The sequence below is a fragment of the Cupriavidus pampae genome (assembly GCF_914271485.1).
GTDB classification, from domain to species: Bacteria; Pseudomonadota; Gammaproteobacteria; order Burkholderiales; family Burkholderiaceae; genus Cupriavidus; species Cupriavidus pampae.
This window is the reverse complement of the sequence record NZ_CAJZAG010000015.1, coordinates 1-115,343: the sequence shown is the minus strand read 5'-3', so window position 1 is coordinate 115,343 and position 115,343 is coordinate 1. Positions and strand designations below refer to the sequence as shown.

95 protein-coding genes and 2 pseudogenes (1 of these 97 running past the window's edge) are annotated in these 115,343 nt (G+C 59.6%); 62 read left to right on the top strand and 35 right to left on the bottom strand.

Annotated features, from left to right (window positions below; translation table 11 throughout):
• Positions 1-2,006: the 5' portion of a hypothetical protein gene (locus LDO41_RS30605; protein ID WP_223995110.1), read on the bottom strand. The gene continues 76 nt to the left of window position 1, outside the view; 2,006 of the gene's 2,082 nt are visible here — the first part of the coding sequence; its start codon is at positions 2,004-2,006; its stop codon lies beyond the left edge, outside the window.
• A gap of 435 nt (positions 2,007-2,441) precedes the next feature.
• On the opposite strand from LDO41_RS30605, the gene LDO41_RS30600 reads away from it, so the two are divergent.
• From LDO41_RS30600 to LDO41_RS30525, 16 genes are all read left to right on the top strand, one after another.
• A complete protein-coding gene (locus tag LDO41_RS30600; RefSeq protein ID WP_253074816.1) occupies positions 2,442-2,702 on the top strand; it encodes a M30 family zinc metallopeptidase in 261 nt (86 codons plus the stop codon).
• A 99-nt stretch (positions 2,703-2,801) separates the two neighbouring features.
• Positions 2,802-4,487, top strand: a complete 1,686-nt coding sequence (locus LDO41_RS30595; protein ID WP_223995106.1) for a PRTRC system ParB family protein — start codon at positions 2,802-2,804, stop codon at positions 4,485-4,487.
• Positions 4,488-4,561: 74 nt separating this feature from the next.
• Complete coding sequence (locus LDO41_RS30590; RefSeq protein WP_223995104.1) at positions 4,562-5,014, top strand: PRTRC system protein E; 453 nt, start codon at positions 4,562-4,564, stop codon at positions 5,012-5,014.
• Between the two features lie 10 nt (positions 5,015-5,024).
• On the top strand, positions 5,025-5,252 hold the full coding sequence (locus LDO41_RS30585; RefSeq protein ID WP_223995103.1) for a PRTRC system protein C: 228 nt from the start codon (positions 5,025-5,027) through the stop codon (positions 5,250-5,252).
• Positions 5,239-5,454: a hypothetical protein gene (locus tag LDO41_RS30580; RefSeq protein WP_223995102.1), complete on the top strand. Its 216-nt coding sequence runs from the start codon at positions 5,239-5,241 to the stop codon at positions 5,452-5,454. Before LDO41_RS30585 ends, LDO41_RS30580 begins: the two co-directional genes overlap by 14 nt.
• A gap of 41 nt (positions 5,455-5,495) precedes the next feature.
• On the top strand, positions 5,496-6,470 hold the full coding sequence (locus tag LDO41_RS30575; RefSeq protein ID WP_253074815.1) for a PRTRC system protein F: 975 nt from the start codon (positions 5,496-5,498) through the stop codon (positions 6,468-6,470).
• A gap of 8 nt (positions 6,471-6,478) precedes the next feature.
• Positions 6,479-7,201, top strand: coding sequence for a PRTRC system protein B (locus tag LDO41_RS30570; RefSeq protein ID WP_223995101.1), 723 nt, complete (start codon positions 6,479-6,481; stop codon positions 7,199-7,201).
• 2 nt (positions 7,202-7,203) lie between these two features.
• Entirely contained in the window at positions 7,204-7,845 is a 642-nt protein-coding gene (locus LDO41_RS30565; RefSeq protein ID WP_223995187.1) for a PRTRC system protein A, read from the top strand.
• Positions 7,842-8,642, top strand: coding sequence for a PRTRC system ThiF family protein (locus LDO41_RS30560; protein WP_223995100.1), 801 nt, complete (start codon positions 7,842-7,844; stop codon positions 8,640-8,642). Before LDO41_RS30565 ends, LDO41_RS30560 begins: the two co-directional genes overlap by 4 nt.
• A gap of 194 nt (positions 8,643-8,836) precedes the next feature.
• Positions 8,837-9,559: a hypothetical protein gene (locus tag LDO41_RS30555; protein ID WP_223995099.1), complete on the top strand. Its 723-nt coding sequence runs from the start codon at positions 8,837-8,839 to the stop codon at positions 9,557-9,559.
• Positions 9,560-9,637: 78 nt separating this feature from the next.
• Positions 9,638-9,976, top strand: coding sequence for a DUF3085 domain-containing protein (locus LDO41_RS30550; RefSeq protein ID WP_223995098.1), 339 nt, complete (start codon positions 9,638-9,640; stop codon positions 9,974-9,976).
• Positions 9,977-10,231: 255 nt separating this feature from the next.
• Positions 10,232-10,705, top strand: a complete 474-nt coding sequence (locus tag LDO41_RS30545) for an outer membrane lipoprotein (protein WP_223995096.1) — start codon at positions 10,232-10,234, stop codon at positions 10,703-10,705.
• Positions 10,706-10,792: 87 nt separating this feature from the next.
• Positions 10,793-11,188, top strand: coding sequence for a hypothetical protein (locus LDO41_RS30540; protein WP_223995094.1), 396 nt, complete (start codon positions 10,793-10,795; stop codon positions 11,186-11,188).
• Between the two features lie 177 nt (positions 11,189-11,365).
• A complete protein-coding gene (locus LDO41_RS30535; protein WP_223995092.1) occupies positions 11,366-11,749 on the top strand; it encodes a hypothetical protein in 384 nt (127 codons plus the stop codon).
• A 12-nt stretch (positions 11,750-11,761) separates the two neighbouring features.
• Entirely contained in the window at positions 11,762-12,232 is a 471-nt protein-coding gene (locus tag LDO41_RS30530) for a hypothetical protein (RefSeq protein WP_223995090.1), read from the top strand.
• Positions 12,233-13,711: 1,479 nt separating this feature from the next.
• On the top strand, positions 13,712-14,116 hold the full coding sequence (locus LDO41_RS30525; RefSeq protein ID WP_223995088.1) for a DUF4313 domain-containing protein: 405 nt from the start codon (positions 13,712-13,714) through the stop codon (positions 14,114-14,116).
• 106 nt (positions 14,117-14,222) lie between these two features.
• Here the strand turns inward: LDO41_RS30525 and LDO41_RS30520 are convergent, their stop codons facing one another.
• Entirely contained in the window at positions 14,223-14,360 is a 138-nt protein-coding gene (locus LDO41_RS30520; RefSeq protein ID WP_223995086.1) for a hypothetical protein, read from the bottom strand.
• Between LDO41_RS30520 and LDO41_RS30515 the strand changes: the two are divergent.
• Both LDO41_RS30515 and LDO41_RS30510 read left to right on the top strand, forming a co-directional pair.
• Positions 14,359-15,328 (top strand): annotated as a pseudogene (locus LDO41_RS30515) (DUF932 domain-containing protein). The gene LDO41_RS30520 and the pseudogene LDO41_RS30515 overlap by 2 nt on opposite strands.
• Positions 15,329-15,454: 126 nt before the next feature.
• Positions 15,455-15,991 carry a hypothetical protein gene (locus LDO41_RS30510; RefSeq protein WP_223995084.1) on the top strand — a complete coding sequence of 179 codons (537 nt, stop codon included), beginning with the start codon at positions 15,455-15,457 and terminating at the stop codon, positions 15,989-15,991.
• A gap of 99 nt (positions 15,992-16,090) precedes the next feature.
• Here the strand turns inward: LDO41_RS30510 and LDO41_RS30505 are convergent, their stop codons facing one another.
• Both LDO41_RS30505 and LDO41_RS30500 read right to left on the bottom strand, forming a co-directional pair.
• A complete protein-coding gene (locus LDO41_RS30505) occupies positions 16,091-16,483 on the bottom strand; it encodes a bactofilin family protein (RefSeq protein ID WP_223995082.1) in 393 nt (130 codons plus the stop codon).
• Between the two features lie 671 nt (positions 16,484-17,154).
• Positions 17,155-17,625 (bottom strand): hypothetical protein, encoded by a 471-nt coding sequence (locus LDO41_RS30500; RefSeq protein ID WP_223995080.1) that lies wholly within the window; start codon positions 17,623-17,625, stop codon positions 17,155-17,157.
• A gap of 825 nt (positions 17,626-18,450) precedes the next feature.
• Between LDO41_RS30500 and LDO41_RS30495 the strand changes: the two genes are divergently transcribed.
• The 7 genes from LDO41_RS30495 to LDO41_RS30465 all read left to right on the top strand — a co-directional run bounded on the left by LDO41_RS30495 (position 18,451) and on the right by LDO41_RS30465 (position 28,180).
• A complete protein-coding gene (locus LDO41_RS30495; RefSeq protein ID WP_223995078.1) occupies positions 18,451-18,759 on the top strand; it encodes a DUF7696 family protein in 309 nt (102 codons plus the stop codon).
• The gene (locus tag LDO41_RS30490) at positions 18,708-19,982 is read left to right on the top strand and encodes a recombination directionality factor (protein WP_455423748.1); all 1,275 of its coding nucleotides are present in this window, start codon (positions 18,708-18,710) and stop codon (positions 19,980-19,982) included. The genes LDO41_RS30495 and LDO41_RS30490 overlap by 52 nt, the downstream gene beginning before the upstream one ends.
• 95 nt (positions 19,983-20,077) lie before the next feature.
• A complete protein-coding gene (locus LDO41_RS30485; protein ID WP_223995185.1) occupies positions 20,078-21,511 on the top strand; it encodes a metallophosphoesterase family protein in 1,434 nt (477 codons plus the stop codon).
• 182 nt (positions 21,512-21,693) lie between these two features.
• Positions 21,694-22,209, top strand: a complete 516-nt coding sequence (locus tag LDO41_RS30480) for a hypothetical protein (RefSeq protein WP_223995074.1) — start codon at positions 21,694-21,696, stop codon at positions 22,207-22,209.
• Entirely contained in the window at positions 22,197-24,521 is a 2,325-nt protein-coding gene (locus LDO41_RS30475; RefSeq protein WP_223995072.1) for a sbcc family protein, read from the top strand. The genes LDO41_RS30480 and LDO41_RS30475 overlap by 13 nt, the downstream gene beginning before the upstream one ends.
• A 209-nt stretch (positions 24,522-24,730) precedes the next feature.
• On the top strand, positions 24,731-25,258 hold the full coding sequence (locus LDO41_RS30470; RefSeq protein WP_223995070.1) for a hypothetical protein: 528 nt from the start codon (positions 24,731-24,733) through the stop codon (positions 25,256-25,258).
• Positions 25,259-26,635: 1,377 nt separating this feature from the next.
• Positions 26,636-28,180, top strand: a complete 1,545-nt coding sequence (locus LDO41_RS30465) for a methyl-accepting chemotaxis protein (protein WP_223995068.1) — start codon at positions 26,636-26,638, stop codon at positions 28,178-28,180.
• A 1,537-nt stretch (positions 28,181-29,717) separates the two neighbouring features.
• On the opposite strand, the gene LDO41_RS30455 is transcribed toward LDO41_RS30465, so the two are convergent.
• The gene (locus LDO41_RS30455; RefSeq protein ID WP_223995064.1) at positions 29,718-30,974 is read right to left on the bottom strand and encodes a glutamate carboxypeptidase; all 1,257 of its coding nucleotides are present in this window, start codon (positions 30,972-30,974) and stop codon (positions 29,718-29,720) included.
• A 256-nt stretch (positions 30,975-31,230) separates the two neighbouring features.
• Here LDO41_RS30455 and LDO41_RS30450 point away from each other — a divergent pair, with 256 nt between their 5' ends.
• Entirely contained in the window at positions 31,231-32,145 is a 915-nt protein-coding gene (locus tag LDO41_RS30450) for a LysR family transcriptional regulator (protein WP_223995062.1), read from the top strand.
• A 241-nt stretch (positions 32,146-32,386) separates the two neighbouring features.
• Here the strand turns inward: LDO41_RS30450 and LDO41_RS30445 are convergent, their stop codons facing one another.
• Positions 32,387-33,229, bottom strand: a complete 843-nt coding sequence (locus LDO41_RS30445; protein WP_223995060.1) for a substrate-binding domain-containing protein — start codon at positions 33,227-33,229, stop codon at positions 32,387-32,389.
• 47 nt (positions 33,230-33,276) lie between these two features.
• Positions 33,277-34,230 (bottom strand): tripartite tricarboxylate transporter substrate binding protein, encoded by a 954-nt coding sequence (locus LDO41_RS30440; RefSeq protein WP_377745175.1) that lies wholly within the window; start codon positions 34,228-34,230, stop codon positions 33,277-33,279.
• A 129-nt stretch (positions 34,231-34,359) separates the two neighbouring features.
• Here LDO41_RS30440 and LDO41_RS30435 point away from each other — a divergent pair, with 129 nt between their 5' ends.
• The gene (locus tag LDO41_RS30435; protein WP_223995057.1) at positions 34,360-35,259 is read left to right on the top strand and encodes a LysR family transcriptional regulator; all 900 of its coding nucleotides are present in this window, start codon (positions 34,360-34,362) and stop codon (positions 35,257-35,259) included.
• 303 nt (positions 35,260-35,562) lie between these two features.
• On the opposite strand, the pseudogene LDO41_RS30430 reads toward LDO41_RS30435, so the two are convergent.
• Positions 35,563-35,747: pseudogene (locus LDO41_RS30430) on the bottom strand (ArsI/CadI family heavy metal resistance metalloenzyme); the annotation flags it as partial.
• Positions 35,748-36,773: 1,026 nt separating this feature from the next.
• Between LDO41_RS30430 and LDO41_RS30425 the strand changes: the two are divergent.
• The 4 genes from LDO41_RS30425 to LDO41_RS30410 all read left to right on the top strand — a co-directional run bounded on the left by LDO41_RS30425 (position 36,774) and on the right by LDO41_RS30410 (position 42,183).
• Positions 36,774-37,265, top strand: coding sequence for a phosphate-starvation-inducible PsiE family protein (locus LDO41_RS30425; protein WP_223995055.1), 492 nt, complete (start codon positions 36,774-36,776; stop codon positions 37,263-37,265).
• A gap of 451 nt (positions 37,266-37,716) precedes the next feature.
• The gene (locus LDO41_RS30420) at positions 37,717-38,433 is read left to right on the top strand and encodes a helix-turn-helix transcriptional regulator (RefSeq protein WP_223995053.1); all 717 of its coding nucleotides are present in this window, start codon (positions 37,717-37,719) and stop codon (positions 38,431-38,433) included.
• Between the two features lie 224 nt (positions 38,434-38,657).
• Positions 38,658-39,080, top strand: a complete 423-nt coding sequence (locus LDO41_RS30415) for a PRC-barrel domain-containing protein (RefSeq protein ID WP_223995051.1) — start codon at positions 38,658-38,660, stop codon at positions 39,078-39,080.
• Between the two features lie 265 nt (positions 39,081-39,345).
• Positions 39,346-42,183, top strand: coding sequence for an ATP-dependent Clp protease ATP-binding subunit (locus LDO41_RS30410; protein ID WP_223995049.1), 2,838 nt, complete (start codon positions 39,346-39,348; stop codon positions 42,181-42,183).
• Positions 42,184-42,337: 154 nt separating this feature from the next.
• Here the strand turns inward: LDO41_RS30410 and LDO41_RS30405 are convergent, their stop codons facing one another.
• Both LDO41_RS30405 and LDO41_RS30400 read right to left on the bottom strand, forming a co-directional pair.
• Entirely contained in the window at positions 42,338-43,573 is a 1,236-nt protein-coding gene (locus LDO41_RS30405; protein ID WP_223995047.1) for an NAD(P)/FAD-dependent oxidoreductase, read from the bottom strand.
• Positions 43,574-44,492: 919 nt separating this feature from the next.
• Positions 44,493-46,193 carry a sensor domain-containing protein gene (locus LDO41_RS30400; protein WP_223995045.1) on the bottom strand — a complete coding sequence of 567 codons (1,701 nt, stop codon included), beginning with the start codon at positions 46,191-46,193 and terminating at the stop codon, positions 44,493-44,495.
• Positions 46,194-46,905: 712 nt separating this feature from the next.
• Between LDO41_RS30400 and LDO41_RS30395 the strand changes: the two genes are divergently transcribed.
• From LDO41_RS30395 to LDO41_RS30385, 3 genes are all read left to right on the top strand, one after another.
• Positions 46,906-47,073, top strand: a complete 168-nt coding sequence (locus LDO41_RS30395) for a hypothetical protein (RefSeq protein WP_223995043.1) — start codon at positions 46,906-46,908, stop codon at positions 47,071-47,073.
• A gap of 5 nt (positions 47,074-47,078) precedes the next feature.
• Positions 47,079-47,435 (top strand): response regulator, encoded by a 357-nt coding sequence (locus LDO41_RS30390; RefSeq protein ID WP_223995041.1) that lies wholly within the window; start codon positions 47,079-47,081, stop codon positions 47,433-47,435.
• 825 nt (positions 47,436-48,260) lie between these two features.
• A complete protein-coding gene (locus tag LDO41_RS30385) occupies positions 48,261-50,261 on the top strand; it encodes a TonB-dependent receptor (RefSeq protein ID WP_223995183.1) in 2,001 nt (666 codons plus the stop codon).
• A 137-nt stretch (positions 50,262-50,398) separates the two neighbouring features.
• Here the strand turns inward: LDO41_RS30385 and LDO41_RS30380 are convergent, their stop codons facing one another.
• Positions 50,399-50,779: a nuclear transport factor 2-like protein gene (locus LDO41_RS30380; protein ID WP_223995039.1), complete on the bottom strand. Its 381-nt coding sequence runs from the start codon at positions 50,777-50,779 to the stop codon at positions 50,399-50,401.
• A gap of 376 nt (positions 50,780-51,155) precedes the next feature.
• Between LDO41_RS30380 and LDO41_RS30375 the strand changes: the two genes are divergently transcribed.
• The 5 genes from LDO41_RS30375 to LDO41_RS30350 all read left to right on the top strand — a co-directional run bounded on the left by LDO41_RS30375 (position 51,156) and on the right by LDO41_RS30350 (position 59,017).
• Positions 51,156-51,440, top strand: a complete 285-nt coding sequence (locus tag LDO41_RS30375; protein WP_223995037.1) for a hypothetical protein — start codon at positions 51,156-51,158, stop codon at positions 51,438-51,440.
• A 521-nt stretch (positions 51,441-51,961) separates the two neighbouring features.
• Complete coding sequence (locus LDO41_RS30370; RefSeq protein ID WP_223995035.1) at positions 51,962-52,684, top strand: HD-GYP domain-containing protein; 723 nt, start codon at positions 51,962-51,964, stop codon at positions 52,682-52,684.
• A 128-nt stretch (positions 52,685-52,812) separates the two neighbouring features.
• Positions 52,813-53,433 carry a hypothetical protein gene (locus LDO41_RS30365; RefSeq protein ID WP_223995033.1) on the top strand — a complete coding sequence of 207 codons (621 nt, stop codon included), beginning with the start codon at positions 52,813-52,815 and terminating at the stop codon, positions 53,431-53,433.
• Positions 53,434-53,486: 53 nt separating this feature from the next.
• Positions 53,487-56,762, top strand: a complete 3,276-nt coding sequence (locus LDO41_RS30360; protein WP_223995031.1) for an autotransporter family protein — start codon at positions 53,487-53,489, stop codon at positions 56,760-56,762.
• A 1,154-nt stretch (positions 56,763-57,916) separates the two neighbouring features.
• Positions 57,917-59,017: an NAD(P)-dependent alcohol dehydrogenase gene (locus tag LDO41_RS30350; protein WP_223995030.1), complete on the top strand. Its 1,101-nt coding sequence runs from the start codon at positions 57,917-57,919 to the stop codon at positions 59,015-59,017.
• Positions 59,018-59,279: 262 nt separating this feature from the next.
• Here LDO41_RS30350 and LDO41_RS30345 read toward each other — a convergent pair whose 3' ends face one another.
• On the bottom strand, positions 59,280-59,708 hold the full coding sequence (locus LDO41_RS30345; protein WP_223995028.1) for an ester cyclase: 429 nt from the start codon (positions 59,706-59,708) through the stop codon (positions 59,280-59,282).
• Between the two features lie 158 nt (positions 59,709-59,866).
• Between LDO41_RS30345 and LDO41_RS30340 the strand changes: the two genes are divergently transcribed.
• The 7 genes from LDO41_RS30340 (at position 59,867) to LDO41_RS30310 (ending at position 67,758) form a co-directional block, all read left to right on the top strand.
• Complete coding sequence (locus LDO41_RS30340; RefSeq protein WP_223995026.1) at positions 59,867-60,778, top strand: LysR substrate-binding domain-containing protein; 912 nt, start codon at positions 59,867-59,869, stop codon at positions 60,776-60,778.
• A gap of 85 nt (positions 60,779-60,863) precedes the next feature.
• The gene (locus tag LDO41_RS30335) at positions 60,864-61,712 is read left to right on the top strand and encodes a LysR family transcriptional regulator (RefSeq protein ID WP_223995024.1); all 849 of its coding nucleotides are present in this window, start codon (positions 60,864-60,866) and stop codon (positions 61,710-61,712) included.
• A gap of 261 nt (positions 61,713-61,973) precedes the next feature.
• On the top strand, positions 61,974-62,429 hold the full coding sequence (locus tag LDO41_RS30330; protein WP_223995022.1) for a (2Fe-2S)-binding protein: 456 nt from the start codon (positions 61,974-61,976) through the stop codon (positions 62,427-62,429).
• Positions 62,430-62,433: 4 nt separating this feature from the next.
• Positions 62,434-64,596 (top strand): xanthine dehydrogenase family protein molybdopterin-binding subunit, encoded by a 2,163-nt coding sequence (locus LDO41_RS30325; RefSeq protein ID WP_223995020.1) that lies wholly within the window; start codon positions 62,434-62,436, stop codon positions 64,594-64,596.
• A gap of 20 nt (positions 64,597-64,616) precedes the next feature.
• Positions 64,617-64,913 carry a muconolactone Delta-isomerase gene (locus LDO41_RS30320; RefSeq protein ID WP_223995018.1) on the top strand — a complete coding sequence of 99 codons (297 nt, stop codon included), beginning with the start codon at positions 64,617-64,619 and terminating at the stop codon, positions 64,911-64,913.
• A 153-nt stretch (positions 64,914-65,066) separates the two neighbouring features.
• The gene (locus LDO41_RS30315; RefSeq protein WP_223995016.1) at positions 65,067-66,269 is read left to right on the top strand and encodes an MFS transporter; all 1,203 of its coding nucleotides are present in this window, start codon (positions 65,067-65,069) and stop codon (positions 66,267-66,269) included.
• A gap of 541 nt (positions 66,270-66,810) precedes the next feature.
• Positions 66,811-67,758 (top strand): LysR family transcriptional regulator, encoded by a 948-nt coding sequence (locus tag LDO41_RS30310; protein WP_223995014.1) that lies wholly within the window; start codon positions 66,811-66,813, stop codon positions 67,756-67,758.
• A 209-nt stretch (positions 67,759-67,967) separates the two neighbouring features.
• On the opposite strand, the gene LDO41_RS30305 is transcribed toward LDO41_RS30310, so the two are convergent.
• From LDO41_RS30305 to LDO41_RS30290, 4 genes are all read right to left on the bottom strand, one after another.
• Positions 67,968-68,804: an alpha/beta fold hydrolase gene (locus tag LDO41_RS30305; RefSeq protein ID WP_223995012.1), complete on the bottom strand. Its 837-nt coding sequence runs from the start codon at positions 68,802-68,804 to the stop codon at positions 67,968-67,970.
• Positions 68,805-69,325: 521 nt separating this feature from the next.
• Positions 69,326-73,036: an autotransporter outer membrane beta-barrel domain-containing protein gene (locus LDO41_RS30300; protein WP_223995010.1), complete on the bottom strand. Its 3,711-nt coding sequence runs from the start codon at positions 73,034-73,036 to the stop codon at positions 69,326-69,328.
• An 869-nt stretch (positions 73,037-73,905) separates the two neighbouring features.
• Complete coding sequence (locus LDO41_RS30295; protein WP_223995008.1) at positions 73,906-74,436, bottom strand: lecithin retinol acyltransferase family protein; 531 nt, start codon at positions 74,434-74,436, stop codon at positions 73,906-73,908.
• A 939-nt stretch (positions 74,437-75,375) separates the two neighbouring features.
• Positions 75,376-75,759: a hypothetical protein gene (locus LDO41_RS30290; RefSeq protein WP_223995006.1), complete on the bottom strand. Its 384-nt coding sequence runs from the start codon at positions 75,757-75,759 to the stop codon at positions 75,376-75,378.
• A 903-nt stretch (positions 75,760-76,662) separates the two neighbouring features.
• On the opposite strand from LDO41_RS30290, the gene LDO41_RS30285 reads away from it, so the two are divergent.
• Positions 76,663-76,953 (top strand): hypothetical protein, encoded by a 291-nt coding sequence (locus LDO41_RS30285; protein ID WP_223995004.1) that lies wholly within the window; start codon positions 76,663-76,665, stop codon positions 76,951-76,953.
• A 723-nt stretch (positions 76,954-77,676) separates the two neighbouring features.
• On the opposite strand, the gene LDO41_RS30280 is transcribed toward LDO41_RS30285, so the two are convergent.
• Together LDO41_RS30280 and LDO41_RS30275 are read right to left on the bottom strand one after the other, a co-directional pair.
• Positions 77,677-78,021, bottom strand: coding sequence for a DUF2798 domain-containing protein (locus LDO41_RS30280; RefSeq protein ID WP_223995003.1), 345 nt, complete (start codon positions 78,019-78,021; stop codon positions 77,677-77,679).
• A gap of 1 nt (position 78,022) precedes the next feature.
• A complete protein-coding gene (locus tag LDO41_RS30275; RefSeq protein WP_223995001.1) occupies positions 78,023-78,442 on the bottom strand; it encodes an ester cyclase in 420 nt (139 codons plus the stop codon).
• 361 nt (positions 78,443-78,803) lie between these two features.
• Between LDO41_RS30275 and LDO41_RS30270 the strand changes: the two genes are divergently transcribed.
• The 3 genes from LDO41_RS30270 (at position 78,804) to LDO41_RS30260 (ending at position 80,248) form a co-directional block, all read left to right on the top strand.
• Positions 78,804-79,223 (top strand): hypothetical protein, encoded by a 420-nt coding sequence (locus LDO41_RS30270; RefSeq protein ID WP_223994999.1) that lies wholly within the window; start codon positions 78,804-78,806, stop codon positions 79,221-79,223.
• A gap of 195 nt (positions 79,224-79,418) precedes the next feature.
• Positions 79,419-79,766: a hypothetical protein gene (locus LDO41_RS30265; RefSeq protein ID WP_223994997.1), complete on the top strand. Its 348-nt coding sequence runs from the start codon at positions 79,419-79,421 to the stop codon at positions 79,764-79,766.
• A gap of 29 nt (positions 79,767-79,795) precedes the next feature.
• Entirely contained in the window at positions 79,796-80,248 is a 453-nt protein-coding gene (locus LDO41_RS30260; RefSeq protein ID WP_318036308.1) for an NUDIX domain-containing protein, read from the top strand.
• Positions 80,249-80,277: 29 nt separating this feature from the next.
• On the opposite strand, the gene LDO41_RS30255 is transcribed toward LDO41_RS30260, so the two are convergent.
• Positions 80,278-80,841, bottom strand: coding sequence for an MOSC domain-containing protein (locus tag LDO41_RS30255; RefSeq protein ID WP_223994995.1), 564 nt, complete (start codon positions 80,839-80,841; stop codon positions 80,278-80,280).
• Positions 80,842-81,198: 357 nt separating this feature from the next.
• Between LDO41_RS30255 and LDO41_RS30250 the strand changes: the two genes are divergently transcribed.
• Both LDO41_RS30250 and LDO41_RS30245 read left to right on the top strand, forming a co-directional pair.
• Positions 81,199-81,438, top strand: coding sequence for a hypothetical protein (locus tag LDO41_RS30250; protein ID WP_223994993.1), 240 nt, complete (start codon positions 81,199-81,201; stop codon positions 81,436-81,438).
• A 214-nt stretch (positions 81,439-81,652) separates the two neighbouring features.
• A complete protein-coding gene (locus tag LDO41_RS30245; protein ID WP_223994991.1) occupies positions 81,653-82,732 on the top strand; it encodes a catalase family protein in 1,080 nt (359 codons plus the stop codon).
• 222 nt (positions 82,733-82,954) lie between these two features.
• Here the strand turns inward: LDO41_RS30245 and LDO41_RS30240 are convergent, their stop codons facing one another.
• Together LDO41_RS30240 and LDO41_RS30235 are read right to left on the bottom strand one after the other, a co-directional pair.
• Positions 82,955-83,749: an acetoacetate decarboxylase family protein gene (locus LDO41_RS30240; protein WP_223994989.1), complete on the bottom strand. Its 795-nt coding sequence runs from the start codon at positions 83,747-83,749 to the stop codon at positions 82,955-82,957.
• Positions 83,750-83,885: 136 nt separating this feature from the next.
• Positions 83,886-84,044, bottom strand: a complete 159-nt coding sequence (locus LDO41_RS30235) for a tautomerase family protein (RefSeq protein ID WP_223994987.1) — start codon at positions 84,042-84,044, stop codon at positions 83,886-83,888.
• A 99-nt stretch (positions 84,045-84,143) separates the two neighbouring features.
• Here LDO41_RS30235 and LDO41_RS30230 point away from each other — a divergent pair, with 99 nt between their 5' ends.
• From LDO41_RS30230 to LDO41_RS30215, 4 genes are all read left to right on the top strand, one after another.
• Positions 84,144-85,124, top strand: coding sequence for a LysR family transcriptional regulator (locus LDO41_RS30230; protein WP_223994985.1), 981 nt, complete (start codon positions 84,144-84,146; stop codon positions 85,122-85,124).
• A gap of 113 nt (positions 85,125-85,237) precedes the next feature.
• Positions 85,238-85,444: a hypothetical protein gene (locus LDO41_RS30225; RefSeq protein WP_223994983.1), complete on the top strand. Its 207-nt coding sequence runs from the start codon at positions 85,238-85,240 to the stop codon at positions 85,442-85,444.
• Positions 85,445-86,403: 959 nt separating this feature from the next.
• On the top strand, positions 86,404-87,534 hold the full coding sequence (locus LDO41_RS30220; RefSeq protein ID WP_377745040.1) for a glycosyltransferase family 9 protein: 1,131 nt from the start codon (positions 86,404-86,406) through the stop codon (positions 87,532-87,534).
• Between the two features lie 568 nt (positions 87,535-88,102).
• Positions 88,103-88,684 (top strand): recombinase family protein, encoded by a 582-nt coding sequence (locus tag LDO41_RS30215; protein WP_223994981.1) that lies wholly within the window; start codon positions 88,103-88,105, stop codon positions 88,682-88,684.
• 386 nt (positions 88,685-89,070) lie between these two features.
• On the opposite strand, the gene LDO41_RS30210 is transcribed toward LDO41_RS30215, so the two are convergent.
• On the bottom strand, positions 89,071-92,070 hold the full coding sequence (locus tag LDO41_RS30210; RefSeq protein WP_223994979.1) for a chemotaxis protein CheB: 3,000 nt from the start codon (positions 92,068-92,070) through the stop codon (positions 89,071-89,073).
• Between the two features lie 477 nt (positions 92,071-92,547).
• Here LDO41_RS30210 and LDO41_RS30205 point away from each other — a divergent pair, with 477 nt between their 5' ends.
• Complete coding sequence (locus tag LDO41_RS30205; RefSeq protein WP_223994977.1) at positions 92,548-92,817, top strand: helix-turn-helix domain-containing protein; 270 nt, start codon at positions 92,548-92,550, stop codon at positions 92,815-92,817.
• Between the two features lie 94 nt (positions 92,818-92,911).
• Here LDO41_RS30205 and LDO41_RS30200 read toward each other — a convergent pair whose 3' ends face one another.
• The 5 genes from LDO41_RS30200 to LDO41_RS30185 all read right to left on the bottom strand — a co-directional run bounded on the left by LDO41_RS30200 (position 92,912) and on the right by LDO41_RS30185 (position 96,814).
• On the bottom strand, positions 92,912-93,826 hold the full coding sequence (locus tag LDO41_RS30200; protein WP_223994974.1) for a tyrosine-type recombinase/integrase: 915 nt from the start codon (positions 93,824-93,826) through the stop codon (positions 92,912-92,914).
• A 202-nt stretch (positions 93,827-94,028) separates the two neighbouring features.
• Positions 94,029-94,448, bottom strand: a complete 420-nt coding sequence (locus LDO41_RS30195; RefSeq protein WP_223994972.1) for an HU family DNA-binding protein — start codon at positions 94,446-94,448, stop codon at positions 94,029-94,031.
• Positions 94,449-94,984: 536 nt separating this feature from the next.
• A complete protein-coding gene (locus LDO41_RS30190; RefSeq protein WP_223994970.1) occupies positions 94,985-95,350 on the bottom strand; it encodes a response regulator in 366 nt (121 codons plus the stop codon).
• Positions 95,338-95,631: a P-loop NTPase family protein gene (locus LDO41_RS34180; RefSeq protein ID WP_253074814.1), complete on the bottom strand. Its 294-nt coding sequence runs from the start codon at positions 95,629-95,631 to the stop codon at positions 95,338-95,340. The genes LDO41_RS30190 and LDO41_RS34180 overlap by 13 nt, the downstream gene beginning before the upstream one ends.
• Before the next feature lies 1 nt (position 95,632).
• Positions 95,633-96,814 carry an ATPase domain-containing protein gene (locus tag LDO41_RS30185; protein ID WP_253074813.1) on the bottom strand — a complete coding sequence of 394 codons (1,182 nt, stop codon included), beginning with the start codon at positions 96,812-96,814 and terminating at the stop codon, positions 95,633-95,635.
• Positions 96,815-98,008: 1,194 nt separating this feature from the next.
• Between LDO41_RS30185 and LDO41_RS30180 the strand changes: the two genes are divergently transcribed.
• The 3 genes from LDO41_RS30180 to LDO41_RS30165 all read left to right on the top strand — a co-directional run bounded on the left by LDO41_RS30180 (position 98,009) and on the right by LDO41_RS30165 (position 101,271).
• A complete protein-coding gene (locus tag LDO41_RS30180; RefSeq protein ID WP_223994968.1) occupies positions 98,009-98,338 on the top strand; it encodes a hypothetical protein in 330 nt (109 codons plus the stop codon).
• 672 nt (positions 98,339-99,010) lie between these two features.
• Positions 99,011-100,339 carry a Na+/H+ antiporter NhaA gene (gene nhaA, locus LDO41_RS30170; protein WP_223994964.1) on the top strand — a complete coding sequence of 443 codons (1,329 nt, stop codon included), beginning with the start codon at positions 99,011-99,013 and terminating at the stop codon, positions 100,337-100,339.
• A 71-nt stretch (positions 100,340-100,410) separates the two neighbouring features.
• Positions 100,411-101,271 (top strand): transglutaminase-like domain-containing protein, encoded by an 861-nt coding sequence (locus tag LDO41_RS30165; RefSeq protein WP_223994963.1) that lies wholly within the window; start codon positions 100,411-100,413, stop codon positions 101,269-101,271.
• A 113-nt stretch (positions 101,272-101,384) separates the two neighbouring features.
• Here the strand turns inward: LDO41_RS30165 and LDO41_RS30160 are convergent, their stop codons facing one another.
• Positions 101,385-101,645, bottom strand: a complete 261-nt coding sequence (locus tag LDO41_RS30160) for a hypothetical protein (RefSeq protein WP_223994960.1) — start codon at positions 101,643-101,645, stop codon at positions 101,385-101,387.
• A 192-nt stretch (positions 101,646-101,837) separates the two neighbouring features.
• A complete protein-coding gene (locus LDO41_RS30155; protein ID WP_223994958.1) occupies positions 101,838-103,049 on the bottom strand; it encodes an AI-2E family transporter in 1,212 nt (403 codons plus the stop codon).
• Positions 103,050-103,461: 412 nt separating this feature from the next.
• On the opposite strand from LDO41_RS30155, the gene LDO41_RS30150 reads away from it, so the two are divergent.
• Positions 103,462-103,695 carry a hypothetical protein gene (locus LDO41_RS30150; RefSeq protein WP_223994956.1) on the top strand — a complete coding sequence of 78 codons (234 nt, stop codon included), beginning with the start codon at positions 103,462-103,464 and terminating at the stop codon, positions 103,693-103,695.
• A 221-nt stretch (positions 103,696-103,916) separates the two neighbouring features.
• On the opposite strand, the gene LDO41_RS30145 is transcribed toward LDO41_RS30150, so the two are convergent.
• The 5 genes from LDO41_RS30145 to LDO41_RS30125 form a co-directional block, all read right to left on the bottom strand.
• Complete coding sequence (locus LDO41_RS30145; RefSeq protein WP_223994954.1) at positions 103,917-106,127, bottom strand: amylo-alpha-1,6-glucosidase; 2,211 nt, start codon at positions 106,125-106,127, stop codon at positions 103,917-103,919.
• 16 nt (positions 106,128-106,143) lie between these two features.
• Positions 106,144-107,223 carry a glycosyltransferase family 4 protein gene (locus LDO41_RS30140; protein ID WP_223994952.1) on the bottom strand — a complete coding sequence of 360 codons (1,080 nt, stop codon included), beginning with the start codon at positions 107,221-107,223 and terminating at the stop codon, positions 106,144-106,146.
• A gap of 165 nt (positions 107,224-107,388) precedes the next feature.
• The gene (locus LDO41_RS30135; RefSeq protein ID WP_223994950.1) at positions 107,389-108,558 is read right to left on the bottom strand and encodes a zinc-dependent alcohol dehydrogenase; all 1,170 of its coding nucleotides are present in this window, start codon (positions 108,556-108,558) and stop codon (positions 107,389-107,391) included.
• Between the two features lie 264 nt (positions 108,559-108,822).
• Positions 108,823-109,287 (bottom strand): hemerythrin domain-containing protein, encoded by a 465-nt coding sequence (locus tag LDO41_RS30130; protein ID WP_223994947.1) that lies wholly within the window; start codon positions 109,285-109,287, stop codon positions 108,823-108,825.
• Positions 109,288-109,656: 369 nt separating this feature from the next.
• Positions 109,657-110,535, bottom strand: coding sequence for a manganese catalase family protein (locus LDO41_RS30125; RefSeq protein WP_223994945.1), 879 nt, complete (start codon positions 110,533-110,535; stop codon positions 109,657-109,659).
• 320 nt (positions 110,536-110,855) lie between these two features.
• Between LDO41_RS30125 and LDO41_RS30120 the strand changes: the two genes are divergently transcribed.
• The gene (locus tag LDO41_RS30120; protein ID WP_223994943.1) at positions 110,856-114,620 is read left to right on the top strand and encodes a chemotaxis protein CheB; all 3,765 of its coding nucleotides are present in this window, start codon (positions 110,856-110,858) and stop codon (positions 114,618-114,620) included.
• A gap of 15 nt (positions 114,621-114,635) precedes the next feature.
• On the opposite strand, the gene LDO41_RS30115 is transcribed toward LDO41_RS30120, so the two are convergent.
• Positions 114,636-115,241, bottom strand: coding sequence for an extracellular catalytic domain type 1 short-chain-length polyhydroxyalkanoate depolymerase (locus LDO41_RS30115; RefSeq protein WP_377745172.1), 606 nt, complete (start codon positions 115,239-115,241; stop codon positions 114,636-114,638).
• Between the last annotated feature and the right edge of the window lie 102 nt (positions 115,242-115,343).

Below are 115,343 nucleotides of genomic sequence, written 5' to 3'. Positions count from 1 at the left end.
TGCTCATTGCCGTGGTGCAATAATCGCGTGGTCTCGATGTCCGCGGCGAAACTTGCAAAGAATGCCCCGTAGTGCGAGGCCGGTGCTGGACTGGGCGTCAATGGCTGGCGCACGGGATCCGGCAGCCTGTCTGCAGTCTGCTCCAGCACGCGCAAGACCTCGCGCAGCGAATGGCCCCCATCGCGCATCACCATCGTTGCCAGGCCCAGGATCATATGCTTGATGTCCAGGCACCTCACGGCATTCGCGGTGGCCGGGTGTTGCAAGGCATCGGCCAGAAAATGCAGCAGGAGGTTGGTCGTTCCGGACGACCCCCAGATACTCGGACGCCCGGTCCTCAGCGCCGCATCGATAGCGGGCGTGCGCGCGTCAAAGTCGATCACGCTCGAGAGCACGCCACGTACGTCGTCTTCCTCGTCGTAGTTCATGAAATTCGGGGAGATCTGATGCCGCATCAGCATCCCCACGTCTGGCCCCTGCTGATAAGCGTCTTTCGGAAATTTATCTTCGCCGCGCTCGTCGAGCAGCAGATCGTAGTTCGTGTCCGCGGCCGCCTTCCAGGTTGCGATATCCGGTGCCACCTCTTGTATTGCCGCCAGCAGGCGGCATACGACCAGATAGGTGGCCATGCAGGATGCGCCGTCGTGGGCAGACGTATTCAGAAAAGCCTTCAACACCGAGGCGCGATCGGGGTACTCCAGCAGTTGTGCGCTGGCGGGATCGGCGGCGAGCCAGCTACCGGGATAGGCCGACTGGATGCGGTTGACAGTGTCCTGCGTGATGGACCGTTGCTGTGCGGGCGTGCACCTTGCGTGTACCGTCGACAGAAGCCGGCGCACGGTGGTCGCGGCACTCAGCATCCCCTGCGAGGGCTTCTCGGCCAATACCTCCGCGAAAGCAGTTTCCCATTTCCGGCCGTAGACATTGTCGTTGAGACGAGTCGGTGCGGGCCCTGTGGCACCGTGCGACTGAAGTCCCGCAACCTTGTCGCCAATCGCCGCTGCGGCCCTTTGGAGCAATGGGTGCGGTATCGCCAGCAGACGCTGTTGCAGCACCGTCAGAAATGCCACGGTGGATGTCGTATCAAGACGGTCAGTCAACCAGTGACTCATCGCTTGCTGACCCAACCAGATGAAGTGCGCCCTGAGCGCAGACATATCGGGGCACAGCCTCGCGCTTTGATCCGCCATGTCGACCAGCCATGCGATCGCCTCGGTCGGCGTAGGCTTTGCCGACGGTGCGTCGACGGCATCGCGTTGCGTGGAGAGGCGACGATCCTGCGCCAACATCGGAATGTTGTTCAGCAAACCGACCGCACTGCTGGCCGTCAGCGGTTCTTCGGCAAAATCCGACTTCAGGTCGTCCCTTTGCTGCGGTGGCAGCCCGGTTCCCACTCCCTCCAACTGGTGCCAGGCATGATCGAACAACTGCATCAACGCCTGCTGCGCAAGCGCTTCATCTGCGCCGGGTGTCCTGATCAGCCGGCTGGTCAGGACAATTTCGCCATGGCCGACGGATTGCGCGGACAGATAGCTGCCGGGCGCCGCCTTGTCCAGAAACGGTAACAGCATGCCTCTGTTCTCGGCAGTGAGCGGCATCCGCAGCGTTACGGTGGGTGGGGTGTCATACAGGGCGAGCCGGTCTCTTATTCTCCCTGCAAGCGCCTTCACATCCATGGCATCGAGCGGGTCGTTGGCACGCCGGAAGATGTCGGCATCCTGCTCCGGAAACAGGATGCCGGGCGCATTGATATCCGCGTCGGGCAACGCAAGGATCGCGTCGATGATCACGGATTTGAGAAGTTCCCTAGCGTCCTTTGCGCCAGTATCGGGCGCCGCGTCGGGCCCGTCATCATCCCCCGTGGGCGGAGCCCAGGCGAGCCGTTGCCCGGCTGGAGTAGTGGTCAGGACCAGGCAGTGCGACAGCGATGGCGGCTCTTCTAATTCGCCCAATTGTTCGAGCACACGGCCCCAGCCACCGTCATTGGACGGTTCGCTGATTTCCATTGTGTTTTGCGCGGGCGGCTGAGGCACCGGATTGCCGGGTAGTTGCCGGCGCGCAGGCCGTGAATGAGGTATGCCTGCGGAGGGCGTCGGGCGCGGCACGGACGAGCTCGGCATGCCCGGCGGGCGGGAGCCTCCCGCCCCTTGTCCCCAACGCCGCCGCGCGGAGGTGCTCGGCGTCGCGGGCGTCGACGAGTCCGGCGTGGCATAGGCATCGCTGGCAGATTTGGAGGTGACTTTGGGCATCATGGATCCGGCGACAAGTAGTCCAAACGTCGGCCATGGTCTGCCTTACCCCCCAACCCGTGCGGCGATAATGCGAAGATCGGTTCGTATGGGCGAAGTCCGGTGCGACACGGCTCGACCCTGTGCGGCTTACGGTGAGGTTCGTCCGGCATGACATCGATGCTCCTGACCATGGCTTAGGAAGGCATGCGCATGCAGAGCTTTTACCGCCGTGCCGTGGTGAAGGGACTCACGTATGCCTCCGACACCTGGTTGGAAGAGGGCGCCGCTATGATGATGGAGGATTTCGCGAGCCAGTCGACCGATTCGACCTACAACGCCATTCGTGACATTCGCGGCCGCGCGTGCGCGTATCTTGCTCGCAACGTTGTAATTGGGTATTCTCTCTGTAGCTACTGCGTCTCAGACGCATCGACCCTGCACCGCAAGGTGCCAGCTTCTGCACTACATTGACCCACCGGCATTGCCTGGTAGTTCAATCCTCCACCCCATCGGGAACCACGTTCCCGGTGCGGCAACGGGTTCCCCTTTTCCGTCTCGGAGAACCCACAAATGCAACAAACCAATACCACCGCTCCGCTGCGCAAGATTCGTCGTCGCGCCAATCCGCGTACTTATCGCAACCCAGCGGAGTTCGCGGAACTCCGTGCTTCCGTCAAACGCCACGGCGTCATCCAACCGATTCTCGTGCGCCCCATCGAGCCTGATGGCGAGTACGAGTTCGAGGAAGTCGCAGGCGAGGGCCGTTATCTCGCCGCGTATGAGGAACATGGCCGGGACTATGAGATGCCTATCTTCATCAAGGACATCGATGACGATACGGCGGACACGCTTGCGGGCGTCGAGAACGTCCAACGTGCTGATATGCCGCCGGCGGATGAAGCCGTCTGGGCTTCCAACCTCGTCGGCCGAGCAAAAGGCGATCGTGACGAAGCGGCGCGCGTCGCTGGCTGGTCACGAAGCACTCTCGATAAGCGGCTTGCGCTGATGAACTGCAGCCCGCTCGTGCGAGAAGCACTCACACACCAGAAAATCCAACTCGGTCATGCAGAACTGCTTGCCACGCTCGAGAAGGAAAAGCAGGACAAGTTCCTGCCCGTGATCATCGATGAGAAAAAATCGATTGTCGAGTTGAAGAAGACTATTGAAGCCGCCGCGTGCAGTCTCGAGAAGGCCATCTTCGACAAGGCGCAGTGCGCAACCTGCCAGCACAATTCCTCGCTGCAGACGGAGATGTTTGGTGAGGCGATCGCGACGGGGAACTGCACCAATCGCGCCTGCTACATCGAGAAGTCCGACCGCAAGCTCGAAGGCATCGCCTACGGGCTCAAGGACGAGTATCAGGTCGTCCGCATCATTCGCCCCGGCGACAACGAGACCCGCATTCAATTGCAGGTTGACGGTCCCACCGGTGTGGGCGAGGAACAGGCGAAAGCCTGTCACGGTTGCCAGAACTTCGGCGCTGCCGTTAGTGGTCTTCCGGGGTACCTAGGCAAGGTCTACAGTGGCCAGTGCTTCGATACCGCCTGCAATGCGGAAAAGGTTGCCATACGCCTCAAGGCTGACCGTGACGCGAAAGCGGCCGAGGAGAAGCCTCCTGCAAGCGCAGCTGGCGCTGGCAAGTCTGCGCCCGCCAAGGGCGGCGACAGGGCCTCGGCACCTGCTGAGAAGGCCGTTACGTCAATCAGCGAGTCGGAGAAGGTCAAGAACTACCGGACCGATCTCTGGCGCAAGGCGCTGCGCAAGGAAGTCGCGCAGAACGCCGAGCAGGCCAATGCGTATCTGATCTCGATTGCCCTGAATGGTCTCGCGCGCAACATCGATGGGGACAAGATGGGCAAGATCTTCGAGAAGGTAACGGAGCAAAAGGCGTCCACGACGTTGCAAGGCTGCCTGACGGCAGTGCAGGGGATCGATGCGGGCAAGCGCCAGCTGCTGACCATCGCGCTCACCGTAGCGGCGATCGACGGCATGGAGGTGTCGAACCTCCGTGAGCTGTGCCGCCATCACAAGCTCGATCTCAAGCTGCACTGGAACCTGCAGAAGTCGCAGGACTTCCTGGAGATGCTCACCAAGTCCGAGATGAAGGTACTGGCGGACGAACTGGGCATTCGCAAGACGCTTGGCGATGGTTTTGCCAAGCTGTTCAACAAGTCGAAGCCTGAAGTGGTCGCCGGTCTTTTGGCGGTCGATGGCTTCGATTACACCGGCAAGGTGCCCAAGGTTCTGGGCTTCTGAACGCAATCATTCATTGTCTATCAGAGGGCGCCGATGGCGCCCTCTGTCATTCCATTTCCCCAAAAGGATTCACCATGTTCACTGAATTGGTACCGCTCGTGCGCGCGAGTGACAAAGTCGTCATCACGCTCACGATGCAGGGCGACACCATGTCCGCTGTCGTGCTTCCTGTCATCAAGAATGCCGCAGATGCTGCGCTGACCACGCCCCTGGCGTTGTCGGCCACGCCGGCGGAACTGGATGCGGAGTTCGCGGCCACCGTTGCGGGTGTCACTGCATCGCATTGCTCGCTCGCAGAGCAGGCCGAGGCAACGAAGTCGATCCTCGACGCGGCCAAGACCACGCAGTCGTCCAAGGCGACGAAGGCGCTGGCCAAGGCGGCGTTGCCGTCGGCGTCGAACGATGACGCCGACGCGGGCAACGATATGGGAGGCGACGCCCCTTCGAACGCCGAAGCGCAGACCGAGTCTGGCGCCGCGCCGAACGCGCCGGCGTCCTCGGGTACCGACCTCGCATCGCTCTTGTAAGGAGACCGCCATGGCGCTCGAAGTCATCAAGCTGCTCCGTCAGTTTTCTTACAACGGCATGACGTTCATGGACCCCGGTCCTGCTTTCACGCCAGTCCAGGTCCGCGATATCTATTCGGCCCAGTACCCCGAACTCACTACTGCTGCTGTGGAAGGTCCGGACGTTTCCGACAACCTCGCTCGCTTCACCTTCGTTCGCGCCGCCGGCGCCAAGGGCGTGTGGCATGCGCAAAACTGACCTTATGAAAGCGCTGGCTACCGGCCAGTTCGAATCCACCGCGGAGCCGCCCGAAAGGGCGGCTTTTTTACACTCAGACGAGACTCAAGAATGCTGTTCGATCCTCAGTCGGTTGTTCAATCGTTCACTGCAGAACGACCCGCATGGTCGTCTGCGCAACAGCATCCCGTTGCCCGACGTCGATCTGCCCATGATTTTCTGACGATTCCGTCAATCCCACACTCGGTCCCCATGAGGGGCCAAGTGCGCGCGGCTCAAGCCGAGGATCTGAGTGAACTGGTGCGTCAGCATTTCCGCATCAACGCGCTCTCTGCCGCCGACGTATCGAACCCCAAAAGCGCGATCGAGGCGTTCGCACAGGCTTTCACGGCCTGGGTGACTCGTCGGTTCCCAAGCACGAAGATCCTTTCTTTCAATCTTCGTTTGGTGGATCGCGCGTTCGCCGAGCACGAGGTTTGCGAGTTTGGCTGGCACACCGATGTCATCTCGCCCTTGTATCTGGCGATCGAGCTGGAGAATGACAATCTGCACGTGATTGGCGAGCAGCGTGCAAACGCGCTACGTCGGCTGCACCCGTCGCTGCTGTATACGGCAATGACAGGTATCACAGAAGCTTCCGCTCGCTCGTTGCACATGCGTACCCCCGACGAGTTCCTGAACATGTTATCCCGGTGGTACTGGGACGGCGAGATTCTCGACGACAAGGGCGCGAGGGAAGCGCTGAAGGAACGATACTCCGAGGATGACGAGGATATTCAGCGCTATCTGCCATCGGTCGTGCGACCACAACTCGCGCCCGATGATCTGCTTCCGCAATGGATGCGTGCAGACAAGTCGCTGAGGCTGAGCGTACTCGGGCCGCGAGCGGTCCGATCGCTCGGCGAAACCGCAAAGGGTTGGCGGCGGGATTTTTGCTACGCCCTCGCGGATCTCCAGCTCGCTCTACGGCGCATGGGAGACGCTTCGCTCTTGCACGGTTCGCAATGGGCGGAGCCCGCCTATGTGGGTGCATCGATCGCCTATCAGGCGGGTGACTACGTCGGTGATCTCATTGACGCCCACTTCCAGTGCTGCAACGAAGGCGGCTACACCGATTTCCAATGCTTCATTCCCCTTGCTGACACACCGGCAGCCATCCGCAAGCAGTATGCGCTGATGGACCAGACACTTTCGCTCATCACGCTACTGGATCGCGCACTCGCTGAGCTATTTCGATAGGAGGCCCTATGGGCAAGATTCTTTCTGGCGGCAAACAACCGCAAGACGTGGCCCTGCAAGGGGCCATATTGCTTTATGGCGTCGGCGCCGGCGAGTTCAGCTACGCCACGGCGCACCGTATCGAAGTCGGCGCGGATGACCGCCCTGTCATCGGCGCCGGAACACCCCTGAATCGGCGAGCGTTGATTGAGGTGGTGCGACAGGTTGCCGAGGCCTCGCTCCCCAAGGGCGAGTTTCTGACGCCAAACGTCCTTTCCATCACCGCGACCGCGGTGACGTGGTGGTGCCCGCCGTGCCACCGCCGCGTGTTCTTCGCATGCAAGGAGCTGGGCGAGCGCAACGCTGTGGTACCGCATCCCGGCCTCGTCTTTCAGGCATCGAGCGACGGCTTTAGCGTCTTCGCTTTGCATGGCGATGAGAGGCCAGAGCCTGGGGACGTCCTGCATGAGCCGCCGTACTTCAACACATGGGACTTCGGAGCAGTGTGCATTGGGAGCGCCCGCGTTCCCAAACAGATCGATGTTTCGTCCATTGCTGGCTGGGAGGCCGGGTTCTTCAACTCGGCATTTACCCATCCGAATCACGGCAGCAAGCGGCTGAACTACGAGCGCGGTGCTTTTGCTTTCTGGAAGGACATGCTCGATGGTCGCTTTACCGACTATCCGAAGGAGGTCCTTCTTCCCATGAATTGCACGCTGGCCGACTTGATCGCCGGCAAACTGGAGAAGTAATGATGCATCCTGCTGACCTGGCACTACAGCAGTCCTTTCCCACGGTCATGGTGCCGCGCTTCAGTGCGCTGGCCCCACTGGAAATGGCAGGCGAGCGTTTGCTCATCGCGGCAAATGGCGTGTTCCTCGAGATCGTGCGACCCTGGTTGCGCGTGGTCCGGCGCATGGGCGCGTTCCAGCATTCGACGGCGCTTCCCTACGGGGACGCGACGGAGGCCACGGAGCTGCGATGCGGGCGCGTTCCGGCGCAGCTGATCGGAGAGTTCGCCGCAATGGCGCGTAGCGCGCATCCGGTGGAAACGGGGGCTTGGATCGTCTGGAACGCCGCTTCCGCGTCTTTCAGGCTGATCCCGGTGCGTATCCTCGAGCAGAGCAGCAGTCATCTCAACTACGATCGTCCGCGGCTTGCCGACGGCGAAGTGCTAGTCGTCGACTGCCACTCGCATGGACGCTACGGCGCAGGCTTCTCGAGCAAGGACGATGCTGATGACCGGTACGATGTGAAGTTCGCATTCGTGGTCGGTCACTGTGGCAGCGCGACGTTGTCGATGGCGCTGCGGCTTTGCGCGAAGGGGATTTTCGAGAAAGTGGAGACGATTCCGGCGCAGTGGTATGACGCAACTTGTCTGGAGGAGCAGGCATGACCTTCGAGCATCGCATCCCTGCGGAAATGACCGCCCGCGCCTGGGAAGTCCTTGTGGTCGGCGCCGGCGGCACCGGCAGTGCATTGCTGCCAAGCCTCGCGCGTCTGCATCACGCCATGATTGAGCTCGGCCATCCGGGTGGTATCCACTGTACGGTCTTCGACGACGATATAGTCAGCAAAACGAATGTGGGTCGTCAGGGCTTTTATCCGGTGGACGTCGGGCAGTACAAGGCCCCGTTGATCGTCAATCGTTTGAACAATCTCATGGGGACGCGCTGGGAAGCGCGAACGCGTCGGATCGGGGAGGGCGATCGCTTTGCCTGCGACATGGTGATTGGTTGCGTCGATACGCGGGCTGCCCGCAAGGCAATCGTTGGCGCGATGAGACGCGGCACGGGTGGCTATTACCTCGACTGCGGTAACGAGGCTCACGCCGGTCAAGTCATTCTTGGGCAGGTATCGCGCAGGCGAGTCCCACGGTTACCGCACGTTGGTGACCTGTATCCGCAACTGCTAGACCCGAAGAAGGACAAGGTCGATACCGCGCCGTCGTGTTCGATGGCAGATGCGCTGCAAAAGCAGTCGCTGGTCATCAATATGGCGATCGCGGTGCAGGCGTACAACCTCCTATGGACCCTGTTTCGCACCGGTACGCTGCAGTACTGCGGTGCATTCGTTAACCTTTCAACAGGAAGAACAAGCCCGCTGCTCGTCGATCCTGCGACGTGGGCGCGTTTCGGCTACAAGCCGATCGTTCCCAAAGCCCGCGTCAGGCGCCCGTGCCAGTCCATTTGATCAGCCATTCCCGATTCGTCGGGAATGGCTTTCTTCTTTTATGGGGCCGTTGCGGTGGCGTATGCCTGGCTGCTAAGATGCCGGCACACCTCGCGCTCTAGGCGCATCGACTCGTGGCTGTCGCCACACCTCTTTTCATCCCGTTGGGGCACCTGCCCTGACGGAGTGCTCCATCCATCTTCCTGGAGCACTTCGTGAGCATTTCCTCGGTTCCATCGCACACCTCTTCGGCGTTTCGTCGCATCTTCGTGACAGGCCCCCGGTTGCGTAAAGGACTGGTCGCCATCGCGTACTCGAACGGTAAGCCGTGGCACCCGCTGAGCTATCCCATGTTCACGCGCAGCGACGCCCTACAGTTGTGCGAGGCCATCCCGGGGCTGTCGTTCGACTCAAGCCGCGATGCCTTCATCCACGTGGAGCAAGACCAGGTGGCCTGCTTCGAAGCCGAGCCCCACATTTGGAACGGCAAGCTGGTGGATCTTTATGCTATCGGCCCGGGGTGGGGCTGGCAGCTTGCGCAAGACGACCGCGTACCGGCGGCGCATAGCGAATCCCTGCATGTGAATGTCCGTCCTGCCGCGCTGGCGTGGATCCAGACGCTGGCGGACGATGCCAGCGTTGCACTTGGCGCATTCTGTTCCTTCCTGCTCTCCGGCTACATCGAACAGCGTATGGAGCTTCAGCATGCGCTGGATCTGACGCCCTTCGACGCGGTACTTTGCATCGCAAGCAAGGCGCCTGTCGTTCCCAACGTCGTACGTACCGCGGTGCAGGTCGAGGAATGGATCGGCATCGTGGATGCGCTCGTACACCTCGCTGCCGACGGTGCATTTAACACCTTGTCTCGTCAGACCCGGCGTGAGCGCATTGTCGAAGCGATGCTCGACCAGTTGGCCCGCGAAGTGGGCCAGGTCTGACCTTAACTACTTTTCTCAACCCCTGCGGGGCATGTCCCGCAGGGGAGTGCTCCGTCAACTCAAAGGAGTGCTTCTCTCATGCCGCAAATCACCCTTTCCTGCACGCAGGTTGCATCGCTGGTCGCCTTCTGTGACGCTGCCAACTCGGCGACGTTCTATATCGCCAAGGATCACGGCGCTTATGTTGGCTACAGCACGGGTGATACACCCGACAAGCGATGTGTTTTCTACTTCAAGGGTTGTGATCCCGCGAAGGACGCGGACTTCTCGGAGAACGCCGATCGCATCTTCGGTGGCGATGATGTCGGTGAGTATCTGGAGGTGTCTGACTTGCGAAAGGCGCTGGAGGAACCCGTGGCCGCAAAGGTTCGCATCACACTGACGTCTCGATCGATTCGTATGGACTTCCTGGCATGAGGCCTTGTCCTGAAGCCAAGTGTATGGGCCGGCTGGCCTTGCGTATCTAGGGCGTGCATTTCCCAGTCTCGCAACGCGCTATTCTCCGAGCCTCAGCGGTTGCCGTAGGGCGAGGGCGCTGATAATATTTCAGCACCTTCCGCGTCTCCGACGCATCGATCCTTCCGGTTGTATAGCCGGACAGCTTTATCTTCTCCCACCTACGGGCCTTCCTGCCCGTAGGCATGTTGGCCCCCAATTTTCCCAGAGGCCATCATGTTCAAGCGGTTCGCTTCGCTTCTTCTTGCTTCCATCATTTTTACCGGCTGCGCTGCTCAGCAGACGTCTCCGAACAGCTACCGCAGTTCGGAAGCGCTTCGCACGGGCTCCGCAGAAGTCGTGACCGTGGTTCGTCTGCGTCAGGTAACGATCGTGGACAGTGACGGCTACTCGTCGGCCAACAGCGGCGTTCCTGCCATTGTTGGTGCGCTGGTGGGTGGGGTGCTCGGTGCGCGTGTGATTGGCGGCGGGAACGGCCGCTACGTCGCGGGGGCGATGTCCGGCACTGTATCCGCGGTGCTGGCACAAGGCGTCGCATCGCAACTCAACAGGCGTGCAGGCGTGGAAGTCATTGTCCGCAAGGAGAATGGCACCCAGATCACTGTCACGCAGGATGCAGATCAGCAGTTCGTCACCGGGCAGCAGCTCTACCTCGTGTCGTCCGGCAGCGGCTATCGCCTGACTCGCTAAAGGCCGTCTCCACAGGCGACCCCAACTTCTTTCAATCTCCCGCACGGGGTTCCCGTGCGGGACCTCTTGCGCCTACCGGAGCATTCCATGCCATCCGTTGCAGACGCTCAGATCAGTTTTTCCCCCGTCCTGACCGAGGACAAGTCGATTGCGGAAGTCCTCCATCAGATCGAGGATGCCCTCCGGGGTACCGAGCTGGAACCTGAATGGATCAGCACTGCCAACTCGCTGGGCGACGACAACGAAGCCATGTACGGTCCGAGGCCGGATCGCGGTTGGCCAGGTGCAAGCGATCGCCTGGCTATTTCCCTCTACCGAGGGTGGTCAGAAGGCTGGATCATTTATGTCGATCACATCTTCTACATCGGTGAGTCAGTCAGCCGCAAGGCAACTGTGCAAAAGCTCTTGGTCTGCAAAACCCTGACCCGGCAGTACGGTTGGGACGTCCTCCGTGCGATCTCCAAGATGCTGGATGTCACTTGACTTAGCAAATGCAAGCCCGAGAGGGTTTGCCCAAGCCCAGAGGCTTCGGCAAGCTGCTTTCATCCGCTTTCACTCGCGTCAACGACGCATCGACCCTGTCCGGCATTGTCCGGACCAACCCAGCTGGGACACTCGTCCCGCAGGGAGGGGGTGTCCCGTTCTAACTCAGGACATCCCATGAAACTCCCCAAATCCTTTACCCATCGGCATACGCCGATCAACCCTGCCGTATGCGAGGTCATCCGTCAGGATGCCTGCCGCCTGCTGCGCCGTTTTGCAGGCGACATGGCATTGCGCCCGCGTGATTTCACCATCCGCGAGCACCGCCAGCGTCGCCGCGATGTGACCGTGTTCGCTTTGCACACGGAGTCGTTGCTGATTGAGATTCGCCATCCCACCGACACAGGGGGCGGCGTGTGCATGTCGTACCGAACCTGCCGTGGCCGCGATGATTTGACGGGCGGCCGCGACAATGCTGTGTGCTTGGCGTCGCTGGCGAGTGGTCCTGACTATGCCGATCTTGTTTCTACGCTGCGCGTAGTGGCAGGACGGCGCGGTTGACCGGAGCGTTGCATGAGCCAACTCATTAAGGTCACCTTCACCTCGACTTCAGGAGAGGAGACGACTGGCTTCGCGACCTTGCTCAAGAACGACATCGTGGAGTTGCCCAAGCGCATGGCATTGCGCGTTTCGACTGCTGCCGACGCAGGCGAAGGTTATGTCCTCGTCGCGCAGTACAAGGGCAAGGCGGCGCCTATGATCCATATCGCGGGCCCGAGCTATCAGTTGGACAAGAAGCACGCGATCAGCGACCCGTGGACCAAACGTGTTGCAGAATCGTTCCGCGATCCGAACACAGACCAGTCGCAGGCTTATGGCCGGTACTGTCATACATTGTCTGCGGCGGCAGTGGTAGGCCTTGTCGGATATGCTGCTGGTCGGTCGACCTGGTCGATTACCGTCGTCCTTAACTGTGCATGCCTAGCCGTCTTGGCTGCGGTATTATTGGTCACAGGCGCAACGTTTTTGAAAGGAGATAAGTGATGTTTGGTCCATTTGTTCTGGTATTTGGATTGGGCATTGCCGCCTTCTTTCTTTGGGTTCAGCGCAATGCAGAGCGCGAAGAGCAACTCAGGGACCTAGACCGGGAGGGTTGACCAGCCCCTTCTCAGCCAAATTCTTCTCAGGAGCCGATCCGTCGGCTCACCGCTTGGACGCATCCCTCGGGATGCGTTTTTTCTTTTCTGACTCAAGCAGGCGTCAACCTGTTGGACGCGGCGCCCGCGCTCAGCATGACCGCCTGAGTTACAGATCCATTCCGACCGCCGGGGCGCCTCCCGGTGGGGTGCTCCGTTACACATTCTCATGGAGCATCTGAATGCATCGAATTTTTCTCAGTCGCGCACAGGCGGAGGAGCTCGTCGCCTTCTGCAAGAAGCACGGCCAAACTACCGTGCGCGTCGCAAACGATCACGGCGTCTACGTAGGCCAAACCTTTGGCCAGGACCAATGCTTGTTTTACTTCCCTGGCTGCGATCCCGTCGAAGACCCGTTATGGCGAGAGCTAGTGCGGGATCGGCTTTGGGACATGGAGATCTGTGACGAGGTGGATGTTGAGCATTTCGAAGAGGCTCTGGAGGAAGATCCCCCATATCCATTCGTCCGTGTCGCGATTGAGCAGTTAGGCACGGTGGTCGACGGCATGTGTCAGCTCCCTCGGCGTGGCATGGGCATTCCCCCGCGCCGGCCTCGGCCTTCTAAGAATCGGAAGAAGGTTCACAGGAAACGCTCCTAGCTGGAGCCTCCGGTTCTGGCTAGCTCATCAACACGCGCATCGTGCGCAACCTGGTCTTCTCACTTACCCATCGGGGCATGCCCGACGGGCGTGCTCCGTGACTTTCAATGTGGAGCACATGCATGCATCGAATTTTCCTCTCCCGCGAGCAAGCCGAAACTTTGGTTCTCTTTTGCAAGCAGCGAGGTCTACGCGACTTCCGGGTCGCCAATGACGATGGTGTCTACGTCGGGCAAACGTACCGCGAGGAGAAATGCATCTACTTTTTCCCGCGCTGCAACCCGGCTGAGAACCCTCATTGGCGAGACATTGTGCGGGACTGGCTCTGGAATATCGCAATCTGCGACCTTCTCGAGATCAGGATGTTGGAGGAGGTCTTGTCTGAAGACGCTACGTACGCCTCCATCTCCATCAGGATCGAGCTACTGGGCACCGTAGTGGAAGGCTTCAGCACGCTGCCCCAACCGCGTAGGCGGTATCCCTCGCTATCGTCCCCGTCATACGAACGTCAACCGCCGCCGGCTTTCGTGATGCCCTCGAGGCGAGCCTATCGGTACATCTGATCGGCGCATCTGATCAGCGACGCACTGCTGTGTCCGTCGATTCGTTCCTTCGCCTTATCCAGTTCCTCACTGTCGCGCCCCCCCGTGGGCGCGATCAACTTTTTCCATATACCCACACGGGGCGTCGTCCCGTCAGGGCGATTCCCCTATCAAAGGAGTCCCCTGATGAGTCCCCTGATGGACGTTCATGTCTATGCCATTGGCTTGGCCAGCTATCCCGCCGGCGTGAAGCTGTGTGCCACCGTGTATGAAAGCAATCTGCGCGCGGCAATCTCGCTCGTCTGCGCGGATGACGGCATGCCTTATGGCGCGCTGTCAGTGAACCTGTCGGACATCGAGCTCGCTGATGACGAAATCTTCGTCGCTGCGGACTGGAATCTGCCGGGCGAGCTGAAGGCTGCATTGCTCGAGACTGGCAAGTTCGCGCAGGCAGGACGCTGGAACCAGGTCGGCCACGGTCGTGGCGAGATCTGGCGCATTGCTGATCCCGTGCTGCTCAGTCAGATCGCGGCCGTGCGAATCGTGGGCAGCCGCAGCAAGTCGAAGCGGCGCGCTGCAGTCGCTGCCTGAGTCGCTGCATGAGTCGTTGCCTGAGTGGCTGCCTGAGTCGCCATTTTCTTCCAACCCTTTCGGAGCACGCCCCGAAAGGGCGTGCTCTGTCTCTGCAATCCCATCGCTACGTCTCACACCAGCACGAGCATTGCAATTCATTGCGTTTCCACTCCCTCCCCATCTGTCCCGCGACCGGCGTCATCCAGCGATAAGCAATGACCCCGTCGTACGCGAGCCATTCCATTTCAAGGAGCAGTTCCATGTCCCATCTCGTTCAAACCATGGCCTACGCTGGTGCAACACCCTGGCACGGCCTAGGCAACCGCCTGCAAGCTTTCCAGCCGCTCGACGTTTGGGCCGAAGCCGCCGGCATGAACTGGCGTATCGAGGAGACCGACGTCATGTTTCGCACCGGCGCGCACGAGTTGGACGCCGTGAAAGCCTTCTCCGAGCAGAAGGTGCTGTATCGCTCGGATTACGCTGGCGCCCCTCTCGACGGTGTCGCAGCGCTATCAGGTCGTCCAGCCCTCGCAGGTGCTCGAGTTCTATCGTGACCTCACCGAGGTCGGTGGCTTTCAACTGGAAACGGCTGGTGTGCTGAAGGGCGGCCGCAAACTCTGGGCGCTCGCGCGCACGGGCCAGTCGACCACGCTCGCCGGCGGCGACGAAGTGCGCGGCTACCTGTTGCTGGCAACCGCCTGCGACGGGACGCTCGCCACCACGGCCCAGTTCACGTCGGTGCGGGTGGTCTGCAACAACACCCTGCAGATCGCGCTCGGCCGCAACCGCGGTGCGGTGAAGGTACCGCACCGCAGTGAGTTTGATCCTCAGGCGGTCAAGGACGAACTGGGCGTCACCATTTCTTCGTGGGATGGCTTTATGGTTCGCATGCACGAGCTGGCCGAGCGCAAGGTCAGCCACACCGAGTCTGAACGCTTCTTCCAGCGTCTGTTCACCTACTCGTGGACGAGGCCGGGAGCGGAGGGCTCCGTGAAGGTGAACGACCGCGGCGTGAAGGCCGTCCTGAGTCTGTTTGAGGGAAACGGGCGCGGCGCGACCCTGCAATCGGCTGCCGGCACCGCATGGGGCCTTGTGAACAGCGTCACGGAGTACGTCGACCACCAGCAGCGCGCCCGCAACCCGGGAAACCGGTTGAACTCAGCATGGTTCGGCGCGGGCGCCGCACTCAAGCAGAAGGCTTGGGATGCCGCGCTCGAGCTAATCGGATGAGCGAAAACCGGGATGCGTGCTTCACCAAGTCTTAAGTGACCACTGAAAGTGCCGTTGAATGGTGTTGAAGTGGTCGTTTCGGGCGAAGGCCCCGGCTAGGTCCGGGGCCTCTTTTTTGGTCGCGCTATGCAAATCCCTATCGAAGACGTACTTGGTCAGACTGCCATCGTTTGCGAAATCGCACTGGTGCTCTGTGTATATGCACTGTCTCCAACGGTGCGCCGGGAGGTGCAGCAGTTGCTCTGGCGAGGACGCGGCGCAGCTAAGGCTCGCACGGACGCCGATCCGCTGGATGTCGTCATCGCGGATCTGCCGCGGCAGGGGCTGCGTCACAGAGTCGATGAATGGCGCGCGGAGACGCGACGGGGTGGCACCGGGCTCGGGTTTGAAGACTGGCTTCTTCGGATAGCGATGCCCGCGGCCGTATCCCAGTCCGGGCTGCGCATCTGGCAGGACGGCCACAGCTTCGTCATCCACCACGGCGCGCGCTATGTGATTTTTGATACGGTGCGTGGGACGCGGACTTTCGAATGTCGTATTGACGGACGTTTGCCCGTCGTTGCGTTTATCGACGATGAGGGTCGTAGAGGCCCGTGGATCATGATTCCAAAGCTATTCACCGTGGAGGAGATTGTTAGCATGAAGCCCCAAACTCTGCCCTGAACAAAAAACCCGACGAATCGCTCGTCGGGTTTTTTGTTGTCCGTCGCCGGAAACAGTACTGTTTTAGGGGAGCTTACTGCGGAAATAGGATGAGCATGCTTATGCGTTTGTGGGTTCGGGCTGTGCCTCGACGGCGCGGCCTGGCGTAACCGGTGCTTCGTATCCGATGCCGGCGACGCGGGAGATCGTCCCTTCGAGCGCTGCATTGGGTCCAAGGCGAATGGTGCCGGCATAGGCGATGCGGCCTTTGACCTTGCCATTGATGTGAAGGGAGACGCGTGCGATGACATCGCCCTCGACAGTACCGTCGAGGAGAAGGTGATCGCCCTCGACGGTACCGCGAATCAGACCCTCAGTCCCGACATGAACGAGGCCCTGTGACGATCGCAGGTCGCCGCCTACCAGCCCGAGGCAACTGATGCCGTGATCCGCGACAACGTCCCCATGGATGCTGAGGCCTGCTGAGATAAGGCTGAAGTTTGCTGTGGACATGGTTCAGAAAAGCTTTATCTCGTTACGACGCTGCTCGCTTGCGTGTGGCGCCTGCGGTGTCTGCTGCGTTGGCGTGGCGTGGGTCTGGAAATTGGATGTTGGCGTTGTTCTTGTGGGCGCTTGGGGGGACACAGTGGGAGTCTTTGTCGGAGCCTTTACCCTGGGGGCGGCCGCGTCGGCGCTGGAAGCTGGCGTCTGCGCGACAGGTGGTGCAGGCGCTGTGCTTGCGACACCGGCAATCTGTTGCGCGGGGACCGCGGCGCGCTGAGGTTCGATGGCATCGCGCTCGGGGATAGTCACAGATGCTTTCGGGGGCCATTCCTCGGCTTGGGGGCTCCCGCCCTCGGTAGGAGTACCCGATGTACCTTCCCCGGCTGGGCCCTTGGTCACCGCCGTTTGTGCGTCACGCTTGCCACCAGACGCGGCCCACCTGCCAATGGGGAATGCGACCGCTGTAACCAGAAGCATGACGACGACCAAGCGCTGCCATTCGGGAAGCCGACCCCACATCGTTGTTGTGTTCGTGCTAGCCGCAGCTTCCTGCGGTTGCTCGAGCATCGGCGTGCCATGGCCGCGGCTGGGCATGTCGATCGTAAGCGGTGGCTCGGCGTATCGCGCGTGCAGGCGAGCGATTTCTTGGATATCCATCAAAGTCCTCTGAATGAGAAGGATCAGCGGTTCACTTCGAGCAGCTTGCCGTCGCGGGAGAATCGGTCGTTGTCGGGGATGCAGAGGCGGTGAATCGCGCGGATGTGGCGACCCGCCCCGAGAAGCGCATCGTCCTTCTGCGCGGCATCGATGTTGCCGGCCATGTAGGCGCCAAGGACGTTCGCGAACAATTGATCGTGCTGGTTCAGCAGGCGGATCAGCCGGCCGGCCAGGGAGTTGGTGACGACAACCTCGCGCTTGTCGTAGCGCAGACTCATGCTGCGGCGCCGGAAGCTACGGGACCACGCAAGCTTCTCGTCCATCCACGTATTGGCGTCGCGAAAGCGATTGTCCAGCGCGAGGGTCTTGCCCTTTGTCGCGACGCTCATCTTGGACGCGATGAAGTTGTAGTCGCTGCGCAGGAAATTGCGCACGAAGTCGGAACAGTAGGTGAGCACCGTGCCGCTGTCCGTGTGCGGAACGATTCTGGACACACGGTCCTGGCTGAGCAGTCGCCGGATCGGCTTGGGCCCGCTGTCTGGAGAAGGGGTTTGCAGGGAGATGCTGCTTTCCTGGAGGCTGCTGTAAGGTTCAGGCGACTGCGACTGAACGTCAGGCTCCGTCCCCCGAAAGTGGGGATCACATGATTCGGCCATTTTTCCGTACGTATGTAGAACTCTCTCGCAGGAAATTGTCCGACACAAAAGCTCACCATCGGGCGGTGAAAGCTATACGAAATTGCTGAGCTTTCTGACTTTTTCTCCGGCGAGAATCTGCCACAATCCTTTCCATACCCCGCGTCACTGACGCATCGACCTGACTCCTTGCGAGTCCATTCTCTGCATCAAGTCGTGCATCTGCGCACGCACCGACTGGTTGGCTACCAGTGTGGATATTCCTTGTGCTAAGTGTTTTCGCCGAACACTTCCCCTCATCAGCTCGTAATACGCGTCTTCGCTGTGCCTCTTCGTGAGTGCATGCGGGACACTGTTCGAGCCTGGGACCATGTGGATCTCTCTCAAAGGCCCCTCCTAGGCAGAACGGCAGACGTCGAGCCGATCCGTGAACCTGCGGCCGAACCTGTGGGTTCGCGAAAAGGGTTGTTGTGCAGCGTGACCGTGCTGCACGAGGGCGACTTTACGTCCTCAACATAGAGCAGCGCGCATCAGTGCGCCGCTCCCACAATGCCACGCCCCCGGAAGGGGCGTGGCGTTGCTGGTATCTGAATCGACAAGCTCGCTGCCGGCGCAATCCGGAGCGGGCTTTTTTTGTTTCTGTCTGGTGAGAGACCTCGATCTTCCCTTCCTGAGGAGATGCTCATGCACCAGAACGAGATTACCGCCGCGATCGCGGCAACGCTGGACCTGCGCCGTCCGCAATACAAGGACATGCCGCAAGCCTGGCGAACACTTTGTGAGGCGTCTCATGTCGCCTGTCTCTCGGAAGCCGCGCAAGCGGACTTCCTCAATCGCGTAACGACCCAGCGCGGGGCCGACACAGCCCTGCGCCTTCGGGAGCATGCTGCGTCCATCCGCGCGAGCGTCGTTCAATTCCTAGTGGAAAGGAAAAGGAACGTATGCATGCACCCATCACCTACAGCGAGCCCGGCGAACGCCGAAGCCTCCTAGAAGAGCGGCCCATGCGGCCGCCCATCATTGGCAAGATCCGTCCTGGCATCAAGGTGCTGACCAAGGCCGCGCGCGAGAGTCCTAAAGCCGTAGCCCTCCACGACGCGCTGCTCGCGCAGGGCAAGTCGTTCGAGCAAATCGGGACCGAGATTCAGCGCGCCACTGGCATCAGGACTGCGCTGGTTCCCAAGAACGTTCCGTGGTTCACGTGCCGCGGTTCGGACTTTGCGAATGCGGCAGTCGCCGAAGACATTGTTCAGCGCTATGGCGAAGACCGTGGCGACGGCCACGGATTCCGCTTGTGGCGTTTTCCGGTGATCTTCGCGTTTGACGACTGGCTGAGCAATATGCCTAACCAGCTCGTCGCATGGACCCAGAGCGGGAGGCAGTACTTCTCCGAGTACGGCAGCGATGGCCGGCGCTACTGCAAGATGTATGCGCCACCCGAGCGCGATGCACGTGCCACACGTGCTAAACGACTGTGGGGCGGCCGCACAGTGATCCTGCGCCAGGACGACGACATACCCGACGGCCTTTGCGACCCGCAGCACTGCCCCCAGTATCAGGGCGGTGGTTGCAACCTCTCCGCCAGCTTCTACTTTGCCGTGCCGCACGCCCCGGGCCTTGGCCTCATCGAGATGCCCACGACCTCGATTTACGTTTTGCAGAAGGCGCACGCCGCCATGCAGACCGTGTGGATGGCACGCGGCAAGCTGGTGGGCGTCAAGTTCTGGATGTCGAAGCAGGAGGTCGAGATCAGTCGGATAGATGAGAGCGGCAAGCCGCTGCGCCAGATGCAGTGGCTCATCATGCTGGATGCGGAGATCGATATCGGTGCGCTGCTCGATGGGTCCGATCGGGCCGCCCCAGCGCTCGAGCTCGCTACGCAGGCTGTTGCGGTACTTGAGGGACCTGTGGCCCCCGATGCCGATACGGTCCAGCCTGAACGCGTCATTGAAGGGTCGCCAGAGCGACCGCTCGCGGACACCTCCGACGGTGACGATATCGAGAGCCAGTTCGAGGATCTCGTGGCCCGTCTCGGCCTCGCCGCCGAGGAAGGTCGGAATCAGCTGCGTGTCTACGCTGCGGTCGCGTTTGGCAGCGGCTGGTCCAAGCGCGACCACGACGTTCGCAAGCTGCTCGAGGAGATGCGCACCGCACTGGCCGACCCGCTCGCGTTTCACCAACAGATCGCCGTGATCGCGGCAGACGTCTCAATGTAAGTCCGCCCGCTTCGTGCCGGCATTTCGGGGGAAGCCACGTGGCTTCCCTTTTCATTTCCTGCCGCAATGCTGGCACATTTCCTTGGAGGTACATCATGCTCAAAGAAGGCGAGAGCCTGCTCGTGGGCCATTTCTCGGATCTGCACTATTCACCCGGCAATCTGGTCGAGGCCGACCGTTGTTTTGGATTTGCCCTTGAGAACGCTATCGCGTCCGGTTGTCACGTCGGTGTGGTGTCTGGCGACTCGACCGATCATCGGCTCGATGCCCACACGCCTGCACTGTCGGCGCTGGCCCGCCGTATCCACCAACTGACGGCTTACATGCCAGTGCTCATGCTGCAGGGCACCTTCAGCCATGAGCCGCCCGGCACGCTGGATCTGTTCCGGCTGATCGGTTCGCGCCACCCGGTGTACGTCGCCGATCGCATCCATCAGGTTGCGCTCTGCGCGGGGCAATTTGTGCCGTCTGACGGTCCGGTCTTTGCGCCTGCGGAGATCGATGCCCTTCATGCGCAGCATGGCATGCCGGAGGTCGTATTCACCTGTGTGCCAACCGTCAACAAGGCAGTCCTCGCGGCGGCGGCAGGTATCGCCAGTGCCGCCACGGCGGTGGGCGACCACCTGGCTAACTATCTTGCTGCCGCCGGCGCCGTGAATCGTCAATGGCGCGCACAGGGCGTGCGAACGATCGGCGTCTCGCATGGCACTGTCAACGGCTGCCAGACCGAGCACGGCGTTCCCATGGCAGGCTTCGATCACGAGTTCACAATCGGTGCACTGTTCGATGCTGAGTGCGATGCGTTCATGCTCGGCCACATTCATCGTGCCCAGCAATGGGAGCGTGAGTGCAGGGTGGTGGCGTATCCGGGCTCGATTGGTCGCTTCCACTACGGCGAGATCGGCGCGAAAGGCTATCTGCAATGGCAGATCAGTGTCGGGCAGACCACGGCGACACAGGTGCGGACGCCGGCGCGCGAGACGGTATGCGTGGACTTCGACGGCCCCCCCGACATGGCGAAGCTCGCGGGGGTCGCTGCCGACGCTGCCGACAGGTTCGTTCGCGTGCGCTGGACGGTCAACGAAGAGCATCGCCAGTTGGTCGATCGGGACGCCATTCAGGCGCTGTTCAGTGCCAGTGCCGAGGTCAAGCTCGAGGCGCGCGTGCTACCAGCCGTTCGGAGCCGGGCAGAAGGCATCAGCCGGGCCGCCACATTGCCCGAGAAGCTCGGCCGCTGGTGTGAGTTGACGGGTGTGGAGGCAGATCCGCTGATGGACAGCCTGTCGATGCTCATGACGCTCGATGCGCAGTCGATCGTCGATCAGGTGCTTGCCGGCTTGTCAGCGCAATCAGTGCGGAAGGAGATCGAAGCCTCCGACGTTGCTGTATCGATCCAGACCACGACGCCCGTCATGGCGACGCTGACCGACATGAAGCTGGACGATGACGGTCCAGAGGATCTTGCGATCCCGGCAACGGACAGCGCAGTGCTAGCGGCCGATTGGCTGACCGATGACCTTTTTGCGTAGCGATACGCCAACCACTCGAACATGAAAGCCATGTTCCGACAGCCTGCGAGGCTGTCGAAATCTGGTTTATCTGGCTTTACCCGCGCCGCAGGCGCATCGACCCCACAGCATCCCTTTCCTTCTCTTACCCAGACGGGTGCCACCCGTCCGGGGCGCACTCTGTCATTTCTCAGGAGTGCAACTTGATCCTCTATCACGCCGGTCCGGACTGGCTCTTCGTTGAGGAGACGTTTATCAATCGCTCGGCCATGGCCAAACGCCTGTCTGTGGAGCATGGCTTCACGCAGTGCATGATGTATGAGCCGTTCGGCGCCGGTCGCGGTGCCGTGATCGCCAAGCGCGATCACATGCTGGTGATGGCGCTCGGCGAGGCGGGTGGAAGCACCTATTTCGCCGTGGCGCCGTCCAAGGAGCTGCAGGACCTGATCTGGTCGTTCATTAACGGCCTGGCTTCCCAGTGGAGCCAGCTGGAACTCCGTGCCCTCACGGGCCTGGAGGAATGGAGTGCCGTGATGAAGATGGCCGCCGCGCAGTTTGCCGCAGCGCGTCGCTCTCTGGAGCGCGCTATTGTGGGCAAGCCCGAGCGCGATGCCCCAGTCGCCTCAGAGATGCCCACGTTCGACGAGAACGTGATGGAGGTGCCTTCGGAGTACATGCACTCGTTCACTGGTACGGAGGTGTCCGAATGCGCCCACTGAAGTTGACGTTGGCCGGGTTTCACGGCATCCGGGATGGTATGCATCGGGAGAGCGTTACGGTCGATTTGACGACGCTGCCGCGTGGCCTGATCGCTCTTGTCGGCCCCAACGGGGCGGGCAAGACCACGATCATGGACAACCTGCATCCGTATCCGATCATGCCGAGTCACGCGAGCAAGATGTCCGCCGACGCGTTCTCCTACTGGGACCATCTCTGCGCTCCGCGCGCTGAGAAGGATCTGGAATGGGAGCACGGCGGCAAGACCTATCGCTCTGCTTTTGCTTTCCGCAACCCTGGCAAGAGCCGCAAGGCCGAGTACTACCTGTTCGAGAAGAGCACCGCTGGCGGGTGGTCGCCCGTTCAACTGGCCGATGGCACGCTGTCGGACGGCAAGGCGGATACCTACAACTATTGTCTCGAGGCGGTCCTTGGATCGCCCGAAGCGTTCTTCACCAGCGTGTTTTCTGCGCAGAACCGGCGCCCGCTTGCGAGCTATCAGGCTGGCGAGATCAAGAAGCTGCTCGCCGAATTGCTGGGGATCGAGCATCTGCGTGACCTGTCCGCGAAAGCAGGTGAGGTTGCAAAGGTGCTCGGTCGCTCGCTGGATACGGTGCAGCGCGATGTGCTGGCGCTTACGGGCAAACGCGATCGCAAGGTCGTTGTTGCCCGCGAGATCTGGCAGTTGGGTGATTGCCTAGATATTGAGCATGCGGCGAGTGTCGAGGAAGTTGCCGCCGGCGCCAAGCTGCTGCAGGAGCGCGCCACACTTGCCGCGAAGCGGGAAGCTAATGCCGGTGTCGAGGCGCGATTGCGTGAACTGGGCCAGCGCAAAGTTGAATTGGACCAGCGCGCGGCATTGCTTGCCAGCGATGAGACGACGGCAGTCGGACGGACTACGGCGCGTCGCCGTGATATCGACCGTCAGGTAGCAAGCCACCGCGCGGTATTGGCGGAGGCGGCCGCAGTTGAGGCTGCTGCCGGCGAGCGGGATGCCATGCAAATGGTCATCGGCCAGAAACAGGCAGAAGCCGTGAGCCAGCAGGCTATCGTTGCGAAGCTCGATGCGGTGAACGTGCAGCACGCCGCGCTGAGTTCGGAGCTCAAGGGACTGGAGCAGCGCGGTGCGTCCGCATCGCAGTTGCATAAGTCTCTGAAGCTGCAGGCTGACGTGATCGAGACCGTGCCATGTCGCGCTGACCCGATGCACGCCACCTGCCCGTTGCTTGCTCAGGCTCGCACGGCCCAAACAGGCCTTGGTCAGCAGATGATTGCCGTTGAAGCGCTCCGCTCGAGCTACCGCGAGAAGCAGGCACAAATCGCGTCGATGCAGTCAGAACTTGCCGAGCTCACCGGCGCGCGCAATGACCTTGCCGCGTTGCAGTCCGGACTCTCGCGCGACCAGCAGTCGTTGCAGCGACTGACGGCTTTGGCCGCCAGGAAGCCACTGCTGGATACCGCGCGTGAAGCGTTGACGCAGGCTGAACGGGATCTCGCTGCACTGGCTGAAGAGGACTCGGCCCGTATTGACCGCCACAAGCGGGATATTGCGGATGTGCACGCGCAACTCGAAGCGGTACGTCGGGAACTGGCCACGCTGGCCACCGAAGACGTGACAGGCAAGCTGGCCCAGATGGACCGCCAGATTGCAGCGAGCCGGGAGGCTGTCGCGGCGATCGCGGGCCGGATCGAAGCACTGATCCGGCAGGAGAGCACCCTTGTAGTCGAGCGCGAGCGCCTGGACACCGAGCTCGCCGGCTTGCCGGCGGCAGAGGCCAAGGCCGAAGCACTGTCCGACGAGATCGCGCGATGGAAGCTTCTTGCGAAGGGGCTGGGCAACGATGGCGTGATCGCGTTGTCCATCGATGATGCGGGCCCGGCCATCACGCAGATCGTCAATGACCTGCTGCTGGCTTGCTACGGACCGCGGTTCACCACTGCGATCCACACGCAGACGGAGCTTGCCAATGGTGATAAGCGTGAAGGCTTCGCTATCAACGTGATCGATGCCGACAACGACAGCATGAAGGACTTCGCTGTGATGTCAGGAGGCCAGAAGGTTTGGATCAACGAGTGTCTGACGCGCGGAATTGCCCTCTACCGGGGCCAGGACGCGCAGCAGCCTTTCCGGACGCTGTTCACTGACGAGGCTGACGGTCCGCTGGATCCGGAGCGCAAGCGTGCCTTCATGAAGATGAAGCGCGAAGTGTTGCGGCTGGGCGGATACGAACGGGAGTTCTTCATCTCTCAGACGCCCGATCTGGTCGACGAGGCCGATGCCGTGATCGATGTTATAGCGCTGGCGCAGTCGTAGACCGCCAGCGGCGTTATCAACCGTGCCCGCTTGCCGAAAGGGAAGCGGGCATTTTTTTCCAGCTCACTTCTACCATCGGCCGCCGATCCAGGCGCGGCGCCTGGCTCTCCGTCCTTCCAGCGTACTTGCCACGACAGTTCTGTGGCCGCGCAAATTCCTGTCAACGCCTTTCACCCTCGTTAGAGGGTGGTGGACATTCCTTTTCTCCTATGAAACGTATCAACTATCCGTCTCCCTTTGATCTCAGCCCTGAACAAAGCGCTTTCGTTGGCCGCGCGATTGACCGTGGTCAGACGTTCATCAAGCGAGCTATCGCGGAGCGGCGCATCCCGCCTACAGCAGCCAGCCTCATTTCCGTTCGTGAACACATCACGCTTGCGGAAATAACGGCGATCCTCGGTGAAGTTGCCGAGATCTCTTTGATCTTCCCGAAAGCGGAAGGCAACGCGACGGAGGCATTCACCGAGGCCGTGCGGCGTGCGATGGATGCCCTGGACGAGTGGTTATCGAACTTCGAGGATCGTAATGCGCAACTGATCGAGGATCTCGTCGACGAAACGCTGAATTCGGCCTGTCGGTATATCCAGACTCAGCTTGGCGTTCTTGACGGCGATGCTGCAGGGGCTTTCTTCGGAGGCGAAGAGCGTAACGTGCTGCGTCGCTATGTCGTCATCGAACTCCGCGCTCTCAAAGCGCAAGACAAGAAGATGGGTGCGCCAATCGGCGGACTCGACTGACTGTGCCTTGCATAGGACCTCTCCTTCTACACAGCCCCGGCGTCGCAAGACGGCCGGGGCTTTTACTTTGCACATAAGAAGCTACGCCGGATGACCTTTGCCGCTAACCAACCTGAAGGGGGTAAACCGCCCCTGAGCTGTCGTTCGACCAGACGCCCCGCGGCGACCGCTTTCGCAAGGTACATCCGCCGCTCGCCCCAGCAAGTTGATCGGCGAACAAGCACGAGTGTCCAAAGCGCATCGTCGGCCTCAGCTCGAAAGGTACGCCTTTACCAGATCGAAGAAAGCAACGCGACGCTCGTGCGCGAATCAGGCTGCATTGGCTCATCGGCACTCGTTCAATCTGTGGAATGTGATGCCGCAGATGGAAGAAGTGGGGGGAAGAGACAGGAGCGATAGTGGTCAATGAAGCCTTCTGTTCGTGCCAACGAAGTAATCCTCCGCAGCTTGGCTTATGCGCGTATGCTCGAAGTGAGGAGGACGTCCATCATGTCTGAGAACAATGCAGTTTATAAGGGGTTTCGTGTGTCAGCGAAGGTGCGTCAGGCAACCGTCGCGGATAACGGTCGAGGTGTCGCTCGCGAGCGCTTCCTTGCTACGGTCACAATTACACAAGTCAGCACAGGCATGGGATCGCGCCGACTTCTGCCACCAACGATTGAAGAATGTGCGAGCGCTCCGCATGCGGCTATAACGCTAGCGCTATCATCGGCTCATGAAGCAATAGACGGCATGTCGACCTTCGTCAAAACGAGGTAGGCGAGGGTGACGTCGGGCACGGATTTTATCGAGCCTGTTTAGGCTGCAAAGGGATAGACCATGGGCGGGATTCGCTCATTATCGTCCCGGGGCCATCGATATCCTTGATGGTCTCCATGAAATTTTCCACGATCGCGCATCGCAGGACGTCTCCCCGTGCCGGAAGCACCGGCAATGCTCGACGCGATGAGCCCGGCCGTACAGGACTCCGCGGTGGCCAACGCCAAACGAGAACTCGCCGGCGGGAATGCCCTGCCGCACCAATCTGCGGCCAAACTCATTCCGAAGAATTCTCGGCCCCATGCCCTCGCCCGCGTGCCCGATCGCTTCAAACGTCGGCAGAACGATTTCTCCTCCCGATCTGAGTGCGCTCGGCTCCCTGCCTTTCCGGCGTCCTTGCGGTTGGATGTTTCGTCTCGTGATCGCGCGCCCCGTGCTTGTGTAACCGGTTACGCGTCGCCCGCGACGCTGCGGGATCGTGCTCGGATTCGACTGGTGGGTTCGATGACGTCTGCATGCCGAATCGTGTTGGGGGGCCATTGCATTCGGCTTTGATACTAAAGGCGGGCGCACCTCCGCCGTTACATCGTATTGGAATGCCACATTTAGAGATACCCAATGCGAATCAACGTCCCTGTCACGCAGCACGAGTACGAGCTTTCCGAAAATGCAACGCTGATGTCCACCACCGATACAGCAAGCCTGATCCGATACGCCAACTCCGCGTTCATCGAGGCCAGTGGATTCGATCGGGACGAGGTCGAGAACGAGCCGCACAACGTCATACGCCATCCCGATATGCCAAAGGAGGCGTTCTCGGACATGTGGGCGACGCTTAAGAAGGGCGAACCATGGACCGCGTTGGTCAAGAATCGGCGCAAGGATGGAGATCACTACTGGGTAAGAGCGAACGCTATGCCTGTAGTGCGAAATGGGGTCACCACCGGCTATATGTCAGTGCGAACCAATGCGACTCGCGATGAAATTGCCCAAGCGGAGAAACTTTATCGGGATTTCAGAGAGGGTAATGCACGCGGCCAGGAATTCTTCAAAGGATTGGTAGTACGTACCGGCTGGATGGCGTGGCGCTCGGCGTTGAAACGAATGTCGGTAAGAGGCCGTCTCAGGATGGGATTGGCTGGCATGGTGGCAGCAACGGTCGGCGCCGTGTCATCAGTGGGCCTGCCATTGCAGGTTGCAGCGGGGCTCGCGGCATGGGTGACGTTGGCCGCGGGGATGGCCGCGTGGTGGCTGGAATGGCAGATTGCCAAGCCAATTGAATCGATGAAAGCTCAGGCATTGCGTGTCGCGTCCGGTGACAGTCGGGAGATAGCGCATCTTGATCGCGTGGACGAAATCGGTATCACATTGCGAACCATTGGTCAGCTGGGTCTCATGTTTCGATGGCTTGTTGATGATGTGAGCGAACAGGTTGTAGGCTTGGAAGGATCGGTCGAAGCTATTGCGCGCGGTACTGGTGATATTCACGAACGCACAGCCTCGACAGCCGCCAGCGTGGAGCAGACGGCTAGCGCAATGGTGGAGATCACGGCAACTGTTGCAAGCAACGCTCAGACGGCGCAGGAAGCGAATCGCCTCGCCGACGCAGCGACGGCGGCAGCCATCACAGGTGGCCAAGCGATGTCCGAGGTTGTTGCGACCATGGACGCAATTTCCGACAGTTCCTCCAAGATTGGAGGGTTCGTCGGCATGATCGATACGATCGCGTTCCAGACCAATATTCTCGCTCTGAATGCGGCTGTTGAATCCGCTCGCGCCGGCGAAGCTGGTCGCGGCTTCGCCGTAGTGGCGAGCGAAGTGCGCGCGCTGGCGCAGCGCAGCGCGAGCGCGGCAAAGGAAATTAAATCATTGATCGCCGAGAGCGCCGGTAAGGTGGAATCAGGGGCGAAGTTGGTTACCGATACTGGAGACACCATGCGCAGCATGGTAGATCAGGTCAAGCGTGTATCGGAGATGATCTCAAGCATTAGTCTCGCCAACGCGGAGCAGGCCGATGGAGTAGCCCACATAGGGAACGAAGTCGCGCAGCTGGACAGATTCACGCAGGAAAATGCGGAACTTGTCCGGACAGGCGCTGCATCGTCCGAAGCATTGCGGGCGCAAGCAGCCCGGCTCGTAGAGGCTGTGCAGGTATTCAGATGAAGGCGGTGCCCAACTTCGGCGGCATTGGACCGGCGACAAAACCTAGTCGCGGCATCCTTACATGAGCGGTGAAGCGCGGAGCCGCGTTGGCAGGAAGGGAGCTACTCGCAACGGCGTTGCCGCAGCAGCTCCGAATTCAGCATGATGGGCGCGACCCTCTCTCATCCCACGTGGCCCCGCGCGGGGCATCCTGAGTCGTCGTTATTTCTACGGGCATCCGGCCCACATTATTGGCCGACGATCGACCCAAGGCCGAGTCCGTTCGAGTTGTCCGGTCGATTGCGGCAACGTGACTTCGCGCCAGAAACCCTCTGCAAACTGCATGCCGATCGGCAAACCGGTCGCCGAATGCGTTTCAAGCGGAACGGACATTGCAGGGACCCCCGCGACGTTGAAAGAGGGGTGAACGGCGATGTCGAAACACGCGCCGCATCCATTCGAGACCGTTCGTAGATTCTGCTCCAGCGCCGTAGGCACCGATAGCGGGTGGCATCTGCGGCAGAGTGGGCGTGGGCAACAAGTCGATATCCTGAAACCATCCCCGATCGCGTGACTAGGTTGCGTATCGTTAGCGCCGCGGCAAACGCGAATGCTGTCTCTTCCTTGCTGTGGTCGAGAACTACCGCCACGCCCTCAACTACAGAGAAGCGTTAAAGGATATGAAGGCCGGCGCCCTTCACTTTTTTCGCGGCCGTTCCGGGATCAGGACATGCTCGATGTTGTACCTAGCGCTTTGACAAGCGACAACGTGCGGCTGGCTTCTGAGAAAGAAACTGCGGGGGGAAAGTCATGACGAGAATGGGCGTACACAATTTCGCAGATCTCGTAAGAGGGATGCAGTTGCTGGAGTTGGCGACCCAGTCACCCGACTTCATCCATCGCATGCAAACATTCGGTGACTCTGCGGCATCGAGAGGCAATGCACAGTCGGCTTGAGAATGCACCCAATCCGGCGGCAAGGCGCCGCCGGGCGATCGTGCGCTTGAGGTCGATCGATGTCGGGGCGACTGGGTCCAGTCCGGCGGAATCTGGCGCAATGCGACTTGTGTTGAAGTTGTCCAAGCGGAACAACTCGATCGGGATTTCCGGGGATTACACCACGCCGACCGTCGCTGCCACGATGCCAGCCAATCCTATCCTGAGACGGCCTCTTACCGACATTCCGAATGAGAACTAAATCAGCGCGTCAATCGCCTGCAATCGGCCCTGGAAGCACAGACGCGGTTCGCTTGGCGACCGCCGTTCGTGAGCGACATCGTCACGCAGACGCCAGGCACGTATGGCATGTGCCTGGCTCATGTCGTTCGGCGAAAGGCTGGGTCACGATTTCGCCAAGGAGAGCGCTCCCTGTGCGGCGGGCGCCGTGCGTGTGATAAGGCTGCCAGCGATGAAGAGCAGGAGCGCCAGTGGCAGAGTGACGAGCGCCGGCGGATCCAGCGAGACGGGGGGAGCCGGGCCTGGTCTCTTGGAAACCCTCGAGAGATCGCCCCCCACTTGCCCGTATCTTGTCGCATCCGATAGAGGGGGAGCTCCAAATTCAGTGGCCGCGGCTGAGGTCCATCAGCATGCGCGTGCTCAGGTAAAGGCGACGCGGGATCGCATCGATCAGCACGTATTCCGCCGATGAGGTGTGATAACCGAAGCCGGGCAGGCCCATGCTCTCCACGACCGGCTTTCCTGACAGCGCCGCGTAAGCGGCATCCGTGCCGCCACCGGTGCGGGTATCGGATACCGTCAGCGTATAGCCCAGTTCCTGATAGATCGCTGCCGCCTTGTTGGCGAGGAACTTGCCGCCATCGTTGGCGTTAAATACCGGGCGTCCAGGCGTGACGCTGACCTCGACCGTGGCAGCCGCAAGGCGCTTGCGTTGCGCCCGCTCGGACAGCATCGACTGGATTGCGTCGAGGTCTTCGTTGCGCCCATAGCGGACGTCGGCGTTCAGCGTCGCGGAATCGGGAATCGCATTCGATGCGCTGCCCGCTTTGGCCAGCGTCCAGTTGAAGCGCATCTCCTTGGCCTTGTTGTCGATGTCCTGCGTGCGCAGGATCAGATCCGCCGCTTCCGTCAGGGCGTTGACGCCGAGTTCGGGGGCGACGCCGGCGTGCGCCGCCTTGCCGGTGATCTTGGCTTCGACGTAAGCAATGCCCGAGGTGGCCAGGCCGATGCCCTCCGTTTCGCCGCTGGGCTCATGAGAAATGACATAGTCGGCCCCAGCGGCCAGCTGTTGAATGAGATCGCGCGAACCGAAGGAGCCCTTCTCTTCGTCGGTGTTGAACATGACGATGATCTCGCCATAATCGCTGAAGCCTCGCGCCTTGAGAATGGCGAGCGAATTGAGGATGACCGCGATGCCGCCCTTGTCGTCCGCGATACCCGGTCCGTAGGCGCGATTGCCGTCAACGCGGAACGGTGCCTTCGCGAGATAGCCGCGCGGGTACACCGTGTCCATATGCGCGATCATCAGGATCTTGACCGTGCCCGTGCCCTTGAACCGTCCGACGATGTTCTCGCCGACGACACCGGCAGCAGCCTGCTGGCGACTGACCGTGGCACCGAGTCCCGCCAGCTGCTGGGCGAGATAGTCGGCCATTTGCGGCATGCCGACCGGGTCGCCCGTACCGGTTTCGATGTTGACCAACTGCTCCAGCATCTGCATGACGGCCGGTTGCTGCGCTCTGGAGGCGCTGTCGAGTGAGCTGTCGTAGGTGGGGCTGGCAGCATTGCTATCGGAACAACCGGACGAGACTGCCGTGGCGGCTGCCAGGGCCAGCGCGCACAGAACCAAACGTTTCATGACTTCTCCTCTTGATGAATACGGGGTGTCTGCAAGCGATCGACCAGCAAGCGCGGATGCCTCGCATGCGTTGCTGTCGGCGACAAGTGCGCGGTAGTATCTCGCTCGCGTTTCATGCGTTGTAACGCCGTTGATACAAAGACGTCATGCTATGAAATTAACTAGCGGGCGAGTACGCACAAATCCGGATGTGGATAACGATGCGTTATAGCGTCGCCGGCGCGTGATCGTCGCCCCTACCTAGAGCCATATAGACATGAAGTTGCACCATTTGCGGGCTCTCACCGCCATTGCCGAACAAGGCAGCATCAATGCGGCCGCGCGCATGCTGTGCGTGAGTCAGCCGGCCGTCACGCGTACCATGCGCGAGCTGGAATCCGAAGTCGGCGTGTCATTGATCACGCGCAACTCGTGGGGGGTATCGATTACCGACGAGGGCCGCAGACTGCTGACGCGCGCGCGTTTGATCGTGCATGAGTTCGAGCGCGCCGAGGCCGATATGGCGGAGTTGCGCGGCGTGGTGGGCGGACAATTGCGCATCGGTGTGTCGCCGCTAGCTGGGGCGACGCTGATTGCGGAGGCGTTCGTGCCGTTTCGCTCGGCTATGCCCGAGGTGGCCGTCGAGTTCCGCGAGTGGAATCTGCCGAAGCTGCTCGACAACCTTCGCAATAGCCGCCTGGACTTCGCACTGGCGGCCATACCGGGCGCACCGCCGGCCGACGCCTTCGTGACCTGCGAGCCGCTGTTGTCGTTTCCGACCGCCTTCGCGACGCGCCGTGGCAGCCGTCATGCCGGTGCGACCACCTTCGCCGAGCTGCAGGACGCCGAATGGCTGCACGCCGATGCGACGGAACAGTTTCCGCGCTATCTTGAAGCGGTGTTCGCACGCTATGACCTGCCGCCACCCCGCCGCATCACGCGTTGCACCTCAAACCTGCTGACGAGCAAGCTGCTGCTCAACGTCGACACCGTGATGGCGCTGACGCGGCACGTGCTGATTCTCGACCCCGACTCTCAGCTGGTCCAATTGAATCTGCCGGAAAACCCGCCCACGCTGCAGATGGCTTTGCTGCAACGTGAAGGCGCGATCCTGAGCGCACCGTCCGACTATTTCATCCACTGCGTTCGGCAAGCCGCGTCCCTGCACCGCGACGCGTCGCTGCCGGCGTGATGGCTGTCACCTGCCTTATCAAGCGCCAGGCGGCTGCGACGGGAGTGGTGTATGCCCCAAGCTCGGGAGATTGGTAGAGAGGCGCCACGAATAACGCGGGTACCGATAGAACGAGCCGTGATTAGCATACGGATACAGGATCCGTTGTGCGTAGGGCTTGGCCTGCTGCATCGTGTATGAGTTCACCCTTGGTGCGACGATGTCGTTGTGGCCCTGCACGATGACATAAACACAAAGAAATCTAATAGCTATCAGTTACTAGCGCTGCGTCATTTATCGCTGAGGGCGTCAACCCGGTTGCCTTGATAATTTTGCCATTCGGCGGCGCCGCCAGATACTGGATGAACGCCCTGGCTGCGGGGCGATGCGTGCTCCCTTTCACGATAGCGGCCGCGTATGGTGTGATCCGCTGAAGTTCGTCCGGCAGTTCGGCGACGATGTCGATACCATGTACCGGCTGCAGTTCACTGTGCTGTTGGCATCCGAATGCAGCTTCGCCTTTTGCCAGTATCTCTCCGACGGGCGTTGCCGGGATCTGCTTGCCTTTCTTTTTCACTTCAGTCTCGATGCCTAGACGAGCCAGTAGCTCGCCTTGAATATACTCGCCGCTTGCACTATCGGACCATGCAATGGAGGGCGCGTCGAGAAAAGCCTGACGCACGGATGCAGCGGTGTGCAAGTCGGGATGGGGCTTGCCGGCGGGCACAGCACAGGCAATCTTCGAATTGGCGAGAATAACTTTGCTGCCGGGCTCTAGCTTGCCGCTATCCATGAGCTGATCTAGCGCGCTATCAACCATGATGACAACGTCGATGGGTTCCTGACGCGCCAAACGGGCTGGGATTGCGTTGTCAGTCTTGCCCATAGACGGCCCGAAGGTGAGGGTAACGGGAGCAGAAGGGTTTTCTTTGTTGTAGTGACTTGTAAGCTGCTTGGACGCCTCAGCGAACCCTCCAGACGTGACGGCAAGAAGCTCGCTTGCGTGTCCGAGGGTGGGCAGGAGCAGTGCGAGTGCGGTGATCGTGGTGCCGGCGATGCCGGCGATACGGGGATGGTTCGGAAGGGATGTGAGGATTCGTTTCATCTCAACTCTAAGGTGGTTTTAGGCGAATCTATACTCGCCGGCTCCCATCAGTCTTCTTTCATATTGGCCGCGCGCGCGATCGGGCCGAGGCGAGCTTTTTCGCCTGATAGGAACTTGGTAAAGTCGGCCCGCGTCCCACCTACCGGCTGGATCCCTTGCGGAATCAATCTGGCGCGCAGCTCCGGTGATTTGATAGCGGTGTCGATGGCCTGGTTCATCTTCTCTAGAATCGCGTCAGGGGTACCGCGCGGGGCGAAGACGCCGGACCAGTGACCGATAAATATGCCGGGATAGCCAAGTTCAGTGGCGGTGGGCACATCCGGCATCGCGGCAATGCGCGTATTCCAGGTGGAGGCGATCGCTCGCAGCTTGCCGCCCTTAATCTGTGGCAACACCACGACGCTGGCCTCTGACGTCGCGTCTACCTGTTTCCCGACAACGGCGACCATGCCCTCCGAACCGCTCTTGTAGGGAATGATCTCAAGCTTCGCGCCGGTCGCCAGCTTCAACATCTCCGCGACGAAGTGTGGCGTGCTGCCAGTACCCGCCGTGGCGAAATTTAAGCTCTTTCCGCCTTTGCCGCTGGCAACTAGGCTCTTGAGATCCTTGATTGGGGAGTCGGCGGGCACCACGATGACCGATGGGCTGACGGCCAGCATGGCGACGGGGACCAAGTCCTCCTCTTTGTAAGGCAGGTTGGCCTTGATCATTGCATTGGTGAGCACGCCGGCCGCCGGAGCGAGGAACGTATAGCCGTCCGGAGCGGACTTGGCCACATAGTCGGCACCCAATACCGAGCCGGCGCCGGGCCTATTCTCGACGATGATGGGTTGACCAAGTTGCTTCGATGCGGCCTCGGCCACAGCGCGGGCAACTAGATCGTTGGCGCCGCCCGGACCAAAGGGTACAACGAACTTCACCGGCTTTGCGGGCCAGCCTTCAGCCAAGGCGTTCAGGGTGCAGGCACTCAGGGCAAGGGCGAGCGCGAGTTGGCGAACGATGAGTTTCAAGATTGTCTCCAGCTAGTCTATTTGTGCGCCTTGATACATATCGCATCATCCCAATCAGGCATTGCAAGCATATTCCGGTGCGACTAATCTGTGAATTGCAATATTCTGATGATCCGATGCATGTCACACATTAATTTCGCATTGGAAGACCTGCAGGCATTCGTCGCGACTGCCGAAAAGGGAAGCTTCCGTATAGCCGCCGAGGCACTTCACATCTCGCAACCAGCACTTAGCCGACGGATCGAAAAGCTGGAAAAAACGCTCGGCTCCCGCTTGCTGGACCGGACGACGCGCCGCGTGGAAACGACGAATGTCGGCCGGCAGTTCCTGGAGGAGGCGCGAGCCGCATTGGATATCCTCGATAACGCAGTATTTCGGCTTGGCGACGAGACTACGCTTCGCCGTGGCCTGGTGACAGTGGCTGCCATACCATCTGCCGCGCTGCATTTACTGCCGCATGCGATCAATGCTTTTGCCAAAAGACATCCGGGCGTGCGCGTCCGTGTCATTGACGAAAGCGCAACCGCTGTACTGACAAGCGTCATGTCGGGAGAGTCGGATTTCGGGCTCAACTTCATGGGCGCCCTGGAACCTAGCATCGAGTTCCATGCGATCCGCGCCGAGCCCTATCGATTGGTGTTGCGGCGAGACCATGAGTGGGCCGGGCGGGCCTGCGTAGCCTGGGAGGAGTTGGCGGGGCAACGGATGGTCAGCGTGTCGAAGCAAAGTGGTAATCGCGCCTTGATCGAAACTGCCATCGCCCGCCTCGAGCGACGACCTACCATTCATTACGAAGCCAACCACGTCGTGGGGGTGTTAGCGCTGGTTGACGCCGGTCTGGGCATGGCGGTGCTCCCAGGCATGGCGGTGCCGCGCGATCATTCCCGGCTTCGCGCAATACCCTTGATCGAACCTAACGTGGACCGCGTCCTTGCACTGATACGCCGCCGAGACAGGCCATTGCGGCCCGCCGCGGAGGCGTTATATGAAACGATCATCTTGGAAATGACGGGTATCTGATTGTCCAATTGGTATGACTATTCCACCCGGAAATCATTGGCTCCTTGATTTGGGGCCCTGATGGAGCATACGGGTCCGATGGGCTCTCTTTCGGTGCCAACGGTCTGCGGGTGAAGTTCTCTGGCCGACCCATTGCTGCCGATACGTGATACGAGCAGAACGACCGCTTCCTGATGTCTCACGGTCGGTGATTCATTGTCATTTCTGAGAGAGCAGCGCGGGCTCGCGACCTTACGTAGAAGAGAGATCAGGATGGCCCGGCGACGTCCGAGCACACAGACCGAGCGCGAAGATCAAACTGGTCGCGACGAGCACGGTATCGTCTGTCCGGATGCCAAGATGGTCGACCCCGACCTTTGCGCCGCGTGCCGAGATGGCAAAGTTCACACGGGATCTTCAAGCATCCACTTTGCGTAGTCGTATTTCACGACCGTCTGCTCGGATGCAAAGAGGGCGGAATAGTAGCGAACCGCTGCGGTCCTCTTCATAGCCTACGGGTTACGCACACTCCGTGCACTAAGTCGTTTAGGACGCGATCGAAATGTCGGTGCTTCTCAATCGCCAGAGACCGATGCTCTTGCATCTACCATCTGTGCGTTTGCGAAGTTCCACACCTGCCGAGTGTCGGGCGCCACGTCACGTCACGGGTCTCCACCGTATAGCCATCTTCTTACAGCACTGTTTGCGGTCAAGGTAGTACAAGCACGTCGAGTGCGACTAGGCATGTTTGATTGCCCGCAGTGTTGCTGGGTGGGCAATAGTCTGAGGGCGCTTGTGAAGCGACATCGCATCGGTGAACGATCGATGCAAAGCTATTGTCTCCGTTAGGAGCGCGGAGAGACCGTGTCCTCTACACCGCACTAAGAAACTCGTTCGGAGTGGGGCCCATGATGTCCGTCCATCGCGCTATCCGAACGCCCCCGTGGGGGCCTTTGCGTGGATGCTTGGCGGGCACGCCGTTCTCACTGGGGGCATCACGGTCGTTACGCCGTCGTCGTCGCTTGCGGGCTTGCGCCGAACTCGCTTTGCGTGTCGGTCAGCGCGTCATGGAAGACCGAACCATCGATAAACCCCAAGTTCGAGGCAGGAATCGTCCCGGCGAGCGGGAGCGGCTCGCGCCGCTGCTGCGGAGTGCGGAGGTTGCGGAGGAAACAATGCGCCAGCGGAACCCAGCGGTGTAATCCGGATGAACACCGCGGCCGATCGCCCGGTTCGCGTTGCGACATGCCAGCGGTGGAGCAATAGTCGCCTACTAAGCGGTAGTCCTGCCGCGACAGAGCATGGCGGTTGGCTTACGCTCTATTTGTCCTCCGACAGAAGTCTTGTGCACAGCAGTTCAGAGCAAAGAGTCAGCGCAAGGGCGAAAGAAACGGCCTCACGCCTGGCTCAACATCACTGGACTGATCGGCCTTCGGATGCCATCCTCTCAGTGCCCGCACGTCGGTATCGACGTCTCGTCATGCCAGATCTTCCCGCAAGCCGATCGATAAGCAAATGACGTCTGACCAATTCCCGTGAACCTTAATGAGCTTAGGCTGCAATGGCGCGTGCTGACCTTCTATGAGCGGTTTGAGCAGATCATCGCCCATATCCTGAGCGTCGTAATCTCCGTGATCATTGTCGTATCGCTGTGGCAGCTGATTCGGGCGGTCGTCTCGCTGTTATTGTCAGGGGCGTTCGATTCCTTGGATCATGCGATCTTCCAAGCGGTCTTCGGGATGGTGATGACGCTCCTGATCGCGATGGAGTTCAAACATTCGATCACGCGCGTTATGTTAAGACGCGATCACATCGTGCAAGTCAAGACCGTGATCCTGGTAGCGATGCTCGCGATAGCGCGCAAGTTCATCATCCTTGATCCGGCCACGGACCCGGCTCACATTGCGGCACTCGCGGCCGGCTTGGTTTCACTTGGCAGCGTCTATTGGCTGATGCGGCAGCGCGACGATCCTGTCGATGCCGCGATTGCCGAGTTTGCCGCGAAGGATCGTGAAGAGCGCGTCTGATTCACCTCTAAGTCTCGGAGTTCACCAGTACTTTCCGGTTTTACTCCATCCTCGGCGCAAAGCCGCGGATGGTGGGCAGGCGCGTTGTCGCTTGGCGACCTGCAGCCAATAACCCGTCCATAAAGGTAACTCTTTTACTGAACATACCTTTTTCGACTCGCCTGCTGTGCCCCGCCGTGCCTCAGTCCCGAAGTCGCATTTTGTCCCTGCGCTAAAGCAGCGTGTCCGTATGCAGAAAAAACTAACCTAACATCGACGGCAATAGAACACTAGACTCCGAGGAGTCACGAGTTCGATCTCCTCCGTGGCAAATGCAACGCCATGGAGCAAAATGTCACGTCCTTCAGAATTTCTTTACCTTCACTGCCACTCGATTGACGCATCCCGCACGGACTGTGCCGTAGAGTCAACGCAATGGATCTTGTGTGTCATCCCTGCGGATCGAACCACCGTGCATGCGAGCGCCGACGGGGGCAGCGCGTGCTCATTTCATAGTATTCGAGTCAGTGCGCCGTTTATCGCGCTCGTGCCGGCATGGGCGCGCATCGAGTTCGGCAATGACGCCGATCCGCGAGGTCTTGTCGTTGCGCTCAATTCGGCAAAGCTGAGAGAAACCGCTCGAAAGACGCTCGGTACCAAGTCTTGTGAAATCCCGTGCTGGGTCACAGCGTGGGACCCGTTCCTACGCGAAGCGGCTGACATGCTGATGACGTTGCACTCGGGCATAAGCCCCAACCCCATGTGTCTGGCTGCGTTCGCTGACGTTATCTCGCTTCATCTTGCGTGCCGCTACGGACGCAACGCCGATAAGCGTGAGGTGGGGACGAGTCTCTCCGAGACAAAACTGGGCGTCGTGGAACACTTCATACACGAACACATCGCGGAGAACATCCAGATCGTGCACCTTGCGGGGCTTCTGCACATGAGTCCGTCCCATTTTGCGCATGCCTTCAAGAATGCGACGGGGCTTGCGCCACATTTCTATCTGACGACCAAGAGGTTGAAATTTGCGCAGCTGATGCTGTTCGAAGGAAGTCTGCCGCTAGTCGATGTCGCGGCACGCGCGGGCTTTCAGACGCAGCAGCATTTCACCGAAGTGTTTCATCGATATGCAGGCTGCACGCCTCGCGCTTTCCGCCTCGCGCATCACCGCCCAACGATCGGGTGAACCGCTCGCGGCTCGCGATCCATGAGCGACCAACACGCGCAGGAATCCGACACCTCTGGGCAGGAACGCGAAAGAGTCGCACGCCTCCCGTACGTATGCTTGGCCATATCCGCGGCATAACAATTGTGCAGGCTGTGGGCGCGGGCCCGATTACCGTCGCCGCACTCGTGAGCGTATCTCGCGCCCTACGTCGACGTACCCCGCTGCGCGTTATGGAGAACACCATGAAGACTAGCCTCCCATTAGCTGCAAGGCTCTCGATGCTCGTGCTTGCGCTATCCGCTTGTGGCTTGGTGGCCAGCGGAGCGACCGCTCAGGAAACGCCTATCGCGGGCAAGGCGACACTTGGCGTAACTGTCACTGAAGCCCAATTGGTTGCAACGGGCTGGCGCGCATCGAAGATGATCCACACCGATGTCTACAACGAAAATAACGAAAAAGTTGGCCGCATCGACGACCTGATTGTGGCACCCAATGGCTCCGTCTCCGCGGCGGTTATCGACGTGGGCGGCTTTCTCGGGATGGCGACGCATCGCGTCGCCATCCCGGTTCAGCATTTCAAGCAGATTGCGCCGAAGGCAATCCTGCCCGGCGCAAACAAGGAGGCGCTGAAGAAGCTGCCGGAGTTCGAATATGCCAAGGGCTGACTTCGGGCCGCGCCGCCGCAGCATCTGACGATTCGGGCGGCTCTAGCGGCTTGTCGGAAAAGGGAGTGCAGCGGCGCAAAATTTCCCCTTCCGTTTCCTGCGCAAGAGCCCCCGAGGAAAAGAGGCGCGAGAGTGGGGGTCGCGCCAGCGACCCTACATTCGGCCTTCGCGGATTAGCTGCTGTGCTCCCGCGTGTAGATCCCCTCATCACTTTCGTACGACCCCTCGTCTTCAAACCTTCACTGCCTATCCAACGGAGGACACCATGGCCACTTGCAGCGTCTGCGGAAAGCCGGCGACCGCGCAGATCACAATCACCGAGAACGGCCAGCGTCGTCAGTTGATGCTGTGCGACGAGCACTCCATGGCGTTCATGGCGCGCAATCAGCGTAGCCTTTCGCCGCTTGAATCACTCTTTCACGGCGGCCTCTTCGAAAGTCTCTTCGACGACATTTGGTCGCCGCTCGAAGGCAGGCTCGGGGGCCGGCAATCTCTCGGCCAGGCCGACGAGAGGCGCGAGCATGCAGGAGAGGGCGGCGATGGCGGCGATGGGGGCGAGGGCGTAGGTGAGCGCGCGGTGAGGGCCGGCGACCGACCGCGTCGACATCGCCGTGCGCGCGAAGCCGTTGACCTGCAGACGTTCCTAAGCGAGAGCGGCCTGGACCGATTGCAGGCGGCCGCACAAGCGGCGGTTGAGTTCGGTAAGTCCGAAGTCGATACAGAACACCTGCTGCTCGCACTTGCCGACAACAACGTGGTGCAGGAGATCCTACGCGAATTCAAGCTCGAGCCCGATGAGATCAAGACGGACGTTGGGAAGAACGCTCCGCGCGGCACTCGCGGCGAGAAGACGGACGAGGAGCGCATCGGCGTATCGCCGCGCGCGAAGAGCGCCCTTGAGAACGCGCTTACCGCCTCAAGAGAACTTGGCCACAGCTATGTCGGACCGGAGCATATCCTCATCGGACTCGTCGAAGAGGAGGACGGCTTTGCGGGCGAGCTGCTGCGCAAGTACGGACTGTCGTCGCATGCGCTCCGGCAGAAGACAGTCAAGGTGGTCGGCAAGGGCGCCGAGGAAGGCACGGTCGAGGGCCGTTCTACCACGCCAACGCTTGACAAGTACGCGCGCGACCTCAGCGAACTTGCGAGGCGTGGCAAGCTCGATCCGGTGATCGGTCGCGACAAGGAAATCGAAACGACCATTGAGGTTCTTGCCCGCCGGCGCAAGAACAACCCGGTGCTGATCGGCGAACCGGGCGTTGGCAAGACGGCGATTGTCGAAGGACTCGCGCAGCGCATCGCCCAAGATCAAGTGCCGGAAGTGCTGCGCGGCAAACGCATTGTCGAGTTGAACATAAACAGCGTGGTCGCGGGCGCGAAGTATCGCGGTGAGTTCGAAGAGCGCGTGAAGCAGGTGCTCGATGAGATCGTCGGGAACCAAGACCGGCTGATTGTATTCATCGACGAATTGCACACTATCGTCGGTGCGGGCCAGGGCGGCGGCGAAGGCGGCCTCGATATCGGTAACGTGTTCAAGCCTGCGCTCGCGCGCGGCGAGCTGCATCTCGTGGGCGCCACGACGCTCAACGAATACCAAAAGTACATCGAAAAGGACTCGGCGCTCGAACGTCGCTTCCAACCGGTGAATGTGCCTGAGCCGAGCGTCCCGGAAACCATTGAGATTCTGCGCGGACTGCGCGACCGCCTTGAAGCGCATCATAAGGTGAAGCTTACCGAAGAGGCCATCGCGGCCGCGGCCAAGCTCTCGGACCGCTATATCACCGCGCGTTTCCTGCCCGACAAGGCGATCGACCTGCTGGACCAAGCGGCCGCCCGCGTGCGCATCTCGTCAAACTCCCGGCCGATACAACTACACGACATCGAGGCGACCATCCGCCGCACGCGCCAGGAACAGGATGCGGCGAGCTCGGCCAAACAGTTTGACAAGGCAAAGGAACTGGAAGGCAAGCTCGTCTCTGAACAGAAGCGCCTTGACGATGCGACCGAAGCGTGGAAGAAGGAACGTGGCACCAGTTCGCAAGAGGTGACGGCCGAGGACATCGCGCAGGTCGTGGCGTCGCTTACCGGCGTGCCGGTGTCAGAGCTCACAGCAGAGGACCGAGAGAAGCTGCTGCGTCTGGAAGATCGCCTGAGGGAACGTGTGGTCGGTCAAGATGACGCTGTCAGCGCTGTTGCGAAGGCCGTCCGTCTCTCCCGTGCCGGTCTCACCGAAGCCGGCAAGCCGACCGCGAGCTTCCTTTTTCTCGGACCGACTGGCGTAGGCAAGACCGAGCTCGCCAAAGCACTCGCCGCCTCAGTGTTCGGCGACGAGAACGCACTGGTGCGCATCGACATGAGTGAGTACTCCGAGCGGCATACAGTAGCGCGCTTGGTGGGCTCGCCCCCCGGCTATGTCGGCTATGAGGAAGGTGGTCAGCTGACGGAGCGGGTGCGGCGGCGCCCCTATTGCGTGGTGCTACTCGATGAAATCGAGAAGGCGCATTCGGAAGTGCATAACATGCTGCTGCAGCTCTTCGACGAAGGCCGTCTCACCGACGGCAAGGGACGTCTCGTGGATTTCACGAACACCATCATCATCGCGACAAGCAATATCGGGTCGCAAATGATCCAGGAGAACATGCGCTCCGACAAGAAGCAGCTCGACTACCCCGCGTTGCGTGACCGTCTGATGGAGGTACTACGCCACCACTTTAGACCTGAGTTCTTGAACCGGGTCGATGAGGTCGTGGTGTTCCATGCGCTAGGCAAGGCGCAGATCCGCAGCATCGTTGATCTGCAACTCGCGCGCGTGCAGCGAACGGCGGCCGGACAGAACATTGAGTTGTCGTTCGACGACACGCTGCGCCATCACCTCGCGGAGATTGGCTATGACCCCGAGTTCGGCGCACGCATTCTCAAGCGCAAGATCCGCGCGGAAGTGGAATCGCAACTCGCTGATGCCTTGCTGCGGGGCGACGTGCGCGATGGCGACAAAGTGACGATCACCTATGACGCGGGAGCGAATGCAGTGCGCGTGCAGAAGCCATCCGTCGATGCGAAAACGGCGCGCCAAGCGAAGGAGCAGAAACTGGCGCACGTATGATGGAAGGTCCCGGGCGATGCCGGTGGCGCGGCGTCGCCTTCCAAGTGTCAAGACACCTGGCGACAGGGCTTGGCGGTCTGAATCGTGCAGGCTTGAGTCGGAGGGGTGGAGCTCTGGTGGCCAATTGCCGGAGCACGTCGTCGCGAGGAGCCGCTCAGCCGCCATTAAGATAGCGATGCACGAGCGCCACGCACATCGCGCCTTCGCCTACCGCCGATGCAACGCGCTTGATCGACGCATGGCGCACGTCGCCCGCAGCGAACACGCCCGGCATGCTGGTCTCGAGATGCAGCGGCGCGCGATCGAGCGGCCATCGCAGGCTACGCTCGAACTCACGCAGGTCTGGACCGGTGACAAGATAGCCTGCCTCGTCCCGCACGATGCCCACCTGCGCCGCCCATTCTGTTTGCGGGACGCCACCGATGCAGACGAAGAGCCAGTGCGTTTTCACGTTGCGGTGCTGGCCGGTACGTCTATCGGTCAACGTAATTTCACGCAGTGTCTCGTCCCCGGCGAGCGCCGTGACGTGCGTGCACGTCTTAACTTCAATATTCGGTGCCGAGTTCACGCGGTCCACCAGATATTGCGAGAGCGTGCTCTTCAGCGACGCATCGCGCACTACCATGCAGACGCGATTTGCCGACTGTGCGAAGTACATCGCCGCTTGCCCCGCAGAGTTTCCGCCGCCAACGACATAGACGTCCTCGCCATGCATGAGTGCTGCTTCACTCGCACCCGCGCCATAATAAAGGCCGGAGCCGAACAACCGCTCCTCGTCGGCCAGGCCGAGCTTGCGATACGCTACCCCGGTCGCGCAGATCGACGCTCGCGCTGTGATGCGGGTGCCGTCTTCCAGATAAACGACGCCCTTACCCGGCGGAAATTCCGCCCGCGTGCCGGCACGCGCGAGGAGTATTTCGGAACCGAACTTCATCGCCTGAGAGCGAGCGCGCTCTGCGAGTTCCCAACCACCGATACCATCCGGAAAGCCGAGGTAATTTTCGATTTTGGAACTGCTGCCGGCCTGGCCGCCGAGGGCCCAGCGCTCCACCAGCACCGTGCGCAGTCCTTCCGAAGCACCGTACACCGCCGCGCTCAGTCCCGCCGGACCGGCGCCGTAAATGGCGAGATCGTACTCCGAGCGTGAGGGATTGGCGAACCACCCGAGCTTTTCGGTGATCTGTCGGACGGTCGGGCACTCGAGCCGTGTGCCGTCATTGAACACGCACACTGGCAAACGCGAATCGGATAGATGCTGTACACGCGCAAGCGATGCGGCGTCCTCATCAGATGTGAGTTCAATCCATTCGAAAGGGATGTCGCTGCGATGGAGAAAGTCGCGAATCGCGTAGCCGTTGGCTGTGCGCCTTCGCCCGTAGATCTTGACCATGAATGTAGCTCCCGGTGCGTCTTCCGTTCCCGTCTGGCAGCGCGACACGGACTACCATACGCGCGCGCTGGCTCGCGCGTCTTTTTTGATCCTGCCTCGCTTTGTCTGATTTCTGCGGTTTCGATGCCGCGTCTGACGACCTGAAGGGTGACGTCGTCAGTGGGGACGACGCCAAAGCGGCCGAGGCTCGTCACGCAGACGATGGCATCAAGTTGCCCGGGGGGGAGGGCGCGGCGGAGCTCCTACTAGAAAAGGAATTCTTGATCAAAATTACACACCGTTGCATTCAGCTTGCGGTTTGAAACTTTCTCGTAACCGGTCAATGAATTTCGACCTAATAAGGGCGTTGAGTGTTGTTTTTTCTGTGGATCAGAGCGCAAGCGTGCAAGAACCCGACGTACGTCGGGCGGGGAAACGGAGGTCGGTGCAGGAGAGGGTCACACTTGATAGGTCGGCAGCGTCTGGCCGCTAACCCACTGCGGTGAGCTAGGCAGGCGAAGCTCGGTCGCGCCGAGGGTGCTCGGACGCAGGGATCTCGAGCCGAAGGACGGGCTTTGCGGCCGTGGCGCGGAATGCGGATGTTATGGTTCTGAGGGTCGCAGCGCCTTTTTACGCGCGCCCCAACGCCTGCCCATAGGGCAGCAGTCCGCCTTTCGCGTACTCTGGTAATGCTGCCATTCGAAGGGCGAGTCCTCCGATGGGTTTAGCTGCATATCGAGCTGGTCATTGTCGTGAGGAGAGCAAGGGGCTGCGAGTGAGCAACAGCGGGGCCACGCTTTCATAGTGGGCCGCTATCGACCCCTGGCGGTCTGCCGAGACAGCGAATATAGCTGCCGCTTCCCATAGCCTGCCTAGGCGGTCGGTCATCTAACTTGGTCGATGGCTCAGACAGCGCGAGTGGCATTGCCTTTTTCGCCCGTTACATGCGTAGCATGAACTCTGCAAAGGCCTCCGAGGTAAGCGGACGGCTTATTAGATAACCCTGAATGGAGTCACAGCCGGCGTCTTTTAATTCTTCGACCTGGCGCTCGCTCTCGACGCCTTCTGCGATAGTTTTCATGCCCAACGAACGGGCAAGACCGACGATGCCTCGAAGGACTGCCGTGGCCTTCTCTGAATCCACCAGCGCTCGGACAAACGACTTGTCGATCTTGAGAGTGTCGATCGGCAGCCGGACTAGATAGCTGAGACTGGAGTATCCAGCGCCGAAGTCGTCCAGCGAGGTAGATATACCTGCTTGCTTCAGCGCCGCAAGAACTGACGATGCCTTTTCGATATCGCTTACTAGAGAATCCTCTGTGACTTCAACATCGAGCATAGTGGGGGAGATGTCGTGCGCCCTCGCGATCTCGAGAATCCTGTTTGTAAGCCCCAGTCCGAGAAGTTGCCGAGCCGACAGATTGAGGCTAATGCGCGGTACAAGGACGCCCCTCTGCCGCCATGCCACGATATGCAGGCAAACTTGATTGACCAGCCATTCGACGAGCGCCCCTTCGTATGGGGAGTCAAGCAACAGATCCAAGAATGCGTAAGGTGTCAACAAGCCCCGATCGGGATGACGCCACCGAAGAAGCGCCTCGGCGCCGATTAGGGAGGCGTCCGCGAGTGCTATCTGAGGCTGGAAATGGAGCTCGAACTGATTGGCCGCGAATGCCTCACGAAGATCGTTGCGCAAGGCAACGCGGTCGCGCATGCCGCGGTCGAGTGCCGTATCGTACGTGCGGACTTGCAACCCGCCAGATGATTTCGCTGCGTACATGGCAGTATCGGCATGACTTAGCAACGCCTCGGCTGACTCCGATTCTTCTCTCAGCAGTGCGATACCAACGCTGGCCGACAGGGATACGGACCTGCCGTAAACCGGGAATGGCAGTGCGAGCACATTGAGCACCGAGTGCGCAAATGCTTCTGCCGCGCTTTCAGTGGTATTGCGTAACAACAGAACAAACTCGTCGCCTCCTACGCGCGCGGCAAAGAAAGCAGGTTCGAGAATTGCGAGTAGCCTCGTCGCAAAGGCGCGTAGCAACTCATCGCCGACAGCATGACCGAACGCGTCGTTGACTTCCTTGAGATGGTCCAAGTCGATATATAGCACCGCCAGGGAAACACCGTTAGTAAAGCCAGACGAAGCAGCCTCAGCGACGGCGCACGATAGTGTTTGCATGCACTTGCGTCGGTTAGCCAAGCCAGTCAGAAAGTCGTGGCTCGCCTCGAATTCCAACTGCGCGGCGTGCTCATGTTCGCGCGTGACGTCGCGGAAGAGGACCGTAATCCCATCGTCGTGGTGAAATGAGCGAGCTTCAAACCAAGTGCTGAGCGGTGCGTAAAAGTCAGTGTGACGTCCGGGAAGCCCTGTTGCCGCCGTTTGCTGGTAGGTGCGATAGTAGCCGGAGTCCACCAGGTCCGGGTAACACTGCCATATGTCGCGTCCAAGCAGGTTTTCCCGCTCCTGCCGGAGGTATCGTTCAGCCGTATTGTTGAGGTAGGTGAAGCGCCACGACTTGTCTATCGACATGAATCCGTCGCTCAGGCTATCCAGCATTTCGTCAAGGTGAGCCGGTTCAGGCTTTTGGGCGCCGGCATCTGTCAGGCGAGGAGGATTAGGAGTGTGTCGTTCCATTCATTGGCCTGCTGAGCGCGTTGGACCCAAAAGTCCTTGTTCGTGCGCAAACCTTGGGCCGTTGCATTTTAGCCGCGCTATAGCGCTGATCGAAGATTCGTCCGCACTTGCCCTCTGCCGCATTGGGACTGGAATGACATCGTCCCTCGCTGCATTCTGTTATCTATTGTAGTCAAGCCATACATCGGTGTGGCGTGAGTTCCTTTCCCTCGACGAGAATCCCTAGCGGCCGCACGCCGGCTGGGAGGACCGGTGGCGTAAGGCATAGGGGCTTCTTCGCGCCATCGGCATTGCCCGTGATACGAGCTCTCGACAAATCTCGCCGCCGTGACCGATGTTGGACCTTCTGGATACGCCAAGTATGGGAGTTCCGAATTCAGATTTCGGCAAAGCGGACCTCCATCGCGCGGCTATCGATGGCTGCAACTAGCCGGAAGTAGACGGGGATATCTCAAATCACACGCCTTGGCCATTTTTGAAATGTAACGAACGACTCCCGTTTCTGAGCTCGATAGCGGAGAGATGACCATGCGTTGGTCTGAGGTTTCTTTGGAACCATGAGCAAATACTGAGCGACGCTCGGGCGCTTGGCCATGGAACGAGACTTGCGACGTAGTTCGGCGGGAGTACTGGGTGCCCGCTCACCCCGCAAACAGGAAATAGAAATGGCAAGGCCCAAGACCTGGATGCGGTTCTGCAATCGGTGTGTTTTTTGACGGACATCGAATGGCGACTGTTTGGCGCTCGCTGCGTTGGCGTTCTTCACTGCCAGGGCGACTGGATCTTCCAGCTGAAGCTTTGCCGCAACGTATCGCTCGGCGACACCGGTGGTGATGCCGATGGAGGGACCAGTTTGGATAAACGCGGCAACGAGGAGTAAGAGCAATGAGAATCCTCATCGCAGAAGATGACCCGGCAGAACGAGAAGCGCTCACTGAGCTTGCCCACGCGTGTGGTCACCTCGTCTACGCATGCCATGACGGTGTAGCGGCACTCGCTGCTGCGAGATGGTACATGCCGGATGTCATATTGCTTGATCTATCCATGCCCAACATGGGCGGGATGGAAACTGCGGCAGAGCTTCGAACTCGGTTTCCAAAGGCGCGGTGGAACGTTGTCGCCTACACCGGTTGCGACTCCATACAGATGAGGGTTGAAGCAAGCGCCGCCGGTTTTACACATTTTTTTATAAAGCCGGATGAGCTGCCCCAGGTGCTGGCGGTGCTCTGTGACCCAGTATGAGCTGCCTGGGCACCCGCTGGTGTTCCGCCCTGAATCGATGGGTGTCCGTGGAGCGCGCTATCAAAGCACATAATCGTAGGTTCGCGTCAAAACTCCAGTCTACGTAACGCATCGCTATGTGTTCGATCTGAGCGTTGCAAGTTATTACATCTGCCCACCCCTATGTTTCAATGCGATACGTCCGGCGCGCATAGGGCACACTTGCCAGCAGTCCGCTCTCAAAATAACTTGATGGCGTGAAACTCCTAGAACGCGCTGGGCTTGAGGCACCTTTCCGGGACGAGCATCGAGACCGTCATCCTCAGGGGACCGGCCAGCGAAGTACGCAAACTTGCTAACGCGATCAGCGAGACTCTGAGGCGCGGATCGCTGCGATGGCCCGGAGATTTCGCGCCAAGAGGCCCGAGGCTGGCCACCTCATACCCGCGATCGACATCGAATGGGATATCCGCCGACGTCCAGCTTCCGTGATCAGACCCCCTATCGACTTTGGTCAGCACTTGTAATGACCGGAGCAGACCCGATGCGCCATGAATCGCATGCGCATCCGCACGCCCACCAGCATCATTCCCACGACTGAACGCAACGGGCGGCACGTACCCCGTCGGGCGCGCAGACGCTCAAGATAACGCTGGTCGATTGGTATGAGGTTTGCTTAATTCTTCATACGTTTTCATAAAACAATAAATGAACCAGTCGTACAATCTCCGTCCGGTGCCGGGCCGGCGCCGTTCTTCCATTGCATCCCCCCTCCTCGCAGCATCCGCACTGATTGCACCATCATTGGGTAGGGCGGGTGGTATTCAGGATTTACCCCCCGTAACGGTGCATGCCGATGCGGGCGTAATCACCACGACCGATACGGGTGTGAGCGCCAATCAAGGCTTCATCACCCGCGAACAATTGCAGAACCGTCCATTGCTGCGGCCGGGCGAACTGCTCGAAACGGTGCCTGGGCTGATCGTCACGCAGCATAGCGGCGACGGCAAGGCGAACCAGTACTTCCTGCGCGGCTTCAACCTTGATCACGGCACAGACCTTTCCACCTCGGTGGCGGGGATGCCGGTGAACATGCGGACTAACGCGCATGGGCAGGGCTATACCGACCTCAACTTCGTCATCCCGGACCTGGTCAACGGCATCGCCTACAAGAAAGGGACGTACTACGCCGAGGAGGGCGACTTCTCGGCAGCAGGTGCCGTCAGCATGGACTACATGTCCCAGTTGCCGTCCGGTATCGCGCAGATCGAACTGGGGCAGCAAGACTACCGCCGCGGCGTACTGGCCGATTCGCACGAGGTCGGGCCGGGCACCATGCTCTATGGCTTCGAGTGGATGGGGAACAATGGCCCATGGGCGTTACCGGAAGGCGTGCACAAGCTCAACGGCGTGTTGCGCTACACGATGCCACTCGGCGGCGGCGAGCACATCGGCGTGACCGCAATGGGCTATCGCAATAGCTGGGATGCCACCGATCAGGTGCCCCAGCGCGCGATCAACGAAGGGCTGATTTCCCGCTATGGGTACATCGATCCGAGCGATGGTGGCTACGCGTCGCGTTACAGCTTATCCGCCGACTGGCTGCGGCCGCTGGACTCGGGCCTATTCAAGGCCAATGCCTACGTCATCAAGAGCCGGCTGCAACTGTTCTCTAACTTCACATACGCGCTGAATAACCCGGAGCGCGGCGATCAATTCCAGCAGTTCGAGAATCGCGTGACGGCGGGCGTCAACGCGTCGCGTCTGTGGTTCGGCAAGCTTGGGCAGCGCGATACGGAAACAGAACTGGGTATGCAGGTGCGCTACGATCGCCTGGATCCAATCACGCTCGCCAATTCGGAAGCGCGTCAGATCTACGAGATGGTGCGCACCGACAAGGTTAACGAAACCAGCGCCGCGCTGTACGTCCGCAATGCCACCGAATGGCTGCCTTGGCTGCGCACCGTGGCCGGCCTGCGTGCCGACCAGTTCTGGTATGGCGTGTCAAGCGACAATCCGGTTAACTCGGGCAATGGCAGCGATCATATCCTTGGCCCCAAGTTCAGCGTGATCATGTCCCCGGCGGATCGGACTGAAGTGTTCCTGAATTATGGGCGGGGGTTCCACAGTAATGACGTGCGCGGGGCCACCACCACAATCGATCCCGCGACGGGCGAGGCTGCGCAGAAGGTGAGCGTGTTAGTTCCCGCCACTGGCTACGAGGTCGGTCTGCGTACGCAGCGTTTTGCGCCGGGCCTGCAGCTGTCAGCATCGCTGTGGCAGCTCGATATCGGTTCGGAACTGGTCTATTCGGGCGATGCCGGTACGACGGAGCCAAGCCCTCCGAGTCGTCGCCGCGGGGTGGAGCTGGCCGCGTACTATGCACCGGCCGAAGGTCCGTTGGCTGGCTTAATCGTCGATGCCGATGCGGCATTTTCGCGCGCGCGCTTTCGCGATCATGAAGACCTCGGCGACTACATCCCGGAATCGATCCAGACCACTGCATCCATGGGCATTTCGTACAACTGGGGGCGCTGGTCGGTGGGCGCGCGTGGGCGGTACTTTGGTCCTCGCCCGTTGATCGAGGACAATAGCGCGCGCTCGACGTCGTCGTTTCTCGTCAACATGAAGTTGGGCTATCGCGTGCTCAAGGATATACGCATATTTGCCGAGGTGCTGAATGTCTTCGGCAAGCGCGTCAATGACATGGACTACTACTATGCCTCGCTGCTGAAAGGCGAGGCATCGCCACTCAATGCCGATGGTGTCGCCACAGGGATCAATGACCACCACGTCCATCCGGCGGAGCCGAGAACGTTCCGCGAGGGAGTGCTCTGGAATTTCTGAGGCGGAGTGAACATAGGTGCGTGGTCTTGCGCAGTCGACAGCAGAGATGTCGTCAACGCTTAATCAGCGCTGCGCGTGTGGGGGGCCACCGCGACGTCCGTTTATCCCAAGCAGGTGCACTGACCGCGCTAGATTCTTTAGGGAACTACCGCCACCCATTGACTGCGCCATGCCGGAGCGGCAAAGGGCTCCGAGAAATACTGGGTCTCATGGATGACTTTCCCATCGCGAAACTCCATGATGCTCACCACGCATGACGGCTGTTCCTGATAGCGGATGATGTACTCGGTAATCCATAGATCGCCCATGCCGCGAATTCGCTTAACGTCGAATCCTGATGGTTTGTCGGAATGGTGCCCGCGCAATGCTTGCAGATTCGCGCGTCCAAAAATGCGTTCGCCAGATTGCGGGTAGTCGCAGATGGCTTGATCGTCATAGATATCATGCTCAGCTTGGAGGTCACCGGCCGCAGACGCGCGCCAGTGCATTTCCAACGCCTCACGTATCCCACCTTCCATGACAGCCTCCACTCTCCGGTGCACGTCGGTTGAGATTAGCATTGATCCCCTCATTTAGTCGCTCACGCGGCCGAACGAGGCGACGCGCCAGCGCTGTTATGACTATGCGATACCCGACCTCTGCGGTGGTCTCACCTCCGCGGATTCTCTTGGCGAAAAAAGGCCGACCGTTTGAGCGCGCTTGGATCGTGGGTGGCTTCCTCAGACCGCTCGACCGTCGCGCCGGAGTGCCCGGTGCCGCAGTCTTCCACGCCATGGGAGTTCGGCATCGATACATCGGAGATACCCGTAGGCTTCTATCCCACTTCCGAAGGGCTGCTTTTCGGCGTCTAAACCACTACCAACTAGATATAGCCCTGATCAAGGTTCCCTTATCATGACCAAAGTGTTCGTCACGGCAGAAGAGGCCGAGAAGCTTATCCCGCGCCGACGAAGAATCCACACGTTCATCCGCATCTTTGGCTGGATGGGCGCTAGTGTCGAGCGCGACAAGCTGCTAGAGGCATTCCAGGCCGCAAAGAACGTGGAGGTTTCGCAGGATGCCGCATGCTTCGATCACTACCTGGCGGTGAAGATCGATGGCATGGTGACGTACGTCGAAACCAACCTGAAGGCACTCACCAAGCTCGGTCTGTTGCCGCCACAGCGCAAGACGGTCTGATTCTGGCAACGCAAGCGCTGCCCGCGTCACCGCCCGCCGATCTTAGCGCGGCGCTCGCCTCTACGTCCTTCCGACGTCCTTGCCACGACAGTCCCGTGGAAGCGCCACTCAATCCTCCTCAAATCTTCCTTCGTCCTCGCTAGAGGGTGGGGACATTGGGCCTCAGTATTCCGTCCGGGATGGGGACGCTGCAGGCGCATTCTTCGGTGACAAAGAGCGCAACGTGCTACATCGCCATGTCTTCACCGAACCCCGGAGTGGAGGGATCGAACTCGATCCACGTCGTTAGGATGATCCTGGAGGCACTCCGCGCGCATCTCGTACGGCCCTCTCGAGAGCGAGATTTTCGCTTCGACAGGATAAAAATACGATGAATGTCATTAACACACCTAAGCTTATCGGATATGTGCTTGTAAATTTATCGGAGGATGATATGGTCAAATTATATTAGCTGTTATTCGATAATCGATGCGCACGTAGATCGTTTCGATCAATCTATCCTGAAGTGGGGTCTGACTGAAATGACAGAAGACATTACCTTCCCAGTCATTGTAAAAAGGGGCGATCTCTATGCCGCACCTTACGGCATGGAGATCACCGCGCTCATTCGTACGGCGAGAAGAATGTTTCAGATGCCGCCACGAAAAGCGAATTCTCTGACCACAGCTTCTGATCTCGCTGACCATTCCGTACGCACAGGACGCTATGTCTGGTTGCTAGTCAAGGCCCTAAGCGCCAGGCAGATGGGCGAGTTACATGTCGCGCCTGCCGTCTTGGTAGCAGGCGCGGCGCTTCATGACATTGGAAAATTGAGCATTCCGCGAGAGATTCTTGCGAAACCGGCGATGCTGACGAAGGATGAATTTGCTATTGTCATGCGCCATCCGTCGGCCGGATATCGCATCGCAACTGCTACGCTGATGCAGCGGGGAGGTACAAGTGAGTTCCTGACCTGCGTGGCGGAAGTGGCGTTGTTTCATCATGAGCGATGGGATGGAGCGGGATATCCAAATCAGGTTGCCAGCAAAAACATTCCCCTGACGGCGAGAGTGCTCAGTGTTGCCGATGTCTACGACGCGCTCACCAGCGCCCGAGCCTACAAGACAAGAATGCCTCACCGGGAAGTAGTGGAAGTCATTCGCGACGGCCGAGGATCAAAATTCGATCCGGACTTAGTCGATGCATTTTTATCTGTCGAATCAGATTTTGAGAGTGCAAATAACGAGTCCGTCGGTACAGAATGATTTGTGTAAGACAAAATCCATACATACGAATCTAAGAAATATTCACTTCTGGTGTGTGTTCGCACCTGATTCAATAGGTTTTGTTCTCATGGAAGTCTCGCCGCGAGTTCAGTCGAGAGGAGGGGCCCATGCCCGCGATGCCATGTCGAGTTGGCACGACGAGTGATTGCCTGATGCGCTCGCTGTTAGCGCTCCTGCTGCTTGGGATCACAGGCGCCCGTGGTGCCGACGTCGAAGTCACCACCCGGCAACAGCCTCCACGCGGCGCATACATGGCCAGCCAGTGCAAGGAGGCGTCGCAGTGCCCGAAGCTTGACGAGGTGTACGCCGCTACGCCCGCTTTCCGACATGCGTTGTCGCTGAGTCTGCGGCATGGCGATGAAGTCGTTCCAGAGTGGGTGAAGGTCAAGCTGCCAAAACAGGGGGAACGGAATCAGATCGCGCGCGATACGCCGTCACCTGGTACAGCCTCGTCAATGCTGCCATTGCGTATCGATGACCGTTCTTACCTGCTTGGTCGAATGGCAGATCCGGAGCGTCCGGAGCACATCATGGCCGTGCTGTATGACACGACGCGGGGCTTTGCCACCGTTCATTACGTCAATCGCGAGGGAAAAACCGCGTTGCTTGGCGATGGCACCGACATCCTGCGCAGGGTGATGACGGATTTCCTGAACGCAGATTCTCCCTTTGCAAAGTCGTTGGGGCGGCCGGACGTTGCGTTGCCCGTCCCGGTACGCAGTCAATGACGATGGCAGCGCATCTGCACTGACGCATCGACACTCATGTCGGGAGGGCAGGCATGACAGCGATAGGAGAGACGCGCCATGATGAAGGCAAGCCATGCATACCGCCCGCACGCTCTGCCATCAAGCGATGGACGCGGCGCTTATGGACGGGCACCGCGCTCTTTACGATGTGTGCGAACTCGCTTCAGGCGCAGAACGTAGGTCCCGGCACAATCACGACGACGATCGTCAACAATGCATCAACGGGCGATCAAACGATCGTTGGCAACACCACCGTAGCGCCAACTGGCGCGAGCCCCGGCACCTCTGTTACGGCAGGAACCCTCACTCTGGATCCCTCTGCAGCGGGATTCACGGCTGGCCCGATTGCCATACAGAGTGCTTCCGGCCACGGACTGTTCACAAACTCCGCCACGGCCGCGGCCGCTATCGTTGGGCGTCCAGGTGTTACGGTATCGACCAGTACTTTTGGCTCCGCCGCCGTTGCACTGGGTTCGGCCGCGTCGATCGATGCAACAGGTCTTACCATCAGCAACACGGCTACAGGAAACGGCGGTGGCTACGGCGCCGTTGCCCAGACGGGCGGACGGATCAGCCTGACCAACAGCACCATCGTCACGACGCGTACCGCGGCGATCGCGCTTGGCAGCTCAGGCGCCGGCAGCAGCCTCACCCTTTCTGGCGTTAACGGCATCATCTCCAATGGGGCGCGTGGCATCGGCGTGTACGCACAGAACGGCGGAACGATTGTGCTGCCTGCCAGCACCGTGTTGAACATGAACGGTCAGGCCAGCACCGGCATCGTTCTGGACGCCGCGCCACAGTCGGGCACTGCCATTGGCAATGGACTCACTATTCATCTGACAGGAACCGGTGAAGCGAGTCCAAACGGCAGCACGGGCGTCGCAGCGGTCGCTGGCTCCTCGGCTACGTTACGCGGCCTTGTGATCGACGGTGCCGATGCTGGCACCGGCATTTACGTGACCAGCGGCGATCCGCGCGGCATCGGCGCTGCCAACGCTGGCACAAGCTCTTCGGTGACACTATCTGACGCGACGATCACCATCGGACGCGCGGGCGGATCATCGATCGGTCTTGCCTCGACATCCACCTCGGCGCTCGTCACTGACGCTGGCAGCACTACGCCGGCACTTACGTCATTGACCTCGGGTACACCGGCGGGGCTGCGCGCGACGCCTGGCAGCCAATCAACAGCATCGTCGACGAGTACGATCAACGCGACCAACACCACCATCAACATGAATGCCGCGAACGGCTTCGGCGTTTACGCGGGCGCCCGCGCAGTATCCGGGCTCAATGCTATCAACCTCACCGGCAGCACGATCAACAGCACGGGCGCTGGCACATACGCATTGGGTGCGGACCAGAACGGGCAGGTCACAGCCACGGGATCGACCGTAAGTGCCTCGGGCAATGGCGGCGGTGCACTCTACCTGATTACAGGGACCGACGTGACCGGTGGTGTGGGTCCCAGCATCCAGCTCGATAACACGAACGTAACGACTATCGGCAATGTCGCGGGTATCGTCTCGCAGAATTTCTCGAACACGCTGATGAATCGCGTGACCATGACCGGCGGCACGATGAGCGTGCCCGACTCGGTGGCAATCTTCGCGAGTGGTGGCCAGAGCAGCATCACGACCGACAATGCCACCGTGACAGGTGGCACCCGATTGCTGGAAGCCGTCGGGTCCGCGACCGCGCCGCAACCGACGGTGGTTGATCTGACCGCGCGCAATGGCAGCGTTCTTTCGGGCGATGCGTTCGCCAATGCCACGGCAACGGCCAATATCGCCTTGCAGACAAACTCTCGCTGGAGCGGAGCGGCGCAGGATGTCACCAATGTCAATGCCGGTGCGACGAGCATCTGGTCGCTGACTGGCAATTCGCGCGTCGTACAGCAGGTAACCAATGCTGGCACGATCGCGTTTACCGCGCCCGTGTCGGGATCCTTCAAGACGTTGACCACGCAAAACTACGTGGGCAACAACGGGGTACTGGGCGTCAATACGTTCCTGGGTGCGGATGGCTCGGCGTCGGACAAGCTAATCATCGACGGCGGCACGGCGTCTGGCGCCTCGGGGATCCGCGTCACCAACGCAGGCGGGCCCGGCGCGCTCACCACTCAAAACGGCATCCTGGTGGTTGACGTCGCCAACGGCGGCACTACTGGCGCGACATCGTTCACACAGACGGGCAGAGCCGTAGGCGGCATCTACGAGTATCGACTGTTTCGTGGTGCGACAGATGGCACGAATCCGAATGCCTGGTACCTTCGGTCTGAGCAGCAAGAACCTCCATCGCCGCCGATCCCCCCGCCGCCCAATCCGAGCGTCATCGTGCCGTTGCTTCGGCCTGAGGTTGGGGCATACCTTGCCAACCAGCGCCTTGCTGCCGGATTTCTGGTCCACAGCCTGCACGATCGGCTGGGCGAACCGCAGTGGACAGAACAGCAGACCTTCGAGAACGACGAGGCGCGGCGCGGCGATGGCTGGGTACGCCTGGTCGGCAAGGATATCGGCTCTCGCACGAGCAATGGCACGTTCGACGTGCAAAGCACCGCGTGGATGCTGCAGATGGGTGGTGATGTCGCGCAGTGGTCGATCTTCCGCGGCGATGACCGCCTGCATGTTGGCGGGATGTTTGGTTACAACTGGGGCTCCAGCACGGGGCGTGCAAGCGGCAATCCGTTCAAGGCGGACAGCGACGTTCAGGGCGTCAATATTGGCGTCTATGGCACCTGGTTCCAGAACGATCAGGCACGCCTCGGCTGGTACACCGATCTTTGGGCGCAGTTCGGCTGGTTCACCAATCATGTCAATGGTGAACTCCTGCCTACAGCCAGCTACAACTCGAAGGTACTCGCGCTATCCGCGGAGACGGGTTATGCGTGGCTTCCAAGCTTCACGCGCGACTGGGTGATCGAGCCGCAAGGGCAGATCATCTATGTGCACGGATATCAGGGGACATTCACCGAGCCGACCGGTACGCAAGTTGGCGGTTCCGACGCGAGTGGCGTGATCACGCGTCTAGGCGTGCGTATGCATCGGACGTGGATCGACGGGAAGGGCTACCGTTATCAGCCATACGTCACGCTGAACTGGTGGCATGACTCAGTGGACAACCAGGTTGCGCTGAATGGGGTCAGCATGGGGGACCTGTATCCGAGCAATCGCTACGAAGTAAAACTTGGGCTCGACGTGCAGGGACGCAAGGGCTGGACTGGCTGGAGCAATGTCGGCTGGCAATGGGGCTCGCAGTCCTACCACGCGTTCATTGGCCGCCTTGGTGTGAAGTACACCTGGTGAACGGGCGGGCCAAGTTACAAGGTCTCCCAGGGGATCGTGTGACGCCGTGCCGCGTGTACCCTCCAGTATTGCCGCAGTGTACGACCCCGTTTCAAGGTTGCCGAGATTAGCGAGTCGCGCCTCGTAGTCGAGAGTCCCTCGAAGTGCGGTGGTGCGACGCGGCGACAATCCTTGCCGATGGCGGCGGGATCACCCGGTGGTAATTGGTGCCGCCGTGACAGCTCTGCGAGCACTGCCGCAGAGCTATTTGTTGACGTTGGATTACCCGGGATGGATGGCTATGAGCTTGCGAGCAGGCTGCGCGCGATTCCTCAGCTTCATCGCCTCCATCTCATCGCAATCACAGGATACGGGCGCCGGAGGATTACCAGCGCACGCGCGCGGCGGGTTTCGCGGAACATCTTGTCAAACCAGTCGACCCAGCGATACTGCAGCGAGCCCTCGCAGCGGCGTTTCGGTAGGAAGCGGAACATCCATCCGGGGGGGCGACGCAAGGGAGTCGGCGCCTGTGAGCGCTTGACGTCTGTTATTCGGACGGGAGCGGATATGAGGCAGTCCATGAGTGGAACTGAGACGACTGCGGCTGGGCTCGCCGCGTTGCGCTCGCGGTCAGCGCGGTGGTGTTTGGTGTGATCACCTTTTCGCCGCCATGGGAGGCCGCTTTCAGGCCACTCTAAAGTTGCTCGAGTTGCCGTCAATGGGCACACGGAATGAGGTGCCGAGCCGCTCGAGCAAGCCGGCTACTCGGTCGAATTGCCGATCCGGAGCGGATGCCTTTAGTTACTAACAAAAGTGGGGCGTTTCAAGCCGGGTCAACGCACATTCCCGACGAGCATCTACTAAGCCAGAATCTTGGACATCAGAATTGAATTGAGCGCGGCGCTCGCGCGCGCAATACTGCTGACGTCATCCCTGCAGTAGTTGGGCCGCCGCGAGTACTCATGGCAATTGCGGCGGCCTCTTTCTTTGAGATTTCGAGCTCGGCGCATGCGCGTACGCGTGTGCGACTGCCGGCACGCGGAGGTTGAATTCACTGGGCGGGGACAACAACCGCAGGCTGGTGAGAATCTAGTTAACACGGCGCTGAAAGAACTGAATTCCCTTCGCCAATGCATGTCGTCACACTCGAACAGCTTGATTCCGAGGAGTGCGATATGCCCGCCATGATGAAAGCCGCCGTCTTTGTCGAGCCCGGCCGTATCGAGCTCGCCGACAAACCAATTCCCGATGTGGCCCCGAACGAGGCGCTGATCCGCATCACTACCACAACGATCTGTGGTACGGATGTGCACATTCTGAAGGGCGAGTATCCCGTTGAACGTGGCCTGACCGTAGGGCACGAACCCGTCGGCGTGATCGAGAAGCTTGGGATCGCCGTCTCCGGATACCGTGAGGGACAGCGTGTCATTGCCGGTGCAATCTGCCCGAACTTCAATACATACGCAGCCATGGATGGCGTGCCCTCTCAGGATGGCACCTATCTCATTGCCAGAGGCTTGTGCGGCTGCCACGGATACAAGGCTACGGCAGGTTGGCGATTCGGCAATCTCATTGACGGCACGCAGGCGGAATATGTGCTGGTGCCGGACGCGCAGGCGAACCTCGCGCCGATTCCCGATGGATTGACGGACGAGCAGGTGCTGATGTGCCCGGACATCATGTCGACAGGCTTCGCGGGCGCGGAGAACGCAAACATCCGCATTGGTGACATCGTGGCGGTATTCGCACAAGGACCGATTGGTCTATGCGCGACTGCTGGCGCAAGGCTCAAAGGGGCGACCACGATCATTGCCGTGGATGGCAACGATGCGCGACTTGAGGTTGCCCGAAAGCTCGGTGCCGATGTGGTACTTAACTTCCGCAACTGCGACGTGGTAGACGAGATCATGAGTCTGACCGGCGGCCGCGGAGTCGACTCCGCGATCGAAGCGCTGGGCACTCAGCAGACGTTCGAGCAAGGCATGCGTGTATTGAAGCCAGGTGGCACGCTTTCTAGCCTGGGCGTGTACTCGTCGGATTTGACCATCCCACTCTCCGCGTTTGCGGCGGGGCTTGGTGACCACAAGATCAACACGGCGCTGTGCCCTGGAGGCAAGGAGCGCATGCGTCGATTGATGAATGTGCTCGAGTCCGGGCGGCTGGACTTGAGCCTTCTGGTCACTCACGAACGCAAGCTGGAGGATATCGTGGAAGCCTATGATTTGTTCTCCAATCAACGGGACGGTGTGCTGAAAGTTGCAATCAAGCTATCCTGACGTTCCGTCTGACCACGCTGCGACACGACATCCCTTGCGAGCCGTGAGCGTAGGCGTAGATCTCACTGCCGACGCCTTACGGCTTACAGCTCACTGTGCTCTTTCGGACAGCGAGGAAGAGGTATCAGATGTGGCCAAAAAAAGCGGACTCTCGGACTGCAGGTTCGGACCTCGCTGGCCACCTCGTGGATCGCAGGACCGGGCGGTTCCCGAGGTTGCCGACTCTTTGCCGTGAGGAGATGCGCTTAAAGCGAAGATCAGTTCAAAAGAGGTTATGCGCAGCGGCGGCCAGCGAGCGTTGTACTTCCAGCGCGCTACGCTCCACCCAGTTGTGCTGCAATAGCCCATCTTCACGAACATGCAACACGGCGGTGCCGGTCATAGAAATCGGCGTGTAGCAAGCAGGTGATCCCATGAAGCCTCGGTTTCTCCCTGTCACGACCCAACGCGTGACTACGCGATCGCCTGCTTCGTTCTGAAACGATTCGACGACATCAAACCGGAAATCCGCAATGCTGGCGAGGAGGGCGGTGGCCCAACGCTTGAAAGCCTCACGCGATTCAATTGTCCTGCCCCCCGACGTGATCGCAAAGTCGTCCGCCACAAGATGGTCTGCTGCGTCAGGGTTTCGCTCCTGCCACACCTCACGCCAGAACCGATTGGCGATTTCTACCGCAGTTCGTGTGTTCATCACGGTGCTCCAACTAGGTTTTCGCCCGACATCGCGGCATTAGTCCGAAGTCGGCTTGTCGGTGACCACTGTCGCCAGCCTGACGCCAGTATCGACATTTGCTATTAAGAAGACAAACGAATAATATTTATTCATTCCAGTCGATTGTCTAATGAATCATGTCCGACCCGAGTATTGATTTAAGCCTGCTGCGCGCGTTTGTCGCTGTGGCAGAAACGGGAAGTTTCACGGCCGCTGCAGACGCTGTCGGACGGTCGCAATCTGCGGTCAGTCAGAAGGTATTGCGCTTGGAGGAGGCGCTCGAGATGCGCGTGTTTGAACGCACGAGCCGTGCGCTGAGCTTGACTGTCGAGGGCGAGCGACTTCTGGCTGCGGGCCGGCAGCTCCTCGCCCATTACGACGTGTTCCTGCAGTCAGTTCGAACGCCCACGCCGGCCACGACGTTGCGACTAGGTATCTCGGAAAATCTTGTTCAGATGCAACTGCCTCGATTGCTATCCCGCTTCACTCAGAGGTATCCGGATGTCCGTATGGAGCTAATCACCAGCGCGAGCCAGGCGCTTTTCGAGGACTATGAGGCAGGTCAGTTGGACGTGGTGATCGCGAAGACCCGTAAGGGACAAGCCCTGCAAGGCGGCCGCGTGATCTGGCGCGAGCCATTGGTTTGGATTGCCGGGGGAGACTTCCGCAATGATCATCGCAAGCCGGCGCGGCTTGTCATGATGCGCCCGCCCTGTGGCTACCGAGAAGTGATGACCCAAACGCTCAACTCTGCACGGCGCGAGTGGGTGACCGCCGTGACGGCAAGCAGCCTGGCTGGTGTGCAGGCCGCGGTTCTGGGCGGGCTCGGCGTAACCGCGTTGGGGAAATCGTTTGTTCAACCAGGCATGAGGCTTTTGCCGCCGTCTGAGCATTGGCCTGCATTGCCGGCGACGGAAGTATCCGTCGCGGCCCAGGTACCGGGAATGCAGCAAATGATTGAACCTCTAATAGCGCTGCTCACGGAGGTGCTGCTCGAGAGTGGGGGCGCGCCCCCGGCATCCGGTAGTCCAGAGCCTTCGTTGGACTAGGAGTTCCAGCCCCAGTGTCCTTATGAGCTAGCGCGCGAACGCATTTGGAAACGCGGCTGCATTTGCAGACATGGAGAGGAGGGTTATGTTCGACTGGGAGGATTTGCGTTACTTCGTTGCGTTTAGCCAGGATGAATCGCTTGCGAAGGCAGCGCGCCAATTGAAGGTTGATCATGCGACTGTCGCGCGAAGAATCGCGTCACTGGAGCAGGCGCTCGAGCTCAAGCTCGTGGACCGCCGACCGCGCGCCTATGTGCTAACGGCGGAGGGGCAGCAAGTTGCGGAATTGGGACGGCGCATGGAGGGGGAATCGTTTGCGGTCCAACGCATATCAGTCGCTGGGCGGGAGGTCGTCGCAGGCGAAGTGGTGATCAGCGCGCCCCCCTCGATGGCAGTCAGTGTCATTGCACCGAATCTCGGCAAGCTTCGGGAGCAACATCCCGCTGTGCGCATACGGCTGATCGCCGAAACGCATAATGTCTCGTTGACCCGCCGGGGGGCGGACGTTGCGGTTCGCCTGAGTCGGCCGACCGAGGCGGACATTGTCGCGCGCAAGGTGGGCACGGTGTCCTTCGGACTATATGCATCGCCCGCGTACCTGGCCTCGCGCACGCCTGAGAGCTACGAGTTCATCGGATACGACGACAGCATGGATGGATCCGTTCAGCAAATCTGGCTGGATCAACAGGCAATGTCTCGTCCGGTTGTGCTCCGAAGTAATAGCCTGGATGTGCAGCATGCCGCGGCGTGCGGGGGTGTTGGTGTTGCTGCTCTGCCGTACTTCCTTGGGGACTGGGATGAGAGCCTCGCGTTGGTGGAATGCGTCGGCACACCATTGATCCGTGAAGTGTGGGCTTCCACGCACGACGACGTCCGCCACGCACCCGCTATTCGAAGTGTTATGCAATTCATTGCCGACTGCTTCCCCAAGTAGCTGGACAGCTCTCACACACGCCTCCGCGAGCGATCTTTTCTGTAAGCAGCTAACTAGGTCGCGTCCGCCCATTCTGAGCACGATCGTCTCGCAGAGAATTCAATGGAACTTCCTCCAACCGGCGACTAGATTGATAGCCAGTCGGACCGTCACGATGCCTATGAGGGCGTCCCGCCCGAGTCCCTGTTTCCCGCGGCATCACCGTCCGGATCCAGTTCACACACGCCAGACTGTCCGACATAGCGTGGGAGGTCCGTTCGCATGTATGCCATCAACGTCAACGGCGAAAGCCGAACGATCGACGCGCCACCGGACATGCCGCTACTGTGGGTGCTGCGCGATCGGGTGGGTCTGATGGGAACCAAGTTCGGTTGTGGCATTGCGCAATGCGGTGCCTGCACAGTACACCTTGATGGCCTGCCGGTACGTTCCTGCGTGATGCCCATTGCGGCAGTTGGCGAACGCAGGGTAGTCACGATCGAAGGCGTTGGAGCGACGCCTTCGGGCCGAACGGTGCAGAAGGCTTGGATCGATCTTGATGTGGTTCAGTGCGGCTATTGCCAATCGGGGCAGATTATGTCGGCGTCAGCCTTGCTCGCGACGAATCCGCATCCGAGCGATGCCGACATCGATGCCGCGATGGCGGGCAATATCTGTCGCTGCGGTACCTACCTGCGGATTCGTGCAGCGATCAAGAAGGCCGCGGCGGAGCATTGAAATCATGAGCCAGCGGCGTGAGTTTCTGAAGATCATTGCCGGCAGCGGCGGTGGCTTGCTGATGAGTGTGGCGCTGCCATTGCTCGCTTCCACGAACGAGATCGTCGAGGAGGATCCAGCGGCCGGAACTTTCGCCCCCGATGCCTTCATTAGGATTGCACCTTCAGGGCACATCACGTTTGTCATGCCTCGCGTGGAGATGGGGCAGGGGACCTATACATCGATCTCGATGCTGATAGCAGAGGAGCTCGAGGTATCGCTTGACGATGTACGACTCGAGCACGCGCCCGCGGATGACGTCCTGTATCGCGATCCGGTAATTGGCAGCCAGATCACGGGTGCTTCGGCATCGATCCGGGGCGCGTGGTTGCCCATGCGCAAGGCCGGCGCGACCTGCCGGACGCTTCTGGTCACCGCTGCGGCAAAAGTCTGGAAGGTAGACGCTTCCACCTGTAAAGCCACGAACGGTCTCGTTATGCACCCCCCAAGTGGCCGACGCATGACCTATGGAGAGCTCTCAGGCATCGCGGCAAAGCTGCCGCTGCCAACAGACGTAGCCCTCAAAGACCCTCGCGATTTCAGGCTGATCGGTACGCCCGTCAAACGGCTCGACTCGCGGGACAAGGTCGAGGGGCGGGCTGTCTTTGGCATCGATGTCGTGCTGCCGGATATGGGGATCGCGACGGTTGCCGCAAGCCCGGTGGTAGGTGGAAAGCTTCGCGGCGTCGATGACAGACGCGCGCTCGAGATCAAGGGGGTGCGTCAGATCGTGCGGATCGACGATGCCGTTGCCGTGGTTGCCGACGACATGTGGGCCGCAAGGCGAGGGTTGTCCGCGTTGAAGCTGGACTGGGACGCGGGCACAAACGCCGGATTCTCCAACGCAACGCTGATCGCGAGCATGGAGCAGGCGGCGAGGGGCGACGGTGTCGTTGCGCAGAACATTGGCGACGTATCCGCAGCGCTTCGCAGCGGAGGAAATGCAATCAAGGCGCGTTACGAGCTGCCATTCCTCGCGCACGCGACCATGGAGCCGATGAACTGCACGGTACATGTCACGCGCGATTCGTGTGACGTGTGGACCGGTACTCAGGTGCCTGCCCGCGCGCAAGAGACGGCAGCTGCCGTGACAGGCCTGCCGAAGGACAAGGTAAGGGTACATGTGCTGTATCTTGGCGGCGGCTTTGGGCGTCGCCTGGAAGTCGACTATGTGACGCAAGCAGTCCGCTTTGCCAGGCAAGTGCAGGGGCCGGTGAAGTTTATCTGGACACGCGAGGAAGATATCCAACACGACATTCTCCGGACGTACTACCTGAATCAGCTGGATGCCGTAATGGATGGACAGGGCATGCCGTTGGCGTGGACCCACAAGATCACTGGCGCGGCCGTGATGGCTCGCTATCTGCCGAGCACGTTCAAGCATGGCGTCGATCCGGACGGCGTCATCGGTGCGATCAATCTTCTCTATGCAATTCCCAACGTGCGCGTGAACTACGTGCGGCTCGAGACGCCCATGCCGATCGGGAAATGGCGCGGCGTAGGGCCGACCCACAATGTGTTTGTGGTCGAGAGTTTCATCGACGAGCTCGCGAATTCGGCGCGGAAGGACCCCTACGAATATCGCCGCGCATTGCTCGCGAAGCAACCTCGCGCAAAGGCTGTGCTGGAACGCGCTGCTCAGAAGGCAGGCTGGCACCAACCGCTCAAGCCCAGTCGCGCCGGCCTGCGGGTGGGGCGCGGGATCTCCGTGCAGTTTGCATTCGCCTCCTATGTAGCGGAGGTGGCGGAGGTGGAGGTCGATGAGAAGGGGGAGGTGCGGGTCAGGCGTGTGGTCTGCGCTGTCGATTGCGGGCATGTCGTCAATCCTGACACCATTCGAGCGCAAATCGAGAGTGGCGTGATCTTCGGGTGCTCGGCGGTTCTGTGGGGAAAGATATCGTTCAGCCATGGGCGGGTCGAGCAGTCCAACTTCAATGACTATCGGGTGATGCGCATCAACGAGGCGCCTGCTATCGAAGTGAATATCGTGAGCAGTGTCGAGGCGCCCGGCGGTGTTGGCGAGGCGGCAACGGCAGCGCTGTTCCCGGCTGTGGCGAATGCCGTCGCCGCGGCGACCGGCAAGCGCATTCGTAAATTGCCGATGGAGGCCGCGCTGCTCAAGGCGTGATGCGGCTAACGGAGACGTTCATGCTTTTCCAGGCGAAGATCACCGTTCGAGTTCCGCCGGGCACGGACATGGAGAAGATCAAGGCGCTCAGCGCCGAGGAGATCGAGCTTGCCAAGGGGCTGCAACGCACTGGCAAGTGGCTGCACATTTGGCGCATTGCTGGCAAATGGGCAAACATCAGTGTCTTCGACGTTGACAGTGTGGATGAGCTTCACAACATCCTGACGTCGTTGCCACTCTATCCGTACATGGAAGTCGAGGTCACGGCACTTTGCCGCCACCCAGCGTCCATCGAAGGCGAGACGGCGGCGCTCTGAGGCAACCATGTACAGCGCCTTGTGCAATTCTGCACCCACAGCCTGCATGTTCACGGAATAGGCACACGCGACGATCTGGGGAAAGATCGGACAACCCATCGACGTATCGCGGTTTGCGGCGTCGAGCCCCTTCTTTCTCTCCTGGAGGACGTCATGTCCGATACGCTCGTCGCGCAACCGGTTCGCGCACCTGCTACGTTCACGCCCGATATGGTCCGCGCGGCGTGGACTGTCACAGCGGTGTTCATGCTGTCCAACTCTCCGACGCCGCTCTATGTGGTGTGGCAGCGCGCGCTCGGATTTTCGTCGGGAATGCTAACGGTTATCTTTGCGCTGTACATCGCAAGCCTGCTCGGCACTTTACTAATCGCCGGTCAGCTCTCGGATCGGATTGGCCGCAAGGCGGTCCTGCTGCCTGGTTTGCTTGCGGCACTTGTTGCCTGCGTCTTGTTCGCGACCGCTTCGTCCATTGCCATGCTCGCCGTCGCGCGCCTGCTGACAGGGATCGCGGTGGGCGTCATCGTTTCCGCGGGCATGGCGACCGTCGGGGATCTTGGCGGTGGCGAGCGTCGTCGGCAGGCAGCGCTGCTCGCGTCTGTGGCCATGGTGCTCGGCGCCGGACTCGGTCCATTGCTGGCCGGTGGCATTGCGCAATCGCTCGCTGATGCTGTGCGCCCGGTGTTCGCCATTGAGTTTGTCGTATTACTGAGCGCATTCGTGGTGACCGCGCGATTGCCGTTGTCACGGCCCAATGTGACAGCGAGCGGTACACGTCTGCGCCTGCCGTCGCTGCCGCGCGAGTATCGGCGCCACGTGTTATCCGGCATTGCCGTGTTCGGGCCCGGCATTACAGCGACGTCGTTCGTGCTGGCATTGGGCCCCTCGCTGCTCGCTCGCTTGCTGGACGTTCGCAGTCCCCTGCTGGCGGGTGGCATGGCCTGCGCCATGTTTGCCGTTGCTACTGGCGTGCAGTTCGTGGTTCGCGGCTGGTCGGTACGGGCGATATTCGCCGCGGGCTCGTCCGCGACGGTGCTGGCGATGGGCGCGCTGAGCGTTGCCGTGCTCGCGTCGTCCGTGCCCGTATTGCTGGTGTCTGCGTTGCTTGCTGGCATCGGCCAGGGGTTGGGTCAACTTGGTGGATTGACGCTGATCGGCTTGAACGTGCCCGATACGCGTCGAGCTGAGGCCAATGCCATCATGAATATGGGCGGCTATTTGCCGGCGGGATTACTGGCGGTATCGGCCGGGTACGCCATCGACTTCTTCGGCCTGTCGGCAGGCGTCATCATGTTTGCGGTGGCGCTCGCAGTCAGTGCCGTGGTGTTCGGTGTGATCACGTTTCGCCAGCATGCATAGCCGTTTGCGGCCACTGTCCGGTCGTTTGCAGGGACGTCGATAGGCAGACGGCACGGAGCGATTCGAGCGTAGCGCCCGCTTTGATTGATAAAGCAATTAGTTTTAATTCATGCAGAGCGCTTGAAATTCGAACGTGTTTTCGGTCGGATTGCGGAAATTTAGTACTAAGCTTGCCAACATCATTCCAGTTTCAAACCCCTGCTCAGTGCATGTTCAGCGCTGCGCGGAAGGTGTCCGGCGGTGCGTGGTCGCGCGATGGAACGTAGGCCTTCACCGCTCGATCCGGGCCTTGTGAGCGAAGCCGAAATTTCCGTGGCCGCAATGGCTGCCGACGTTTCCAATTGGGACCGTGTGACCGAGTGGCATTTGTTCGAGGCAGATGGATGGCTTGCCCGGAAGCACTAGCATTGTTTCCCGTCCCTCTGCATTTACAGTTAGCGTAGAAAGCATGCCGCATTCGTGTCGGGTTGCCCTTGTAATTGTATTCGGCGACGCCAATGCGTTACACCCATGAACTACTCGAGCCTGGGGAGATTTACGTATGCGGCACGTCAGCATCAAGCTCTTGCGCGTTTTTGTCCTGTTCATGGAGTATCGCGACCTACAAACCGTGGCAGCGTGGGCGCAGGTGCGCCCGCCTACAGTCGCATACAGTCTGAGCAGACTGCGCGATATCACCAGGGATCCCTTGTTCGTCAACCGCAGCGGCACGCTGGAACCCACTCCTTTTGCAGTGAAGCTAGAACGTGCCGCGCGTCAGATATTGGATAAATGGATGGAGGTCGCGCAGCCGCGCGACGCTCGAGAGATTGGAGCAGATGCCGGGCGCAGGGTGTTCGTCGGGTTTTCCCCATCGATTGGCGATCCCGTGATTACCTACATTCTTACGGCGCTCTATGAGAATTTTCCCGGCCACAGTTTTAGTGCGTGCTCGGTGACCGCTCATTCAGCCATACACAAGACGTTCGAGGCCGGCGAGTTACATTGCGCCTTCATGGTGGACGGTGTAGATATGCAGGACAGCGTGGTTCCGCTGAACATCATGGCAACGCCGCGTCGTTTGGTCAGTGCTGACCGCTGCAGAGAGAATGGTCTGGCGGGCAGGGACTGGATTCTCTTACAGGAGGACTGCGAGAGCAGCAGTCCGCTTCGCGCCTTCCTGATGCGACACGTGAGCCATTGCCGTGAGACGGTGGTCCCGTCATGGCAATCGCAGATCTCGTTGATGCATTCCGCGGGAGGCTTCTGCCCAATCCTCGATTTCAATGTTCCGCTGGTGACCTCTGATGGTAAGACTCAGGTGCTAGCACCTCCCGCAGACTTCCCGACTTGGGCGACGGTGCATTTCCTTATGCCGCGAGATGCACCGAATGATGTCCCCCTGCGCGATATCATGGAAGTAGGCGCCTCCGTGCTACGCGATCCCCCCAAGGCGGTCGAGAGTGGCAGGCGTGCCAGGCCGTCTGCTCCCCTTGTGCCCGTGGTCTAGTGCCAGAGCGGCAACGGATCCCGTCGTGCACCAAGTCAGCTTCAAAGAGGGGGCTGGTGATGTCTTCTCTCTCCCATGACGACACAGATTCGTTGACGGAAATTGCCCCCGTGCATCGGAGCAAAAGAGGCCACATCCAGCCAATCCCACTCGACTGCAGCGAATCGCCTCCTATGGTCCGAATCAAGCGGGATAGCTTCGACGTCTTGTTATGCGGCAGCACCGACCGGAGACGACAATGCTTCCACAGCGTCTGCGATTTCGGCGGGCACGGCATGATGCACCATATGGCCTGCTGCCACCATCTTGAGTTCGCTGCGTGGCAGTTCATCGTGCAAGCGCTTAGTGTGGGCGGTCGGATCAACGATGCCGTCATCCGCTCCGGCGATTAATGTCACGGGGACCTGTAGCTGGGCGTACTCTTCCTGCATTTGCGTGACCGCCGCAATCATGAATGCGGTATCTTCGGCTGCCGCCCGCAGTTGCCGAGGGCGGAGCATCATTTCACGTGGCACAACCTGCAGGAAGTCATCTGGCACTGGGTTGGGTGCAAACATCTTGCGCACAGTTCCCTTAAGCGCGAAGCGAGCCAGGACAGGCATCACGGTATGCTGTAACACATCGCCCACCCCCGGAATTGCCCCCGGCACGTTGAGTGGGACTTCCATGCGCGCAGTCGGATAGTAGAAGCCGGAGAGCAGCACCAGCCCTGCGATATTGGAGGGTGCTTGCACGCCCATGGCGAGTGCTACCAAGGTACCCCAGGAATGCCCGACGACCACCGGACGAGTTACTCCCAGGCGTTCCAAGGCCTTGCCAAGCCACAATGCCTGAAGGCTAGGGGTCCATAGCTTGCCCCGCGGGCGGGTGCTATGGCCGAAACCGGGCCGGTCGAATGCAATCACGCGATGCCGCTCTGCGAGCTTATCGAACAGTCCGCTGGCGATAAAATCCTCCAATTGCACGCCATTCCCGTGCAGCAGGACGACCGGAGGACCCTCACCGCGCTCGAGATAGTGGAGGCGCACGCCATCAACGTCGATCATGCGGCCAAGGGGCGGATGCTCGTGCTCGGCTACGCGCGCCCGATGTCTCGCCCAGAGGGCGGTGGCAGTACCAGCCACAGCCAGCGCGGCGGTAGTGGCGATGGCGGTACCAGCGGCGGGGGGTGCCGTAGATGAGGGCGAGCGAAGGCGTGAAAGTTTAGTGGACATGAGTGAGCGCCGGTGTGATGCCATGCGCGGAGCGTGGCATCGGTGGGTGGGTAGTACGATGCCGGACGCAAGCCCGATGCCGGGCCACTGCCCTCAAGCCGCGAAAAGTTGTACTCCCATGCCACAGCTATGCCTCTGGGTCGTTAGGCGACAAAGGCGCTTTGCTCGGGTGGCGCAAACGCGCCCTTACGTCCTCTTGCAAGGGAGCGGCGCTGTGTAACCCATACACCTGCTGCCGGCCTTTATTGCACGACGACCGATCGCTTCAGTCGGGGCTCGGTCGCTCGAAAAAGAACTCGGGCTGCGAATACTATGTTGCGAGCGTCGGCGCCACCCGATGCCCCCAGCATGCGTTACCACGCATACTTGACCCCCAGCCGTCCGATGAACGCGTGGTAAGACTGACTGCCGAACTGCCATCCGGCGTTGCCCCAGCCAGTCCATCCCTTGCCCTGCTCGACGTTGATGCCGATCTTTATCTCGTAGCGGTTCTGCGGATACATGTCCCGTAACGATACCTGGTTGAAGGTGAGGACGTTGTCCACTGCGTCGTGCCACCAGTTGACCGTGAGATAAGGCTGCGTGCGTTTGCCGGAGTCGTGAATCCAGGTTCTGTGCAGACGGACCCCAAGGCGCGTGATCCAGCCGCTGCCGTCTCCGCCGTCGATGCGGGTACCGTTGGGTTCCGTCACACCGTTCTCATGCCCGCGAACAAAGATGACCTGACCCTGAGGCTCGATGACCCAGTCGCGCTCATGACGTGCATACCAGGCATAGCCAGTCTCGGCGGACAGCGCCAGCACGCGGGAGTCGTACTTTACGGTGGGCAGCGATTGGCCGTTCACGTGGTTGGTGTACCAGCCATACTGGGCCCAGAGATCGGTGTACCAGCCGAGCCGAGACTTGTCATTCTGGAACCAGGTTCCGTACACCCCCACATTGACGCCTTGCACATCGCTGTCTGCGGTCGCGGGATTGCCTGCGGCGCGACCCGTGCTCGAGCCCCAGCTATATCCGAGCATGCCACCCACGTGTATGCGGTCATCGCCGCGGAATACTGACCAGCTCGCCACGTCGCCACCGCCCTGAAGCATCCAGACATCGCTGTTCACGTCGAAGTTGCCATCGCGGCTGCGCGAGCCGATGTCCTTGCCTACCAGCCGGACCCATCCCGCGCCGCGTTTCTGGTCATCATTGTCGAAGCGTTGCTGCTCGGTCCACTGCGGCTCTCCCAGTCGGTCGTGCAGGCTGTGCACCAGGAACCCCGCAGCCAGTCGCTGATTGGCCAGATAGGCGGCAACCTCGGGGCGATACAACGGTGTTGGGGGCACTGGAATGACGTCAGGGTTGGGCGGAGGAACGGGGGGCGCGGGCGTCTGATCCGAGCGCAGGTACCAGGCCTGTGGATTGGAGCTGTCAATGCTGCTGCGGAATAGGCGATATTCGTATGGTCCGGCAACCGCGCGTCCGGATAGTACGAATGCGCTCGCAGTGGTCGTGCCGCCATTGACGGCATCGACGACCATGATGCCGTTGGCCTGTGTCAGCGCGCCCGCACCGCCTGCGTTGGTGATGCGCAGCCCGGTGCCGCCCGTTGCCTTACCGCCGTCGATGACCAGCTTGTCCGAAGGCGAGTTGTCCGCGGCGAGCACGGTGTTGAGTCCAATCAACGCACCATTGGCCCCTGCATAATTGCTCACTGTCAGCGTCTTAAACGCTCCCGCGACCGGAGTAGAGAAGAGAATGCGGCTCGCGTCGTTGGTGAGATTCGTCAGGTTCGAGTTTCCCGTCAGGTCCCACTGGGTGCTGTTGCGTAAGGTAACGGTTGATGTGCTTCCTGGCATGGTGATAGCTGACCCTATCAGCATCGATCCGGACGCATCAACCGTGGCAAAGGTATCCAGAGCCTGAGGAGTTTTTGCGATAGTGGAGAGGGCTCCGGCTGAAAGCAGCAAGTCTGCGGGCGGCGTCGATGGATCCTCTCCGGGCGGCACGGGCTCCGGTCGGGCGATAGGATTTTCTGGTGCGGGAAGCGTCGGGAAGTCTGCTGGCGTGCCGACACGGAGCCACTCGCCGCTGCCAGAGACCGTCGAGTTGACGAGCGAGACGGTACCGGCGCCGGCGATTGCGATGGTCGGCCCACTGCGATTGCTGAGCGCCGACGTCGTGAAATCCGCAGAGGTGGGACTCATATCCGCGGCAACATACAAGGCGGCAGCGTTGGCATTCGTCGCCGTCACCGTGGCGTTCGTGCCGCTGATGCGGCCGCTGTCTCGCGCCACCCCGCCATGTGCCGCGATGCCACTTGTCGTTACCGTTGCACCGTTGAGAATCACGAGGCTTTGGTCACCGAGGGCGAGCATGCCATGGGCGGCCGAACCCTCAGTTGTGACGTTACTACCTTGCAGTGCCTCGACTTTTCCTTTGAGCACCGCGCGCAAACCGACCGCCCCGGCTCCATGCGTGATGACGGAAGTGTTGTCATTGAGCGTGACGGTTGCCGGGATCGCAAGCGAGGTCTGCGCCTGTGCCTGGGCACCGTGAGCGATTTCACCGAACGTCTCGATCGCCGATGCGTTAGCGACGACGACGGCCTGTCCAGGCTTAGTTGGGTCAACCCCCGCGTAGACGCCAATTGCATTGCGCCCATCAGTGAGGACGGTTGAACGATTCAATGTGACCGTACCCCCGTCGTCGGCGGCGACGCCAATCGCTTCATCGCCATGGGTGTGTATCCCGAGATCATTGGCAATGAGGCGCGCATTTGGGGTATTTGCGGCGATTCCCTTGACACGCTGGCCACGTTCCGTCGTGCCGAATGTGTCGACGGTACCTCCATTGATCGTCGCGAGCGCGTCGGTACCGACATACACGCCAGGGGCATTCGCGTTGCCGGTGCTTATGATGGCGGTGTTGTGCGTGGTTGCCGTTGTGTTCACGCCTCCAACAGAGAGTGTCGGCACCTGGCCGCTGTTCTCCAGACGCCCCCCGTCAATGGTGACGCTGCCACCGGCTCCGGCGGCGACCGCGTTGCTGATTGCACTCGTGACAGTGGTATTGGTCAGGCTTACGCTCGCCCCGTTGGTTACCCACACACCGCGAGATGTTGCCGAGCTGATGGTGCTGCTCGAGATTGCGGCGCTGCCACCGTTGTCTGCAAAAACGCCGTTCGAGTTACTGCCGCCCACTGCCAGGATCGTTGCATCCGATACAGTAGCTGTCGAACCCACATCTGAGACAAACAGACCATGCGACTGGTTGCTGACGCCGCCGCTGAGGATTGTGTTGGCACCCCGAATCACCAGCGTGCCACCCGATAAGGCGCTCGCCGCGGCTGCGGGGCCGCTGACCGCGTTGCCGGCGCCGGTGGCAGCGAGCGTGCTGCTGACCAGCGTCACGGTACCGCCGAGCTCCGCGCGGGCGGCATTCGAGAAGTTTGAGGCAGCTGTGACGTTGATCCCGGTCGCAAAGATGTTGCTGTTTGCGCCGCTGGCGACCAGCCCATGATTGAAGTTTCTGCCGCTACCGGCGCTGCCAATGTTAATGGTGGTGTTGCTGAGCGTGACTGTGCCGCCGTCCTCGGCCCTGACCGCCGACAGGGAAACACCGGCAGCGGGTCTCATATTGATCTGTACGGAATCGGCAAAGATGGAACTCCCGGCACCAGTCGCGCGCAGGCCGATCTGGCCATTGGCTAGCGCGGCGGTGTTTGATGTCGTGTTGACGCTCCCGCCATTGAAGTTGATTCGCGCGCCCGCAAGGGCGTTCACGCCGATGGCATTCGCTACGGAGAGGCCGAGCGTTGTTCCGTTGTCCGTCAGGTTCGCGCCGGTGCCGGTACCAGTCATGGCAATCGGATTGGCTGCGGTGGTACTGATGGACGCGGCACCCACAGTACAAGTGTCGGTTGCAGACACTTGGCCCGTGCCGATCGTCGTGCATGTTTGCGCGTCTGCCTCGCTTGTGAGACCGGCGACAGCAACCCCAACTAGCAGGTAGTGAGCGTTATGGCGTCCGTTCGGCCGCGCCGCACCTGTCGCCTTTGCTTGGTGAATGCTCTTCATCGTGCCTCCCTTGTGCCGACGTTGAGCTATTTCATGTTCGTCGGCTGGTTCGTCCTCCGCCGCCGCAACCAACTCAGGTTGGACGTTGTGCGAATGAACGACAAGCGATCACTGGCTGCAGACGGGAGTCGGCAGGGAAACGTCGGTCGCGCCGACGGTGCATGTGCGATTCGAGGTTGGTATGTTCCGCTATCACCCCGGCGTAGAGAATCGCCTCGCCATCTTTTTCCATGTTGTTATTCCGCTCGAGCTCATCTTTTGCCCAGCCCGGGACCTTCTCCTTCCCGTGACGGAGGCTTGTTGCACGGGCAAAGCGGAATGGCGGATGGGATGCATATACGTCATCAAAGCGGGGACATGTCATCGCACGCTCGCAGACGCTTGTTGCGTGAGCCCCCGGGAGTGGGCCGGCATTTACGTGCGTTCCCAGCATGGATGGTGTGACGCAAACCATAGGGAACAGATAGCGCCTCGTATCGGGGGCCACTGAAATCTCCGCGCTGAACCCAACACATTGGATGTTCCCGAGCTTGGTCGAGATGCATATCCTGATGATGTCATGGCGAAGTTGATGTGGAAGTGAAGAATTCCACGCGGCGTTATTATTATTTTCTAATGAAACAGTGAGTCGCTGTTTGAAGCTGATTCTGACATATCAGGTTCATCGTATGACGGGGTGCGACGTTGTCCTGTATCGTCGAATGGTCTGATTGCCGAGAGATGCCAGCACGCATTTCGGATCGCTCCGCAGCAGGCTGCATTACCGCAATCCACAGGCTTCCATCGTCTTCTGCGACGCTACCAGTTAGCTTTCCGGCTCCATGATCTGTTCTCCTGCGTAGTCAGGATTGACGTCCGGCAGTGGCGCCTCACGCAAGGTCGGTGCGATTTATTGACGATACCGACGCTAACGATATCGGCCATGCCGTCACGAGGAAGGCAATGAAGAGGCATAGCACCGTCCGAAGCGCCGCCCGCGGATCCACCAAGCATGCGAGCACCTGTTCGCTACGTCCTTCCCCATACAGGCACCAGGTGCAAAAGTGTTCGCAGTTGTTGGTCAGCAGCCGGTAACGATTCTCGCCCAGACGCGACCGTGCACGCTGCACGGCTTCCTGACGGACGTATGCGGGGGCCGCATGGGGTGCGAACAAGACCTCGTGCCCAGCCGCGAAATGCGTGATGCTGACTTCCTCAATGGGGCCACGACGTAGCGCTCCGGCAAGACCTGCGTAATGCACAACGTTGCCATCTCCCACGTAGATGCCGTGATGGCTATAGCCACGACGCGGCGAGATGAGGTGCGCACCGATCGGCGGCTCCGTGCTGGCTTCGGGATAGCGTCGCGTCAGGCGTGCCGTGGCGCTGCGCGCTGGGTCGGAGATCGGTTGGCGGTCCATTTGAATGTCCAGACAATCACGAAGAATTGACTGGAGCGTAGGCCGCGCCATGCATCAATGAAAATTAAACATTTTTACGTATTGCATAAATTATTGTTTATGCAATGTTTTTCGCTGCTCAATGATAAGCAATCCATATATTGCCGGCGACGTCGGGCGCAGAGGTTTCCACGTCGCGTCACCGCTTGCGGGAGGTCGTCAACGGACTGGGCCATCGGCCAGACAGGGCTGACGTTCACTGCGTGGCGTCAGCGCGCTCGGCTAGCAGTGCTGGAGCTGCTGGCGGCGTGTGAGACGGTCGCGAGCGTAGCGTAGCTCTTGAACTCGGCTTAACAACGTGAGCGCTTTCATCGCGTTGTTCAGGCGTACTTCGGGCACGGCGCCGGTACGCTACTTCGGGGCTAATCTGAGGACGCTCACCCTGTAACTAATTCCCTGTCGTCGCGTGCGACTCGTCGGAGCCATCCGGCGTTTTCGCCATCTTCAACATGTGCTTCACTCCGGTTGGGGGCAGAGCGCTATGAAGGCACACGACCCGCTTGCGCCCACTTGTCTGAACCTTCATCGTCGGAGACTAGGGCAATAGTGCAACCGCAATCGCCGCAGATATATCGAAATCCGCTGCCTGCAGCACTAGATGCCTGAAGGCGGCTGCCAATTAATTGGGAATGGGGAGGCTTATGTCCGGGTTGTCCAAACATATCCTCGCAAAGGCGACATGGGAGCACGGCGTTTCGGTATGCGGCAATTCAACGAGTTTGACTATATCAGTGCTCATCGGAACCGGCACGCCAGCTGTCCGGCCTCTGCATTGTTCGTGTTAGACGCACAAGTGCACGGCACGTAAACGGGAAACCGGCGGCTCGAGCCGCCGGTCTCTTCTTGCACCCTCATGCGCGGCGGGAGGGTCCGCGCATGAGGGGCCGGAGCAACTATCGATCAGACCAGCGCGCCGTCGGTGTACACGTCACGTTGGCCGTTACGGGCGCCATCGACAAACGGGTTGCGCGGACGGTTGATGTCGCGGGCACCGTCGGTGTACGGGTCAACCTTGCGGGCGGGTTCGGCGGAGACCCCGGTGCGGTCCAGGCCGGCTACGAGGCGAGCACCGTCAGTGTAGGGGTCGGCCTTGCCGACCCGTGCGCCATCGGTATAGCCATCACGGTTGCTGATGCGGGCACCGTCGGTGAATGTGCTGCGCGGTTCGCTGATCGTGCGGGCACCGTCGAGATACGGGTCGCGGCTACCCTGAGCAGCTTGAGCGGCACCACCGATGAAAGCGGCGGCAAGGGCGGCGGCGGTAAGGATGGTCTTGGCGTTCATGATTTGCTCCTGGCTTTGGGCCGCTTCTGTCGGCCCGGTATCTGTTTCAGGGATCTTTTTCCGTTGTACATCTACTACTAGGTAGATGATCGGGTTCAAAAAAAGACCGTCTATCCGGTACTTGTCTAACTGCTCTGCTGCGGGTCCGATGCTGCTGTCCGGTGCTTCTGTTTGCTGCCGGGCAGTGCAACGGCGTCCATGTGGGGAATATTATCTACTACTAGATAGATAAGCAAGAGGTAAGCTTAGAGGACTTGCTCTAACGCTGCCTCGGCGCCCGCGCAGATAAAAAATGTGCGCATTAGTTCGCCCAATCGCGTGTGAGCATAGGCAGCGCCGCGCGGTGCCGAAATGCGCAGGTGACCGACGACAAACCAGCTGCCTTTCTTTAGCGCGATCCGGCGTTCGTGCGACGGCATCAAAGGAGGTCGAGTAATACATCGACGGCGAGACGTCCGCGGCGAGTGCCCGCATCCTCTGCGGCTCCGCGCGTGAGATAACCACTCACGGGTGAATGGGGGCCGCTCTTCAGTTCGCCTTGGTCGTCTATGACAACGACTTCGTAGCCCCAGTTGGGATCCATGGGGGAGGCCGGTCGGAACACAAGCGCATGCAGGGTGAATCCCCGGTACGGCTGCGATGTATGTCCTTCGCTATTGTCCAAAACCATCCTAGGTAGCCCTCCACAGCCAAGCGGCGGTGCCAGCAATCGGCGTGAGGAGGGATTGGAACCATCGTAGCTGTGCCCCCCGGAAGTAGATGTCGGTGCCTGTCCGACAGCATGCCCCGTCACGCCCCCGGACCTCTTGACGGCTATGGTAACTTTGCTAAGTTGAATATGGGCGCACCGTCCACACGCTCGTTACGCCCGCTGTCAGCTCAGCTCTCGTTCCTTGCTACGTCATGAACATCCGCCTTGTTCGCAATCGGGACCGCGCATTGTTTTTGCCGGCGCACCGCAGACTTCTAGATTGCCCGCTTGATCTCCAGCAGTGGCTCGGACAGCCCGAATACGAGGCCCTCACGGAACTCGCCGACGACACGCCGATGGTCGGCATTTATCCGCCGACAGTTCTAGCGGAACTGCGGCACTTTGGTTTCTGCGCTTTAGACCTGCATGGAATTGTCCGCACGTTCAGTGCCATCGAAACAAGCGTCACTGCCGCCCACCTCGTCGTCCCGGAAGAACGTTAGAGATACCTTCGCGCATGGCGGCGTAGCAGCCATTTGGGCGTCGACAGTCATGCGTCATCACCGCTCAGCGCGAGGCGCCCAACAATAGTCGGAGTCGTTGCACGTCGCAGCGACAACTCACGGCTCGAGTGCACCGGGACCGACTTCAGCCGCATGTCGTGTTTTCGGGTCGCCTCCAGGCTAGATTTACCGCGACCTTTCTCCTCTCTTCGACCCAGGGTCCCCTATACTGATACTGTATATTTGTACAGCATACTTGGAGAGGCCATGCTTTCGGAACTTGCAACTTGCCCGTTGTGCGGCGCTGACGCAGGGCGAGTGCGGTCATCTCATCTGCGGGGCTACAGGTATTCGTGCGCGAAATGTGGTGTCTTTGGCATAGAAGCGGCCGCGCTAGGCTCGAAGGGTATGCTCGTATCGGCACGAGAAGACGTGGCTCGCCTCAGAGCCTATGGTCATCTGCCGTGCATCCAAAGAGTGCGGCAGGGTTTTCGAATCAGTGCTGGCCGAGCGTAGCGCTGGTAGTGTCACCCTAGAATGCCGCACCGTAAAAGGATGCCCACTCTGCGGCTGGATTCCTGCGTAAGAAGACTGGGGAGGGCATACGACGCGGGCCGCGAGCGTCATGACCCTCGTCGCTCAGACGCGCATTCCAGCAATGCTTCCGCCATTCATTTCGTGGCAGCATCGGCGAGGATTCTGCGCGGAATACGCCCAGTGCGATCACGACTTCCACTTGCTCTGCGCCTCTTCTTCTCGCCCTCCTGCGATCTGCGGGTCGTCTTCCTGTCTTAGCCTGTGTCGATCCGCCTCGGAGTGACCCGTGTCGCATTCAGCCGTCACCAATCCCACTATGCGATGTATGACAGGTCCAGCCGCGACCACGACGGGAAGCATGATCAACCATCCGACGCCAAACGCTCGCACCCAATGCCCTAGGAAACTTCCCTGCGCAAGAAAAGGGGCGCTGCCAATGGAAGCTGCAATCGCGCATGTTAGCCCGGATTGAATGACGCCAAACACCAAGTGGCCATATCGTCGGGGTATGCGCAAACCGTTAAGAGCCATGTTAACTATTGGCGGCGGCGAGGCTGCGATGCACTTCGAGTGCGCTGCGTTCTACCCAATTGTGCTGCAGTAATCCATCCGGGCGTACATGCATAACTGCCGTACCGGTCATGCGGATAGGCGATTGGCAAGGGTGAGAGCCCATGAAGCCGTTGTTACGCCCGGTCACCACCCAGCGAGAAACCACACGGCTACCGGACTCGTCTTGGAAAGACTCCACAACTTCAAAGCGGAAATCATTAATGCTTGCCAGGAACCTGGCCACCCATTGTTTGAAGAGGGGGCGCGACTCGATGAGTACGCCCCCCGATGTAATGCCAAAATCTTCGGCAACAAGAGCGTCAATGGCATCGGGATTGCGAGATTGCCAGACCTCTTTCCAGAAGTTTTCGACGATGGCAACGGCGTTACGATGGGTCATGGTGTAGTCCGGCAGGGAAGGTGATGGAGCGAGTATTACGACTTCCTAAAAAGAAGACAAACGAATAATTTTTCTTCCATCTAGTTGAGTTACTTATGGATGGTGCGGGTGACGTCAAGCTGGATTTGCGCCGTGCTGAACCCGCTGAGGAATTCTGCCAAGTGGTCTGGCAATCGGATCGCGTTCAGGAGGCCGCGCGCGTATGGGGCGGAAGAGATGTGGCAGAAGTCGTGGGGGTTTGCGGCGCTCGAGATCACGGCGGCGCGTACCCCGACCACTCGAGAGTGGGCCCGCGAGAGGCGATCACGCTCGCACAGATTCCGGGGTGTTAACGAGCTTATCCGGCTTGCGAGTCCACGTCATGTCGGACGTTGTCCGATCTTTGCCAAAGCGCGTCGTCGGGCACGTTTTATCACCGGCAACGTGCAGGAAAACGACGCTAATCATTTCGGTGCGTGGCTCGTCGTTCGGTGCGGTAAGCTGTCAGCACACCAGTGGCTTCCATCGCTTCAGGGATCAAGATCTTCTCTTCGCATCGACCGTGATCAAAAGCCATCGAACCTTCGCACACCTGCTCATCGCCGTGCTCATCATGGTGGTTGTGGCGCTCATCTCAAGATGGCTTTTTCTTAAGTTCTCTCCTTATGCGACCGGCGGTTTCGAACGGGTACGCGACGCGACGCCGGAAAACGGCCCATGTATGCGCTTGTTAGGCCAGCAGCCTACTCGTCAGAGAGAGAGCAGGGAAGTCGGCGTGCGCACGCCCTGCCTGGAGTCATGAGGCACTTTCTTTAGTGAGCGTGGATTGCTGACGCTGGGCACGCCGGTACTGAGTGCGGCATGGATTGAGTGCCTTCGCAAAACAAGGCATGGCCGATATTGCCATCTCAGTGCTGCGGTGCCTCGAATTTTGGTTGCGGCATGAACGTTGCACGGACGTTTCGCATACCACCACGCGAATGCAAAGGAGATGGAAGTGCGTACTCTAGTGGCTTACTTCAACAACGCAGCCGACGCTGCCGAGTCCTACAAGGGACTGCGGGCCCTCTGCCCCGACTCAGCGGTTTCGCTGTACCCGATACCGGCCGTTGACAACCGACGCGGCACCTTGTTGGACAAGATCCGCAGCGTTGTAGTGGAGGTCGCGGGACTTTCGCCACGTTCGAATGCCGCTCCGATGAGGAACGAGCGGAATATGCTGATTGTCAATCGCGTGCCGGAGAGCGTTCTATGGGAGGCCTTGGCCTCTTTGAGGCTCCTCGAAGCCCGCGTTGAGGTCACGCCGGCGCAGCCGCCGGCAAAAATGTCATTGCACGCCCTTTGAGCGGCAGATCCCGATCGACGGAGGCACCCATGGCGCGCGCACTCATGAAGCCGATAGCATTGGGGCCCTCCGCTGTCAGGTACTCCGCTGGCCTGGTCGTACTTCGTCGTTTGGAAGGCGAGTGGCACTGTCTCGTACTGCGAGCGTTCCGGAACTGGGATCTTCCCAAGGGGATGCCGGAGGCCGGGGAAGAGTTATTGCAGACCGCGTTACGGGAGGCCACGGAGGAAACAGGCCTGATAGATCTGGATATGCGGTGGGGGAGCGACTATCGAGACACCGCTCCTTATGCGAACGGAAAAGTCGTACGCATTTATCTTGCCGAATCTCAGCATGGGGCCGTGCGTCTTCCTGTCAATCCTGCGCTAGGTCGCCCGGAACACCACGAGTTCAGGTGGCTAACAACCTCTGCCGCGGCGTTGCTGCTTCCGGCGAGGTTCGACTCCATACTAAAGTGGGTCGATCACATGTTAGCCAACTAAAACGAACGACTGCCCGCCGACCTCGAGCCCTATACCTGCTCCAACCGATGATAGCGCGGCTGCGGTAAGTCAATGGCGATCAAGTCGCCAGCGCTTACTACTCCACCGGCAAGCACAATTGCCATGACGCCAGCCTTGCGCACGAGTGCTCCCGATGCGTCGCGCCCGAGTACCTTGGCCAACAAGCCGGGCTGAAATCGCTCGATCTGCGAACATGGATTGCGCAACCCTGTTAGCTCGACGACGGCGTCCGCCCCAAGGCGCAGTAGAGTTCCGGTAGGAAGCGCGTGCAAATCGACGCCTTCCGTGGTGACGTTTTCGCCAAGGGCGCCAGGGGCAACCGTGAAGCCGGACGCGGCCAAAGTCCGGTGTAACTCGGCGCCGATCAGATGAATCTGGCGGAGGTTGGGCTGAGTGGGATCGACACGAACACGCGAGCGGTGTTGCACCGTGCTCCCTGCATGCGCATCCCCCTCAACGCCGTGCCCGGCCATTAACCGAATGCTGGTCTGCACGTGTTTGCTAAATTCATGCTTAGGGCTACCGGCGACCGCTGCGACTACCGCCACGCCTGACGCATTACCTTCGATCATGCATTCTCCACTGTCGAGATATCACCAACATGTCGTGCGAAGCCCCTCCCCTGGATTGCCTCAGTTCAGGAGAGGGTTGGGGCATGAGGTTGACAACCCCGGCGCGCAGTTAGGCTTGTTTCTGACTCGGAGGAGTGTCTGCCCCAATCCCGAATCCTACAAGGAAGAGTTTCGTTACCGGTACGAATCCGAACGCGATCTCGTTGACCTCCGGTCATTTTGCTTGAGGCACTCGTGTGATGCAGGGTGGAGGCCGCAGCTGCGATCGTGACTTCGTCGAGTCGTTCGCGAGTTCGGATTGGTATGGGCCTTGCGTCAAGAAACTCGTGGCATTCAGCCGCGAACACGGAGTCCACCATGGTAGAACAATCGCATTCGGGTCAGAGTCCTCAGCAAGAAAAGGCTCCGCAACCGTTAGAGAACGAAGGCAGCGGAGAAGGGGCAGACAATCCTTCGATCGAGCAGCAAGAACGGGACATCCCGCCGGAAGGCCAGGAGGATCCGATCGACAGCGCGATTCAGAAGGGCGATGAAGTTGGCGAGAAACGTGACCCGACGCAAGGTCACGGCCGCGGGAAGGAAGACCCGAGCGCGTGATATATGCATCTGGGCATGATCAGAACGGGGCGGCGACGCGCTGACCCTGCTGGGCGCCGATGCTTGGGTCGTTAGAGAAATTTGTGGCCGGCTCGCTTGAGCACTTCGTGCTCAATCCTGATTCCAGCAAGGCTGATCACGAGTCCACAGGGTTGGGCTGACGCACGAATGAGGCTTGTGTCCTCTGCATCGACCACCGATCTTCGGAGCTGATATGTCCCCTTCAATGTCAATTCAGCCGCTGCGCTTTGACCGATCGTTCGAGCAAGTGCCGAAGGACGAGGCCGAAACCGTGAGCAAGCTGATCGCGGTGTTGCACGAGATTCAGCAGGTCACCGCGCGTGACTATGGGTATGCCGTCCGCAGCGTTCACGCCAAAAGTCACGGCGTGCTCGAGGCAGAGATGGAGATCTTCCACGATCTGCCCGAGCCGCTCAGGCAGGGAATATTTGCTCATTCCTGGCTACATCCGGTGGCGATGCGGCTGTCGACGAATCCCGGCTATCTTTTGGACGACAGTGTTTCTACACCCCGTGGTCTGGCCATCAAAATTGGGAACGTTGAGGGAGAGCGGCTGCCGGGCAGCGAAAGGCATGCGACTCAGGACTTTGTGATGGTAAATGCGCCAGCATTCTCGGCGGCGACGCCAAAAAAGCTCCTCTCGAATCTAAAGATCCTCGCGAAAACAACAGAACGTGCGCACAGAGGGAAGAAAGCCTTGTCCGCATTACTGCGAGGCGTAGAAAAAGCGATCGAATCGGTCGGTGTGGAAAGCGCTGCGATCAAGAGCCTGGGTGGCCATCCACCCACGCATATCCTGGGTGAGACGTTTTACACCTGCGTCCCGATCTTGTACGGTCCTTACTACGCCAAGCTGAGCATTGCCCCTGTATCGCCCGAGCTTGTGGCCTTGGTCGACTCGCGGATTAAGCTAAGTGGGCATCCCGACGCTCTGCGAGACGCTGTCTGCGCGTTCTTCGCGAACCATGGTGCGGAGTGGGAAGTGCGTGTCCAGCTCGCCACGGACATCTTGAGCATGCCTATCGAGGATGCTTCCGTCGAATGGCCGGAGGACCAGAGTCCCTATGTTGCCGTCGCACGCATTCGTGCGCAGCCGCAGGACGCTTGGACTGAATCGAGCGCGGCTGCCATCGATGATGGCATGTCGTTCAGTCCCTGGCACGGCCTGGCTGCGCACCGCCCCCTTGGCGGGATCATGCGCGTCCGCCGGCAGACTTACGAGGCATCGGTGGCATTTCGGCGGGATTTCAACCATTGTCCCGTGCACGCCTGACGGCGGTCACTATCGGTTGAGATTGTCCGCTATCGCCACTTAGCGGCATAGTCTATGCGGTGCGGTGAAGACGATTGCTGCCAATTCCCGTGATGCTGTCGCTGGCTGCTGGCGATTGCCTGATTCGGTCGCCTGGGATCGTGGCGGACTTTGGGCAAGGTTGGGCAGCTTATCTTCCTCTGGACATCGATGATTGTCGGCCTTCCGTTGCCGTCGCGCGCTCTAGAGCGATTTAAGATCGGTCACGGTATAGGACATGGAGAGGCGGAAGCCCGTGCCAACACGCACCGGTGCCAGATCTGAGACTTCCTCGTTCGGTACGGAAGGCAAGTTGAGCTGGGCTTCACCAGCCCATACATCCACTATCCGCGGATTATCCGTGATCGATACGACGAGTTCGTGAACGGCCGGATTGTCATGCTGGCCCGCAGCGAGGCGTGGGAAGTGTCGCAGATTGACGATTGGACGTCCTGCCAACCCCACGGTCGACGGATCACCAACCTTGTTCGTCAACTTGATCTCGGCGCGCGCAATGCGCTGACCTGCTGTGGATGCCGTAGCGGCGAACCGCGCGCCCGGTGCCACTTGCGCAGCGGCAAGACTGGGAGCCGAAAATGTACGTGTTTGATGCACTGCGCCCAGACGCTTCGGAAAACCTTGAATCAAGCCACGCATCATGGCCGAATCGTTGTCGACGAAGATGTACGGGCAGAATGCCACCGGCTTTCCAGCATGCAACGCGTCGACCAGGACGAAGAATTCCCGATACTGATAACGGGCGGGGTCCAGCAACTCATCGTTTTCACCGGTAAATTGCCAATCGACAAAGATCGCCGTGGCGTGGCCGGGAGATTCCGGGTCAAGGATCAGTCCGGCAGGCAACACCGCCGCGGCGGCAGCAGGATCCGCCCAGAATTCGACGATCAGGAAATCGCCGGAATAATGCCATGGAGGAGGCGGTGCAATGCTGGAGAGGCCTCGGGGAGAAAGGGGAACAGCATAGGGTTTGGACATCATGAACTCCAGAGTCGTTGTAAGGAAAATCGAGGGCGCTGCCTCATTGCTGGCTGGCCGCCGAGTTACGCCGGCGAGCCCGTTCCCGGTGACCAATTTTCACTAGCCACTTCAATGAGGTTGATGAAAACATCGGGCTTCACGCCCGGCTCAGTGCCCAGCCTTGCCACCGGTCGCGATAAAGCCACTGCTTGTCCTCTGCGGACCGGCCGGCCGCCAGCGTGATCGGGATCAGCAACAAAGCAGACGAGCGTGCACACGGATAGATCTCGTGGCCGGACATTTGGGCCATTGACATGGCTGCTGCCTCGTCAATGGGATGCATCGGGGTACGAGTCGATAGTAGAAACTCTCGTTCGATGTAACAATGCAGTTGCCAAAGAAACTCTGTTGCGTCATGCGTAAGAATCTCGACTACGGACTACTTCATGCGATGACGGCGTTCCTGCGAGTCGTCGATTCGGGCAGCTTCACCGCGGCGGCTTCCCAGATGGCCCTAACCACGGCCCAGATCTCACGGCTGGTCTCCGGGCTGGAAGAGCGACTGCAGACAAAGCTGTTGCAACGAACCACCCGCCGGCTCGCCCTGACCAGTGCGGGCGAACGATACGCCAACCAGTGCCGCAGCATCCTTGACCTGGTGGCCGAGGCGGAGGGTGGGGTAGGCGGCGCCAGCGTCGAGCCGACGGGACGACTCAGGGTGCGCTGCATGGCGGGATTCGGGGAACGTTACGTGGTGCCGCTCGTATCGAAATACTGTTCGACGTATCCGAAGGTGATCGTTGAGTACAGCACCTCTCAACACATGCCGGATTTGATAGCCGAAGGTTTGGACGTCAGCGTGTATCTGGCACAACGGCTGCCGGACTCAAATCTGGTGGCGCAACAACTTGGGGAAGCTTATGGCGTCCTTTGCGCAGCCCCCGCCTATCTCGAGCGCCGTGGCACCCCCAAGTCGGTCAATGTGCTAGCGGAACATGCCTGCCTACGTATTGCCAACCCATCCACCACAGCTCAATGGACGATGACTGATGGGAAGAGCACGTTCAGGATGGACCCGACCGGTCCGCTGGTTGGCGATAATCCCGAAGTCGTACTTCATGCAGCGTGCAATGGATTGGGCATTGCCATGCTCCCCTTGTTCTCTGCTGTGGACCGTGTCCGCAGCGGTGAGTTGGTGAACGTGCTGCCAGAGTGGCGCTCGCCTGCCATCGGGGTCTACATATTGATGCCGTCGCGGCACTTTCTTGAGCCGAGGACCCGCGCCTGGATTGATCTACTGAAAAGTGATATTCCGGCAGCGCTGATGCGAGACGCCAAGAACGCGGACGATGCGAACAGCTCAAGATCAGGGCGGACCCGTCGTGCGACTCGCTGATACGTTCACCTCGCCGTCCCAGGGCGGGTCCGTAATCCGGCACAGGCGGTCGCGCTTCGCTGGCGAGGTGAACGACCCGTTGAGGCGTTGTTCAGCTGGGCTAACAGTGTTGCATGCAGCGCTTAGAATTTTGGCCCGGAGTTCGTTTCGACCTTTTTGCAGGTGCCATCGAAATCCTCGAACCCACTGGCAAGGGTCAGTTGGCCGTCATTCGATCGATCCGGACTTTCGCCCTGTTCACCATGTTCACCATGTTCAGTTTCAACGTACTGGTGATCTCCTGGTCCCCGAAGCTGTTGATGCCCGGCATGACCTCATGAAGTAATCGCATTCTCACGCTATTGGCTGCGATATCGACGTTTATGGAGCCATTGAAAAGTCATTGCCCGGTGGCTGAACCATTTGTGCTCTTGTTATTCGATGCGTCGCAACAGTAAGTGCCCATGCTTGTAGCAGCGCGATCCGCGCTGTGAGTAGGAAGCAATGCAGCCGTGCCGTCCTAGGTTCCTTTCTCCGGGTCTCTGGTTCGCGATGGCGGAAGGTATGCCTCAGCAACGAGCGCATCGATCAGGCAGCTTTGAGCAGATGCCTACAGCGCTAGGCACACCGTCCTGCAAGTCCTTCATTTCGCTCGTCCGGCCAGCATGTCGAGAACGGACAGACTCGCTTGCGCCCGGCAACTGATTCGTCGTGCAGGTTATCGGCACACTTTGTTCTGATAGCTCACCCAACGGGGGAAGCATCCACGGCTCCGAGAGTATTCGTGGTTTGGCGTTCTCCCGATTCCGAAGGCAGCTCAAAGCGACATCGAGCCTGTTCACCAGCCGCCGTTATCTGCGCCGCATCATCGTGGCAATCGCGACGGACACGTCCGCTGCTCGTGGCGCCGGTCATCACATTTCCCCACGCGCAGCCCGCAGGTGTTCCTTCGCGAACCAAGAGCGGATTGACCTCTCTGCAACGGAGAGCGGTGTTGCGGCGAACAGGCAAGCGCTTATTGCGACGGCGGATCGGGGCCCAGTCTTCTTTGACGCTTTCCGACAGTCGCAAATCGTTGCCACGCAGCACCGGTGGTTCCACCGTCACGCACACCGATTCAAGGCGTGCGCATCTATGGCAGGCGGAGGAGTTGCCCCGTCAAATTGCGGGCGATTCCCGTTGTTCTTTTGGGAGGATAGACGCGCGGATAGCATTGGGTGGCACGACATTCGCATGACCAGAGGCACCTCGGGCGCATCGTTCTTCTTATCGCGCATCCGTAACCTCTTTCACTGCCGCCATGACCGACTTAAGTGAACTGATTGGCACGACGATCACGCCACAACGCTCGTCTTCGGGACGCACGCGACGGCGTATTGCAGTGTTCCGGGCTCTGCAACTGGGCGACATGCTTTGTGCGGTGCCCGCGCTGCGTGCCGTACGTGAAGGCGAGCCCGACGCCCATATCACGTTGATCGGGTTGCCGTGGGCGAAAGAGTTTTCCCTTCGCTTCTCGCATCTTGTCGATGATTTCATGTCGTTTCCCGGCATGCCGGGGTTGCCAGGGCAGCCATATCGGCCAGCCGATGCCGAAGCGTTCTATCACGCCGCGCGCGCCCGGCAGTTCGACCTGGCCATACAGCTGCACGGTAGCTGCGCTCTGAGTAACGAGGTCGCGCGCCGGCTCGACGCGAAGGCACTGGTTGGATGCTGCACGTCAGCGGAAGAAGCGGGAGTGCACCGCGGCGGCAGGGAGCATCTTGTTCCGTGCCCTCAAGGCAGCGAAATAGAGCGTCTGCTTGTATTGCCCCGCGTTTTGGGTTATCCGAGCATTGAGAGTCGTCTCGAGTTTCCACTGGGGCCTGAGGACTACGCCGGCTGGAAACATATCGCGGGCGAGCATGATCTTCAGGCGGACGGCTATGTCTGCATCCATCCGGGGGCGCGAATGCTATCGCGGCGGTGGCCTTGGGAGCGCTACGCAGAGGTCGCGCGCATGCTTGCCGACCGGTGGCCGGTGGTGATTACTGGCGCCGCAGACGAACAGGCGCTTGCGCATCTGCTGTGCTCGCAAGTCGGCGTAGCAGTGATCAATCTTTGCGGAAGAACATCGCTTGGGGTGATGGGCGCTTTGATCGCCAATGCTCGGCTATTAGTCTGCAACGATACCGGCGTGTGGCATATTGCTTCAGCGACGGACACGCCCAGCGTCGTGGTGTCATGTGGAACGGACAGTTGGCGACGAGCACCGCTTGACGGGCGTCGGCACCGCATACTGGCGGACTATCCGCCGTGCCGCCCTTGCAGCTGGGAAAAATGCCCGCTCGGGCATGTCTGCGCGACGCACATCAGCGTCGAGGCGGTCATGCGGGAGATTGACTCGCTCACTACCGTGGATTGGGGGTTGAGTCATGCTTGCGCGGTGACATGATTCCGATGGTGTCTGTCCGTCGGGGTTGACCTGACACTTGGGCCGGACCTGCCCCAACGGGGGCCGCCGTCAGCCGCTGATACTGATATCGGTAAGTTGGGGCTGACGAAACTACAATCGATCGCTGGTCAACGACTGGCGGGGAACCTGGCCGTGCCTGCTCGCTGAAACTTCCATGAGCGAAAAGGCTCGATGGCGGCGATCAAATGCCGAGAGGCTGGAGGGCGCTGCGGCTCGCCAACGCGTACGGCGAGGCTCCCGTGTCATGCCTGCCGCAGGCGAGCATTGCCAGCAATCGGCGGAACCGTGACTGCCTGCCGAGTGAGATGCCAGGAAGTCAGAATTCATTGAATGGGCCCGCAGGCATCGGGATACTATGTGCGCATCGATCCCAGCTGTCTTCGGGCCTTGGCCGGGGGAGTAGGGAGATTTTTCGTCTAAGAGTTGGCATGTCGCATTCCGGTGCCTTACGAATTGCGGCAAGCACATGAGAGGGTAAGCGAGTCGTGTCACAGTCTGATGCGAATGATTCGCGACGAGGCTAAATGTAGGTGGGTCTGGAGCTTCCATGAGTGCAAACTACTTTTACACGAATGCTGCAGCTACGCTAGACGAATTCGAGCCCGAAATCCGGGCGTTTGACGCGGCGGGAATTGTGGTCGACCTTCGCCACGCTCGCTTCGAGCGCAGTGACGCATCTCTCTCTGCACTCGACAGACCGGAGATGCAGAACATGCTGCGGCGCGTTCGCAGGGGGGATACCATCATTACGCTGAAGCTCGCCAGCTTCGGGCGCAATATCCGCGAGGTACTCGAGACGCTCGCCCGTTTTAAAGCCCTTGGCGTCAGCGCACGATGCGTGGAACTCGGCGGCGAAGACCTTTTGGGTGCAGTCCCATCGCCGCCCATGCTTACCCTGATGGCGGTCAGCCGCCTCGAACGCCAATCGCGCAGCGCGCGCATGAAGGAGAGCGTCAGCGCGTCATTTGAGCGCGGAAATCGCCTTGGCCGCAAGCCAACTGTGTCCGCAGCGGCGCAAGATGAGATACTCGTGTCGCTTCGCCGGGGCAGGTCCGTCAGCGAGTTGGCTCGATTTTTCCAGGTGTCGCGCCAGACCATCATGCGCATCAGGGATCGGGGCATTGCCTAGCACCGCTCCTAGAAACGGCGGATCAACTCCTAGCGCTCGTTCTCGGGTCTCTTCACGGTTTTAGGCAGACTCGTATCCGCTGTTCCGCAGCACGGTTTGTCGAGCCGGCACCAATATTCTCCCCACATCTTCGATCTGATCGCGCAAAAAAAATCCCGTCCGAGGACGGGCAACCGATTTAGACTGGAAAAGACCTATCCCAAGAGGGAAGGCATCTTGAGTCTACGTGCTAATGGGGAGCCGTCCGCTGTCCGGAAAGTCGTCTTAAGGGACGGATAGTAAGTACTTCCGGCCTACCGTAGGGGCTGCCGTTCGTGCCGCGGGTCTGAAAACGCGTATGGCCTCACTCAATTGAGTGACCCCACGAGAGGGCGTACGGAATCTCGTCACTCGTTCGTGGATGGCGACGGTCTCTCATGAGACACGACAATGCGCCTGTCTTTAGAGATCAGAATGGCGGCCGTGTGCGCCATAGCGGCCGCCAATTCCAAATCGGCGACCTGCGGTGTACGCGGCGACTTGAAGTACATAGCCAAAGCGCCGACGAAGTTCCCGTGCGATGTCCGCAGAGGAAACGCCCAGCAAGCGCGGTATCCGAATTCTGCGATGAGCCATGCCCAGGGCTGCCATCGTTTGTCGAGGAGGATGTCGCACGTGGTAACGGGCTGATCCGACGATGTCGCGACTCTGCAGGCCACGGATTCAAGTGATAGTTCGGAGCCATCCACGCGCTGGGCGTACGCCTTCGGCATGCCGACCACATGATGCAGCGCGCTGTCTTGCTCGACATAGAAGGCACACCGCCGGTCATCATCCGTTTCGTTAATGATGGTCTGTAAGAGGATGCCCAGAGCCTGGCTGAGCGGGGCACCGTTCATCGCCGCCTCGAATGCCTCTTTCTGCGACGAGAGCCAAATCCGACCGCGGCGAAGCATGTGTTCGCTGGCCCATAATGCATTCTCCACGTGACGACGTTCGGTAATGTCGTCGAACGTTATCGCCACGCCCTCGATATTTCCTCCCTCTACAGGGTAGGGATACATTCGCCTGAGGTACCATTTGTCGGCGATGCTGTGCACGACCGTGTCGCGATGGTGACCTGCATTCAGGACGTCCGTGATGTCGGCGAAAAAGGAAGAGTCGCTAAACTTAGGTACCAGGTCCTTGATATCTCGACCCACGTCCTTCGGAATCAAGGGGAACAGCAGAGTCATGGCCGGCGTGAACCAGCAGAGTCTTCGTGCCTTGTCGAGGAAGATTGTCATGACTTCCCCAGACGAGAGAATGTTACTTAGCGTCTCCAGTTGCGCGATCTTTCCATGTAGTCTTGCATTCGCGCTGTGAAGATCGTCATTACTCGTATTGAGTAGTGCATTCGATGCAAGCAGCTCTTCGTTCAGCGTTTGCAGTTGATCGCGCGAGACGGTGAGTTCGTCATGGGAAAGAAAGGCTGGCTTCGAACCGAGTTCGGAAGATGTCCCTTTCATCTCCTCCGGCTGCCCCTGTTGACCTGTGAGCACTGCAACTGGTCCGAGGACACCGGGAATATTCTCCTCGCTCACGAATGACAGCAGCAGCCGGTTCGGAGGGCTGTCGTCGGATGGACGCATAGGCGTCATTCTGATTCGCAAGCCGGAACTCTCAGACAGCCCCTGCACTACACGTTGCTCATCCAGCGCGAATGCATCGCGCATGGCGTGGCGCAGTTGGTCGACCCATTGCCACGGCACGAGGGCGAAAAAATCATGGGTGGGGGCTCCGGCCGGAATTCGCAATACCGCGCGTGTGTCGCCGTAGATGCGAAGCAATTGCCCTTGCTCGTTCACAAGTACAGAAGGAAAGACGAACTGGTCCTCCGGCTGCTGCCGTACGCCATCGTTAAATGTGGGGATGTTGCGACGTTGCCTCGCGGCCATCTCGGCAGGTGGTACGTCGGGGCTTCTCGCTGTCTTCTGAAAAATGTTGAACTTCGCTGAGATTTTCCGGAATCCGTCCTTCGCCAAATCATAGGATTCGCTGCCGCCAAGGAACAGATACCCGCCCACACGCAGCGCGCTGTGGAGTACGCAAATTGCCTGGCGTGCGGTGGAAGGTTCAAGGTAGATCAGAAGGTTACGGCAGGTCACCAGGTCCATATCGGCGAACGGCGGGTCGGAGATCAAATTCTGCGATGAGAAAACCATCTGGTCGCGCAAATGACGCGTGACCCTGAACATCTTGTCAGCGCTATAGAAATAGTCTTTCCGCTGTTTTGCGGACACGGCGCCCAATGCTGGGGCCGCAAACACACCACGACTGGCGTGATGAAGGATCTCGGGCGAGGCATCTGTGACGAAACTCTGAAAACTCGCTGGGAGACTCATCTCCTGCTTGATATCCTCGAGCGTCATCGCAAGTGAGTACGCTTCCTCGCCGCTTGCACAGCCAGCGGTCCAGGTACGAACGGGATTGCCAGTACTGTTCGCTTGCATGAGGGGAATGAGGACATCCGCTTTGAGCGCCGCCCACGCAGCCGGGTCTCGAAAGAACTCGGTAACGTGGATAGGAAGTTCGCGGATGAGCGACTCGAGCTCGACGGCATCCTCCGCAATCAGGCACGCGTAGTCGGCAAAGTCGCGGACGCTTCGTACTTCCATGCGTTGTCTGACGCGCCAGAGCAATGGGGAGGTCTTATAACCGGTGAGGTCCAGGCCGGAATGCATGCGGATATGCAAAATGATTTGGGCCAACGCCCGGGTATCCTCCTGCGTCGGGCTCCGGTCCCGCTGAGGACGGGAATAACCTGCAGCGGAGCAAGCTACGAGTTGCTGTCCGATGGCTCCTGGCGGCAGAACGTGATCGTGGATGTCGCGCCGTATCACGGCGTTCGGCATGCCGTCGTGGACCGCCGTGAGCGGATCCTGCACGATCACGATGCCGCCGGCCTGCTGGATACAGAAGGCGCCGGCCGTGCCGTCTATCCCCGTGCCCGACAAAATGATAGCGATCGACCGTTTGCCGTGATGCTGCGCCAGACTCTCTAGGAAGCGGTCAATCACGTGGGTGTTGCCACGGTAATGGCTATCGCCTTTGTCCCTACGCGTGCGTAACGCATGCGGCCCGACAGTCAGCACGCAGTCGGGGGAGGGGACATACACCGCTCCTATCCGAGGCACCACATGATCCTTGGCCTCAAGAACGGGCAAGGGCGTCCAGTTGGAGATCAATGCGGCGAGGCGTTGCGAGTGGCCCGACGGAAGATGCTGCAGTACCACGATCGCAAAGGGCACGGACGCTGGCAGCTTTTGAAACACCTTCTGTAAAGCGACAATTCCGCCGGCCGCCGCACCAATCGCAACAATGGGCGTTAGCGTGCTCCCGGCATTCATTGTGCTCGATGGCTTCATCAACCCCTCGCATTAAGGCGGTGGCTGGCTGGCCGCTGTGTGGCGATTCTGGAGCGCGGCTCACCTGTCTGGCTGACTCATTGTCCTCCTTACAGCATCCGGAGAGGGACCATAGCGTTCAAATATTGGAGGCGTATCGTGAGTAGGTCGGTCGCGCAATGAACGGAACAGGCGCGCGGCGCTGCCAAAGATCAGCACCCAAGATGTGCAGGAGGCGCTTTCTCGTACGCTTTCCATGCTGTCACCTTGCTTAGTGGCTGAGCGTCGTGGGCTCTGCCGTCTCGCAGTGCTTCCCCCCACAATCCACTTCACGAAGCGGCGCGAATACCAACACTGCATAATCCAATCACAACCGGGGAATCTTGTGTGATGTTCCGCTGTGCGATATGACTATCGTGAGATCGGGGTATCGTTGCCATGCGTCAGCTTCCACACTGCACCGTCAGAAATAAGGCTGGAATCTGGCCACGATCGGATATGCATGACAGGAAGAAAATGGCACATGTGAAGATGGATATCCTCGCCGACTACATGTCCCGACGAAGAGGCGAGCGTTCTCTGCGTGAAATTGCCAAGGAAGTTGGAGTGAGCGCGGCAACACTGTCGCGCATCGAGAACAGGATGGCCCCCGACCTGGCGACCTTCGTGAAAGTTTGCGCGTGGCTCGGAGAGAATCCGGCCACATTTTTCGATTTGGAGCCCGTTTCGCCCCCTCTCAGTGACACGCAGATACAGATTAACGAGTAGTCCACGGCCAGGCGTGAACAGTGAGCATCTGTGGACAGGCCGCGGCTAAAGCGCGAGGTCGCGAAGCATTAGCAGAGGAGAGAAGCAGGACGAATTATTCGCTGCGACGACGGGGAAGTGTTGCGCAAATTCTATCAACGGTGCGCCGGCTGGTCAGGCCTAGGCGCAGCGAGACTTCCGCAGGCGTGACGCCTCGTATTAGCAGCCGTCGGCTGTATGTATTTCGAAGAATCTGTGGCCCCATCTCGGCCGCCGTGTAGCCGACAGCGTCGAAAGCCATTCGGACAATATTCCCCAGACTCATGTCAGTGACGGGAGTGCCCCGTTGCCGAAGGGTAAACAAAAGTTCGCCTTCAACGGGTAGCTTCCCGCGAACTCTCAGCCAGTGCGACAGTGGTGCGATGGCGAACGACTCGAGAGGCACAGTCCGGGCGATTCGGGGTCCCTTCGCCGGTACGTGCAAATAGGGCGCGCGCCCACGAGGATGGAGGTCTTGCATGAGTGCATGCCGGCCTTCTCGTGCCGTCACACCCGTACCAAGGTACATGGCCACGATCGCGCGACACCGTGCCTCCGCGAGGTCATCGTCTGCTACCGGCTGCACGAAGGCCTGCAACCGCAGGTCAACGCTCTTCGGCAGGAAGTGCAGGGGCGGGTCATCGTGCGGCCATTGCGCGCGCAGCACCAACTCTGCTGCCGGGTTTGTCGTGCGCACACCAGCATGCATCAACTGCCTGCAAAGGCGATCCACGAGCTTAAGATAGCGCATGCGCGTGGCCGGGCTGTGGTCGGCAACATCCTTGTTTAGCCAGAATCCATCCAGGAGCTCAGGGCCAAAACTGGAGAGTGTCGCCCCATGCCGGATAAGGTGACGGTAAAAACGATCGAACATTGCGCGATGCTGAACAATCGAGCGCTCGGAGAACGGACGCTGATCCGCGCCAGAAGCTTCGCGCTGTTGCCAGTCTGCATAGGCTCGAGCAGGGTCGACAAGCCACAATGTATCCATGGCGTAGTGTCCTGAGTGTTGTGGGGCTCTCTGGGTGGCCGCCCTATCGACGCATCTGCATGTGAAAACGGCACCGCACGGAGCGGGCCATTTTCACACATCAGCTAGCTTGCGGCTCCGCATGTAGTCGGGTCAGACCATTGCCACCTACCGCCGTGGCATCAAGCCTAGAGGTCCGAGCCCAGGAGCTCGCAGCGTGACGTCAGAGCGCCGCGTCCTTCAACTTTTTCAGGGGGCGCACCTTCACCTTCACCGAAGCGGGCTTGGCTGCGAACCATTGGTCTTCGCCGGTGAAGGGGTTCTTACCAAAACGCTTCTTTGTGGCGGGCACTTGGGTCGCGACAACTTTGAAGAGGCCGGGAAGCGTGAACTCTCCAGCGCCCTTCTTGTGCAGGGCATTCGTAATGGTGTTCTCGAGGTGGATCAACACGCTCTGAACCGTCTTCTTGTCGAGTTCGGTTTGCTCAACCAAGTGTGCAAGCAGACTCGACTTGTTGAAGGTGTCCTTCAGCGGTTTTGCGGCGGCGGCAGGCGCCTTCGTCGCAGGCGCAGCAGTTTTCTTCGCCGGCGCCTTGGGTTTTGCTGCCGTTGCCTTGGTGACCGCAGTTTGCTTCGTTGCCATGGTTCTCCCTGTTCCTCAAACGCCGGCACCCCGCCGGCTAACGTGGAGCATAACGAAAATCACGGCAGTCGTACAACCGCTTTCCAGTACGTCCTGCGAGACCTGTGTCGCGGTCGGGAAAGCTCGCTGGTAGCTTTGTTGCGTTGCCCGGCCAACGAATCTTGAGTCCGGCCCGCCATTCGCGCCAAGCAGTATGCCTGTACGCATTCGTTCTGGCGACCGCCGTCCGCAACAAAAACGCCGCCATTGATGCGGCGACAATCAATGCAATCGCGTAACTGCAGACTCCAGTGAAAGGCCCCGAGAGAAGTCCAGCTAGTTACCGAGAGGTGGCCACTCGAAATCTCTCCGCACAGTAATTTATATACTGAAATACATTCCCCACGCAACCTAGCGCATCTCCGATGCGCTGTCTATCTACAGCAAACGGGGAGCGTAGCCTCAACACCTCCAATACGCGAGGTTCCGGTACGGACCTGAGGAAATAGGGCAGAGTCATTTCCCGATGGGTCGCGCATTTCCGTCTAACTAATGAGTTACGCTGACTTTGCCATCAGCTCGAATAGCCTCGCGATGATGCGGGCCGGCACACAAGGCTTCTCAAACACCGCATCAAACAGGTCAGGATGACAATGGCCAATTTCGGCCTGTGCCGCGGTAAGCAGCACCAGCGGGATCTTGGAGAGCAAGGAGTCTGCGCGCATCGCCACTGCCATCTCGAAGCCAGACATGACTGGCATCATAAAGTCGGTAATGACGGCGTCAGGTACTTCCGCCGCGATGATTCGAAGGCCCTCGGCACCGTCCGCAGCGGTGATTGCCCGGATGCCTTCCATAGAGAGCATCACCGCCAACGCGTCGGCGTTGATAGATTCATCGTCCACGACGACTACGGTTGCCATGGCTGACGTCCGATCTGAATTTCCTGACGGGAGTCGAGCGCCAACTGTCGGCTATGAAGAAAATCAGGCATGATCGCTAGCCGGCCGCTCAAATGCAGCCCGCCTTCGCGAATTTGTACTTCGTGCAAGCCATTGTCGAAGGCGCTGTCTCGCATTTTTACGATATTGAGCAAACGACTCAATTCACCATCGATTACTGTTTGCCGTAGACGCACCAGGTTGTCCATTAAGCTCGAATACTCTGGCAACGGCGCGACATCGCCCCCGGAGCTGTCGCGCATCTCAAGCGCCGCGACAGTTGTTGTGCCCCAGCGCGCGAAGTTCATTGGTAAGGGCGGTGTAAAACTCGATCTCGCGGGCCGAATGGACTGCAGCACGTTGGAAGCCTGTCATGCCGTCGATGAACACCCGTCGGATACCATGCTTGCGGATAGTATCCAGCAACTGATGACCGAGGAAATCGAGCAGATTTTCACGCAGCGGATTCCAGCAAACATGAAGGGCGCCGCAGTGTTCAAGCGGCTCGATTGGCAGGTGAAGCGCCCGGGCCTTGACGCGGAGTCGTGCCGGGGATTCGTAGAAACCAAAGAACAGAGCTGGGCAGTTGCGCGTGGCCGCGCTTACAAAGTTCAATCCGAAAGTCGTTTTTCCGCTCCCCGGAGGTCCCATGAGGAGGGTAACGGATTCGGTGACAAGTCCTCCCCCAGATATCCCATCGAAGCCGTGTACACCGCTTGTCGCTCGCTCCTCAACAACGCTCGTCTCATCGGATGATGGGGTGGCAAGCGCTTCGAGACGGGGATAGACATCGATGCCTTTAGCCGATATTCGGTACTGATGGAGTCCAGCTAACGACGCGCTGCCTCGCGATTTCGCGACGCGAATCAAACGAACGCCACGTACGCCCACCAACTCTTCCTTGAGTTGAAGCACGCCATCGACCATTGTGTGCTCACGACTCGCATCGTCGATATGGGAACTCGTGAGTAGAAGCACCGTGCCACCTATGAGAGCGGCATAGCCTTGCAGCTCCGCGATGAACGTCTTGATGTCCAACGCCGCCGCGGCACTATCCTTTGCGATTGAGAAGCCGTCCACGATCAACATCGTGCAGCGCTGTCGAACAAGCTCAGCGCGAAGCGTACGCACCAGCCCTGGCAGCCCGCCTTCACGGAGAACCTTGGACAGGCTGATGTAAATTATTTCTTTATCGACAATCGAAGTGTCGTAAAAATCGAACGTCGAAAGTGACTGGAAGAGTCTGTCGTGGGATTCCGCGAGAAGCGTTACGTATAAGACGCGAGTGCCCCGGCGCGCCTGAAGGAACGCTACCTGATTAGCGAGGATTGTCTTGCCCGTTCCTGGGCTCCCCTGGACGATATACGATGCCCCGCACAAAAGGCCACCGCAAAGGATGGTGTCCAATCCGGTGATTCCTGTCTCTAAACGTTCGGATTGCCTCATGGTTCGACTCCCCCAGTTCCCCTCCCAGAGGCAACGTTCATGCCACCGGTCGGAGGGCTCGTGTGCTCTTAATGCCTGCTTTCTGACGTACGGGAACCAACGACGCCGGCTTCACGGCCTTCGAAAGTTGTCCGTAGCCGAGTATCCGCAGATCATGCTCGTGGAAGGTACGTCGAAGATGCTGGTCCAGGAAATCACGAAGCGAGTCGTAAGAGAATCGATTGACCCGCTTGATCAATCTCTCAGATTCCGAGACTGCTCGTTGCCACGACCGGTCGTGTACCAAGAAGTAGGGAGGGACATCTTGGCTTGTCCTGCGTAGCGACCGGATGCCCGCATCGATTCGAACGAGATCGGCCCAATCGCCTGGCAGCGATTGAATCAGATGGACCTCGAGAATGGCTTCAGAGGAAGTTGAACCGATCAGGAATCGATGAAACATCATAGAGGCCCCTAGTTGATTCCTACTGTGTGCGGCAGCAGAAGCGCGAGCGGCACCAGCGGTATCTGAGCATTCTCCGAGTTCATGGATGTCGATATCGGTTGCCGTCCTACGTAGAGGCTGCGTGCGGGAGTTCGCTTCGCGCCGCGCTATGAGCTCCCAAACAGGGAGTGAATGCGTGCAAGAAAAGTCGGGGATATGCCGCCTCGCCCCAGTCTCGCTTCGATGCAATCCAAGATATCTGTCCCTGAAGCGCGGCCCCCATCTTTGCAATGTCACGCAGGACTACCGGACCTTTCTGCAACTGCACCATCGTGGTTGTGCCGGAACTGCATTGCGATCGCGATATCCGTGCCTCGCCTTCGAGCAAACCTCACGTATCAGTGGGAAGCATCACCCTAGCCCTGAGCGTACGTACCAGTTGTGCGTTGTAGGGATGAGGTGCGATACCGTCGGCGCAATTGTGTAGGCAAGACACATAGCACCCGGCACGATCATTGCGCGAAGAGTGATTGCGTTCCCTACGCTGTGTGCGCTCCACCTCAGCGATCACGGAACGTCCACAAAGAACATTTCCACCCGTGAAGGTTTGAACCACGGCCTGCCCCGCTTATAAGGCGCCCGCCTGCCGCCCCGCCTTCCCCCTACCAATCTACCCGGGCGACCGGCGTGCGGAGGATCTAGCAGTTTTCTATGGATGGCTGATATGCGAATTGCGGCGGACATAGCTGGTCAGCATTAAGGGGGATCGCATGGACAAGCAAGCGGTGGGTGAGACAGAGACAACGACTGAAGGGCTCGCAGCCTTGACCAGGCATGTTGTCACCGGATCCATCAAGGGCGAACTCGACCCAAAGTTCATTCGTACCCTGGCGGAGCGCATTGCCAACGAATACGACGCAATGTTTCGCTGCGGACGGACGGATGGGGAAGACGCGGACGACGTCGTGGCTGCAATGAACATGCTCAAGGCAATAACGGACTCGAACGAGGGCAAGCTCTTGTCCTGCGCGCTGAATCGCCTCCGCTCGGCGGACGCAGACGCGGACGAATTGGAGAGGGTGAGTCGGGACGTAAATTAACGCAGAGGACACATTCGCGACAAGTTTGCGCGAATATCCGACGCCCGTGAAAAACTGCACGCCTTCTTCGCAGCTCAAAACACCAAGGCTCGCAGCTGTAAACCCCCCGGGCGGGTCAATACCGTCTCGTCCCAACCATGGCGTCGTCAGGCGTTTGCGCTGAATCATTCATCGCTCCCCTGACCACGCCCTCATCGACAACGGAGATCCCCTTGAAGAATCCATGGGTGAAAAAGAACCCCTTCATGAGCATGTGGCTGAGTCAGGCCAATCGTGTTGCGGGTGCAACGCGCGGCCGAATCACTGCGGAGGCAAAACGTCAGACGACGACGGCAATGACAGAAGGTGTTGCACAGGCGACCAAGTATTGGACCGAGGTACTTACACCCAGAAAGCCCAAGGCGAAGAGACGATCCAAAACCGGTTGAAGATGTTGGAAGTTTCGGCGATGGGCGCGCGCTCTTCATCGACCTAGATGGGCGCTGTCCACCGCTGGGACACTTTGTGCATATCCACGGATGAGTTACTCGGGGCTCTGCGCTGATCCGCACCGCCCCGCCGAGATCCTCCGGAGGTACAAAAAGGATCGTGACGAAACACTCCGCAGGTCCAGCGATGCCTGGGGCGTGATCGCGACCTATCTACACTGCCGAGCACCCACCGAGAAATGGAGTGAAAGAAGATATCGGACAGCTGCCGCGGGAGTTGGCGGATCACTTTACCGGGCCATTCCTGCGCTTTCTTCGCATTGAGGCGATGGCCGGGGCTGTCCTGTTCGTTTGCGTCGTCATTGCGCTATCCCTTGCGAACTCCGGATGGGCTGCCCAGTATTTTGCACTCTGGGATACACACTTCGGTTTCTCATGGGGAAATCTTGGATTCACGCGTTCGATTCAGCATTGGATCAATGATGCGGCGATGACGCTGTTCTTTTTCGTCGTCGCCCTCGAGCTCAAACGTGAAATGGTCCTGGGAGAGCTTCGCGACCTCAAGGTCGCCGTGATGCCCCTGGCTGGCGCACTTGGAGGTATGGTCTTTCCCGTTGGGCTGTTTCTGCTGCTGGTGGGCGATGCACCGAGCGCCGCTGGGTGGGGAACGGTGATGTCAACGGACACCGCTTTCGTGATCGGTTGCCTTGCCTTGCTTGGTCGGCGCGTACCTGAAAGCCTGCGACTGTTCCTGTTGGCTCTCGCAATCTTCGATGACATCGCCGCGATTGCAGTGGTTGCCGTCAGCTATAGTGGCGCATTGCAGTGGGTTCCGTTGGTGCTAGCGGCATCCGGCTTCGCGATCGTGATGGTGGCAGCCCGAATTGGAATTCGGAGCGTCCCGTTCTACGTCGTGCTCGGCGTTGGTATCTGGCTCGCCGTTGATGCTTCAGGTATTCATGCGACGCTGACCGGCGTAGTCTTAGGATTGATGACACCTGCGCGTAGTTGGGTCAGTGATGATCGCCTGCATGCCATACTCGACAGGGTGGTTGCCTACCCGCCAGGCCGCCATTGGAGCGGCGATACGGTGGGGAGGCGAGACCTGCAACGAGCGGGAGTGGCGACTCGGGAAGCAATGTCTCCCATTGAGCGGCTCGAGATCGCTCTTCACCCATGGATCGCGTTCGCCGTCATGCCGATTTTTGCTTTGGCGAATGCGGGCGTCACCTTTGTCCCGGCGACCGTAGACCCCGCACTCGCTACAGCGATTTTCCTGAGTTTCGTGGTGGGGAAGCCTGTGGGAATTGTTGTTTGCTGTGCGCTCTTTGTGGAGCTAAAGCTCGCACATCGTCCGAGCGATCTTCCCTGGTCAACGCTCACGGCTGGCAGCTTACTGGCGGGTATTGGATTCACCATGGCGCTGTTCATTGGAGGTCTGGCGTTTAGTCCCGAACTGATAGGGTCAGTGAAGGTTGGGATACTTGCCGCTTCGCTGATCTCGGCTTCGTTTGGAATGCTGGCATTGAGACTTCTATCCGTCGCGCGCGTCTCAACGGGTGCGAGGATCTAGTCACCGTTCGGCACCAGGCAAAGGAGGGTGACCGGGCTCGGGAACCAACTCGTTCACTGCGAGAGGGAGTCATGAATCGACTTCAATACACGGTCCAACTTTCCTACAACGTGAAGGATTCCTGGGCGGATTTTATTCTGAACGTTGAAGCAGCGAATACTGCTCGACAGTCCGTCGTCTTCGAGCGACTGGACGTTCTGCCAGCAGTCATTGCCAGCCGCTACACCGATCCTATCCTGTGCAATCGCCTTCTAAGGCTGCGGGTGCCCAAAGGCCCCTTCACGGTGAGCTATGAGGCCATAGTTAACATCGATCATGCGCTCGACGAGACCGAATCGTTAGCTGAGATCCCAGTTGCGGAACTTCCGTTCGAAGTTCTCAGGTACATAACCCCCAGTCGCTACTGCGAATCCGACCGTCTCATGGAATTCTCGATGCGTGAGTTCGGCACCATGCGTCAGGGATATGCCCGCGTCTACGCGATCCGAGAATGGGTCCGAAATCACGTCCGCTTCCTCTCGCATTCAACTAACGAGCGGACATCGGCCTTGGATACTGTTGTCGAACGTGCCGGCGTTTGCCGCGACTACGCGCACCTGATGATAGCAATCTGTCGTGCGCTGAGCATTCCCGCACGCATGTCAAGCAGCCTGGACTATGGAGCAGACACCAGAAGAAGCCCGTCTGACTTTCATGCGGTGGTGGAAGTCTATCTTTCTCACCGATGGTACCTGCTAGATCCGTCCGGCATCTCGATCCCAACCGGATTGCTACGCATCGGCACCGGCGTTGATGCCTCCGCCATGCCATTTGCGGCAATCTTTGGCAGTGTGGATTCTGAGCGTCCTCAGGTAACCGTCCAAGCATGTGTCGATTTACCCGCTGGAATCGAGATGCCGGTCTTCACAGCAAAGGCCATCTCGACCTGGTAACACCGCCCCGGGTTCGTGGGCCTATAGCTAGCGAGTTCAACGTTCTGCATTCGTCGATTGGCTCACACGGGCAGAGCCTTTCGCGTCTGCGGTTTCGCTACACCGCCGACGCTTCAGATTACGCCCTTCTGTTGCGGGAGTAAGCCCAGACTGAGGACGACGTCCACCGCAGCTCGGCCGCCAAGCTCTGCAACGAGATAGGCCCAGCGTCGGCTATATGGGCCAGCGAAGACTTTTGTACGTTCCCCAATCGACTTCGTACCTTGCGACGATGCCGGCCCCTCGATCTGAAACCATACATCAAACATATCCTTAGCTACGTTCTCGAGCTCGACGCGAATGCCGAAACCGCGATACTTTGTTGTCCGTTCCATGACATCATCTCCTAGCCACTGAACTACCGCAGGAAGCCTCGGCACTGCCACCCTCACGACTGAGAATCCCGCTTGCTTGCCGCTATCTGTCCCGCAATAGTCGTACCAGAGCGTACTCGCACCTCGGGCGGATTCGGGGGACTCATGCCCGGATAGCACATCCTTTGCCGATGCCATGTCCGACAAACCGACTCAGCGCCTCGTGAGAAGATAACGAGGCTGGCCCAGGTCCGCCTGCTGGTGAAGCGAGCCTTGCAACGAGGGTTTTGCGTACACGCCACCAACTTCGGATGGCGTCAGTTCATCCAGTGACCCTGCATAGGCACCGCGGTCGTCCTGCGACAGAGTGGTGGTCGTGCTGGTACTGAAGCTGGTCAAGTCCCAGGCTGCGATGAAGAGGGCCGCGATGAGCGGCCCGATGACGAAACCGTTGAGTCCAAAAAGCGCCATACCACCCAGCGTGGCAATCAAGATGACGTAGTCCGGCATCTGGGTGTCCTTTCCGACGAGAATCGGTCGCAGAACGTTGTCCACCAGGCCAATGACCAGCACACCGAATCCCAGCAGGATAAATCCGCTCACCAGTTCCCCCGTCAGCAAGAAGTAGATCGCGACCGGAGCCCAGATGAGTGCCGCCCCAATCGCTGGGAGAAGCGACAGCACCGCCATGAGCGCGCCCCACAGAAGGGAGCCCTGGATTCCGAGCACTCCAAAAATCGCTCCGCCCAGGACTCCCTGTGCAAGCGCAACCGCGATGTTGCCTTTGACTGTCGCGCGAACCACCGTGGTGAACTTGCGAATGAGATGCTGCTGATGTGATGGGCTGAGTGGTGCGACAAGCCGCAGCCTGAGCGACAGCGCCGGGCCATCGCGCAACAAGAAGAACAACAGGTAAAGCATGATCCCGAACCCGATCATAAGGTGTACGGCGTTCTGGCCGATGCTCAAGGCGCGCGTGGCTAAGAATTGACTTGCCTGCATCACGCTCGCACTTAGCTTGTCCTGGATGTCTGAAACACCTCCGATGTCAAAGCGCAGCAGTGTCGCTCGCACAGACTGTGGTAGCGCTTCGAAGGCTTGCTGAAAGTAGACGCCAAAGTCGATCTGACCTACTCGAATTTTCTCGTACAGATTTGCGCCTTCATCCACCAATGAGATTGTGACAAGAGAGAGTGGCAGGATGACCAGTACAAGTACAAGTAGCAGCGTCAGCAGTGCCGAGATGGTTCGTCGGCCGTGAAGGCGCTTGACGAGGCGCCGCTGGACCGGCGCAAAGATGACGGCGAGCACCGCGCCCCAGAACACTGCTCCATAGAAAGGAAGCAAGAGCCAGAAGAAGGCAATAGTCACCACCCCCAGCAGGATATGGAACGATTTCTGATGCATGCCGCTCGGATGACTCATGGACGATGCCCCTTCATTAGTTTGAACACCAACGCAAGCTCTGTACCCAGCCCACGTTGATGCTTCACGAGCTCAATTACCCCGGCCGGACAATCACTAGCGTCTCGCTACGGGCCTTGAGATTCCCTTGGATGAGCGGATCTCGTCCACTATCCGGGCAACCAGAAGGGCATCGAACCGGGGAGGGCGACGCACCGTCGGTCCAACGATTACTACAAGAAGAAGGTTCGTTACCGGTACAAATACGAGGGATGTGGCACTGGTCAATGGCCGTCGCTTTTGAGGAAGACTCTCCACAGCATGACCATGGCTCGTCGCGGATTCTTTTCTTTCTGAGAGACGAGCGTTCCCAAGTTGGTACGCGCCTTGCGACTACCCTCATGTGGCATTCAGCCACGACAAGGAGTTCATCATGGCACAGCAACCTGGACAGAATCAGCAGCAGGGCAAGCCGCAACAACCTGACGGAGTTGACGGCGCAAAGGACAAGAGCGGGGCGCTCCCAATTCAGGAGCAGGACGAGCAGGGAACGCAGCCAGAAGAGGAGGAAGGCGGTACCGATGCGCAGCTCGAAGACGATGACAAGAAAGAACAACGCGAACCCCAGCAAACCGCTGGCCGCGAAAAAGGCGATCAAAGCGTGTAATGCGCGCCCCTATGCAGAGTTGCGGCAAAGCATATGACTGTCGCTGCCCGGATTTCCTATGGGGAGCGGGCCTCCTCTGTAGCAGGGATACGCGCCCATGTGCCATGTTCTGATTTGCCGTTCGTTTTCGCACCAGGCGCGTCACTTGTGACGCGCCGATAGCGAAGAACAGCAGACGGAGAAGGGCGGCTACGGCCGCCCTTTTCTCTAAGCGGGACGAACTAGGTTCGCGTCAGCACCCGGACCTCACCTCGGCGTGCTATCACATCAACAACCACTCGGCTACCCATACGGCGGATGGCAACATCCGCACTCCCATCGCCGATACTCAGGTTGCCGAGAAAGACTTCATCGAGAAATCCAGGCAGAGATGGTGCATCGAAGGTAATGGCAGGCTCGTGCGGATCAAAGTCCAAGCCGAGACAAGCCTGCAGAAGCAGAAGCGGCGCCGCAGCTGCCCAGGCTTGTGGGGCGCATGCCACCGGGTAAAAAGTCGGACCTTGGCTACGCTGGCGAGGAAATCCGCAAAAAAGCTCTGGCAGACGGCGTTGATCGATGTATCCAGAGGCTGCGAACAGGCCTTCGAAGATTCGTCCGGCCTCGCCGTGATAGCCATAACGAGCCATACCTGCCGCAATCAGCGAATTGTCGTGTGGCCACACGGAGCCGTTGTGATAGCTCATAGGATTGAAGCGCGGCGCATCTGTGGATACTGTCCGAACTCCCCAACCGCAAAAGCTCGTGTTGCCCATCAGCTTGGCGATGACCGATGGCACGCGATCAGGCCGTGCGATACCCGTAAAGAGTGCATGTCCCGCATTGGATGTGCTCACCCTGCACGGGCGCTTGTCCCCATCGAGAGCAAGAACGTAGGTCCCCAGCTCTGCGTCGTAGAATCGCGCGTCGAAAGCCTCGCGTAGTGCTTCAGCCCTGGTGGTATAGGTTGCAGCCCCCGACGTGTCTTGAAGCGCCGCGCAGATGGCCGCAGCAGCTAGCCATGCACCGTAGACATACGCTTGCACTTCGACGAGGGCGATTGGGCCGGGGGCGAGCCTGCCGTCGGCGTGGAACACGGAGTCGCGACTATCCTTCCACCCTTGATTGATGAGGCCATCCGGCGATTGTCGGCCATACTCAACGAACATATCCCCGTCACGGTCGCCATATTCCGTGATCCAGTTAAGAGCAGCGAGAATATTCGGCCATAGCGCGCCGATGGTCTTGATGTCGCCCGTTCGCTGCAGGTACGCGCCTGCCAGAACCACATACAGAGGCGTGGCGTCGACACTCCCATAATAAAGGCCGAACGGAACCTCCCCAAGCAGCGCCATCTCGCCGTGGCGTGTCTCGTGCAGAATCTTCCCTGGTTCTGCATCAGCCTTGTGGTCAACGAACTTAGCCTGTTTCGCTCCGAGGTATTGCAGTACACCCCGCGCGAGGTGAGGGTCCATCCATAGTGTCTGCAAGGCAGTAATGATCGCGTCGCGCCCGAAGGCCGTACTGAACCAAGGGATCCCAGCATACGGATACAAGCCGTACGGCGTATTGGTCAGCAGCATATGCAGATCGGACACACTGCGACGTGCCAGTTCGTTGAACATCTCGCTGGACGAAGTGACGAAAGCCTCGGGGCGACACATACGTTGCAACTCTCGCCGGGACTGGCGCAATGCCATCAGAAACGTTCTTGGCCCTGCGGGCTCTTCAGAGAGCGACGCGCAGCGAATTTCGACACTGAGTCTTTGCGCCGACATCGGCTCAAGCATCAACTCATAACTCGCGCAGTCTCCGGTCATGTTGAAGGGGACTGGATGAAAGCTCACCTGCGTAGTTCGCACGACGTTGTCCAGGCCGGTGTAGCCCAAGGTTGCCGTTTCTTCGGAAAACGTTACCGCATGCAATGTTCCCCGACGCGGGCGCAGAGCTCCGCGCACCTCAAAGAGGTCAGCAAAGTCGGCATCGAAGCTTATGTCGACCCGCACGCGACGGGGAAACTCGTCAAAATTCCGCACGATAATACGTTCGTAACACGTGCCATTCCAGAGGAATCGGGTGCGGCGGATATGAATCAGATCGCGCTCCAGCCTCAAATTTCCTTCCGCGTCCGATAGATCGGGATTGGTCAGATCACAGGTCAGTGCCGAGTTGTCGTCGCTCAAGGTGGAAGACAGCAACATGGGCCGGGCGCCGTCGAGGGTGAGTTGCAGAAAAGATAGATGGCGAGTATCTAAGTGATACAACCCTTCAGGACTGCCCAGGGCGCCAACCGCATCGCCGTTATGATCGAACAGCCCGAAAGTATCTCCGTGCTTAAGCGTCCGCGGCCGGCGCTCTTGCAAGGAGGCCGACGTAGGAATGTAGAACTGGGCAACATGGGGGGCACCTTTGACCAGTGCTGCGTTGGCAAGCCGGGCGGGCAATTCGAAAGGCATAGGATCTTGTCCCTATTTAGGCGAGCACGAGTTCATCGGGCGCATCGCGCGGCGCGTCGCTGGTATCGGATAGTGACAATTGCCGATAGATTCGAACGTAATCGCGAGCCATCCGCTCGACAGTGAAACGGGCCTCGAACGCCGATCGGACAGCTGCGCGCGGGAGGTCTGGAATCTTTCGCACGGCGGCAACGGCCTCCTCGACTGTCCGGACGATATAGCCAGTTACACCGGGATCAACCACCTCGCAGACAGAGCCGCAGTCGAACGCGATCACCGGTGTGCCGCACGCCATCGCCTCGATCATTACCAGTCCGAAGGGCTCTGGCCAGGCAATCGGGAAGAGCAGGGCAGAAGCATTCCCTAGAAACTCTGCTTTCTCGTGCTCGTTGATCTCACCGATGTATTCCGCCTGGGGATACGCAGCCAACAGCGGCTGAATGGTGCTCTCCCAATAGGCGCGGTCTACTTCGTCGATCTTCGCCGCAATCTTGAGGGGAAGACCGGCTTTCGCCGCGATGGCGATAGCATGATCAGGGCGCTTCTCCGGCGAGATGCGGCCTAGAAACGCAAGGTAGCCACCGGCGGGTTTTGCACGGTACGCCAGCAGCGCACCCGGGATGCCGTGTAGAACGGTGCCGGCCCAATTCACCGCCGGCATCGGCGAACGCTGCGCGGTGGACACGGACACCAATGGGAAGTTCGGAAAGTGAGCGTAGAAGGGGGAAATGTCCGGGAGATCAAGACGTCCATGCAGGGTCGTGACAAACCCAGCAGGCACCTGCCGCATCAACGGGTAATGCATCATGTCGATGTGGAAGTGAAGTATGTCGAAGTCCCCGGCTCTAGCGGCTACCTCATCGAGCATCATCATGTAATACGGCAGCGGGTCTCGCATTCGAACACCCAGTCGCAGCGCAACGTCACAACTCGAAACGAGTGCCGCGTGGGTAATAGAGTCCCCGCTAGCGAACAATGTCACTTCGTGGCCTTGTCTAACCAGCTCTTCCGTCAGATAGGAAACAATCCGCTCCGTCCCGCCATAGAGGCTGGGTGGGCAGCGCTCGGCGAGGGGCGCGATCTGTGCAATTCTCATGGCAACTCCCTTGGTCTGGTTGTAATAACGCAGGCAAGGTATCCATGACAGAGCCTGGGTGATGAAACGATTAGACAACGAACGTCGCTCAGAGAACGAGACGGCTCTACTACTACAGTAGGCTACCGAGGGGGGAATTGCTTCCCCGGCGGCCTTGAACGCCAGCTACATCGAAATAACCGCCTTAATGCAACCATCTTTCTTGTCGCGGAACGTCTTATACATTTCTGGTCCCTGCTCGAGCGCTATCCGATGGGTGATGACAAACGACGGGTCGATCTCCCCTTCGACAATCCTGCGTAACAAGTCGTCCGTCCAGCGGTTCACGTGGGTCTGACCTGTTCGTATCGTCAACCCCTTGTTCATGATCGCGCCCATCGGGAATTTGTCGACCATTCCGCCGTACACGCCCGGAATCGACAGTACGCCTCCTGGCCGACAGACGTATGCCATTTCGCGTAGGACGTGCGGGCGGTCCGATTCCAGCATCACTGCCTGCTTCACGCGGTCATACATGGAATCCATGGAGGCAGACGCATGCGCTTCCAGCCCGACCGCATCAATACACTTAGCCGGTCCCTTACCATCCGTCTGTTCGTTGAGTGCATCCACCACGCTGACATGTTCGAAGTTCAACGCGGTGGCGCCGATATGCTCGGCCATCGCCAGGCGCTCGGGGACGCGGTCAATCACGATCACTCGACCTGCGTTGAGCATCAATGCACTCAGCGCCGCGAACTGCCCGACGGGGCCGGCACCCCATATCGCCACCACTTCGCCCGGCTGGATATCGCACTGCTTAGCGGCCTGCCAGCCCGTGGGAAGAATGTCGCCGAGAAATAGCACTGACTCATCGACGATGCCCTCCGGGACTACGACAGGTGCGACATCGGCGTAGGGTACGCGCACGTACTCAGCCTGACCACCTGAATACCCGCCAGTGAGATGGCTATAGCCAAACAGACCGGCCGCCGTGTGCCCGAAGGCCTTATCAGCGGTACCTTTATTGCGATTGGTCCGTTCGCACAGGGAAAAATTGCCGCGACGGCACTGATCGCACTCCCCACAGATGATGGTGAAGGGGACGACCACGCGATCACCAACCTTCAGGCGATGGTTCTCCGCGCCTACCTCCACAACTTCGCCCATGAACTCATGGCCGAGGATGTCACCGCTCTCCATGCCGGGAATAAATCCGTTGAATAAATGGAGATCAGAGCCGCAGATCGCACAGCTTGTCACCTTAACGATCGCATCTCGCGGATGCTCGATGCCCGGATCAGGAACCGTGTCACAGCGAACATCATGCTTTCCATGCCAGCAAAGTGCCCTCATGTCAGTCTCCTCGGTGTCACCCCATACTGGGGCTTACATCTCCACGCAACAGTCATTCCACCACTCAGCGAATGCGCACATGTCCCTGGCTGCAGACCAAAACAATAAAAAAGCTCGCCACTGGGCGAGCAAAGGTAAATGGATATCGAGCCGGCAGCTCGCAGCCCTGAGGCCTTAGAACCTCAGACCTCAGGCCTCAGGCCTGGAGAATCTTGTCCACCGCGGTCAGTTTGCCGCGTCCGAGGGCTACCCGATTGGGAGGTGTCAAGCGATTTCGCCCATCAGCGCGAGCTTACGTTGCTCAAGCTGTGCGGCCATCTCGCGCAAATCGATCTTCGCCTTGACTACCGCTTCGAACAGCTCGCCTTCTTCCTCCTCGACGTGATGGCCGACGTATTCGGTAAGCACCGTGTAGTTGGCTTCCAGCATGTCTGACTCACCCAAACCGATCGCGGCAATGAGATTTTTTGCGACCCCATGCTCGACTTCCGCCTCATCCAGCATGTCATCGATCTTGTCAGACTTGCCTCGGAGTCCAGGGTAGAAAATCTCTTCTTCGATCTGCGCATGTACAGTCAACTGACGGCATGTCTCTGCCGCGATCGACTGTTTTTCCTTGTCATTGCCGGTGCTGTCGAATTGCTTGAACAGCTTTTTTACCGCGCGATGGTCGTCCGCAAGCATGCCTAGGACGGCTCGTTGTTCAGTCGGTATCTTTGACTTATCCATGATGAATCCTTGTGGGTTGGTGGAGATTTTTTTTGCCCTGGCTTGCGCAGACGTCGCCGGCGTGCCGGACGTGCTGCCAGTGGCAGTGATGCTGACCTACTGAGGTCTCGCGTGATTCGGACTGTCTGTACTGCTCAACAGTTAAAGAGGCCTACGTCCGGCGTTGAAGAGCATGCGCCCTAGGACGTTATTCGGGTCCGGGGCCACTATCCGGCAAAACAACGGCTGCAGAGGGCGAGCGCACCGGCGGCGACCACGCCCAAGCCGAGACCCATTCGAAATGGTGCTCTATGCCAATGCCAGCATGCCGATTCGAACAGATGCATGGTCTGTCCCCTCAATGGCTCAGCAGGGGCCACGTGGAGCGCATCACTTCTGCTCTGCCAACGCGCCGACGGCGCCGAGTTCTGCACCAGTCATCGGTTCCGATTCGGGATCTGACTGGCCGCGAGCGGCGAAGCGCATGACAGCCTCTTGCTCGTCTGCTGAAAGCTTAACGGAAGCTGTGCCGTCCCCACCGTCGACTGCGGGCTCCGGGTCCTCCACGTACGCGAAGGTTTCGTCGCTATTCCACGGCCCGCGTTGATCGTCATTGGACATGTTGTAATAGATCGTCGCGAACCGCTCGTCGCCTGGAAGCTTTCCGGGCGGGAAATTCGGCGATATCGAGTAGAGCGCCTTCTCAAACGATTTTTGATGAGCGATCTCGCGTGTCATGAGGAACCCCAGTGCTTCCTTGATCCCGGGGTCCGTGGTGACGTTCATCAGCCGTTCATAGACGATCTTAGCGCGCGATTCCGCGGCGATATTGGAGCGGAGATCGGCGGTGGGCTCACCAATACTGTCGATGTACGCTGCAGTCCATGGCACACCAGCGGAATTCACCAGAGCCGGGCCACCGCCAAACAGCAGTTGCGTGACATGGCTGTCGTTTCCCGCGCCGGTCATGGACCGGTAGAGATCTGCTTCGCTCTGTACACCTTCGGCAAGCTCGCCCTTGGCGCCCCGATTGAGCATGGCAATGATCGACCCCACGATCTCAAGGTGACTCAGTTCCTCGGTAGCAATGTCGAGCAACATATCCTTTCGCCCCGGATCCTCCTCCGCCAACGCCTGAGTAAAGTACCTGCAGGCCGCGGCGAGTTCCCCCTGAGGGCCACCAAATTGTTCGAGAAGCAGATTAGCGAGGCCAGGATCGGCTTGTGCGACGCGAACGGTGTACTGCAAACGTTTGTTGTGAATGAACATTGTGGACCTCTGTGATTGCCCTGCGAAAGGCAAGGCAAGACATAGGCGCAATCATCGTGCCCGCCAGCGCTGCTAACTTGAGGTGATCGGCAACAGCGTCGCTGCCCTCAATAAGCGGCGCATGGTCGACCAGTTCACGATGCTTCGCGAGTTTCCTCTTTTGACGTTGCACATTGCGGCGCCGAATCGGGAGCAAAGTTGCAGTAATGGGAGAAGGTCATGGCCCGCCGCCGCAGTCGAAGCGTATGATCTGAGGAGACCTTAGTGCGGCGAAACGTGATCGGCGACGTTGGCAACGTACTGGCTTTGAGGACAAACTCATGCTGACTAGCCTGTCCACTGATTGTGCAGCATCGGTACGCCCCTCGTTTCCGCTCGTTGGTATTGGCGCATCGGCTGGTGGACTGGAAGCGCTATCGGACTTTTTTGGCGCGCTTCCTGGCGACACTGGTGCGGCGTTCCTGATCGTTCAGCATCTAGACCCGTCCCATGAGAGTTTGCTGCCCGGAATTCTGGCCACGCGTACAGAAATGGAAGGGGTCGAAGCGGTGGACGGAATGCAAGTAGGGATCAATCGGGTCTACGTGATTCCGCCCAACACCGGAATGTTGGTGAATGGCTGGAAGATTCACCTAGAGCCACGTGGCAACACACTGGGCCCTCCCATGCCCATCGATGATCTTTTCGACTCGCTGGCGGCGCATGAAGGTCGGAATTGCATCGGCGTCGTTCTTTCGGGTGGAGGGTCGGACGGCGCGTTGGGTCTGCGTGCGCTGCAGCGAGAGGGTGGGATTACGTTTGCGCAGGATGAGGAGTCCGCAAAATTTTCCAGCACGCCGCGGGCGGCAATTGATACTGGCTGCGTCGACTTCGTCTTAAAGCCGCGCGAGATCGCGGCAGAGATCGGACGGATCGCAGCTCTCCCGATCCGTCCGTCTAAAGACGATGATCAGACAGGCCCCGACGCCTTGGAAGGCCCAGCCCTTCGACGCATTTTCTGGCTCTTACAATCAGCCTGCACTATCGATTTTACCCATTACAAGCGCGGTACTGTCGAGCGCAGGCTCGCGCGCCGCATGGCGTTGCGGCAACTGACATCGCTTGCAGAATATCGTGCGGTACTTGAAGAAGATCCTGCCGAGACCCTTGCGCTAGGTCGTGACCTGCTCATCCGCGTCACGGAGTTCTTTCGTGATCCGGAGACCTTTGACACCCTGGTGCAAAGCGTTTTTCCTCGCATTCTCGGCGCGGCGAGTGTGAATCGGCCCATTCGGATATGGGTGCCAGGATGCGCAAGTGGGGAGGAGGTTTATTCACTCGCCATCTGTCTTGCTGAGTACCTTGGGCCCCGACTTCCGGATACTCCAGTGCAAGTCTTCGGCACGGACGTCAGCCTTGAGGCTCTGGAAGCCGCTCGCTCCGGGCGTTACATAGAGAATATTGCGCGCAACGTCTCGGCGGAGCGCCTGAGTCGATATTTCGTTCGCGAAGGTGAGTACTTTCGTATCGACAAATCTCTACGTGACATGTGTACCTTTGCGCGACACAACGTCGCGGAGGACCCTCCCTTCTCGCGCATGGACCTGGTCAGTTGCAGGAACCTGCTGATCTACCTCGAGCCGGTATTACAAGCCCGTGTGCTGCCTCTCTTTCATTACGCATTGCGCACTGAAGGCGTTCTGATGCTCGGCCCTTCCGAAACTGTCGGTGCATTCTCCGAGTATTTTGGTGTCCTGGAGGATGCAAGTTCCAAGGTCTATATCCGAAAACCACGACCGAGTATTCAGCCGTCGTTACCGGGCACAATCGCAGACCGGGGCCATGGAGGAACAAATCGGCATGGAACGTCTGCTCGTGAACAAACCCGCGAGACGCAACTACGCACAGAGGCCGACCGCCAAACTCTGGGGCGCTACGCGCCGCCGGGCGTGGTATGCGATAGCGACCTCAATATCCTGATGTTTCGCGGCGATACAAGTGGGTGGCTTTCCAATCCGGATGGCCCCCCGAGCATGAACCTTCAGAAACTCGCCCGGCCGGAGATTTTTCTGGCCGTTACGGAAGCGATCAATAGCGTACGCCAGAGCGGTGCGCCGGCTCGTCGGACAGGATTGCGGGTCAATCTTGCTGGCAGCGACTGTGCGGCGAGCGTTGAAGTGCATCCCGTAAAACTGGCGGGCATCGACTCGCGCTGGTTTCTGGTCTTTTTCGAGGGACACATCTACCCTCCGGTCACGCAAAGAGGATTTGCAGATGCACCTCTCAGGGCATTGATCCTCCAATTGCTGCAGCAGCGGGTTGGCCAGCAATCCGCTCGTACCCGCAGCGGGAAGGATGAGGAGATCGCACGGCTGACAGACGAGCTTGCCACAACCCGCGAGCGTCTCAGAGCGGCGCTGGAAGAGCACGAGAGCGCCCGCGAGGAACTCAAGTCCAGCGAGGAAGAGCTGCTGTCCAGCAACGAGGAGTTCCGCAGCACGAACGAGGAGCTGGAGACGGCGAAGGAAGAGCTCCAGTCGATCAATGAGGAACTCTCGACCACAAATGATGAACTGCGATATCGGGTGCGCGAACTCAAGGAGTTGCACACCGATGTTGCGGGGGCGAGAGATTTTGCGGAGGGGATCATCGAGACGACGGCGCAGCCTATCCTCGTGCTTGATGGCGGCCTTCGCGTGAAGCGAGCCAACGCCGCTTTCTGCCAGATGTTCTCCACCACCGTCGAGGGTACGGCAGGCTGCCGGTTATACGCACTGGGCAACGGCCAGTGGGACATTCCGGCGCTACGTGAACTGCTCGAGAATGTGCTTCCCCGGCATTCCGCGGTTCGCGATTACGAGATCGTCCACGCTTTCCCCCGAATCGGCCTGCGCACCATGCGACTCAATGCGCGCAGGTTAGACTGGTCAGGGCAGGGGTCGATTCTTTTGACGCTCGAAGATGTCACGCGGCAGCGAGCGGACTTCGCCCGGTTGCACGAAGCCGATCGTCAGAAAGACGAATTCCTGGCCATGCTTGGACACGAGTTGCGCAACCCGCTTGCTGCAATTCGCAGCGGCCTACTCGTCTGGCAACGCGGTACGGCCGATGCCGTGACGGTTCGGCAGGTGCAGGCGTCGGTGCAGCGACAACTGGACCATGAGATTGGCCTCGTCGACGATCTTCTCGACGTCTCACGAATCACCCGTGGCGTGATCGTCGTTAAGTCCGTCCAGATAGATCTGGCTGAGCCTGTGCGGCACGCGATTCAGACCCTGCGCCCGCTTGCGGATCTGCAACGGCACGAGCTTACGCTCAGGCTGCCGCCGAGCTCGCTAATTGTCACGGGTGATCCCCTGCGACTTGAGCAGATTGTTAGCAACCTGCTGGCGAACGCCATCAAGTACACCCCAGATGGCGGCCATATTGCCCTTACACTCGAGCGCCAGGGCCATGAGGCAGTCATCACCCTGACCGATGACGGTATCGGGATGAAGAACGAAGTTCTGTCACCAATTTTTGACATCTTCGTGCAGGCAGACTCGCCTGCGGAACGGCGTCAGTCTGGCCTGGGACTGGGACTGGCTCTCGTGCGTAAGCTAGTCGAACTGCATGGAGGCACCGTCCATGCAACGAGCCCAGGGCCGAACCAAGGCAGCACGTTTGTCGTACGTTTGCCCGTGTTGCCCCACGGTACATTGGCGGATCGCCCCTCAAAGCCTGTCGAGATACCAAGTGCCCCTACCAGCCGCCGAATACTGCTTGTAGACGACAACAATGATGCCGCGCAGAGCACGGCCGCTCTTTTGCAACTGGATGGGCACGAAGTACGTATCGCCGCAGATGGAACCGCGGCTCTTGCATCGGTTGAGGAGTTCCAGCCGGAAGTGATCTTGCTCGATATTGGTCTGCCTGACATGGACGGTTATGAAGTGGCACGCCGGATCCGCGAAATGCCAGAACAAACCGGCGTGCTCGTGGTTGCCCTCAGCGGCTATGGCCTTCCTGCCACCGGACACCACAGACAGGGCGCAATCGACCACTACATGGTTAAGCCCGCGGATTATCAAAAGCTAAACGCATTGATCAGCCGCAGTCGTCAATAGCGGTTAAAGCAGATCTCAGCGGGGCAAGGGATGCGCGAGGAAAAATCGCAGCATTTCCGCACTGGCGTCTGGCCCCTTGGGGTCAGTGTAGGAACCGTCAGTGCCGCCCCCCGACCACGCGTGACCGGCGCCATGGATCAGCCAGTATTCGGCATCCACACCGCCCGCCGAGCTAATCTTCTCGCGGGTATATCTGCGGCCGGTTGTGGCCCTGTTCCTTTCCGTGTCCTTGGGCTGTCCTTGTTGATACGGCTCCATCAGCCTTGCCCCGTTCGACGGATGCACCGTGTGATCTGCATCGCCATGGAAGACGATCAGGGGACGTACCGCCTTCACTCGTTGAGCCACGCCTCGCTTTGAAGGTCCAACTCCTTTGCCGCCGTTCATCGCAGCTAGCGCAGAGGGTAGGTCGTGCGCGCTTCCTGCCGGAAGTCCTGAGTGAACGCCCGCGGCAGCGAAGAGACCCGGATAGCTCTGTACCATCACAGCCGCCATTGCGCCACCGGCGGACAGCCCGGCCACAAACACCCGACTCTGATCGATGCGGTGAGCAGCCATCACCTCACGCGTGATGCCAGCAATGATGGAAGGCTCTCCCTGATCCGCTCGTTGATTGCGTATTTCGGCGAACGTGACCGCCGATTTCGGGATCGTGACCGATTCGGCGGGATGGGAGTTGCGCGGTGTCGATTGTAGGGTTTCGTATCAGTCTTGGTCGAGTCC

What these genes read in the sequence shown, in the direction of transcription:
- LDO41_RS30600 (WP_253074816.1), top strand. Translation starts at nt 2,442, where the DNA reads ATGCAGAGCTTTTACCGCCGTGCCGTGGTGAAGGGACTCACGTATGCC.
- LDO41_RS30595 (WP_223995106.1), top strand. Translation starts at nt 2,802, where the DNA reads ATGCAACAAACCAATACCACCGCTCCGCTGCGCAAGATTCGTCGTCGC.
- LDO41_RS30590 (WP_223995104.1), top strand. Translation starts at nt 4,562, where the DNA reads ATGTTCACTGAATTGGTACCGCTCGTGCGCGCGAGTGACAAAGTCGTC.
- LDO41_RS30585 (WP_223995103.1), top strand. Translation starts at nt 5,025, where the DNA reads ATGGCGCTCGAAGTCATCAAGCTGCTCCGTCAGTTTTCTTACAACGGC.
- LDO41_RS30580 (WP_223995102.1), top strand. Translation starts at nt 5,239, where the DNA reads ATGCGCAAAACTGACCTTATGAAAGCGCTGGCTACCGGCCAGTTCGAA.
- LDO41_RS30570 (WP_223995101.1), top strand. Translation starts at nt 6,479, where the DNA reads ATGGGCAAGATTCTTTCTGGCGGCAAACAACCGCAAGACGTGGCCCTG.
- LDO41_RS30565 (WP_223995187.1), top strand. Translation starts at nt 7,204, where the DNA reads ATGCATCCTGCTGACCTGGCACTACAGCAGTCCTTTCCCACGGTCATG.
- LDO41_RS30560 (WP_223995100.1), top strand. Translation starts at nt 7,842, where the DNA reads ATGACCTTCGAGCATCGCATCCCTGCGGAAATGACCGCCCGCGCCTGG.
- LDO41_RS30550 (WP_223995098.1), top strand. Translation starts at nt 9,638, where the DNA reads ATGCCGCAAATCACCCTTTCCTGCACGCAGGTTGCATCGCTGGTCGCC.
- LDO41_RS30545 (WP_223995096.1), top strand. Translation starts at nt 10,232, where the DNA reads ATGTTCAAGCGGTTCGCTTCGCTTCTTCTTGCTTCCATCATTTTTACC.
- LDO41_RS30540 (WP_223995094.1), top strand. Translation starts at nt 10,793, where the DNA reads ATGCCATCCGTTGCAGACGCTCAGATCAGTTTTTCCCCCGTCCTGACC.
- LDO41_RS30535 (WP_223995092.1), top strand. Translation starts at nt 11,366, where the DNA reads ATGAAACTCCCCAAATCCTTTACCCATCGGCATACGCCGATCAACCCT.
- LDO41_RS30530 (WP_223995090.1), top strand. Translation starts at nt 11,762, where the DNA reads ATGAGCCAACTCATTAAGGTCACCTTCACCTCGACTTCAGGAGAGGAG.
- LDO41_RS30525 (WP_223995088.1), top strand. Translation starts at nt 13,712, where the DNA reads ATGAGTCCCCTGATGGACGTTCATGTCTATGCCATTGGCTTGGCCAGC.
- LDO41_RS30520 (WP_223995086.1), bottom strand. Translation starts at nt 14,360, where the DNA reads ATGGAACTGCTCCTTGAAATGGAATGGCTCGCGTACGACGGGGTCATT.
- LDO41_RS30510 (WP_223995084.1), top strand. Translation starts at nt 15,455, where the DNA reads ATGCAAATCCCTATCGAAGACGTACTTGGTCAGACTGCCATCGTTTGC.
- LDO41_RS30505 (WP_223995082.1), bottom strand. Translation starts at nt 16,483, where the DNA reads ATGTCCACAGCAAACTTCAGCCTTATCTCAGCAGGCCTCAGCATCCAT.
- LDO41_RS30495 (WP_223995078.1), top strand. Translation starts at nt 18,451, where the DNA reads ATGCACCAGAACGAGATTACCGCCGCGATCGCGGCAACGCTGGACCTG.
- LDO41_RS30490 (WP_455423748.1), top strand. Translation starts at nt 18,708, where the DNA reads ATGCATGCACCCATCACCTACAGCGAGCCCGGCGAACGCCGAAGCCTC.
- LDO41_RS30485 (WP_223995185.1), top strand. Translation starts at nt 20,078, where the DNA reads ATGCTCAAAGAAGGCGAGAGCCTGCTCGTGGGCCATTTCTCGGATCTG.
- LDO41_RS30475 (WP_223995072.1), top strand. Translation starts at nt 22,197, where the DNA reads ATGCGCCCACTGAAGTTGACGTTGGCCGGGTTTCACGGCATCCGGGAT.
- LDO41_RS30470 (WP_223995070.1), top strand. Translation starts at nt 24,731, where the DNA reads ATGAAACGTATCAACTATCCGTCTCCCTTTGATCTCAGCCCTGAACAA.
- LDO41_RS30465 (WP_223995068.1), top strand. Translation starts at nt 26,636, where the DNA reads ATGCGAATCAACGTCCCTGTCACGCAGCACGAGTACGAGCTTTCCGAA.
- LDO41_RS30455 (WP_223995064.1), bottom strand. Translation starts at nt 30,974, where the DNA reads ATGAAACGTTTGGTTCTGTGCGCGCTGGCCCTGGCAGCCGCCACGGCA.
- LDO41_RS30450 (WP_223995062.1), top strand. Translation starts at nt 31,231, where the DNA reads ATGAAGTTGCACCATTTGCGGGCTCTCACCGCCATTGCCGAACAAGGC.
- LDO41_RS30445 (WP_223995060.1), bottom strand. Translation starts at nt 33,229, where the DNA reads ATGAAACGAATCCTCACATCCCTTCCGAACCATCCCCGTATCGCCGGC.
- LDO41_RS30435 (WP_223995057.1), top strand. Translation starts at nt 34,360, where the DNA reads ATGTCACACATTAATTTCGCATTGGAAGACCTGCAGGCATTCGTCGCG.
- LDO41_RS30415 (WP_223995051.1), top strand. Translation starts at nt 38,658, where the DNA reads ATGAAGACTAGCCTCCCATTAGCTGCAAGGCTCTCGATGCTCGTGCTT.
- LDO41_RS30410 (WP_223995049.1), top strand. Translation starts at nt 39,346, where the DNA reads ATGGCCACTTGCAGCGTCTGCGGAAAGCCGGCGACCGCGCAGATCACA.
- LDO41_RS30405 (WP_223995047.1), bottom strand. Translation starts at nt 43,573, where the DNA reads ATGGTCAAGATCTACGGGCGAAGGCGCACAGCCAACGGCTACGCGATT.
- LDO41_RS30400 (WP_223995045.1), bottom strand. Translation starts at nt 46,193, where the DNA reads ATGGAACGACACACTCCTAATCCTCCTCGCCTGACAGATGCCGGCGCC.
- LDO41_RS30390 (WP_223995041.1), top strand. Translation starts at nt 47,079, where the DNA reads ATGAGAATCCTCATCGCAGAAGATGACCCGGCAGAACGAGAAGCGCTC.
- LDO41_RS30380 (WP_223995039.1), bottom strand. Translation starts at nt 50,779, where the DNA reads ATGGAAGGTGGGATACGTGAGGCGTTGGAAATGCACTGGCGCGCGTCT.
- LDO41_RS30375 (WP_223995037.1), top strand. Translation starts at nt 51,156, where the DNA reads ATGACCAAAGTGTTCGTCACGGCAGAAGAGGCCGAGAAGCTTATCCCG.
- LDO41_RS30370 (WP_223995035.1), top strand. Translation starts at nt 51,962, where the DNA reads ATGACAGAAGACATTACCTTCCCAGTCATTGTAAAAAGGGGCGATCTC.
- LDO41_RS30365 (WP_223995033.1), top strand. Translation starts at nt 52,813, where the DNA reads ATGCCCGCGATGCCATGTCGAGTTGGCACGACGAGTGATTGCCTGATG.
- LDO41_RS30360 (WP_223995031.1), top strand. Translation starts at nt 53,487, where the DNA reads ATGACAGCGATAGGAGAGACGCGCCATGATGAAGGCAAGCCATGCATA.
- LDO41_RS30350 (WP_223995030.1), top strand. Translation starts at nt 57,917, where the DNA reads ATGCCCGCCATGATGAAAGCCGCCGTCTTTGTCGAGCCCGGCCGTATC.
- LDO41_RS30345 (WP_223995028.1), bottom strand. Translation starts at nt 59,708, where the DNA reads ATGAACACACGAACTGCGGTAGAAATCGCCAATCGGTTCTGGCGTGAG.
- LDO41_RS30340 (WP_223995026.1), top strand. Translation starts at nt 59,867, where the DNA reads ATGTCCGACCCGAGTATTGATTTAAGCCTGCTGCGCGCGTTTGTCGCT.
- LDO41_RS30335 (WP_223995024.1), top strand. Translation starts at nt 60,864, where the DNA reads ATGTTCGACTGGGAGGATTTGCGTTACTTCGTTGCGTTTAGCCAGGAT.
- LDO41_RS30330 (WP_223995022.1), top strand. Translation starts at nt 61,974, where the DNA reads ATGTATGCCATCAACGTCAACGGCGAAAGCCGAACGATCGACGCGCCA.
- LDO41_RS30325 (WP_223995020.1), top strand. Translation starts at nt 62,434, where the DNA reads ATGAGCCAGCGGCGTGAGTTTCTGAAGATCATTGCCGGCAGCGGCGGT.
- LDO41_RS30320 (WP_223995018.1), top strand. Translation starts at nt 64,617, where the DNA reads ATGCTTTTCCAGGCGAAGATCACCGTTCGAGTTCCGCCGGGCACGGAC.
- LDO41_RS30315 (WP_223995016.1), top strand. Translation starts at nt 65,067, where the DNA reads ATGTCCGATACGCTCGTCGCGCAACCGGTTCGCGCACCTGCTACGTTC.
- LDO41_RS30310 (WP_223995014.1), top strand. Translation starts at nt 66,811, where the DNA reads ATGCGGCACGTCAGCATCAAGCTCTTGCGCGTTTTTGTCCTGTTCATG.
- LDO41_RS30305 (WP_223995012.1), bottom strand. Translation starts at nt 68,804, where the DNA reads ATGATCGACGTTGATGGCGTGCGCCTCCACTATCTCGAGCGCGGTGAG.
- LDO41_RS30300 (WP_223995010.1), bottom strand. Translation starts at nt 73,036, where the DNA reads ATGAAGAGCATTCACCAAGCAAAGGCGACAGGTGCGGCGCGGCCGAAC.
- LDO41_RS30295 (WP_223995008.1), bottom strand. Translation starts at nt 74,436, where the DNA reads ATGGACCGCCAACCGATCTCCGACCCAGCGCGCAGCGCCACGGCACGC.
- LDO41_RS30290 (WP_223995006.1), bottom strand. Translation starts at nt 75,759, where the DNA reads ATGAACGCCAAGACCATCCTTACCGCCGCCGCCCTTGCCGCCGCTTTC.
- LDO41_RS30285 (WP_223995004.1), top strand. Translation starts at nt 76,663, where the DNA reads ATGAACATCCGCCTTGTTCGCAATCGGGACCGCGCATTGTTTTTGCCG.
- LDO41_RS30280 (WP_223995003.1), bottom strand. Translation starts at nt 78,021, where the DNA reads ATGGCTCTTAACGGTTTGCGCATACCCCGACGATATGGCCACTTGGTG.
- LDO41_RS30275 (WP_223995001.1), bottom strand. Translation starts at nt 78,442, where the DNA reads ATGACCCATCGTAACGCCGTTGCCATCGTCGAAAACTTCTGGAAAGAG.
- LDO41_RS30270 (WP_223994999.1), top strand. Translation starts at nt 78,804, where the DNA reads ATGTCGGACGTTGTCCGATCTTTGCCAAAGCGCGTCGTCGGGCACGTT.
- LDO41_RS30260 (WP_318036308.1), top strand. Translation starts at nt 79,796, where the DNA reads ATGGCGCGCGCACTCATGAAGCCGATAGCATTGGGGCCCTCCGCTGTC.
- LDO41_RS30255 (WP_223994995.1), bottom strand. Translation starts at nt 80,841, where the DNA reads ATGATCGAAGGTAATGCGTCAGGCGTGGCGGTAGTCGCAGCGGTCGCC.
- LDO41_RS30250 (WP_223994993.1), top strand. Translation starts at nt 81,199, where the DNA reads ATGGTAGAACAATCGCATTCGGGTCAGAGTCCTCAGCAAGAAAAGGCT.
- LDO41_RS30245 (WP_223994991.1), top strand. Translation starts at nt 81,653, where the DNA reads ATGTCCCCTTCAATGTCAATTCAGCCGCTGCGCTTTGACCGATCGTTC.
- LDO41_RS30240 (WP_223994989.1), bottom strand. Translation starts at nt 83,749, where the DNA reads ATGATGTCCAAACCCTATGCTGTTCCCCTTTCTCCCCGAGGCCTCTCC.
- LDO41_RS30235 (WP_223994987.1), bottom strand. Translation starts at nt 84,044, where the DNA reads ATGTCAATGGCCCAAATGTCCGGCCACGAGATCTATCCGTGTGCACGC.
- LDO41_RS30230 (WP_223994985.1), top strand. Translation starts at nt 84,144, where the DNA reads ATGCGTAAGAATCTCGACTACGGACTACTTCATGCGATGACGGCGTTC.
- LDO41_RS30225 (WP_223994983.1), top strand. Translation starts at nt 85,238, where the DNA reads ATGCAGCGCTTAGAATTTTGGCCCGGAGTTCGTTTCGACCTTTTTGCA.
- LDO41_RS30220 (WP_377745040.1), top strand. Translation starts at nt 86,404, where the DNA reads ATGACCGACTTAAGTGAACTGATTGGCACGACGATCACGCCACAACGC.
- LDO41_RS30215 (WP_223994981.1), top strand. Translation starts at nt 88,103, where the DNA reads ATGAGTGCAAACTACTTTTACACGAATGCTGCAGCTACGCTAGACGAA.
- LDO41_RS30210 (WP_223994979.1), bottom strand. Translation starts at nt 92,070, where the DNA reads ATGAAGCCATCGAGCACAATGAATGCCGGGAGCACGCTAACGCCCATT.
- LDO41_RS30205 (WP_223994977.1), top strand. Translation starts at nt 92,548, where the DNA reads ATGCATGACAGGAAGAAAATGGCACATGTGAAGATGGATATCCTCGCC.
- LDO41_RS30200 (WP_223994974.1), bottom strand. Translation starts at nt 93,826, where the DNA reads ATGGATACATTGTGGCTTGTCGACCCTGCTCGAGCCTATGCAGACTGG.
- LDO41_RS30195 (WP_223994972.1), bottom strand. Translation starts at nt 94,448, where the DNA reads ATGGCAACGAAGCAAACTGCGGTCACCAAGGCAACGGCAGCAAAACCC.
- LDO41_RS30190 (WP_223994970.1), bottom strand. Translation starts at nt 95,350, where the DNA reads ATGGCAACCGTAGTCGTCGTGGACGATGAATCTATCAACGCCGACGCG.
- LDO41_RS34180 (WP_253074814.1), bottom strand. Translation starts at nt 95,631, where the DNA reads ATGCGCGACAGCTCCGGGGGCGATGTCGCGCCGTTGCCAGAGTATTCG.
- LDO41_RS30185 (WP_253074813.1), bottom strand. Translation starts at nt 96,814, where the DNA reads ATGAGGCAATCCGAACGTTTAGAGACAGGAATCACCGGATTGGACACC.
- LDO41_RS30180 (WP_223994968.1), top strand. Translation starts at nt 98,009, where the DNA reads ATGGACAAGCAAGCGGTGGGTGAGACAGAGACAACGACTGAAGGGCTC.
- LDO41_RS30165 (WP_223994963.1), top strand. Translation starts at nt 100,411, where the DNA reads ATGAATCGACTTCAATACACGGTCCAACTTTCCTACAACGTGAAGGAT.
- LDO41_RS30160 (WP_223994960.1), bottom strand. Translation starts at nt 101,645, where the DNA reads ATGGAACGGACAACAAAGTATCGCGGTTTCGGCATTCGCGTCGAGCTC.
- LDO41_RS30155 (WP_223994958.1), bottom strand. Translation starts at nt 103,049, where the DNA reads ATGAGTCATCCGAGCGGCATGCATCAGAAATCGTTCCATATCCTGCTG.
- LDO41_RS30150 (WP_223994956.1), top strand. Translation starts at nt 103,462, where the DNA reads ATGGCACAGCAACCTGGACAGAATCAGCAGCAGGGCAAGCCGCAACAA.
- LDO41_RS30145 (WP_223994954.1), bottom strand. Translation starts at nt 106,127, where the DNA reads ATGCCTTTCGAATTGCCCGCCCGGCTTGCCAACGCAGCACTGGTCAAA.
- LDO41_RS30140 (WP_223994952.1), bottom strand. Translation starts at nt 107,223, where the DNA reads ATGAGAATTGCACAGATCGCGCCCCTCGCCGAGCGCTGCCCACCCAGC.
- LDO41_RS30135 (WP_223994950.1), bottom strand. Translation starts at nt 108,558, where the DNA reads ATGAGGGCACTTTGCTGGCATGGAAAGCATGATGTTCGCTGTGACACG.
- LDO41_RS30130 (WP_223994947.1), bottom strand. Translation starts at nt 109,287, where the DNA reads ATGGATAAGTCAAAGATACCGACTGAACAACGAGCCGTCCTAGGCATG.
- LDO41_RS30125 (WP_223994945.1), bottom strand. Translation starts at nt 110,535, where the DNA reads ATGTTCATTCACAACAAACGTTTGCAGTACACCGTTCGCGTCGCACAA.
- LDO41_RS30120 (WP_223994943.1), top strand. Translation starts at nt 110,856, where the DNA reads ATGCTGACTAGCCTGTCCACTGATTGTGCAGCATCGGTACGCCCCTCG.